The organism is Candidatus Nanosynbacter sp. TM7-008, assembly GCF_022828245.2.
Taxonomy (GTDB): Bacteria; Patescibacteriota; Saccharimonadia; order Saccharimonadales; family Saccharimonadaceae; genus Nanosynbacter.
On the sequence record NZ_CP157587.1, the window covers coordinates 1 to 115,343 of the forward strand.

114 protein-coding genes, 9 tRNA genes and 1 pseudogene (1 of these 124 running past the window's edge) are annotated in these 115,343 nt (G+C 42.4%); 88 read left to right on the forward strand and 36 right to left on the reverse strand.

Going from position 1 to position 115,343, the window contains the following annotated elements:
- Window positions 1-1,356: a chromosomal replication initiator protein DnaA gene (gene dnaA / locus LRM48_RS00005; protein WP_243812138.1), complete on the forward strand. Its 1,356-nt coding sequence runs from the start codon at window positions 1-3 to the stop codon at window positions 1,354-1,356.
- 245 nt (window positions 1,357-1,601) lie between these two features.
- Window positions 1,602-2,699, forward strand: a complete 1,098-nt coding sequence (gene dnaN, locus LRM48_RS00010; RefSeq protein WP_243812137.1) for a DNA polymerase III subunit beta — start codon at window positions 1,602-1,604, stop codon at window positions 2,697-2,699.
- On the opposite strand, the gene LRM48_RS00015 is transcribed toward dnaN, so the two are convergent.
- From LRM48_RS00015 to LRM48_RS00060, 10 genes are all read right to left on the reverse strand, one after another.
- Window positions 2,696-3,406 carry a hypothetical protein gene (locus tag LRM48_RS00015; protein WP_426303681.1) on the reverse strand — a complete coding sequence of 237 codons (711 nt, stop codon included), beginning with the start codon at window positions 3,404-3,406 and terminating at the stop codon, window positions 2,696-2,698. The two genes, dnaN and LRM48_RS00015, sit on opposite strands and share 4 nt — an antisense overlap.
- A gap of 17 nt (window positions 3,407-3,423) precedes the next feature.
- Window positions 3,424-4,638: a lytic murein transglycosylase gene (locus LRM48_RS00020; RefSeq protein ID WP_275973509.1), complete on the reverse strand. Its 1,215-nt coding sequence runs from the start codon at window positions 4,636-4,638 to the stop codon at window positions 3,424-3,426.
- Window positions 4,639-4,643: 5 nt separating this feature from the next.
- Window positions 4,644-7,643 carry a M15 family metallopeptidase gene (locus LRM48_RS00025; RefSeq protein WP_243812135.1) on the reverse strand — a complete coding sequence of 1,000 codons (3,000 nt, stop codon included), beginning with the start codon at window positions 7,641-7,643 and terminating at the stop codon, window positions 4,644-4,646.
- A 17-nt stretch (window positions 7,644-7,660) separates the two neighbouring features.
- Window positions 7,661-9,520 carry a VirB4-like conjugal transfer ATPase, CD1110 family gene (locus LRM48_RS00030; RefSeq protein WP_129631974.1) on the reverse strand — a complete coding sequence of 620 codons (1,860 nt, stop codon included), beginning with the start codon at window positions 9,518-9,520 and terminating at the stop codon, window positions 7,661-7,663.
- On the reverse strand, window positions 9,520-10,395 hold the full coding sequence (locus tag LRM48_RS00035; RefSeq protein WP_243812134.1) for a hypothetical protein: 876 nt from the start codon (window positions 10,393-10,395) through the stop codon (window positions 9,520-9,522). The genes LRM48_RS00030 and LRM48_RS00035 overlap by 1 nt, the downstream gene beginning before the upstream one ends.
- A 9-nt stretch (window positions 10,396-10,404) precedes the next feature.
- A complete protein-coding gene (locus LRM48_RS00040; RefSeq protein WP_243812133.1) occupies window positions 10,405-11,316 on the reverse strand; it encodes a PrgI family protein in 912 nt (303 codons plus the stop codon).
- A gap of 29 nt (window positions 11,317-11,345) precedes the next feature.
- Window positions 11,346-13,805 (reverse strand): hypothetical protein, encoded by a 2,460-nt coding sequence (locus tag LRM48_RS00045; protein ID WP_243812132.1) that lies wholly within the window; start codon window positions 13,803-13,805, stop codon window positions 11,346-11,348.
- A 192-nt stretch (window positions 13,806-13,997) separates the two neighbouring features.
- Window positions 13,998-16,811: a type IV secretion system protein gene (locus LRM48_RS00050; protein ID WP_243812131.1), complete on the reverse strand. Its 2,814-nt coding sequence runs from the start codon at window positions 16,809-16,811 to the stop codon at window positions 13,998-14,000.
- A 31-nt stretch (window positions 16,812-16,842) separates the two neighbouring features.
- Entirely contained in the window at window positions 16,843-18,018 is a 1,176-nt protein-coding gene (locus LRM48_RS00055) for a hypothetical protein (RefSeq protein WP_243812130.1), read from the reverse strand.
- 162 nt (window positions 18,019-18,180) lie between these two features.
- Window positions 18,181-18,258 (reverse strand) — tRNA-Asp (locus LRM48_RS00060).
- Window positions 18,259-18,361: 103 nt separating this feature from the next.
- Here LRM48_RS00060 and LRM48_RS00065 point away from each other — a divergent pair.
- From LRM48_RS00065 to LRM48_RS00090, 6 genes are all read left to right on the forward strand, one after another.
- Entirely contained in the window at window positions 18,362-18,736 is a 375-nt protein-coding gene (locus LRM48_RS00065) for a hypothetical protein (protein WP_243812129.1), read from the forward strand.
- Window positions 18,736-19,173, forward strand: coding sequence for a pilin (locus tag LRM48_RS00070; RefSeq protein ID WP_243812128.1), 438 nt, complete (start codon window positions 18,736-18,738; stop codon window positions 19,171-19,173). Before LRM48_RS00065 ends, LRM48_RS00070 begins: the two co-directional genes overlap by 1 nt.
- Before the next feature lie 10 nt (window positions 19,174-19,183).
- A complete protein-coding gene (locus LRM48_RS00075) occupies window positions 19,184-19,459 on the forward strand; it encodes a hypothetical protein (protein ID WP_243812127.1) in 276 nt (91 codons plus the stop codon).
- Window position 19,460: 1 nt separating this feature from the next.
- Window positions 19,461-19,889, forward strand: coding sequence for a pilin (locus LRM48_RS00080; protein ID WP_243812126.1), 429 nt, complete (start codon window positions 19,461-19,463; stop codon window positions 19,887-19,889).
- A 2-nt stretch (window positions 19,890-19,891) separates the two neighbouring features.
- Window positions 19,892-20,305 (forward strand): hypothetical protein, encoded by a 414-nt coding sequence (locus tag LRM48_RS00085; protein ID WP_243812125.1) that lies wholly within the window; start codon window positions 19,892-19,894, stop codon window positions 20,303-20,305.
- Window positions 20,306-20,366: 61 nt separating this feature from the next.
- Complete coding sequence (locus tag LRM48_RS00090) at window positions 20,367-20,744, forward strand: pilin (RefSeq protein WP_129744378.1); 378 nt, start codon at window positions 20,367-20,369, stop codon at window positions 20,742-20,744.
- 100 nt (window positions 20,745-20,844) lie between these two features.
- Here the strand turns inward: LRM48_RS00090 and LRM48_RS00095 are convergent, their stop codons facing one another.
- A complete protein-coding gene (locus tag LRM48_RS00095; protein WP_243812124.1) occupies window positions 20,845-21,339 on the reverse strand; it encodes an Hsp20/alpha crystallin family protein in 495 nt (164 codons plus the stop codon).
- A gap of 104 nt (window positions 21,340-21,443) precedes the next feature.
- Between LRM48_RS00095 and LRM48_RS00100 the strand changes: the two genes are divergently transcribed.
- Window positions 21,444-22,118 carry a ComF family protein gene (locus LRM48_RS00100; protein WP_426303682.1) on the forward strand — a complete coding sequence of 225 codons (675 nt, stop codon included), beginning with the start codon at window positions 21,444-21,446 and terminating at the stop codon, window positions 22,116-22,118.
- Here the strand turns inward: LRM48_RS00100 and LRM48_RS00105 are convergent.
- The 6 genes from LRM48_RS00105 to LRM48_RS00130 all read right to left on the reverse strand — a co-directional run bounded on the left by LRM48_RS00105 (window position 22,113) and on the right by LRM48_RS00130 (window position 24,082).
- Entirely contained in the window at window positions 22,113-22,565 is a 453-nt protein-coding gene (locus LRM48_RS00105; RefSeq protein ID WP_243812122.1) for a 23S rRNA (pseudouridine(1915)-N(3))-methyltransferase RlmH, read from the reverse strand. The genes LRM48_RS00100 and LRM48_RS00105 overlap by 6 nt on opposite strands.
- 8 nt (window positions 22,566-22,573) lie before the next feature.
- Window positions 22,574-22,661 (reverse strand) — tRNA-Ser (locus tag LRM48_RS00110).
- A 21-nt stretch (window positions 22,662-22,682) separates the two neighbouring features.
- Window positions 22,683-22,916 (reverse strand): hypothetical protein, encoded by a 234-nt coding sequence (locus LRM48_RS00115; protein WP_129744376.1) that lies wholly within the window; start codon window positions 22,914-22,916, stop codon window positions 22,683-22,685.
- Window positions 22,917-22,934: 18 nt separating this feature from the next.
- A tRNA-Arg gene (locus tag LRM48_RS00120) sits at window positions 22,935-23,011 on the reverse strand.
- Between the two features lie 109 nt (window positions 23,012-23,120).
- Window positions 23,121-23,639, reverse strand: a complete 519-nt coding sequence (locus LRM48_RS00125; RefSeq protein WP_232736231.1) for a hypothetical protein — start codon at window positions 23,637-23,639, stop codon at window positions 23,121-23,123.
- Between the two features lie 35 nt (window positions 23,640-23,674).
- Window positions 23,675-24,082 (reverse strand): hypothetical protein, encoded by a 408-nt coding sequence (locus LRM48_RS00130; RefSeq protein ID WP_129744374.1) that lies wholly within the window; start codon window positions 24,080-24,082, stop codon window positions 23,675-23,677.
- Window positions 24,083-24,154: 72 nt separating this feature from the next.
- Here LRM48_RS00130 and LRM48_RS00135 point away from each other — a divergent pair.
- A tRNA-Ser gene (locus LRM48_RS00135) sits at window positions 24,155-24,247 on the forward strand.
- Between the two features lie 17 nt (window positions 24,248-24,264).
- A tRNA-Ser gene (locus tag LRM48_RS00140) sits at window positions 24,265-24,354 on the forward strand.
- A 54-nt stretch (window positions 24,355-24,408) separates the two neighbouring features.
- On the opposite strand, the gene LRM48_RS00145 is transcribed toward LRM48_RS00140, so the two are convergent.
- The gene (locus LRM48_RS00145) at window positions 24,409-25,491 is read right to left on the reverse strand and encodes a VanZ family protein (protein WP_426303683.1); all 1,083 of its coding nucleotides are present in this window, start codon (window positions 25,489-25,491) and stop codon (window positions 24,409-24,411) included.
- Between the two features lie 141 nt (window positions 25,492-25,632).
- Between LRM48_RS00145 and LRM48_RS00150 the strand changes: the two genes are divergently transcribed.
- The gene (locus LRM48_RS00150; RefSeq protein WP_243812120.1) at window positions 25,633-25,974 is read left to right on the forward strand and encodes a hypothetical protein; all 342 of its coding nucleotides are present in this window, start codon (window positions 25,633-25,635) and stop codon (window positions 25,972-25,974) included.
- A 1-nt stretch (window position 25,975) separates the two neighbouring features.
- Here LRM48_RS00150 and LRM48_RS00155 read toward each other — a convergent pair whose 3' ends face one another.
- The 3 genes from LRM48_RS00155 to tsaD all read right to left on the reverse strand — a co-directional run bounded on the left by LRM48_RS00155 (window position 25,976) and on the right by tsaD (window position 30,708).
- Complete coding sequence (locus tag LRM48_RS00155; RefSeq protein WP_243812119.1) at window positions 25,976-28,531, reverse strand: valine--tRNA ligase; 2,556 nt, start codon at window positions 28,529-28,531, stop codon at window positions 25,976-25,978.
- 161 nt (window positions 28,532-28,692) lie between these two features.
- Window positions 28,693-29,619 (reverse strand): lipid II:glycine glycyltransferase FemX, encoded by a 927-nt coding sequence (locus tag LRM48_RS00160; RefSeq protein WP_243812118.1) that lies wholly within the window; start codon window positions 29,617-29,619, stop codon window positions 28,693-28,695.
- A gap of 18 nt (window positions 29,620-29,637) precedes the next feature.
- The gene (gene tsaD / locus LRM48_RS00165; protein ID WP_243812117.1) at window positions 29,638-30,708 is read right to left on the reverse strand and encodes a tRNA (adenosine(37)-N6)-threonylcarbamoyltransferase complex transferase subunit TsaD; all 1,071 of its coding nucleotides are present in this window, start codon (window positions 30,706-30,708) and stop codon (window positions 29,638-29,640) included.
- A gap of 41 nt (window positions 30,709-30,749) precedes the next feature.
- On the opposite strand from tsaD, the gene LRM48_RS00170 reads away from it, so the two are divergent.
- A complete protein-coding gene (locus LRM48_RS00170; RefSeq protein WP_243812116.1) occupies window positions 30,750-32,066 on the forward strand; it encodes a UDP-N-acetylmuramoyl-L-alanyl-D-glutamate--2,6-diaminopimelate ligase in 1,317 nt (438 codons plus the stop codon).
- Here LRM48_RS00170 and LRM48_RS00175 read toward each other — a convergent pair.
- Window positions 32,023-33,312 carry a Mur ligase family protein gene (locus tag LRM48_RS00175; protein ID WP_243812115.1) on the reverse strand — a complete coding sequence of 430 codons (1,290 nt, stop codon included), beginning with the start codon at window positions 33,310-33,312 and terminating at the stop codon, window positions 32,023-32,025. The genes LRM48_RS00170 and LRM48_RS00175 overlap by 44 nt on opposite strands.
- 88 nt (window positions 33,313-33,400) lie before the next feature.
- Between LRM48_RS00175 and LRM48_RS00180 the strand changes: the two genes are divergently transcribed.
- From LRM48_RS00180 to groL, 3 genes are all read left to right on the forward strand, one after another.
- The gene (locus LRM48_RS00180; protein ID WP_243812114.1) at window positions 33,401-34,279 is read left to right on the forward strand and encodes a hypothetical protein; all 879 of its coding nucleotides are present in this window, start codon (window positions 33,401-33,403) and stop codon (window positions 34,277-34,279) included.
- Window positions 34,280-34,451: 172 nt separating this feature from the next.
- The gene (locus tag LRM48_RS00185; RefSeq protein ID WP_243812113.1) at window positions 34,452-34,721 is read left to right on the forward strand and encodes a co-chaperone GroES; all 270 of its coding nucleotides are present in this window, start codon (window positions 34,452-34,454) and stop codon (window positions 34,719-34,721) included.
- A 16-nt stretch (window positions 34,722-34,737) separates the two neighbouring features.
- Window positions 34,738-36,381, forward strand: coding sequence for a chaperonin GroEL (gene groL / locus LRM48_RS00190; protein WP_243812112.1), 1,644 nt, complete (start codon window positions 34,738-34,740; stop codon window positions 36,379-36,381).
- Between the two features lie 61 nt (window positions 36,382-36,442).
- On the opposite strand, the gene LRM48_RS00195 is transcribed toward groL, so the two are convergent.
- The gene (locus tag LRM48_RS00195) at window positions 36,443-36,958 is read right to left on the reverse strand and encodes a hypothetical protein (protein WP_243812111.1); all 516 of its coding nucleotides are present in this window, start codon (window positions 36,956-36,958) and stop codon (window positions 36,443-36,445) included.
- Window positions 36,959-37,035: 77 nt separating this feature from the next.
- On the opposite strand from LRM48_RS00195, the gene LRM48_RS00200 reads away from it, so the two are divergent.
- On the forward strand, window positions 37,036-38,076 hold the full coding sequence (locus LRM48_RS00200; protein ID WP_243812110.1) for a bifunctional phosphoglucose/phosphomannose isomerase: 1,041 nt from the start codon (window positions 37,036-37,038) through the stop codon (window positions 38,074-38,076).
- A 1-nt stretch (window position 38,077) separates the two neighbouring features.
- Here LRM48_RS00200 and LRM48_RS00205 read toward each other — a convergent pair whose 3' ends face one another.
- Both LRM48_RS00205 and LRM48_RS00210 read right to left on the reverse strand, forming a co-directional pair.
- The gene (locus LRM48_RS00205; RefSeq protein ID WP_243812109.1) at window positions 38,078-39,289 is read right to left on the reverse strand and encodes an ABC transporter permease; all 1,212 of its coding nucleotides are present in this window, start codon (window positions 39,287-39,289) and stop codon (window positions 38,078-38,080) included.
- A complete protein-coding gene (locus tag LRM48_RS00210; RefSeq protein WP_243812108.1) occupies window positions 39,286-40,080 on the reverse strand; it encodes an ABC transporter ATP-binding protein in 795 nt (264 codons plus the stop codon). Before LRM48_RS00210 ends, LRM48_RS00205 begins: the two co-directional genes overlap by 4 nt.
- Window positions 40,081-40,158: 78 nt before the next feature.
- On the opposite strand from LRM48_RS00210, the gene LRM48_RS00215 reads away from it, so the two are divergent.
- Both LRM48_RS00215 and LRM48_RS00220 read left to right on the forward strand, forming a co-directional pair.
- A tRNA-Ser gene (locus LRM48_RS00215) sits at window positions 40,159-40,248 on the forward strand.
- A gap of 60 nt (window positions 40,249-40,308) precedes the next feature.
- Window positions 40,309-41,310 carry a hypothetical protein gene (locus LRM48_RS00220; protein ID WP_243812107.1) on the forward strand — a complete coding sequence of 334 codons (1,002 nt, stop codon included), beginning with the start codon at window positions 40,309-40,311 and terminating at the stop codon, window positions 41,308-41,310.
- A gap of 4 nt (window positions 41,311-41,314) precedes the next feature.
- On the opposite strand, the gene LRM48_RS00225 is transcribed toward LRM48_RS00220, so the two are convergent.
- Window positions 41,315-42,553, reverse strand: a complete 1,239-nt coding sequence (locus tag LRM48_RS00225) for a bifunctional folylpolyglutamate synthase/dihydrofolate synthase (RefSeq protein WP_243812106.1) — start codon at window positions 42,551-42,553, stop codon at window positions 41,315-41,317.
- 198 nt (window positions 42,554-42,751) lie between these two features.
- Between LRM48_RS00225 and LRM48_RS00230 the strand changes: the two genes are divergently transcribed.
- From LRM48_RS00230 to LRM48_RS00270, 9 genes are all read left to right on the forward strand, one after another.
- Window positions 42,752-45,154 carry a ribonucleoside-diphosphate reductase subunit alpha gene (locus LRM48_RS00230; protein WP_243812105.1) on the forward strand — a complete coding sequence of 801 codons (2,403 nt, stop codon included), beginning with the start codon at window positions 42,752-42,754 and terminating at the stop codon, window positions 45,152-45,154.
- Window positions 45,155-45,168: 14 nt separating this feature from the next.
- A complete protein-coding gene (locus LRM48_RS00235; protein ID WP_039327939.1) occupies window positions 45,169-46,146 on the forward strand; it encodes a ribonucleotide-diphosphate reductase subunit beta in 978 nt (325 codons plus the stop codon).
- Window positions 46,146-46,556: a pyridoxamine 5'-phosphate oxidase family protein gene (locus tag LRM48_RS00240; protein WP_426303684.1), complete on the forward strand. Its 411-nt coding sequence runs from the start codon at window positions 46,146-46,148 to the stop codon at window positions 46,554-46,556. Before LRM48_RS00235 ends, LRM48_RS00240 begins: the two co-directional genes overlap by 1 nt.
- Window positions 46,557-46,613: 57 nt before the next feature.
- Window positions 46,614-46,787: a hypothetical protein gene (locus LRM48_RS00245; protein ID WP_243812103.1), complete on the forward strand. Its 174-nt coding sequence runs from the start codon at window positions 46,614-46,616 to the stop codon at window positions 46,785-46,787.
- Between the two features lie 109 nt (window positions 46,788-46,896).
- A complete protein-coding gene (locus tag LRM48_RS00250; protein WP_243812102.1) occupies window positions 46,897-47,916 on the forward strand; it encodes a hypothetical protein in 1,020 nt (339 codons plus the stop codon).
- Window positions 47,917-48,005: 89 nt separating this feature from the next.
- The gene (locus LRM48_RS00255) at window positions 48,006-48,164 is read left to right on the forward strand and encodes a hypothetical protein (RefSeq protein ID WP_164999857.1); all 159 of its coding nucleotides are present in this window, start codon (window positions 48,006-48,008) and stop codon (window positions 48,162-48,164) included.
- A 45-nt stretch (window positions 48,165-48,209) separates the two neighbouring features.
- Entirely contained in the window at window positions 48,210-49,841 is a 1,632-nt protein-coding gene (gene argS, locus LRM48_RS00260) for an arginine--tRNA ligase (RefSeq protein WP_426303685.1), read from the forward strand.
- A 31-nt stretch (window positions 49,842-49,872) separates the two neighbouring features.
- Entirely contained in the window at window positions 49,873-51,051 is a 1,179-nt protein-coding gene (locus tag LRM48_RS00265) for a hypothetical protein (protein ID WP_243812100.1), read from the forward strand.
- Window positions 51,052-51,078: 27 nt separating this feature from the next.
- Window positions 51,079-51,528, forward strand: coding sequence for an MscL family protein (locus LRM48_RS00270; RefSeq protein ID WP_129744257.1), 450 nt, complete (start codon window positions 51,079-51,081; stop codon window positions 51,526-51,528).
- Between the two features lie 4 nt (window positions 51,529-51,532).
- Here the strand turns inward: LRM48_RS00270 and pyrH are convergent, their stop codons facing one another.
- On the reverse strand, window positions 51,533-52,237 hold the full coding sequence (gene pyrH / locus LRM48_RS00275) for a UMP kinase (protein ID WP_129744258.1): 705 nt from the start codon (window positions 52,235-52,237) through the stop codon (window positions 51,533-51,535).
- Between the two features lie 261 nt (window positions 52,238-52,498).
- Here pyrH and LRM48_RS00280 point away from each other — a divergent pair, with 261 nt between their 5' ends.
- The 5 genes from LRM48_RS00280 (at window position 52,499) to LRM48_RS00300 (ending at window position 57,091) form a co-directional block, all read left to right on the forward strand.
- Complete coding sequence (locus LRM48_RS00280) at window positions 52,499-54,979, forward strand: helicase-related protein (protein ID WP_243812099.1); 2,481 nt, start codon at window positions 52,499-52,501, stop codon at window positions 54,977-54,979.
- Between the two features lie 136 nt (window positions 54,980-55,115).
- The gene (locus LRM48_RS00285; protein WP_243812098.1) at window positions 55,116-55,898 is read left to right on the forward strand and encodes a hypothetical protein; all 783 of its coding nucleotides are present in this window, start codon (window positions 55,116-55,118) and stop codon (window positions 55,896-55,898) included.
- 93 nt (window positions 55,899-55,991) lie between these two features.
- Complete coding sequence (locus tag LRM48_RS00290) at window positions 55,992-56,192, forward strand: hypothetical protein (RefSeq protein ID WP_243812097.1); 201 nt, start codon at window positions 55,992-55,994, stop codon at window positions 56,190-56,192.
- A 12-nt stretch (window positions 56,193-56,204) separates the two neighbouring features.
- Window positions 56,205-56,756 (forward strand): oligoribonuclease, encoded by a 552-nt coding sequence (gene orn, locus LRM48_RS00295; RefSeq protein WP_243812096.1) that lies wholly within the window; start codon window positions 56,205-56,207, stop codon window positions 56,754-56,756.
- On the forward strand, window positions 56,753-57,091 hold the full coding sequence (locus LRM48_RS00300; RefSeq protein WP_243812095.1) for an MmcQ/YjbR family DNA-binding protein: 339 nt from the start codon (window positions 56,753-56,755) through the stop codon (window positions 57,089-57,091). Before orn ends, LRM48_RS00300 begins: the two co-directional genes overlap by 4 nt.
- Here the strand turns inward: LRM48_RS00300 and LRM48_RS00305 are convergent.
- Window positions 57,088-57,684: a hypothetical protein gene (locus LRM48_RS00305; protein WP_426303686.1), complete on the reverse strand. Its 597-nt coding sequence runs from the start codon at window positions 57,682-57,684 to the stop codon at window positions 57,088-57,090. The two genes, LRM48_RS00300 and LRM48_RS00305, sit on opposite strands and share 4 nt — an antisense overlap.
- Before the next feature lie 68 nt (window positions 57,685-57,752).
- Between LRM48_RS00305 and dnaG the strand changes: the two genes are divergently transcribed.
- Together dnaG and rpoD are read left to right on the forward strand one after the other, a co-directional pair.
- Entirely contained in the window at window positions 57,753-59,486 is a 1,734-nt protein-coding gene (gene dnaG / locus LRM48_RS00310) for a DNA primase (protein WP_243812093.1), read from the forward strand.
- 8 nt (window positions 59,487-59,494) lie between these two features.
- The gene (gene rpoD, locus LRM48_RS00315) at window positions 59,495-60,445 is read left to right on the forward strand and encodes an RNA polymerase sigma factor RpoD (RefSeq protein WP_376787544.1); all 951 of its coding nucleotides are present in this window, start codon (window positions 59,495-59,497) and stop codon (window positions 60,443-60,445) included.
- Here rpoD and LRM48_RS00320 read toward each other — a convergent pair whose 3' ends face one another.
- Window positions 60,446-61,033, reverse strand: a complete 588-nt coding sequence (locus LRM48_RS00320) for an AAA family ATPase (protein WP_243812092.1) — start codon at window positions 61,031-61,033, stop codon at window positions 60,446-60,448.
- Between the two features lie 62 nt (window positions 61,034-61,095).
- Between LRM48_RS00320 and LRM48_RS00325 the strand changes: the two genes are divergently transcribed.
- From LRM48_RS00325 to LRM48_RS00380, 12 genes and pseudogenes are all read left to right on the forward strand, one after another.
- Entirely contained in the window at window positions 61,096-61,647 is a 552-nt protein-coding gene (locus LRM48_RS00325) for a hypothetical protein (protein WP_243812091.1), read from the forward strand.
- Window positions 61,648-61,663: 16 nt separating this feature from the next.
- Window positions 61,664-64,201, forward strand: a complete 2,538-nt coding sequence (gene polA, locus LRM48_RS00330; protein WP_243812090.1) for a DNA polymerase I — start codon at window positions 61,664-61,666, stop codon at window positions 64,199-64,201.
- A 21-nt stretch (window positions 64,202-64,222) separates the two neighbouring features.
- The gene (locus LRM48_RS00335; protein ID WP_129632112.1) at window positions 64,223-64,870 is read left to right on the forward strand and encodes a hypothetical protein; all 648 of its coding nucleotides are present in this window, start codon (window positions 64,223-64,225) and stop codon (window positions 64,868-64,870) included.
- Between the two features lie 10 nt (window positions 64,871-64,880).
- On the forward strand, window positions 64,881-65,759 hold the full coding sequence (gene mutM, locus LRM48_RS00340; protein WP_243812089.1) for a bifunctional DNA-formamidopyrimidine glycosylase/DNA-(apurinic or apyrimidinic site) lyase: 879 nt from the start codon (window positions 64,881-64,883) through the stop codon (window positions 65,757-65,759).
- Window positions 65,756-66,661: a DNA polymerase III subunit delta gene (holA, locus tag LRM48_RS00345; protein WP_243812088.1), complete on the forward strand. Its 906-nt coding sequence runs from the start codon at window positions 65,756-65,758 to the stop codon at window positions 66,659-66,661. The genes mutM and holA overlap by 4 nt, the downstream gene beginning before the upstream one ends.
- Window positions 66,642-67,049: pseudogene (locus LRM48_RS00350) on the forward strand (HEAT repeat domain-containing protein); the annotation flags it as partial. The gene holA and the pseudogene LRM48_RS00350, both read left to right, overlap by 20 nt.
- 307 nt (window positions 67,050-67,356) lie before the next feature.
- Window positions 67,357-67,533 carry a hypothetical protein gene (locus LRM48_RS00355; protein WP_243812086.1) on the forward strand — a complete coding sequence of 59 codons (177 nt, stop codon included), beginning with the start codon at window positions 67,357-67,359 and terminating at the stop codon, window positions 67,531-67,533.
- On the forward strand, window positions 67,533-69,359 hold the full coding sequence (locus LRM48_RS00360; protein ID WP_243812085.1) for an HsdM family class I SAM-dependent methyltransferase: 1,827 nt from the start codon (window positions 67,533-67,535) through the stop codon (window positions 69,357-69,359). The genes LRM48_RS00355 and LRM48_RS00360 overlap by 1 nt, the downstream gene beginning before the upstream one ends.
- Before the next feature lie 49 nt (window positions 69,360-69,408).
- On the forward strand, window positions 69,409-69,876 hold the full coding sequence (locus tag LRM48_RS00365) for a restriction endonuclease subunit S (protein ID WP_243812084.1): 468 nt from the start codon (window positions 69,409-69,411) through the stop codon (window positions 69,874-69,876).
- Window positions 69,840-70,409: a restriction endonuclease subunit S gene (locus LRM48_RS00370; protein ID WP_243812083.1), complete on the forward strand. Its 570-nt coding sequence runs from the start codon at window positions 69,840-69,842 to the stop codon at window positions 70,407-70,409. Before LRM48_RS00365 ends, LRM48_RS00370 begins: the two co-directional genes overlap by 37 nt.
- A complete protein-coding gene (locus tag LRM48_RS00375; protein WP_243812082.1) occupies window positions 70,410-70,592 on the forward strand; it encodes a hypothetical protein in 183 nt (60 codons plus the stop codon).
- 61 nt (window positions 70,593-70,653) lie between these two features.
- Window positions 70,654-70,710 (forward strand): hypothetical protein, encoded by a 57-nt coding sequence (locus LRM48_RS00380; RefSeq protein ID WP_426303695.1) that lies wholly within the window; start codon window positions 70,654-70,656, stop codon window positions 70,708-70,710.
- Between the two features lie 220 nt (window positions 70,711-70,930).
- Here the strand turns inward: LRM48_RS00380 and rpsT are convergent, their stop codons facing one another.
- Window positions 70,931-71,278, reverse strand: coding sequence for a 30S ribosomal protein S20 (gene rpsT, locus LRM48_RS00385; protein ID WP_275973074.1), 348 nt, complete (start codon window positions 71,276-71,278; stop codon window positions 70,931-70,933).
- Window positions 71,279-71,437: 159 nt separating this feature from the next.
- Here rpsT and LRM48_RS00390 point away from each other — a divergent pair, with 159 nt between their 5' ends.
- From LRM48_RS00390 to rpsO, 3 genes are read left to right on the forward strand one after another with little or no spacing between them, the layout of a single operon-like run.
- Window positions 71,438-73,132, forward strand: a complete 1,695-nt coding sequence (locus LRM48_RS00390; protein WP_243812081.1) for a DHH family phosphoesterase — start codon at window positions 71,438-71,440, stop codon at window positions 73,130-73,132.
- A gap of 3 nt (window positions 73,133-73,135) precedes the next feature.
- On the forward strand, window positions 73,136-73,792 hold the full coding sequence (gene truB, locus LRM48_RS00395) for a tRNA pseudouridine(55) synthase TruB (RefSeq protein ID WP_243812080.1): 657 nt from the start codon (window positions 73,136-73,138) through the stop codon (window positions 73,790-73,792).
- 38 nt (window positions 73,793-73,830) lie between these two features.
- Window positions 73,831-74,097: a 30S ribosomal protein S15 gene (gene rpsO, locus LRM48_RS00400; RefSeq protein WP_129632131.1), complete on the forward strand. Its 267-nt coding sequence runs from the start codon at window positions 73,831-73,833 to the stop codon at window positions 74,095-74,097.
- Window positions 74,098-74,155: 58 nt separating this feature from the next.
- Here rpsO and LRM48_RS00405 read toward each other — a convergent pair whose 3' ends face one another.
- Window positions 74,156-74,755: a sortase gene (locus tag LRM48_RS00405; protein ID WP_129744273.1), complete on the reverse strand. Its 600-nt coding sequence runs from the start codon at window positions 74,753-74,755 to the stop codon at window positions 74,156-74,158.
- 181 nt (window positions 74,756-74,936) lie between these two features.
- Between LRM48_RS00405 and pnp the strand changes: the two genes are divergently transcribed.
- From pnp to LRM48_RS00470, 13 genes are all read left to right on the forward strand, one after another.
- Entirely contained in the window at window positions 74,937-77,054 is a 2,118-nt protein-coding gene (pnp, locus tag LRM48_RS00410) for a polyribonucleotide nucleotidyltransferase (RefSeq protein ID WP_243812079.1), read from the forward strand.
- Between the two features lie 40 nt (window positions 77,055-77,094).
- On the forward strand, window positions 77,095-77,973 hold the full coding sequence (locus tag LRM48_RS00415) for a hypothetical protein (RefSeq protein WP_243812078.1): 879 nt from the start codon (window positions 77,095-77,097) through the stop codon (window positions 77,971-77,973).
- 110 nt (window positions 77,974-78,083) lie between these two features.
- Window positions 78,084-79,010 carry a hypothetical protein gene (locus LRM48_RS00420; RefSeq protein WP_426303687.1) on the forward strand — a complete coding sequence of 309 codons (927 nt, stop codon included), beginning with the start codon at window positions 78,084-78,086 and terminating at the stop codon, window positions 79,008-79,010.
- Window positions 79,011-79,070: 60 nt separating this feature from the next.
- Window positions 79,071-79,649 carry a uracil-DNA glycosylase gene (locus LRM48_RS00425; RefSeq protein WP_243812076.1) on the forward strand — a complete coding sequence of 193 codons (579 nt, stop codon included), beginning with the start codon at window positions 79,071-79,073 and terminating at the stop codon, window positions 79,647-79,649.
- 85 nt (window positions 79,650-79,734) lie between these two features.
- Window positions 79,735-80,169, forward strand: coding sequence for an RrF2 family transcriptional regulator (locus tag LRM48_RS00430; RefSeq protein ID WP_243812075.1), 435 nt, complete (start codon window positions 79,735-79,737; stop codon window positions 80,167-80,169).
- Window positions 80,162-82,246: a YhgE/Pip family protein gene (locus LRM48_RS00435; protein ID WP_243812074.1), complete on the forward strand. Its 2,085-nt coding sequence runs from the start codon at window positions 80,162-80,164 to the stop codon at window positions 82,244-82,246. The genes LRM48_RS00430 and LRM48_RS00435 overlap by 8 nt, the downstream gene beginning before the upstream one ends.
- Window positions 82,247-82,388: 142 nt before the next feature.
- Window positions 82,389-84,548 (forward strand): ribonuclease J, encoded by a 2,160-nt coding sequence (locus LRM48_RS00440; protein WP_243812073.1) that lies wholly within the window; start codon window positions 82,389-82,391, stop codon window positions 84,546-84,548.
- Between the two features lie 105 nt (window positions 84,549-84,653).
- On the forward strand, window positions 84,654-86,867 hold the full coding sequence (locus LRM48_RS00445) for an FtsK/SpoIIIE family DNA translocase (protein ID WP_243812072.1): 2,214 nt from the start codon (window positions 84,654-84,656) through the stop codon (window positions 86,865-86,867).
- Window positions 86,868-86,997: 130 nt separating this feature from the next.
- On the forward strand, window positions 86,998-87,351 hold the full coding sequence (gene rpsF, locus LRM48_RS00450; protein ID WP_165000188.1) for a 30S ribosomal protein S6: 354 nt from the start codon (window positions 86,998-87,000) through the stop codon (window positions 87,349-87,351).
- A gap of 35 nt (window positions 87,352-87,386) precedes the next feature.
- The gene (locus tag LRM48_RS00455) at window positions 87,387-87,809 is read left to right on the forward strand and encodes a single-stranded DNA-binding protein (RefSeq protein WP_243812071.1); all 423 of its coding nucleotides are present in this window, start codon (window positions 87,387-87,389) and stop codon (window positions 87,807-87,809) included.
- Window positions 87,810-87,822: 13 nt separating this feature from the next.
- Window positions 87,823-88,020: a 30S ribosomal protein S18 gene (gene rpsR / locus LRM48_RS00460; protein WP_129632167.1), complete on the forward strand. Its 198-nt coding sequence runs from the start codon at window positions 87,823-87,825 to the stop codon at window positions 88,018-88,020.
- Between the two features lie 73 nt (window positions 88,021-88,093).
- Window positions 88,094-88,654, forward strand: a complete 561-nt coding sequence (efp, locus tag LRM48_RS00465) for an elongation factor P (protein WP_129632170.1) — start codon at window positions 88,094-88,096, stop codon at window positions 88,652-88,654.
- Between the two features lie 9 nt (window positions 88,655-88,663).
- Window positions 88,664-89,386 (forward strand): TlyA family RNA methyltransferase, encoded by a 723-nt coding sequence (locus tag LRM48_RS00470; protein WP_243812070.1) that lies wholly within the window; start codon window positions 88,664-88,666, stop codon window positions 89,384-89,386.
- Here LRM48_RS00470 and ychF read toward each other — a convergent pair.
- Window positions 89,376-90,455 (reverse strand): redox-regulated ATPase YchF, encoded by a 1,080-nt coding sequence (ychF, locus tag LRM48_RS00475; protein WP_243812069.1) that lies wholly within the window; start codon window positions 90,453-90,455, stop codon window positions 89,376-89,378. The two genes, LRM48_RS00470 and ychF, sit on opposite strands and share 11 nt — an antisense overlap.
- Before the next feature lie 44 nt (window positions 90,456-90,499).
- Here ychF and LRM48_RS00480 point away from each other — a divergent pair, with 44 nt between their 5' ends.
- From LRM48_RS00480 to LRM48_RS00545, 14 genes are all read left to right on the forward strand, one after another.
- On the forward strand, window positions 90,500-93,475 hold the full coding sequence (locus tag LRM48_RS00480; RefSeq protein ID WP_243812068.1) for a hypothetical protein: 2,976 nt from the start codon (window positions 90,500-90,502) through the stop codon (window positions 93,473-93,475).
- 44 nt (window positions 93,476-93,519) lie between these two features.
- Window positions 93,520-94,566: a type IV pilus assembly protein PilM gene (gene pilM / locus LRM48_RS00485; RefSeq protein WP_243812067.1), complete on the forward strand. Its 1,047-nt coding sequence runs from the start codon at window positions 93,520-93,522 to the stop codon at window positions 94,564-94,566.
- Window positions 94,563-95,288, forward strand: coding sequence for a hypothetical protein (locus tag LRM48_RS00490; RefSeq protein ID WP_243812066.1), 726 nt, complete (start codon window positions 94,563-94,565; stop codon window positions 95,286-95,288). The genes pilM and LRM48_RS00490 overlap by 4 nt, the downstream gene beginning before the upstream one ends.
- Complete coding sequence (locus LRM48_RS00495; protein WP_129634928.1) at window positions 95,288-95,956, forward strand: hypothetical protein; 669 nt, start codon at window positions 95,288-95,290, stop codon at window positions 95,954-95,956. The genes LRM48_RS00490 and LRM48_RS00495 overlap by 1 nt, the downstream gene beginning before the upstream one ends.
- On the forward strand, window positions 95,953-96,183 hold the full coding sequence (locus tag LRM48_RS00500; RefSeq protein WP_129636905.1) for a hypothetical protein: 231 nt from the start codon (window positions 95,953-95,955) through the stop codon (window positions 96,181-96,183). The genes LRM48_RS00495 and LRM48_RS00500 overlap by 4 nt, the downstream gene beginning before the upstream one ends.
- 13 nt (window positions 96,184-96,196) lie before the next feature.
- Window positions 96,197-97,957, forward strand: coding sequence for a GspE/PulE family protein (locus LRM48_RS00505; protein WP_129743539.1), 1,761 nt, complete (start codon window positions 96,197-96,199; stop codon window positions 97,955-97,957).
- Window positions 97,958-97,968: 11 nt separating this feature from the next.
- The gene (locus LRM48_RS00510) at window positions 97,969-99,039 is read left to right on the forward strand and encodes a type IV pilus twitching motility protein PilT (RefSeq protein WP_129637150.1); all 1,071 of its coding nucleotides are present in this window, start codon (window positions 97,969-97,971) and stop codon (window positions 99,037-99,039) included.
- A gap of 3 nt (window positions 99,040-99,042) precedes the next feature.
- Window positions 99,043-100,257 (forward strand): type II secretion system F family protein, encoded by a 1,215-nt coding sequence (locus LRM48_RS00515; RefSeq protein ID WP_243812065.1) that lies wholly within the window; start codon window positions 99,043-99,045, stop codon window positions 100,255-100,257.
- Between the two features lie 81 nt (window positions 100,258-100,338).
- Window positions 100,339-100,818, forward strand: a complete 480-nt coding sequence (locus tag LRM48_RS00520) for a type II secretion system protein (RefSeq protein WP_243812064.1) — start codon at window positions 100,339-100,341, stop codon at window positions 100,816-100,818.
- Between the two features lie 72 nt (window positions 100,819-100,890).
- The gene (locus LRM48_RS00525; RefSeq protein ID WP_243812063.1) at window positions 100,891-101,772 is read left to right on the forward strand and encodes a prepilin peptidase; all 882 of its coding nucleotides are present in this window, start codon (window positions 100,891-100,893) and stop codon (window positions 101,770-101,772) included.
- 32 nt (window positions 101,773-101,804) lie between these two features.
- Window positions 101,805-102,545, forward strand: a complete 741-nt coding sequence (locus LRM48_RS00530) for a type II secretion system protein (RefSeq protein ID WP_243812062.1) — start codon at window positions 101,805-101,807, stop codon at window positions 102,543-102,545.
- The gene (locus LRM48_RS00535; RefSeq protein ID WP_243812061.1) at window positions 102,538-103,119 is read left to right on the forward strand and encodes a type II secretion system protein; all 582 of its coding nucleotides are present in this window, start codon (window positions 102,538-102,540) and stop codon (window positions 103,117-103,119) included. Before LRM48_RS00530 ends, LRM48_RS00535 begins: the two co-directional genes overlap by 8 nt.
- Window positions 103,103-103,801, forward strand: coding sequence for a PilW family protein (locus LRM48_RS00540; RefSeq protein ID WP_243812060.1), 699 nt, complete (start codon window positions 103,103-103,105; stop codon window positions 103,799-103,801). Before LRM48_RS00535 ends, LRM48_RS00540 begins: the two co-directional genes overlap by 17 nt.
- Window positions 103,794-104,936 (forward strand): hypothetical protein, encoded by a 1,143-nt coding sequence (locus LRM48_RS00545; RefSeq protein WP_129744296.1) that lies wholly within the window; start codon window positions 103,794-103,796, stop codon window positions 104,934-104,936. The genes LRM48_RS00540 and LRM48_RS00545 overlap by 8 nt, the downstream gene beginning before the upstream one ends.
- 1 nt (window position 104,937) lies before the next feature.
- On the opposite strand, the gene xerA is transcribed toward LRM48_RS00545, so the two are convergent.
- A complete protein-coding gene (xerA, locus tag LRM48_RS00550; protein WP_243812059.1) occupies window positions 104,938-105,861 on the reverse strand; it encodes a site-specific tyrosine recombinase/integron integrase in 924 nt (307 codons plus the stop codon).
- A gap of 86 nt (window positions 105,862-105,947) precedes the next feature.
- Here xerA and LRM48_RS00555 point away from each other — a divergent pair, with 86 nt between their 5' ends.
- The 7 genes from LRM48_RS00555 (at window position 105,948) to LRM48_RS00585 (ending at window position 110,304) form a co-directional block, all read left to right on the forward strand.
- Window positions 105,948-106,472 (forward strand): nucleoside-diphosphate kinase, encoded by a 525-nt coding sequence (locus tag LRM48_RS00555; RefSeq protein ID WP_129744298.1) that lies wholly within the window; start codon window positions 105,948-105,950, stop codon window positions 106,470-106,472.
- 41 nt (window positions 106,473-106,513) lie between these two features.
- Window positions 106,514-106,590: transfer RNA gene (locus LRM48_RS00560), tRNA-Arg, on the forward strand.
- Window positions 106,591-106,595: 5 nt separating this feature from the next.
- Window positions 106,596-107,126, forward strand: coding sequence for a PH domain-containing protein (locus tag LRM48_RS00565; RefSeq protein WP_129744299.1), 531 nt, complete (start codon window positions 106,596-106,598; stop codon window positions 107,124-107,126).
- On the forward strand, window positions 107,104-108,102 hold the full coding sequence (locus LRM48_RS00570; RefSeq protein WP_129744300.1) for a SurA N-terminal domain-containing protein: 999 nt from the start codon (window positions 107,104-107,106) through the stop codon (window positions 108,100-108,102). The genes LRM48_RS00565 and LRM48_RS00570 overlap by 23 nt, the downstream gene beginning before the upstream one ends.
- 52 nt (window positions 108,103-108,154) lie before the next feature.
- A tRNA-Thr gene (locus tag LRM48_RS00575) sits at window positions 108,155-108,230 on the forward strand.
- A gap of 4 nt (window positions 108,231-108,234) precedes the next feature.
- Window positions 108,235-108,612 (forward strand): hypothetical protein, encoded by a 378-nt coding sequence (locus tag LRM48_RS00580; RefSeq protein WP_129744301.1) that lies wholly within the window; start codon window positions 108,235-108,237, stop codon window positions 108,610-108,612.
- A 3-nt stretch (window positions 108,613-108,615) separates the two neighbouring features.
- On the forward strand, window positions 108,616-110,304 hold the full coding sequence (locus LRM48_RS00585) for a glycosyltransferase family 2 protein (protein ID WP_243812058.1): 1,689 nt from the start codon (window positions 108,616-108,618) through the stop codon (window positions 110,302-110,304).
- Here the strand turns inward: LRM48_RS00585 and LRM48_RS00590 are convergent.
- On the reverse strand, window positions 110,222-110,707 hold the full coding sequence (locus LRM48_RS00590; protein WP_426303688.1) for an ATP cone domain-containing protein: 486 nt from the start codon (window positions 110,705-110,707) through the stop codon (window positions 110,222-110,224). The two genes, LRM48_RS00585 and LRM48_RS00590, sit on opposite strands and share 83 nt — an antisense overlap.
- Window positions 110,708-111,034: 327 nt before the next feature.
- Window positions 111,035-111,111 (reverse strand) — tRNA-Val (locus LRM48_RS00595).
- Window positions 111,112-111,171: 60 nt separating this feature from the next.
- Here LRM48_RS00595 and thrS point away from each other — a divergent pair.
- From thrS to LRM48_RS00615, 4 genes are read left to right on the forward strand one after another with little or no spacing between them, the layout of a single operon-like run.
- Window positions 111,172-112,983 carry a threonine--tRNA ligase gene (thrS, locus tag LRM48_RS00600; RefSeq protein WP_243812057.1) on the forward strand — a complete coding sequence of 604 codons (1,812 nt, stop codon included), beginning with the start codon at window positions 111,172-111,174 and terminating at the stop codon, window positions 112,981-112,983.
- 11 nt (window positions 112,984-112,994) lie between these two features.
- Window positions 112,995-113,897 carry a tRNA (adenosine(37)-N6)-dimethylallyltransferase gene (locus LRM48_RS00605; RefSeq protein WP_243812056.1) on the forward strand — a complete coding sequence of 301 codons (903 nt, stop codon included), beginning with the start codon at window positions 112,995-112,997 and terminating at the stop codon, window positions 113,895-113,897.
- Between the two features lie 24 nt (window positions 113,898-113,921).
- Window positions 113,922-114,515 carry a hypothetical protein gene (locus tag LRM48_RS00610; protein ID WP_243812055.1) on the forward strand — a complete coding sequence of 198 codons (594 nt, stop codon included), beginning with the start codon at window positions 113,922-113,924 and terminating at the stop codon, window positions 114,513-114,515.
- 2 nt (window positions 114,516-114,517) lie between these two features.
- Window positions 114,518-115,156 carry an MBL fold metallo-hydrolase gene (locus LRM48_RS00615; RefSeq protein ID WP_243812054.1) on the forward strand — a complete coding sequence of 213 codons (639 nt, stop codon included), beginning with the start codon at window positions 114,518-114,520 and terminating at the stop codon, window positions 115,154-115,156.
- Between the two features lie 72 nt (window positions 115,157-115,228).
- On the opposite strand, the gene rpmB is transcribed toward LRM48_RS00615, so the two are convergent.
- Window positions 115,229-115,343: the 3' portion of a 50S ribosomal protein L28 gene (gene rpmB / locus LRM48_RS00620; RefSeq protein ID WP_146423687.1), read on the reverse strand. It continues 95 nt past the right edge of the window; only the last 115 of its 210 coding nucleotides appear in the window; its start codon lies beyond the right edge, outside the window — the gene reads right to left on this strand; the stop codon is at window positions 115,229-115,231.

Here is a 115,343-nt window from a genome sequence, read left to right on the forward strand (position 1 = left end):
GTGGATAGTCATGCGGTTTGGCAGGGTGTTTTAGGTGAGATTGAAGTAACTGTATCGTCTTCGTCGTTTACTGCGTGGTTCAAAAATACCAAATTGGAAATAATCTCCGACAAAGAAGTTCTTATAATTGCGCCGAATATTTTTGCTAGAACTCAACTTGAAAAGCGATTTCATCCGCAAATATTAGAAGCCCTGGCTCACAATGGCATTAACGCCCCGTCTATTTCCTATAACGTCGAATCTAGCAATAAAAAACCGCGCGTTAATCGTGAAGTTGATAAAAGTGGACAAAAAGAACCAGCGAAGCCACTGATTTTACCGTCGAGGAAATCTCATTCTAGTAATCTTAATCCCAGGTACACCTTTGACAACTTCATCGTTGGCTCAAGTAACGATTTGGCCTATGCTGCTTGCCAAGCGGTCGCCGCACATCCAGGAGAAAAATATAATCCGCTCTATCTTTACGGCGGTTCTGGGCTTGGTAAAACTCACTTAATGCAAGCTGTTGGTAACGAGATAGTTAAAAAACAACCTTCGGCGCGCGTGCTTTACATCACTACGGAAACGTTTGTTAATGAGTTCCTGGATTCCATTCGTTTCAAGAAAAAAGGTTTTTCTGATAAATATCGCAATGTAGATGTATTGATTGTCGATGATATGCAATTTATCGCTGGGAAAGAAAAAACTCAGGACGAATTTTTCCATACATTTAACGATCTTCATCAGAACAATAAGCAAATTATTATTAGCTCAGACAAACCTCCAAAAAGCATTCCTACTCTAACCGATCGTTTGCGTAGTCGATTTGAATGGGGTATGGCGATTGATATTCAGATGCCCGATTATGAAACTCGTTGCGCTATTGTTAAAGCGAAAGCTGAACTCAGCAACACTGAACTAGATTCCGATGTTGTAGAATATCTGGCAACTAACTTTAAGACAAACATTCGCGAACTGGAAGGCGCTTTGAATCGACTGCTTGCTTATGCGGAAATGCAGAATTTCACTCCTGATTTAGCGGCGGCTGAAGGAATTTTGGGAGATATTAAACGTAATAGACCACAGCACATAACTGCCAAACAAATAATTGATAAGACGGCGCGCTATTATAATATTGACGTAAAAGATATGTGCTCATCCAGGCGAGATAAATTTATCGCGATGCCAAGGCAAATTGCGATGTTTCTTCTACGTAGTGAGCTGAAAATGAGTTTTCCGAAAATTGCCCAAGAACTTGGACGAAAGGACCACACAACCGCTATGCATTCAATTGAAAAAATCACTAAAGAAAGTCTTACCAACGCCAGTATTCGCGAACAAATTAACGATATTAAGGATAAATTATATGTTCATTAATTGTGGAAAAGCTGTGCAGATGTTGTGTTTTCGCGGTGACTTACCGACACACAGATCTGTGGAAAGAAAACGACAAATCAGCAGACGGTGGAATAATACACAAATATCCACTATAAAGTCCACAAATAACACACAGAGTTTTCCACCTATTTCATCGCCATTTCACCCCTGTTTGAACACATTTTTTACCCAGTTTCCACAACACCTATTACTATTAAGACTAATTAAAAATTAAGGAAAGTATAATGAAAGTATCAGTCACCCAAGAAAAACTCGCAAAAGCACTTAATCTAATTAAAGATATCGCATCAAGTCGTAATGAACTGCCAATATTGAATAATATTTTACTTCGCACTGATGGAGGAAGATTATTGATTGCTGGAACGAATTTGGAAATTGCTTCCACTCAATACATTGGCGCGAAAATTGAAGATCATGGATCTATTACAATCCCTGCCCGATTGGTGTCAGAATTCATTACAAACTTACCAAGCGGCCCAGTGGAACTTGAAACCAAAAACGAGCATTTGCATATAACTTCAGGAAAATTCTCATCAGTTATCAATGGCGTGGTGGCTGATGAATATCCTGAGCTGCCTACAATTGACGAAAAAACCGCTATGCAATATGAAATTGACGTTGAGGATCTTAAGAAAGCCATAGTCCAAACGAAGTTGGCTGTCAGCTCTGACGTCACGCGAGCAGTTCTTACGGGAGTTTATTGGCACAATTACGAAGGGTCGTTATACTTGGCTGCTACTGATGGCTACAGGCTGGCAGAAAAGCGTCTAATAAAGTCAGACAATGAAGTGTCGGCTATTATTCCCGCTTCCACTCTGGCGGAAGTTAGTAAGAGTGTCGGCGATGAGAAGAAAATTACGGTTCTTTTTGATGATTCTCAAGTTTGTTTTAAGACGGGAGATATGGAAATTGTTAGCCGATTGATTGACGGAAAATTCCCCGATTATCGTCAATTGATTCCAGCGACTGCTGAAACTGAGATTGTTATTAAGAAGTCTGATTTTAGTCGAGTTACGAAAATTGCGGCGTTATTCGCGCGTGAATCTGGCGGTGGAATTACAATTACTGCATCAGAGGAAAATTCCCTGCTTTCTATTCATTCGATTGCGTCTGAGCTTGGTGAGAACACTTCAGAGGCAACAGCTAAAATATCCGCAGATGGTCAAGTAACTCTTAATTCACGCTACCTAACGGAAGTTTTGAATATTATTGACGCGGATGAAATTGTATTTTCGTTCAATGGCAAATTGTCGCCGTGTGTAATTCGAGAGCAGATAAAAAATCCTGATTATACGCACATTATTATGCCGCTTAAGAGCTAAATATCTCTATAGATGTAGCACCAGCCAGGATTTGAGCCTCTACATTGAACTGCAACTCCTGTAGATTTCTCTTTCTCTGTTGGCCAGATGTGATTATTGACTTTGACATCATAGTCTTCTTGATTTATTCCCTTTTCTTTTAGCTTGGCAAACGCCTCGTCAATTTGAGAGCGGTTAAAATAGTCCGTTACTGTTATACATATTCCTATAGTCTTATCTCCTTCAGATCGATATCTGTCACATGGAAATATATAGAAATCTCTGCCGTGGATAGGTAAAGATTTGATAGCAGGATTTTTATTTTCCAATTGACGAGTAGCTTCTTTACCTTTTTTACCAGCTATACCCTCCTTGATATCGGTGTACTTGTCTTTTGCATATTCTTTTTTAGCTTCATCTGTAATAGGTTCTAAGGCGAATATGATGTTTTTCTTCTCATTTTTGCTAATATTTATTTCTGTAGTATAACTTTCAAATCCGTTAGCTGAGAAAGTAAATTTATAGTTACCGTGCTTTACTTTAATATCTTTCCTGGATGAAATTTGCTGGTTTTTTACGTCGCCATAAGACATCGTCAAGTTGTCGGGTATGGAATATACATATATCGTGGCATCGAATTGCAGTAGATAAACTGCGTAGATTATAAGTGAAATGGATAACCCTACGAATGAAATAATAGCAATCTTAACTTTGCGATCTAATTGCATAAAAGTATTGAACATAATTATTTATTTAACCTCGCTACTACGTTAGTTGAATATCCCAATTGAGTCTGTACGCGACCAATATTTGCGTATCTAGGAGGATGATCTCCAAGAGATGCCTCTACTGCGACATTACCGTCACCCTGATCTCCGATATATATCATTGTGTGCCCGTAAGATCCCGAACCGCTGTAGACTAATATATCGCCAGGCTGAAGATCACTAGGAGATTTAGTATTTATGATAGTATATTTTGATGAATTCATTACATAATCTCTTTGGATGCTGGTGCCTGCTGGCGGGTAGTCTGGGTCAGCTCCACTGGCACGCATAACAGTAGATACATACTTTCCACAGTCATTCATATCTCCACCGGCTTCAGGGTTGTATTTAGCACGAGCATCTATATATGCCTGTGAGGGTGTGCCGGGGTTGTCTTTATTTATCATTCCTTTTGCCGTTTCTACTATACTTCCGGCATGAACGCCGCCACTATTTGCGCAATTTGACACATTAGCTGAGCTATTTTCGCTACCACCTTCTCCTGAAGGTGCCGGATCTTTGTAGTTTGGGTGACCTGATTTTGTAAAGTCGCTGTTAAATAGTTCGTAGATATTTTTAAGATAGTTTTGAGTTTCCGTTGGAGCATCAGTTAAAGGACTAGAATCTGATGTGTGATTTTGAATATTGCCGCCACCCCAGTTGTAAGCACCTGCTGCATATAGAATTGTCATAGGTTCCCGCTTCCATGGACTACCAATGTCGCCTAATGGAGTATTTTTATCAGTACTCAGAGACTTAACTAGGTGTGCGGCAGAAAAAACAGCATCATAAGGGTTCATAATATCAGCCTTACCATCCCCGTCTCCGTCTTCGGCGTGACCACTCCACGTTCCCGGCATAAATTGCATAGGACCACTAGCGCCAACCGGTGAAGATGCCCATTGAGAGTTTAGTGGTTTCCAAGTGTTTCCCTGTTCTGTTAAGTATAATGCTGCTAGAAAGTTAGGATTAACGCCGTGCTTTTCTGCTGCTGCGGAAAAAATTTTCCCCCAGTCCGACGGGATGTTTTTAGATAATTCAGCCGACACAGATCCTGCTGCTTCGGTACATGCGGAACTTTTTGAACTGTATAATCGTATATTTTGAGCAGGATAATCAGCCTCCGTTAGAGCTGAGGCGTTTTGCGATAGTAATAATATTGCGATCATAGAAAATATAATAGACTTTTTCATTTTAATTAAACCTTCCTTGCATACTCCCAGTGCCACGGCTCAGGCTTGCTGCCGCCAGGCTTTGCCCAAGGCGGATTAACGTAGCCGTATTTATGCGCGTTCGCCTCGAGCCATTTGTATACGGGAGAATCAAAACCTCCAACATTAATGTCCGCAGCAAGACCCCAACCGTGGTTTGATATACATGGGGGGGCTGGAGCCGCTCTTGATCCTAGTTCTTTACTATATCTAATTTGTGTTGCGCAATCTCGATATGCCTCATTAATGGTTAAGTTAGATCCGTTATCAGCCTTATATGCTTTATTCATCTCTTCCATAGCCGACGCGGCCTGTTTATTCATTTTACTTTCAGGAGAAAATGATAGGGTTTGTAAATCTGATTCTGAAATTTCGCCATTGCTATGACCACCCCATCCTGTCTGCTGTGCCTCTTCTAATTCGGGCTCTCCGACAGCTTCACCGGTTGAAGATGAAGACTTTGAACTATTACTACTGCCACTAGGATCTTTAATGTAATATTTACTATCAGTATCGCCCGCACGCTCCGCTAATATACCAGCTACTACCTCCTCTAAAGCACAAGGATCGGAGGTTTTGTAAACAGGAACGACATACCCTGTGCTTCTATCTCTCTCTAAGCTCTTCTTTCGAGTTTCATCGTATGTCTTACAGGTTTCTGCGGTGTATTTATTTGGATCGGCGTTCAATACTTCAGGATCTGTATATCCATACCAAGGTATTCCCATAGATTTCATGACGGCTAATCTATTAGTAGCCGCTGAAGCTCGACTGTTCGGCATTAATGGCGACAATAATAAGGCTGGTGTTTTCGCTAAGAAATTAATGGCAGATTTTTTACCGATTGGCATTATAGCAAGCATTTGATTTGCTACTGAATTTCTTAAGTTTGGATCAAATATCTTTGCTAGCATCGGCTGCTGATCAAACTCTTCTTTATCTTCTTGCTCTGTTTTTGTTGCTATCATCGCCAATTCATTATCGCTCAATAATTTACCACCGATACCAGACCCAGACTCTGTTTTGCCGTTTTCTAGACTATCCGCCGTTGAGACCATCTGTGCGCCAACCAAACCTTCGTAATTATTATTACCTGGAGCGTCAATGCCGACGTTTGGAATATTAAATATGTAGCTAATTGCCCATTGCACTAAGGTGCCCATTATGTCCTGCGAAAAGTCTAATACCTGCTTAATTCCAGGTAATTGAGTTACAAAGTTTACGATAGGTTCTGTTATTTGGGATGCTATATCCTGAGCTACGTCAATTACAGCTCCTATAGAATTATTCCAAAAGTTAGCTACTGCGGCTAATACTTGCCATGCTGGATTTTTGGTAAATGCTGTATAATCCTGGACAACTTTCTTTTCAGGACAAACAAGTTCGCCTGGATCTAATGTAACAACCTTCTCTTTGCCGTCAACAGTACATTTAGTTCGTATTCCGCCAGATGCAGATACACTGTTGCCAGATAGGATCGGGAGTATAGATGATGTGATTCCACCAGCCTGAATTTCACTGTACAGCGGTGATGATTCTGCTCCGTCAAATAAGCTTGTCGCAAGCTCTAAATATCGAATATCTTGTAAGTCTCCAGTTTTCATCATATCATTTACCACAACTGGACTAATGCCCTCATCGTAAGCGAAAGAGGCGTAGGTTTGGGCGACTTGAGCTCGCCCTATGACTTCAAGAGTACCCGAGTCTAGGGCACCTATGAAGCCAGCAGCCATATCAATCGCGCCTACGATAGCCGAAGCAGTTGTGAATTTTTTCATTAGCTCTTTGTTTATTATTTTTGCAATAAGACCGTCGCCATTAGCTAGATTATCGGTAAATTTACTAAAAGTATTTTTGTTGGATTTAGCGGCTTCGTAATCCAATTTTGCTTTAGGATCGTTGGGTTTTTCCTTAAGGGCATTCTCTTTTTTTTCTACATCTCCATCTAGTTTGGTTTTAAGCTTATCGAGCGTTTCTGCACAACCTAAGGCATCTCTACCATTAATACACGATAAGACGGCGGCAAGTTTTGGTGATATTTTTGCGATGGCACGAGAAGCGAATTCAGACTTAATCTTCGCCTTAAAATCTTTCCATGCTCTAACGTGTTTTTCGGGTATAATATTAAACGATTTTACGCCATATTTATTATATAGAATACGTTTGGATATAAAGCGCATTAAATAATTACGACCGTGCACTCGTTTTATATCATTCTTAATTCTTTTCCTTATTTCCTTATGGCCAACCTCTTTTTCTATGCCTTTCATTACACTGTCAAGGTCTTTGTTAACGCTTTTGATGGTGAAATGAGAAGCCTTTCCTCCTAATCCTGAGCGTCCATGGGAATTTATGACTACTTTTACATTGACGCCTTCTTTTTCAAATTTAGCATCAAGCATTTTTTCAAACCAAGCAGAATATTTTGTTGAAGTGAGCGAGCATATTATACCTCCGCCCTTACAGAAAACCAGGTGTTCATCTCCTGGGTAGGCTTCTTTCATAACTCTCATAGCCAACCAGCGCGTGGTTATGTACTGTAAGCGCTCTTCAACTGAATAATGAGCAACGCTTCCGATTTGCTGATCTATATTGTCCAATAGAGAGTTCAATTTTAGTGGTAGAAGAGCTGAAAAAGCAGCCGCTACGGAAAGTAAAATACCGACTATAGCTATTATGCCTCTACTTTTTTTCGCAAGCTTTAGAGTAGATTTTAAATTGTTTCGTTTTTTGTCATTGGACGGCTGATAAAAACCGTTGCTTGGAACAGAAGATTCTTGGTCATTAACGGCAGCGCTGGCGGAATCGTTTTGATTAGGATTCAAGTCCGAATCTTTATTATCAAACTGAGATTCAAGGTCGTTTATGGCATCTTTTTCGCGATCACTTAACTCTGACCCGCTATCATAACCAGCCGACTCAGCCTGCTCAGCAGGATTTAATCTGCTGTCAGTTTCGGAATCCGTCGTGTAATCAACTCGTGCCATATTTTCTCGCTATTTTTCTACACCGCTCCGTAGCCGCCGATTGGTGAATCTGACGGTTTTATTTGTTGCGATACGGGATTTGTATTGATCAAATTATATTCGGTATCACTAGCCTGAATCTGGATGTGAACGTGATTTTGTCCAGCAAAGAATAATCCTTGTCCAACTGGGAAATTGGCTAGTCGCTTCTGCTCTTCATCTGTCAATTTAAACACTTGCGCCAAAACGTCAACGGCGCTAGCAGACTGTTTCAAAAGTAGCTGCATTGAGGAGTTGGAAACGATTGCTCGCCCCATTTTACTTCCAACGAAGTCTTCCACGTCCTGCGTGATCGTCGTTAATCCTAATTGATATTTGCGGGCGCGCTTGGCTAATGAGAATAAGAAATTGGCGGAATCATCATATTTCATTAATTGCCAAGCCTCGTCAACAATCAACATACGTTTCCTCTGGTCGGTACGCGTAATGTTCCAGATGTGATTCAGAACAATATACATCGCCGTCGGTCGCAGTTCATCTTCCAAGTCGCGAATGTTAAAGACGACCATATTATTATTAATATCAATATTACTCTGTTGCGAGAATATTCCAGCAAAAGTTCCAGAGGTAAATTTGCGAAGTCGCTGAGCCAGACTTGGACCAGTTCCGCCCATGTGAAGCAAAGTGTCGTATAGGTCAGAAATTGTCGGTGGCGTAGAATTGTGTGTCAGTGGATCCGAAGTAATACCGACGCGTGCGTAGGTGTCGATTAACGCTTGATCAATATCAGCTTCTTCCGCTGGTGATAATCCTGCTACTACTTGCCCGCCGGCCCCTACTCCTGCGCCGCCCAGCATTTGCCTGAGTAGTCCGTGTAGAGTAACTAAGTTAGCTCGCAGTGCGTCATCTGCCTCATCAGTATCAATAACACGTGGCAAATCAAACGGATTGATCCTCGTGTCGCTACTTAAACTCAATCGAATATAGCTGCCACCAACTGCGTCGCATAGTTTTTGGTACTCGTTTTCTGGGTCGATAATCACAATATCAGCCCCGACCATCATACTTCTTAAAGCTTCCAATTTAACGGTAAATGATTTACCGGCACCAGACTTAGCGAACACTACCATATTGGCGTTTTCCAGAGAGAATCTGTCAAAAATCACCAAACCATTATTATGCATATTAATTCCGTAAAGCACACCTTTATTGTCCGTCAAATCGGCTGAAGTGAATGGGAAGCTGGTTGAAATTGCGCCAGTATTCATGTTGCGGCGAATCTGTAGTTCATCGGTCAATTGTGGAATAGAGCTATTCAATCCCTGTTCCTGCTGGCTGGAAGCCACTTTTGAGAACACCAATTGCTGACCAAAAATAGTTTCAATTTTATGTTGGATGAAGTTTAGTTCGTCCAAGCTGTCGGCGTAAAGCGTGATATATAAGCCATAGCGGAAGAACTTTTCGGCGCCAATCTGCAATTGATCGCGCAATTCTTCAGCGTCTTGCAAAGCCGCTTCCAAGCCTGGGTCGCGCACCTTTCCCTTTTCCATGTTTATATTCATGGTTGCTTCCAGCTGAGTAACTTTTTTGCGCAGGTTATTTAGGACAATTTGCGTATCGACTGGATAAATAAACATACTAATATCCAGCACTTCATCGATGTTAATGATTGAGCTAAGCCAGCCAGTGTAGATTTGGCGAGGATAGCCATAAACATACATTGTGCGGCCATATTTTGAGCCAAGTCTGAAATGGTCAGAATGAAGCTCAATACTACTTGGCGCGATAAAATCACGCAGAGTTCGAACACCAGTTAAGAAGGCCTGTTCAACTTCGGCTTGCTCTCGTGCTCGTTGTTGAGCAGCAATATCAACGGCATCTAATTTCTTCTTTGCCATTATGACCTTCCTCCTCTCGGTGATGGACCAGTTCCCTTAGTTACGTAAGTGGTCGTAAGTTCGCTCGGGTCAATGTCCTCTAGCGATTCACGTGACGACGTGTCGGGATTATATGAAGTGTAGAACAGCTCACCCAATTGCCTGGTGTTTAATTGCCAGCTTTTTACGCCCATTTGGAATAGACCATTCATAACCGAATCAATGCGGTTCTTAATTTCATCTTTGGCTTTGGTGTAGGTGACTTGGTCAATTTTTGTTACGGTTGCCTCTTTTTTTCCACTGAAGAAGCTATTGAACAATCCCTTAGTCTGTTGCTTGAAGGCATTTTCCTCGCCAGCTGGATAATATGGAACGACAACGTAAAAGCTCTTATCCATAATATTTGCTTCTTGCGCCAGAATATCAATGAAATCCATATAATCGTCCATTAGGACATTGAGGAGCATATTGTCTTGATTGCGGCGAATTTCAGCTAATCTGTCCAGATACGGACCAATGTCCACGCGGCGTGAACGGATAAGAACTTGAATTGGGAAATACAGAGAGTTGATGAAGTTTTGGTAACTGAACTCAATTCCCTCTCTTTCGCGTGAACTCATCAGGTCAAAGTTGATTGATTCACATTCTACCACTGCTCGAAAACTACCGTCGCTCATAATGATCATATTTTCGCGCATTTCAGAGAAAAGTAACGTATTCTGGGTGCTAATTGGTCCTTTTTGCTTCTTATTCTCAGGGGTTTTATCTGGAGACGGCGCGGTTGGATTTGGTCCCGAACCAATTGCCCCCGATGGCTGCTGAGGGACATTAGGAAGAGCCGCATTGGTTTGCGGAACCTGCTGATAAGATTGTTGATTTTGTAACTCTGGTTGCATAAACCCCACCTAACGTAGTGAAATCACCACTTCCTCATCTGATAATTTATTTTCTTGCTGAATTCGATTTGCCTCACGCGCAATCGTTTCAATCGAGAGGTCGCGGTTATTTGCCAGTTCTATTATAGCAGGTGGCACCTCGTTTACGCTAGTTTGCGGCGTGGCTGTCGGCTGAGTTTGAGCTGAAGTGTTCGCGGCAGGTCGTCCGGACACTGGATTTAATACAGATTGATGCATTGTTGGGTACGGGTTCATTTGTAGTGGTGCGGCTGGAGTAGGATTATCTGGTTGAGATGGTTGAGGTGTTTGCGTAGGAGGCGGTGTAGCAGATTGCCCTGTTTGCATCTTTTGGATGACTTCTTGTCGCCTACGAACATCTGACTGATTTATTAAGTGATTGATATTTTGCGCCGTAGCACTATTTTCATCCAATATGTCGTTAGCTGCCTGTCCTTCGTTGAATAAATCAGCACGCATCGAGCTATTCGGATTATTGACGCCACGAATTGACCAACCCTGACTATCCACCAGATTCGCCAAATATGACAATCTTCGCTGGACTTCGGCTTGATCATAATTATTTCCGTAAGTCTTCTCCTCGACTTTTGGTGCGATAACTTCGACTAATCTTTCAATTCCATCAGGCTGCCATAGACGCTTTTTTGGTTTTAGCATAAAAGAAATGACTGCTGCCAAATAAACTTCCATCGGTTGATCTTTTTTAAGCGGTAAAGCCAGCGCTCCAAAGAATAAAATTATCGGCACAGGAATTATTGCCAAAGGTAGTAAAATTGTACTCAAACCGTATGCAATAGCGATTCCGATAACAGCTATAATTAAGAACACAAACTGTCGGAAACTAAACGGCCCGAGCAGTTTGTCCTCCGCCTCGACATCTTGAGGAACTTTATACACCGACATACTGCTTATATTATATCAAAATATGGAGATTATAGCATGTTGCGGAAAATTTCAAATTGCTCTTTAGCTGCGTCAGTTGCATTAGCTGACAACCTCCTGTCAGTAAGAATTGTGTTGATAACTTTCTTAAGATCTTGACGTTTCTTATTAGTAATAACAGATGTAGTATTTACAGCTTCTATCAACAACTTAACGGCATCAGCATCCGTAGACGCTAAGGTTTCAGGCCTGTACTTACCACCCTCTAGCCATTCGGCGAAGTGATTCATGAGGTCTCCCCTGTTATTAATATCGCCCTTCAGCATATCATCGATGAGCTTACCTCCCATAAAGGACGCCTTATTCCTTACGCCAGATTCCGCTAGCGCTGAAGCTGCAGAAGAATAGAATTCTGGCGGTAATTCGCTAAGAAGCTCGGCGACTTCTGCTGCGGTACCGTATTTAATCTGCTCCTCAATTGCGGCTTCACGTACAAATATGTTATTACTATCCAGTACTGTTCCATCTGAAAGCGTCACGGAATTGCCTAAAGCTATCTTTTGTCTTTGCCCAGCGCTCAGCTTATAATGCTTCATAATCTGATGAGCTTCATCAACAGACTTGGCATATTCGCTACGGCTGGTTGCTATGGCTGAAGCTAAGGCTGCATTTGCACCAATCAAATTGCCATTTGCATCTTTGAATACGTTGCCGCCAGCCTTCTCTTGAAGTTCCTTGCTGTTTATCAATTGTTCTGCAAATTCACTATGCTGCTGACGTTGAGCATTATTCTTAATCAGACCTGCAGTTGCAATTTCGGTTTCTAGGTCTTTAATGTCATTCATGAATGCAGTTTGCTGCTGATGAGCTTTCAAATCTTGTCGAGTTGCATAGGTAGGTATCACGGCTCGTAGAGCGCGATCGTAAGCTGGTCTTTTCTCGTATATATCATCTGATGCGTGACCCAGCGTAGATTCGAGGTAGCGATTATCATCTTGTGCAGATAAGAAATCTGAGCGCCTGGCAGCCTGTCTGGCATATAAGTCCGACTTCTTATATTTGGCTGTATTCCTAAATGAATTCTCGGCATTTTTCTGTGAAGTTTCCAGATCCTTTTTACGCAATCTACTATTATGATCCATTCGGCGGCGTAAACGATTTGGGTTGAATCGCGTCATATTGGCATTAGCCAACTTCTTGTTTTTAGTGATCTCACGACGATCTTTAGCCCAGTTTTTGGACTTGTCGTACCAGCCTTTATTCTTGTCATTAACAAACCCAGCGAATTTGCCTAATACTCCTCCGCTAAGTTTCAGAATTATAGGTGTTAAGGCTAATGGTATAACTTGAACTACCATTCCTAAGATTTGCATTATTCCACCATTTGCTCCAGTGGCGTTTTGGATAATTATTATTCCAGCCAATTGCGCCCCACCGAATATTACAGCGAATGCTGGGAAGAACACTAACATCGTGAAGAATAAGTCTCGCCATTTCTTAAACCATTTTTCTGTACCAGGAAGTAAATAGCAAACGAAGGCTAAAGGTGAAATGATAATTAAGATTACAATTAAAGCTTGACGTGCTGCCATAATTAGAAGTACTAAGAGAAGTACTAGACCTATTCCCACTAATGCTGATAGCGCCAACGGTAGCAATTCTGCGCCCATGGCTACTGTTGCGACTACCCCGCCAGCTAAAGCCCCGTTGGACAATATCATCATAATAACTTCCGACCATGTCCAACCTACGCCCGTATTTTCTCCTACAGTGGATATGGTATTTTTAATCCCCATGAAAGCGTCCTGGAAGGCGTAGCCAGTTACGTTTGATAAATCCAGCAATACAGCACAAAACGTGAATGATAAGTTAACCAACACCGCCGCAATTACTAACCTAGGGAGCATTTTTTTAACGCCGTAATTGCTAATTCCTACGGAGGTCAATTGTGAGTAGATAATCACCAAAAACGCCACAATAAACGCCACATTGCTGATGTTGCGCATAATGACCCACGCCAGATAAATTCCACTGTTTTGGTTGGTTGTTTCTAACGGCTTAGTTTTTAAGAACTCCTGAAGCGCGCTGTACATATAATCTATGCCATCAGCCAGCCAGTTGGAAACTGGACAGATAATCCACCCTATCCCCTGTACATCACAGGAAGTACTGGTTGAATTTTCCGAGGGAGATTCAATTGAAATAGTTGAAGTGCTGGTTTGCTCGTAGGTGTTTGGTGGCGTAAATGAATAAACTGCGTAAGTTGCGGAACTTAGTGAAGATATTTCGCTTGACGGGAAGTAAATGACTTTAGTTTCTTTTTTATTCTTATCTTCATTAACATAAACAAGCGAATTATCAGGTAGATTAAATTGTTTGATCTTTTTATCATCACTTATTTTTGTATATTTTTCTTTATTATAGGTTAAATTATGACCGCTCCATTCTGCATCTACAGCATGAACAGAAGTCGAGTGTGTTAAGGTATTAAGAAAAATGCCCACCAGCATCCCTGCTATCAGCAATACAAACCATCGCAACGTCACAATGAGAGGTTGCTTACGTGAGATTAACCACTCCATCTGAGGTTATATTAGCATTTTTGATGGAAAAAGTCAAGAGAGCATATGAAGCATGCGTCTAGTTGCCTCGTCGTCTATAATCCTCTAATGCCTTTCTTACATCTTCTGCAGTAGGAATAATTATCCCCCAGAACTACTATTATTCTGCTGGTCATTCTGATTATCTTGAGGAGTTTGCGGAATAATTCGCTCTCCTCCTTTTGCCATTAGGGCAGACTTCACGGCATTATTAGCGGAAGAGTACAACATGTCGTCACTTAATATTTCAGTAGCTTGATCAGCGGTAATATTGCTGTTTTGGATGGCGTTGGCACTTTGTCCAGCGATGTCTTTATTTGATAATTTGCTTACACCTGAAGCAGTGAGACTGTTAAATCGATCCGAGCTGAACTTAATTTCTGATGGTCCATCTTTTTCCTGAAGAGCTTTGAGTGCTTCAGTCCCGGCTTCGGCAACACCCGCATGAGATCCTTTCATATCGGTGAGTGATTTAGCCATACTGACACTGTCCACCTTTCCTCCGGCACCTAGATATTCTGCTATTTTATCCGCACCGTAGGTTCCCTGACCCTTAAGTTGGTTAACGGCTGCAATCCTGATGTACTTGTCGGCATTTTTGTCTTTTAGAGCCGCTGCCGCATCTCCACCGTATTGATACGTTAGCGCTCGTTCAGCCTTTTCCATAGCGGCTTTATCGTAGGCTTCTTGTGCTGCACTTGCTCCATCTCCAAGACCTATCTTTTTACCAACCCATTTATTATCAAGTGCTGCTGCAGGATTCATTGCGATTCCAGCACCTTTTTTAAGCCATGAGCTGCTATCTCTGAGATTACTTGCGGTTCGTCCGTACCAGGTATTGCCGGATCTTCTTTCTGCTAGCTTTCTAGCAGATCGAGATTTCCAAGCATTTTTAACATCGCTAATTCTGGATTTATTCATTACAGCATTCTTTAAGTTACCATTTGCGGCACTACTAAGTTTCCCTATCTTTGCCCCGATACTACCCAGTGAACTTAAGGAGTTTTGCAATACGAAAGGTGTGGCAATGAGCGGCATAGTAGTGGCTGCTAAAGCAACTAGCTGCAGAGTCTCGTCTGGATTATTCGGATCAACTGTTGCACTTGACGCCAATACTGCACCAGCTAATTTTCCTGCCCCGTACAACAAAGATATTATAGGAAATACTAATAGCAGTCCCCGGAACATTTTCATCCATTTTTTAAATAAGTCTTCTGTATTTGGCAGTAGCCACGCCGCGAAGGCTATAGGAGACATGGATATTAATAGTATGATACCTGCTTGTCTAACTACTAGAATAATAAATACTGTCATAATCGCCAAGAATCCAGCAGCAAGAGTGGGGATTCCAATAGCTAAGGCGGCAAATGCAGCTACTCCGCCAACACCCACTAGGGCAGCGGCAGTAGAACTAATCCATCCGGCAGCTTCAGATTCAGTACCTATCTCTCCCGCTCCAGATTCTAAGGCGTCTTTTAATGTATGCCCTAATATATTAGATAAGTCTACAAAAATCTGACAAAGATAATAAGATAAATTAACTAGTAAAGCTCCTATTATTAAGCGAGGCAGGATTTTCTTAATTCCATAATTACTAACGCCAACATTAGAGATTTGAGAAAATATAATCCATAAGAATATTACGGCGAATATGGCGTTGGCTATATTGCGGAAAAAATCCCAACCTTGCTTTGCTCCAGAATTATCTCCACTGGAGAGTATAGCTGGCTTTATGTCTAAAAATCCAGAAATAGAACCGTAGGCTGCGTCATTAATATTAGCTACGAATGTCATTACGGGGCAGATTAGCCAACCTAAACCGCCATCAATACCGCAGGAGTTTTTTGGTTCGCCACCTTCCTCTTCTTCTGGGGCTTCAATTTTGGCAGACTGACCTTGTTTACAGGCGTTTATATCTTCGGTGTTCTCATAGGTTGTTTCGCAGTATGCAGAATCACTCTTATGGCTTGCGCCGTCTTTACAGGCTTTAAGCTTTTCACCCGCCAGTCCTGCGCAGGCAGTATCTACTGCATTTGCTTTTAGAGCAGTTAAATATCTTTTAGCTGCAATTGCCAGTTCACTTTCAATTGATTTGCATGAAAATTCAGGTTTGTAGTAATGTTTATTCTCATAGCCGCTATACATGTGTTCAGATTTGCCTTTTGGTTTGTATATCGTATCAACCTTTTTAGTGTCTGTGTTGACGACAGAAACCTTCCATGTGTTGTCAGACTTGCTGGTTGCTTCACCATCCACACAACCCTTAATCCAGTCTGAATATTTTCTATATTTTATGTAAGCATCTTTTTCTGCTTTAGTGTGATCGTATCCAGTTAATGTCTTAAGAGCATTTAAGAAATTCTCACTACCTTTATCGGGCATTTTATCATAGGTGAAATCGTTAGTTAATCCTAAGGCAGCACATTCTTCATGCTTTGCCTCGGTATCATTTTTTCCTTTTAGGCCATTCTTGGGATAACCCATATAACACATTAATTCGTTTGGCGAAGTCCCAAAAAGATTAAAGACTTCCTGTTGAAATTCTGTGTCTCCGCAGTTTATTGCTCCTTCAGTAAAGCTTTTCACGTTTGGATATGTGCCCGCATAAACCCACACGGTATTTCTAAACATTTCATTCTTAGTCAGCATCTGGTCGTCGACATCTTTGTGTACGCGTGAGTCGCTGTTATTGAAACACGCAGCTATAACAGAGGCGTATACGTAGAAATTATATTGGTCATTCTTTGATAGACCGCCAAATCTGCTCGGGTCTTTTGAAGCTAACGCGGGATGGGCTGATAAAATATTTGCTATAGGTAATATAAAGAGCGCAAACGCACATAAAATTATAATAGGCTTCTTGAGTCGCCCCACCTTTTTAACCACCTGCTTCCCATTAAACATAAACACCTTCATTTAATCACATATGAAGGTGTTTATGCAAGGATTAATTTTCTGGTTTATCTATTCCAGGTATATCACTTGGCGCTACAATCTTACCATTTTGGATTAGAAATTCTTTGTCGAAGGACTCTTTAGTTAATTTTGAGAATCCTCCTAATGTGGCAGTTGCGAATATCTCTTCATCACCGGAACTGAATCTATTACTATACCAAACTTTATTTGCAGGTTCAAAGCCCGGCTTATTTAAATCATTAACATCTTCTGAGAGGGCGCCGTCAGTAAATGCCCTAGCTACTACATCAGTAGAGGTCAGTTCACCCTTGCTGTTGGCATGTTCTACATTAACAACCATCTGGGTTTCAGGTGTATCAACCCCTCTACGCGGATAACCTTCCGTTTTGCAGTCAGCAATATTACCCGCAACAGAGCATTTGTTTGTTTTATAAGAAGGGTCGAACACGTAAGTAGTATACGCCCCGTCTTTTTTACCACTGCTTGTAAATTTTACGGTTAATATGAGGTTTGATGGTGTAATATTAAATAAAGGAGCATAGTTGTCTTTTCCAGGTTCTAGTAAAGCTGAAAGAAGACTGTTAGCTTGACCAGTTGTCGTGTTTAGTACGTGTTTTTTAAGTGTTTCCGCATCCTTTGCTGATAATGGATAGCTATGAAGTTGACTATCTTTATATATTGCTCCTGTATACAACATAAGGTAGATACTATTTAGAGTGGCGGAGTTCATATCTTTAGCAAGGTTATCGTGAGTAGTTTTTATTAGTCCGTTCTCGTCGGTGACAACTTTAGCGTTTTCATCTGGCGTAGTCTTATTTACAAGATCAATAAGATCAGCTTGCCATTCGTTATAGCTAACTTCTTCACCACTTTTTTCTTTTTCTAAAAGACCTCTGATATCAGATAGATCTATGTCTTTATATTTGTCGATTATTTCTTGAGGTATGTCTTTCTCAGTCTTAGTTGTGCTGGCTTCAGGAGATGGGGTTGGGCTTAAAGTTGATGTTGGATTCTGCGTTTCCTGCGCTGTGGATGTTGTTGTATCTGGAGTTGGCTTACTGTGAGTCTCACCGCACGCTGACAACGGAGCTACTGCAGTCAGCAGTGTCGCCATTGTAGCGATGCCCTTTAAGGCCTTTTCTTTAAGTGAAGTTGAAAGTTGTGTCTCTGAATCACTTGGGTTAAATTGTTCACGATTTCGAATCATAACGCTTGGGATCCTTCCTCTGACATTGTCAGATATTTTATTATAAAAACTTCTTAGACCTTCCAGTCCAATTGGCTATATAATAACATAAATTGTACAGAAATGCAATAAAAATGACATATTTTCAATAAAAAAAACACCCTATCAGGGTGAAAATATCTGTGGCGCGCTCGACCGGATTCGAACCGGCGATCTCCTCCGTGACAGGGAGGCGTGATAGGCCAACTTCACTACGAGCGCATATCAATATCCCTTATATTATCAGATAACTTCTGTATTTTCAAGGAAAATGTTTGCTTTTTTCGCTTGACTATTTTACAATTTAGGTATAAGAGAAAATTTTATGACAAAAAGAAATATTGTAATTAGTATATTTATCGCAACAGTAATCGCAGGAAGTGTTTTTATACCCAGAATAGCTCTAGCTGCCGGCAGTTGTGGTGGCGCGGAAACCTCTGTTATTTCTTGTGAAGGCGAGGGTAGCACGGCAATTATCAACATAATCAAACAAGTTATTAAAATCTTAACCGCTGGAGTTTTGGTCGCGGCGGTTGGTGCTGTTATATATGGCGCATTCTTATATACCACTTCTGAGGGTAGTCCTGATAAGATAAAAAAAGCACGCGAAGTCTGGACCAATACTGTCATTGGGATAATAATGTTTGCATTCATGGTGGCAATTACTAACTTTATTATTCCAGGAGGAGTTTTTGATTAATGAAGAAGATTATAATAGCGATATCTTTAATGATTATAGGGTCGTTTGGGGTGAGTATGACTTTCCCGGATACTTCTTTTGCTGAAAGTAAAGTTAATGAATGTGATAAAAAAGGAAAGATTTTAACATTGAAGCCGTGGTATGACGGATTGACGAAAGGTGACTGTTCTATTAAAGATCCGGGTTCGGACGCTGACTCGCAGGCAAATTTTATCTGGAAAATCGCGCTTAATATCGTTGATGATTTGCTGCAACTTATTGGTTATACGACCGTTGGATATATTATATACGGTGGTTTCTTGATGATGACCAGTAACGGTGCTCCAGACAAGGCAGCTCATGGACGAAAGACTATTATGAGTGCCGCGATTGGTTTGGTTATTGCCTTAGCTTCTGTTGCGTTGGTTAACTTTATATCATCAAATATAGGAGTATAAAATGAGATATATGGAATTTTTTGCTGGATTGTTGGGGAGTGCTGATAGTCTTGGTGTGCCGAAGGATAATGGTGTAGATATTATGAAGTTTGTTAATTTGGCATTTTGGGTGGCTGGTGTCGTAGCCGTTATTATTGTTATTATTGCTGGAATAAACTATTCCCTGTCCTCTGGTGATCCAGCTAAGACTGCCAGCGCAAAGAATACTATTCTATATGCAGTCATCGGTTTGGTAATTATTGCTAACGCGATTGCTATAACAGGTTATATTATAGGAAAGGTTTAAAATGAAGATTTTTACAAAAATCCTGACGGCTGGAATACTAATTATTGGGCTACTTGGAGTGTTTAATCCAGTGGTGTCTGCAGCTAACGGTATTAATATTTGCTCAAAGGAAAATGGAAGCGACAACTCTGTCTATTGTCAAAATAAAGATAGCGGCGAAGGTCAGGTGAATGGTATTATAAAAACTATCGTTGAAGTTCTACTTATGGCTGTCGGTGCTATCTCGATTATTATGATAGTTATTGGTGGTATTTTATTTGCGCTTTCCAGTGGTGATGCTCAGAAGGCTGCAAAAGCTAGGAGTACTATTTTATATGCTGTCGTTGGCTTAATAGTCTCTGTATTTGCTTCGGCGATTGTCAATTTTGTGTTTGATGGGTTTAATAAGCCCGTCAAACATGATGAATCTAGTAATCATGATAAGGAGTAAAAATGAAAAAAATGATATTATCGGCGTTAATTGTAGTTTGTTCGGTGTTTGGATTTTCAGCCATATCAGTAGCTTCTCTTCCGACAAACGTTTCCGCGCAAGCTGCTAATAGCGTCGTAAAGAAAGGTATAACAACTGCTACTACGGCGGATATGAAAAATAAAAGCATTGCAGGTGAAGGTGGATTAATAAGTATATTGATTAATTTTCTACTGTGGGCTGTGGGTATTTTATCTGTTGCTATGATTATCTTTAGCGGATTTCGCTATATCACCTCAGCTGGAGATGCCGCAAAAACGAAGTCTGCTCAAACTGCTCTCACCTATTCGATAGTTGGCTTAATTGTAGCTGTTCTTGCATGGGTTATAGTTAAGATGATTTTGAGACAATTCGGAATTGAGGTAAAGACTAATTAGTTTTGCAAATAACAGATAAAAATGTATAATAGTAATATCATTAAACAAGGAGAAAATAACAATGAATAAATTAAAATTAATCTTGGCGGGACTACTGGTAGTACCAACTGTTGCTTTGGCTGTAGCTCCAGCTGCAAGCGCTGAAAGTGATTTTACCTTAACTAATGGTGTAAGCAGTGCAAGAGGAGAAGGTGTGAGTGAAACCGCTTCAGATCCTCAAACTTTGGTTAAGCAATTTGTAAATATATTCTTGTTTGCCGTTGGTGCATTGAGTGTTATTATGCTTATCTGGGGTGGTATCCGCTACACTACTTCAGCTGGTGATAGTAATAAGGTTACAGCCGCTAAGAATACAGTTTTGTACGCAATTGTCGGTTTGGTGATCGCTATTTTGGCATACGCAATCGTCAATATGGTTATCGATAAGTTTAAGGGTTAATCCACCCTACCAGTAAAAAAGAGCCTCGCTGATGAGGTTCTTTTTTTGTGGCTAAAAAAATACCGCCAACTTGTGACGGTAATTTCTGTGAAATGGTTTTTTATAGAACTTGAATCTTCTTTGCTTTTTCTTGCTTTATCTTTTCGAAAGTAATTGTCAAAACGCCATCTTTTAATTCTGCCTTAACGCCTTCTTCATTTACAGCGGTTGGTAATGCTAATGTACGACTGAATTCGCCCCAGTAGCATTCTTGGATGTGCCATTGGCGAACATCCGCTTCGTCACCGCTAGACAGTGTGCCGCTAATTGTTAAGATGCCGTCAGAAATACTTACGTCTAGGTCATTTCGATCTACGCCGGCAGTACGAGCTTTGATGACTAGGTTGTTTTCTGTCTCAAAAACGTCAACAGCCAATTGACCCATTGCATCATCAGCCTCATCTTCCCAGTTGTCATCGGATCGTGTTGCTGGCGTGCTATTACTCCTACTGTTGTTGTCGTTAAAACCAGGTAGCAGATCGTCGTTATCATCGTCAATAAACGCCGCAGCCAATTCCTGTTCTGTTAGTAATGTATCATCTTGCTTTCGGGCCATAATTTCCTCCACTTTTATAATAGGCTCATTGACAAAGTCTTTATTAGTATAACTGTAATGTGCGTTATAATCAACAGAGAAAGACTTAAAACGTAAAAATTACAATGTTTGACACGCTATTATCAATCATCGCTCCTCACCACTGTTATAAGTGCGGTAAAACGGGTGGTATTTTATGCTTGGATTGTAAAAAATACATCATGAGCCGGAAGTACGATATGTGTGTTCTATGTGGCGATTTATTGGAAAATGGCAGCTTATGTAAGAAACATAAGCTCCCCTGTGATATGATTTGGTGTTTTTCGCGACGTACAGGTGTTGTTGCAAAAATAATTGATGATTATAAGTTTAACCGTGTTCAGGCGGCGGCTGGATTGCTAAGTGAGTTCTTAGACGAAGCTCTGCCTGAATTGCCGTCAGATACAGTAATCGTACCAATTCCTACGATTTCTAAGAATATTCGGCGTCGTGGATTTGACCATATCCGAAAAATTGCTATTAAATTATCTCGACGTAGAAAAATAGAGTGCTGTTCTCTGCTCCGGCGCAGAAATAACGTAACTCAGCACTTTACGAAGTCTTCCGCCCAGAGAAAACGTCAAGCAAAGGATTTTTTTGAAATCGTGGGTAAAGTTGATAAAAATAAGCGATATATCATTATTGACGATATTTTTACGACTGGCTCAACTGTGTTGGCGGCGGCGGAATGTTTGAGAAAAAATGGCGCCAAACACGTGGAAATTGCAGTTATTGCCAGACACGGGCGTCCGAAATTATGAATGATGATAATGACTGCCGCGATGGATTTCTTGGGCGCGGTATAATTGCTCAGCTAAAATAAGACGAACTAATTGGTGTGGAAATACTAAGTTTGATAATGACCAGACGACGTTGGATTTTTGACGCAAGTCGCTGGTAACTCCGTAAGCGCCACCGATGATGAAGACAATATGCTTGTCGATATGTTTGGTTATTAGGTCAGATAATTCCGGCGATGATAAGTTTTTTCCGCGCTCATCGAGCAAAATAACGAAGTCGTCCGAATTGATGCGTGAAAAAATACGCTCAGACTCTTCCTGGCGCGCTCTGTCGCCTTCAAAGCTTGAATGCGGTAGAATAATCATTTCCGCAGCAAAAGGTGCTCGTAGACGCTCTAAAAAACGAAAAATGCCTGGCTGAACCCAGGCTTCATTCTTTTTTCCGATTGTTATAATGGTGATTTTCATAATATCTATGGCGGAGAGAGAGGGATTCGAACCCTCGATGAGTTGCCCCATACCGCTTTTCGAGAGCGGCCAGTTCAACCACTCCTGCACCTCTCCGTATCTAACTAATTCGGGAAATTATTTTTTATCAGTTTTCTTTGAGTCTTTGGCTATTATAGTGCCGATAATACTCCAGACGATACATAGCGCTAGACCGACGCCGCCTAATTGACAAAACTTAACCATCCACTTACTGGCTTCATTCCAAGTTATCAATTCAAAGAACTCTGCGCCAGCTAAAATTGCTATAGCAGTTGAACAGATTGCAACAATTCCTAATCCTGAATATTTTACGTACTTAATAAAATTCATACCCCTCCTTAGGTTAATTGGTACACCCGGCAAGATTCGAACTTACGACCTCTGGCTCCGCAAGCCAGCGCTCTATCCAGCTGAGCTACGGGTGCATACAGCCTTTCGAAAAAAACGATTGGCTATAACAAAAATATAAGGTACCTTCATTGCTATAAAGCATTGAACTTTTGTATTCTACCACATAAAATATAGTCAATCAAGCTATAGCTTTATCAGCCGAATAAATTTCTCTAAGGCGTCTGGCTTAATTTCTTGCATTGGTAGGCGCGCTCCGAGCATATCGACAATTCTCTCGCCCTCTGCTTCGGAAAAGTAAATAGTTAAACCTGGCGAAAATCGTTTTACTGGCAATAATAGAATCGAATGTTGGTTGTTTTCGTGAATTAATCCAAATGCACGAAATTCGCTAAAATCGTGTAAAACGTCGGCGATATAAATGCCTTTGGGGCTAATCGCGTAGTTTATTACTTGTGGGGTTTTGTTCGATAATACAAACAAGGCTACAGCCATAATTGGTAGTAAAACTGCGAAAGTCCAGTTCTTAAACACTAAAATTGCTAAAGCCATTAAACCTATCAACACAATGACAAAAAACACGTACCACAATTTACCGCGTTGAACCTGCACGCCTTCTGGCGCGTTCCAGGCTATTGGCTCGGTTAAATCAAGCCTGTCGGGTGATGGCGTTTCAAAGTCTTGGTTTTCTGGACTATCGTTCATGACGTTAGTATATCACGATGAGAATTAGTGAACAATTAAACGTTAGTGGTTGATCCGCCGCTTAAAGCTGCGCCAAGGATGAAGTTGATTATGGCGTAAGCAAAGACTGCGATTAGTAGACCGATGATTGCATATAAAATTGTGTTTTTGGCGTTTGTGACGGATTCTTTTTTACCGCCAGATATTACATAGCGGAAACCGCCGAAGATTAGCATAACGACGCTTAAGACGCCGACACCGAATAGCATAATGTTGATGGCTCGCCTTACGATTGATGAATCACCATTAGCTAAGTTGGCTGGCGTATTATCGCCGCGTGCTGCGTTAATTCCGGCTGGCGCACCGCCCTCACCTAATGCGGAAACTGGAGCCGTCACCAAAGCTACGCCGAATCCGATTGTAAGTAATCCTGTTATAATTTTAGAAATATATCCTTTTACCATAATTCTATTATATCCTATTTGCAATAAAGCTGTTAATAATTACACTTCTATGGTACACTAAATAGTGAATTTGGAGGAGTACCCAAGTGGCTGAAGGGGACGGTTTGCTAAATCGTTAGTATGGAGAGATCTGTAGCGGGGGTTCGAATCCCCCCTCCTCCGCCAAAATTCAGAGATAGTACGGAAGGGTGACCGAGTGGTTGAAGGTACCGGTCTTGAAAACCGGCGTGCGGTAAAACGTACCGAGGGTTCGAATCCCTCCCCTTCCGCCAAGATAGTACTATTGAATTTGAAAAATAGGAGATTCATACGGGTCTCCTATTTTTTTATTTCTCTTGTTTGACTTGAATCGTACTTTCGTAACTTGTGTCAGATAGACGATCAAACATAAAACGTCGGTTAAATAACGCTACGACAATTGTAATTAATACGAATAATATGAATGCTAAGAATGCAATTGCGAGCAGACAGAGAAACAATAGCGAATCCGCTTCCTTATTAAATTCATCCGCGAGGTAAAACAAGCCTGCGGGAATGATGCAAAAATATATCGTGAGTAAGATTCCTCTGAAAATTGTGCGAATCCATTTTTTATTTTCAAATGTTAGCCCAAACTTTAATAATGCGCTACCAAAAGTTTTACCGTTTAGTAGAGGAATTAGGCTAAAATAGAGGGCTAAAAATAGCGAAAACGGAAGTTGGGTTTTTGATAAGGTGTAAGGAATACGGATGATAACAGCGTCGATTATTAGAGATAAACTAACGCGGACTGCAGAAACTCGCGAACCCGCCTCAAGGGATTTTTCATCTATTTCCTCCCTGGACGGAAGTAGCCACGTCGCAAACCAGCCCAGAAAGTAACCGACGCATCCGCCTATCGTGTTCTGGATGATATCATCGACATCGGCTAATCGGTAAGGTCCTGAATAGATGAAATAAAGTCCAGACAGTTGAGTTAACTCAAAGAATAAACTTAAAATAGCTGTCAATAACAACGTCTTTTTAAGGCGACATTTGAAATAGTAGCGCAGGTAAATTCCGAACGGAATGAGCATTAAAACGTTGAAAGCAGGAACGTAAAAAGTGGGATGTTTTATCGCCGTAATCCAAGTTGAGCTATCTGTTAATACTAGTGGACTGTTCTTTATAAAATCTGCGACGAATGAAAACGGAATTAAATTCAGATTTTCTGCGTAAGTCGTGTGAACGGATTCTGGATTTGGTAACGGTAAAATAACTAAGAAATATACGGTTAATAAATACAGAATAAAGGAATAGAAAATCAAAGTCCGCAGCTTATTGACGGAGCCGTATTTTCGATAGTTCGCAATCATATACGGTAATGTGATAAGAAAAGCCAAGATTGGGAAAAGGATTAGTGCGACCTTAATAGAAATTAGGTATCCCATAAACTCCATTATACTAAACATTTTCTCTGTAAAGTTCAGGATGACTATTTCTATGCTGGGAAATATACTTGACAAAAAACAAAGCTTATGCTAACATTGTAATCAGTATTCTAAAAATAGATACAAAAAGAAAGAATAAAAATGAATTTAGTACAACAGTTTTTCACCGTTACAACTATGTTTATCAGTTTGAATGTAGCGTTTGGTGTGCTGCTGCACGACACCAACGTCGATAAAGCGTTTTTGTCATCTTGGAAAACATATAGCGTTCAGAGTGGCGTTGAGGATGAAATAAAAATGCCAGAAACAAAGCCCCATACTCATCCAGAACACGCTCAATTGTCAAATGTGCTGAAAGAAGGTTCAGTGCGACCGCGAACTACGCCTCGAAATAACGACAAGAAGCGATTACGCCAAAAATATGCCGCCCGTGGTCAACATACTTTTGACGGATATCACCTTGACTTTGAAGGTGTGAGCTAGGCTATTTTAAGCTAATCACTTCCAGTTCTGAAACAAGCCGAGTAATGATTTTTTCTTGCTCGGCTAATTGCTCGTGAGTTTCCTCGACAAGGTGAGCTGGCGCCTTCTCAACGTAAGTCGGATTTTCCAGGCGCTTCTTTAATCCCGCCAATTTCTGACGTGCTTCGGCTAGGCGCATTTCCAAATTTTCCTGATGTTGGTACAGAGTTTCGCTATCAATATCTAGCCACGCTTCCCTGTTTGCCGCCGCCAATCTCAGTCCACGCGGCTGATCTGTGTGCTCAATTGCCTCAAGCCGCATGAGATGCTTAATTGTGTCTTGATTGTCAGCGATAAGACTGTCGTTGCCGTATAACAAGCGATATTTCTTATTTCCTGGCAGTTCAGCAATCACCCAGCGACCTTCAGCAACCAGAAGCTTAAGTTGCTCGAATTGCTCAGCGGCAATCGGATCAAACTTCTCTGGAGTTGGCCAAGCTTCACGCATCAAAATGCCGTCGGTGTAATTAAGCGTTTGCCAAATTGTTTCCGTAACAAACGGCGCAAATGGATGAGCGATTTTCAAAGAAGTTGCCAAAACCCAAGATAACAACGGACGATTGATAGCGGTTTTAGATGATTCAATGTACCAGTCAGCCACGTCATCCCAAATAGTGTGGTAAACAGTTTCTGATGCCTCTGAGAAGCGATATTGTTCTATTCTAACGGCAATGTTGTTGGCGGCGTCGTTCAATTGGCGAATAATCCAGTGGTCAGCTGGAGTTTGTGGCTCTAAGTCGACAATTTGGTGATTATCGCCAATTTGCGCCTCGACAAACCTGGCAATATTCCATAATTTATTACAGAAATTACGTGCCGCAATGACTGATCCCTTGTTGAAGGCTTGGCTTTGAGCGGGCGCTCGCCCAGAAATAACTCCCATGCGTGTGGCGTCAGATCCGAATTCCGCAACCAATTCCATTGGATTAATGACGTTACCCTTAGACTTGGACATTTTTTGATTGTGTTCGTCGTTAACCATTCCGTGTAGATAAACTTCTTTGAACGGTAACTTCCCTGTTCGGTATAGACTAAGCATGATCATTCGGGAAACCCATGCGCGCATAATATCCATACCAGTTTCCATCATGTCGGTTGGGAAATAATTGGCTAAATCGCCGCCAGTTAAGTAATCTGTTACGATGTATGGCCATTGACCAGATGAGAACCAAGTATCAAAGGTATCCTCTTCCCTGATATATGTTGTACCATTTACAACAATACTCTGCTCGTTGGTGCGAGTGTCGAATATCCAATCCTTAGGGTCGTTTTCATTTACAAACGCAGGAATTGGTATTCCCCATGGAATCTGTCGTGAAATATTCCAGTCTTTCAATTGCTCAAGATATGCGATGAGTTCTTTGCGCTTGGATGCTGGATAAAAAGTAATTTCTTCTTTTTTAAGCGCGTCAATTGCTGGCTGTGCGAGTGATTGTGTTTTAATAAACCACTGCTCTTTAATCATTGGCTCAATTACGCTGCCACACTTATAGCAATGTCCAACGGCGTGTTCAATTTCAGTTTCACCACGGCGTAGCTCCAGTGCTTCCAGTGCTTCCAAAACTCGAGCGCGAGCTTCTATTGGCGTTAATCCTAAGAACTGCGCTGGCACGTTTATCATCTTCCCTTCTGGACTGATGATTGACTCTATAGGCAAATCGTGGCGTTTCGCAATTTCAAAGTCGTTCGGGTCGTGTGCTGGCGTAATCTTAACCGCACCGGTGCCGTAGCTCATGTCGACATATTCGTCCGCGATGATAGGAATTTCCTTGTCGACAATCGGCAGCAAAATGCGAGTTCCAATCAATTTTTTGTATCGCTCATCGTCTGGATGAACCGCTACAGCAACGTCACCAAGCATAGTTTCTGGGCGCGTAGTAGCTACGATAATCTCGCCAATTTTATCTAATGTCGGGTAAGCTATTTTCCACAACTTCCCTTTCTCATTCTTATGTTCTACCTCGATGTCGGCAAAGCTGGTTTGGTGCTTGGTACAGTAATTAACAATCCTCTCACCCCTGTAAACTAAATTGTCATCCCACATTTTCTTAAATGTATCGTATACGGTGTTGATGACTTTGTCGTCCAGAGTGAATGTCAAATGCTTCCATGATGCACTAACACCTAACGCGCGCAACTGCAGCTCCATATTGCCGCGTTTTTCTTGTACAAAATTCCAAACTTGACTATACAATTGGTCACGTGAAAAATCGAAGCGACTCTTCCCTTGCTTCGTCAATTCTCTTTCATACACAACCCAAGTTTCAAACCCAGCGTGGTCGGCGCCTGGAATAAATACGGCGTCGTCACCCTTCATTCGGTGATAGCGAATCAGAATGTCCTTCAGATTCATATCGAGTGCGTGTCCGATATGCAGATTACCGTTCGCGTTAGGTGGCGGCATAATGATTGAATATGGCTTGCCTACCCCTGTTGGCTCTAATGCATTACTGGTTTCCCATAGGGCGTAAATGTTTGGTTCGTAATCGTTTGGTATGTATTGTTTAGCTAGCTGCATAAGTTATTCCATGGTTTTTTCATGTGAAAAAAGACAAAAGAAAACAAAGTAGCTTTTCACGTGCAAAAGCCCTTATTTATGTAATCCTCTAATTTCTCCACATGTTTATATTACGTCTTAATTATACCACAAATTTATGTGGTGTGATGGATGAAATAAGGTTATTTTCTAATCGTTTGATATGCTCGATATAGCCAATATTGAAGTGGCTTTAGGGGAAGTTCCCAAGTTGACCCAGAATGGATATCTTCACCGCCGAACGATCGCTTGAACTTCGTAAAGCCAGCCCATGGGTGATTTTTTGGTGCGTTTTCAGGCGCAATTCCGTATAAATCGACTTTCTCCATTTGACGATGTTTTGCATCGATTATCGCTTCGGTGAGCAGGGCAGTTCCAGCGTTAAGCTTGCGATACTCTGGTGTAGAATTCGCTGCTGCATGCGCGTAAATTCGAGTTGTTTTTGAGTCGAAAAACAGGGCAGTAGCAATTACTTTATTATCATATGTTGCGTACCAAAAAGAAGCATCTTTTGATGGCAGCAGGGAACCAGCTTGCTTATGAAAATATGAATCTGGGTGCGGCGACATACCAGTCCGTTTGGCAACTTCATGTATCAATTCTAGGAAATATTTAATATCGTCCGGGTTTTGAGATTGATGAACCGTTACGCCTTTTTTATGATAATTCCTATAACAATTCCGTACAGGTTGCGCCATGCTTGCTATAATTTCTTCCTCTGGCTGCTGGAGGTTGATAACATGTGTATGTTCTGGCTGCAAATGGACGTAAGTGGCTTTCTTCCAACGCTCATCAGATAACACCTTAGAAAAGGTGGGTTTAATTGGTCCGACTCTAAGGAAGGTAACACCAAGTTTTTTGCCGAGCTCTGCTAGGTCTTTTAGTGCCAATCGTAATACTTCTTCGTTAGTGGCGGTTGGGCCAAAAGGGCAATATAGGCGAGAATTGCCCGTGCCGTGCTCTAATATTGCGAAATATTCCCATCCTTCACCTCTGTTGTGAAAGACTTTTCGACCGAGCGATTGTTGGAATTTTTCCCAGGCTGATGATTGTAGAAAATGTTGATTCATGTTGTAATCCTCACAACGCTATATTGCTGTCATTGATAAACTTGGCTGAACTTCTAAATCGTATGGATCTGTAGGCTCGTCAATTTGAGATCTGAAATAACCGAGAGTGGCAATCATCGCGGCGTTATCTGTACAGAGTTGGATAGGGGCGTATTCGATGTCAATTGGCAAAGCTTCGCGTAATTGACGGCGCAACTCTTGATTAGCTGCAACTCCGCCAGCGATTACCACGGAGGCTGGCTGGAAATTGTCAAACGCCTTTTTGGTTTTATTTACGAGAGTTTTTATGGCTGTATACTGGAAACTAGCTGCCATATTACGTCGTAATTCGTCATCTACGAGCGCTGGAAGCTCATGAGAGGGAAAAGTGAAGTCTTTACCGACTTCGTGCTGAACGGCTCTCAGAACAGCTGTCTTAAGCCCAGAGAAGGAAAAATCGTATTCGCCGGATAGTTTGGCAATAGGCAAGTGAAACGCGTGTGGATCACCAAGCTCAGCAGCTTTAGCAATAGCTGGGCCGCCAGGATATGGCAAACCGATGATTTTAGCGACTTTATCAAACGCTTCGCCAACCGCGTCGTCTTGAGTCTGTCCGATAAGTTGATAATCACCGTGATTTTTAAATAGGACAAGTTGTGAATGTCCGCCTGAAACGATCAACGAAAGCATAGGGAATGACGGCTGTTGTTTCGGCAATGTTAGAGATAGATTGTCAGATTGCTTATTGATAAAATTGGCGTACACGTGAGCTTCTACGTGATGAATCTTAAAGAGCGGCTTATTATGGATAATAGCGAGAGTTCTGGCGGCGAGAGTGCCGATTAATAGCGAGCCAATAAGTCCTGGCGCGTAAGTAACGGCGATGGCGTCAATATCATCCCAAGTGCAATTTGCGTCAGATAAAGCTTTTTTAATGACGGGATTTACAACTTCCAAATGACTACGCGCGGCAATTTCTGGAATAACTCCGCCGTATTCTGCGTGAATGTCAATTTGAGAATTGACGACATTTGAAAGCAAGCGTTCGCCATCTTCAACTATTGACGCCGCTGTTTCGTCGCAACTGGATTCGATTCCCAAAATCCTCATTTGTTTTTATTATAGCAAATATAAGTGGTAAAATGGGTATTATGAAAAACGAGTTGGTAAAAATTGCTAGAAAAACGCTACCTCAAGGAGCTTTGGAAAAAACCGAAAACGCCTATAGAGTTGCGCGCACGAAGATGATTAGCCTGAGATATGGCAATCCAGCTCGTGGCTTGAGAATTATTGCAGTAACAGGGACGAACGGGAAAACTACGACCGCTTGTTATATCAATGAGATCTTGAAAGAGGCTGGCTTTAAGACTGCATTATTTACGACGGCGGTGATTGAAATTGCTGGCAAGGAAAAGATAAATGATTTGAATGCGACAGTTCCGACCGTGGCAAGACTGTTTAGCTTTTTCCAGACGGCTCAGCGTGAAGGCGTGGAATATGTGATTTTAGAGGCAACAAGTCACGCTCTGTCGCAGCATAAATTTGACGGCGCGCCAATTGAGGCGGCGGTGATGACTAATTTAACTCAAGACCATTTGGATTATCACAAAACGATGGAAGCTTACGCGGCAGCTAAGGCTAAATTGTTTGAGAAAAAGCCGAAATATATCGTACTGAATCGTGATGACGAGTGGTTTGAATACTTTGATAAGTTTACGGCTTCTGGTGAGAAAATGACTTACGGAACGAATCCGGAAGCTGAAGCTCACCTAACGCACGTTAAGTTGTATAAAAAGGGAACAGAGGCGAGTTTACTGATTGATCATCAAACTCATTTGGAGCTGGCGACTAATTTGCCTGGCGAATTTAACGTGATGAATATGTCGGCTGCGGTGTCGTTGGCGTATTTGTTGGGAATAAAGTTGGAAGATATTCAAGAGGGCGTGGCGAATTTGGAGGCGATCCCTGGACGATTCGAGCGAGTAGATAATAAGCTTGGAATTGATATTATTGTGGATTATGCGCACACGCCAGACGCGCTGGAAAAATTGCTAAAAACCACTCATAAAATTACCAAGGGGCGATTAACTTTGGTGTTTGGTGCGTGTGGCGACAGGGATAAGACAAAGCGTCCGATTATGGGCGAACTGGCGGCTAATTTGGCGGATAGGATTTTCCTAACTGACGAGGAAAGCTATAACGAAAATCCAGATGAAATTCGGGCAATGATTCGTCAGGGAATTGAGCGAACGAAAAAGGCTCATAAGATGACGGAAATTGCTGATCGGAAACAGGCGATTTATCAGGCTTTGAAGTCGGCTGTTCGTGGCGATACGATTCTGATTACTGGCATGGGTCATGAGCAGTACCGAATTGTAAATGGCAAGCGAATTCCGTGGAACGACAAGAAGGTCGTTCAGGAAATTATTTCTGAGATTGAGAAAAAGAGTCGTAAAATTTCGCTTTAATCTGTTTCCAGCTTTGTGATTGACGAACTAATTTTTCTGCATCGCTTGGGTTGAGTAATAGTTCTTTCACGGCGTCTTCAAGGTAAATGCCGCCCTGCGAGCCTTTGAATAGAATTGTTGTATCTTTAATGTCGCTATTTTTCAGGAATTTTCCAGCTTCAAGCGCCGTGTCAAAAGAAATTACTTTACAGCCATTTTTTTCAGCAATTGGTGCGAGGTGTTTTTTTGACATTTTGCCAACAGTGATGAGCAATTCTAACTGTTTAGGGTCGCAAATTTCGCCGATTTTTTTATGCTCCGATTCGGATGTCTCGCCCAGTTCATTCATATCGCCCAATACGGCAATTTTATGATTAGCAGAGATGGAATAGAGTGTTTTTAGCGAATTTTCCATGGCAATAGGGCTGGCGTTATAAGTATCGTCCAGCAACGTACAGCCGCGTATGCCGCGTAAAATATTCATTCTTCCTGAAACCGGTTTGATTTTTGTTAAAGCCGCCGCAACTTCTTCAATATTCATTCCGCAAGCCAATCCCGCCGCCGCCGCGCCAGTGATTGAGCGGATGTTGTGTTTGCCTAATATAGAAATATTGATGTCCTGAGAGGTTTCTTCGGAATGTTTCAGATTGACAATACAGCCAGTGTCTGTAGTCTTTTTAATTTCCAGGAAAACATCAGCGGATTCGTCGCCGTAACTCACGCGATTTCCAACTATGAGATTATGATATTTTTCATTGATATCGTGAAGGTTGAAGATGGTTTTTTTAGCGACTTGACTAATTGACAATTCCTCATGAGCTACCGTATCCATATTTTTGAAAAACTCCATATGTTCAGGTGCAACAGAGGTAATTATGGCAATGTCGGGTTGAATGTAGCGCATAAAAGTAGCCATTTCACCAGGGCAATCAATGCCACATTCTTGAATAATTATATCTGGCGATTCGGGGTTTTTTATGCTGGCGTGTGCTGCGAAGAAGACTTTTAGCCAGGCTAGGGGAGATTTGGCGTTTTTTGGCCCGTCTACGCCTAAGATTTCCAGCGGCGCACTTAAGGTTGTGTTCAAATTGCCACGACTATGGCGCACGGTGAATTTTTCTGATAGAACAGTGGCGGTTGCTGATTTTACGCTAGTTTTACCAACGCTACCGACTACGGCAATTAGTCTGGTGTCAGGATGAGATTTAAGATATTTTTTTACATAAGATCCGAGAATTGTTTCTAAGAGATGTTTGAATAATTGCATGGAGTTATTATAACAGATTGAGGAATAGTAGGGAGAAGGGTTTGAGGTTGCATTTTTAATGATTTTATGGTATTATATCAACTATTGTATGGAGATTGCTAGAGGATCAGGAGTAGCTGAGATTGCTTGGGAGATTGTTGAATCTTCCAAATATCAAGAAAGACTGCGTGAAATTGTATTAGGAATAGGGCGAGCTGCAACCAGAGAGTTTAATCCGGAAAGTTCATATCGATTAGTGGATAGATATGTCGCGTCGGGCGTGGCGGATGATATTTTAAAAGAGAAAGGTGACACGGATAAAGCACCGGAATATAAAATACTAGAGTTGATACAAAGGATGCCTTATTGGATTTGCGCGGAAGAAAAACTTGAATCTTATAGAAATGGGGTATTTTATGAGCGCAATAATAAGATAAGAGAAAAAGAGACAGTTGTAGCTTTTAATAAGGTTGTACGAGACATAATTAGCGAAGGGCAATATACTCGCAAATCAGATCTTATATCGGACGTTCAGAACGCTATGGATTGCCTTGGCTATAGCGATGAGGAAATTGAAAATGCATATAAATTCTTAGATCACGTGATCAATGGTATGCGTCACGAAATCGCTGCCGAAATAGCTTTAAGGAAAACTAAGGGAGTGCGGGCTGTTTATACGACTGACATTGACGATGATCTTGCTGGAATAGATCTTATAGTTGAGTATAAGGATAATTATGGTCGCGAACATATAATTGGTCTTGATATAAAGTCAACGCCAGACTCTGCGCGGAATGCTAATAATAGTGACCGTGATGAGGGATACCACGCTAGTTGGTCTGGTTTCGATCATAGACGGGGTGACTTTGGTTCTTATGGAGATAATTTAATGCCGAGTGATGAAGCTGTTAAAAAGGTGCGTTCACTTTATAAGGAAGAACTTGAAGAAATATCTAGGAAAGAAGACAGTCGTCATAAAAAGAAGTAGGTCCGCTTTCCCATCCAATACGGGTGGCGCTACCTACTTCTGTGTGAATATTACCACGACCGTTGTAAAAAATCTAGAAAGTCGAGGCGTAGGAGATAATTAGCACTCACACTTGACGAGTGCTAAATTAGTGCGTTACAATAGATACGTTGTTAACGAAATGGAGGATAACGTGAGTACACCTATTAGGCCTCTTGGCGACCGTGTTGTAGCGGTGCGCGAAGAAGCAAAGACTCAGACAGCGAGCGGAATTTACTTGCCTGATAACGCTAAAGAAAAGCCAGTAGTTGCGGAAGTTAAAGCAGTTGGCGGCGATGTGAAGAACGTCAAAGTCGGCGATCGGATTGTCTATAAGGAATATTCGACTACGGATTTGAAAATTGACGGCACGGAATATTTGATCGTCCGCGAAGAAGATATTTTAGCAACGGTTGTTGGATAAAAAGGGGAGTTTAATTATGGCAAAAAAAGTTTTTTATGATGACGATGCGCGAAATCGCGTGCTTGGCGGAGCTAAATCGCTATACGACGCAGTTAAGGTAACTTACGGTCCGAAGGGTCGCAATGTTGTGATTGCGAAGGGTTTTGGCGGTCCAACGGTTACTCATGACGGCGTAACTGTGGCTGAAGGAATTGAATTGCCAGAAAACGATGACGAAACGCTGGGTCACAAAGTCGGTGCTGATTTAATCAAGCAGGCCGCTAAGAATTTGAATAAGCAAGCAGGCGACGGCACGACGACCGTAACAGTGCTAACATATTCGATTTTGAAAGAGGCAAATCGATTGATTGCGGCTGGACATAATCCGATGGAACTTAGGAAAGGCATTGAGCAAGCTGGCGCGGAAATTGTTAAAGAATTGAACAAATTGGCTGAGCCGATTGAAGGCAAGTCTGACCGCGTGGCTGAAGTCGCTACGATTTCGGCGGGAGATGCGGAAATCGGTAAATTGATTGCTGGCGTAATCGAGAAAGTCGGTAAAGACGGCGTGGTTACTGTTGAGGCTGGTCAAGGTTTGGAGCTGGAAGCTGAAGTTGTCGAAGGTTTTAGCTTGGACAAGGGTTGGGTGAGTCCGTTCTTTGTTACTGACGCAGGTCGTCAGGAGGCTGTGTACGAAAAGCCAGCGATTTTGATTACCGATAAGAAGATTTCTAGCGTGCAGGAATTCTTGCCAATGTTGGAAAAATTGGCACAAAGCGGTAAGAAAGACGTGGTTTTGATTGCTGACGAAGTTGAAGGCGAGGCGTTGAGTATTTTGGTCTTGAACAAGCTGAAGGGTGTATTCAACACCGTAGCCGTTAAGGCGCCAAGTTTCGGCGACCGTCGTAAAGATGTTCTTCGTGATATCGCCGTGCTGACTGGCGCGACTGTGATTTCTGAAGATCACGGATTGACGTTCGGAAACGCTGGCTTGGAAGTTTTGGGATCGGCACGTAAGGTGATTGTTGGTAAGGATGAAACGACAATCATCGAAGGCGCGGGCAAACCTTCAGGCGTGAAGGAGCGAATTGCTGAGATTAAGTCGCTTTCAGAGAATGCTTCAAGTGAGTATGAAAAAGAGCAATTCGACAAGCGCGCTGCGGCATTGTCTGGCAAGGTTGCGGTTATTAAGGTTGGTGGCGCGACTGAGACGGAAATTGACGAGAAGAAATTCCGCGTTGATGACGCTGTGGCGGCTACTAAGGCGGCTTTGGCTGAGGGAATTGTCGCTGGTGGCGGCGTAACTTTGGTCAATTTGGCTGGCAATCTAAAAGTTAGCGGCGCGGATAGTTTGTCGGTCGGTCGACAAACCCTAAAAGACGCTCTGAAGCAACCGTTCTTGCAGATTATGAAAAACGCTGGGTTGAATGCTGATGCACTACTTGCTCAAGTTGAATCTGGCAAACCTGGATTTGGCGTTAACGTTATGAAGCCAGAAGACGGTCTGATTGACGTGAAGAAGGCTGGTGTTATTGATCCAGCTCGTGTGACTAAAGAGGCTGTTCAAAATGCAGTGTCGATTGCGTCAACTGCGGCAACTATGGGCGCTTTGGTGGTTGATATCCCAGAGGCTGAAGTTGCAGCTGCTCCTGGCGGCATGCCAGGAATGGGTATGATGTAAATCTGCCCCGAGCAATAAAAATCCCGCCGAAAATGGCGGGATTTTATTTTGGAGGAATGAATTAACGAGGATTTGAGAAATAGTCGATTTCTTTAATGATATCCAGTAGAGCCTGTGCGCGGCGAGCTTCGTCAACAATAGCTACGGCAGCGTCGTGTGCTGGTGCGATCAGAGTTTTGTCGTCCGTAGAACGAAGAAGTAATAGATAAGTGTCAAACTTTTCTTCTGGAGAAACGTCCAGTTTATCGACTAATGGACGTAACTCGTTCAAGGCAGTTTGCTTAATTGTATCAAGCGCAGGATCTGAGGCTGCGGCTGCAGCTGGTGTGCTGACTGTTGGAGTTGGCATGACTGGCTCTGGAGCAGTAGATTCTACTGTAGCTTCGACAGACTTCTGACTGTCGTCTGAATCTGTAGCAATAGGATCTGGTGATATGGTTGCAGGATTAATTACAGGTGAAGCTGTAGCATTTGTTTCTTCGAATTGTAAATTATTGTCTGTATCTTGTGACACGCCAGCTAATACCTTAGCCAGTTCTTGGTCGTCACTGAATGATTGATTAGCTTGAGAATCCATTATAACCCACCTTATATATTAAATTGTTTAAGCTTATATATGTTACACTATAACATGAGTTAATTAAGGAGCGCAAGATGTTAGATGATATGAATGTGATAAAACAATATGATCCAGGCGACGTTTTAAGCGGCGTTTTGAATATTCCAGAGCAAGCTCGATATGAAGTGTTGATCCACGAAGGTGCGAATCAGCGTCGAGATTTTAAGAATATTGTGATCGCGGGAATGGGCGGTTCGGCTTTAGCGGCTGATATGGTTCGAGTTTTGACCGCGGGCTGGTTGCATATTCCGCTTGAAGTGGTGAAGGGCTATGATTTGCCGGGGTTCGTGAGCGAGGAAACGTTGGTTATCGCGGTTAGTCATTCGGGTAATACCGAGGAAACTCTGAGCTGCTATCAGCAAGCACTGGAGAAGAAGGCGTGTTTGGCAGCTATGTCGACTGGTGGAGCGTTGATTGAGCGAGCAAAGAATGACAACATAACTTACGCTCAAGTTCCAGCTGGCGCGCAGCCACGGATGTCGACGGTTTATCATCTGCGAGGATTATTGAAACTATTGCAACATTTTTGGGTGATTGATAATGATTTGTACGATCAGGTGAAAAATAGTGCTGATTGGTTGGCGGGCGAGATATCTAATTGGACAGCCAAAACGCCAGAAGCTGATAATTTGGCGAAGCAGATTGCGAAATTAACAATTGGCAAGACGTTGGTTATTTTTGGCGGTGAATTGACTTGGCCGCTGGCGTATAAGTGGAAAATTAGCTGGAATGAATCAGCGAAGAATTTGGCATTCTCGAATCAATATCCAGAATTTAATCATAACGAGTTTATCGGCTGGTCGTCTCATCCTGTAGAGAAGCCGTTTACGGTTTTTGATATTCGTAGCAATTTGGAGCGGGACAGAATCCGCGAACGAATGGAGCTGAGTGATCGACTGTTAAGTGGCAAGCGACCAAAGGCGCACGTACTGGAACTTCGAGGAAAGACGCTTATGGAACAATTACTGTGGGGTTTGGTGCTGGCTGACGCGGCTAGTATTTACACAGCTATTCTTAATGGAGTCAATCCTGGTCCAGTTCAGTTGATTGAAAAATTGAAAGCGGAACTTAGTTAATTTAATATCGTAGAGATTCGATTGGGTCGCGTCTGGTGGCGCGGGCTGCTGGATATACGCCAGAAATTACGCCGATGATTATTGATAGTCCAATTGATAAGACGGCTGTTTGCCAATAAATATAAGGCGTGAGCGGTAAATATAAGCTGGCAATATAAGCTCCCGCCAAGCCTAACCCATAGCCCAATACTCCGCCGAGGAATCCGATGATCGCTGCCTCGATTAAGAACTGATTGATGATGTCCCAGCCCGTGGCGCCGACGGCTCGTCTGACGCCGACTTCACGCTGACGCTCGGCGACATTGACAAGCATCACGTTCATAACGCCTATTCCACCGATTAACAGAGAAATAATGCCGATGACAGTTAAGATTATCGAGAGGAACTTCGCGACATTAGACTTCTTTTCATTTATTTCTTCGCCAGAAACGATTCGATAGTTCTTATCGCTATCATGATTCTTCTTCAAAATATCGTCAGCCGATTTTATGACTGAATTGAGATTTTTATGATCTTTAGTAGTTACGATAATTTGCTGAATTTGCGGCGTTCCTTGGGTGAATTTTTTAATCACGGACAATGGAATAATCGCGGCGTTATTAAAATTCACGTCCAAATAACTGGCTGGATTTTCAATATTTTTTAACACGCCAACAACAGTTAACGGCTGATTTCGGATGTAAATAACGTTTCCGATGGATCTTTCGGTGCCGAACAAATCGACCGACAATTGCTGACCGACGACAACTCCGCCGATGTCGTTAATAAATTGCCCAGTAGCAATTTGCAAATTAGCGACGTCTTTTAGCGATTCCGTACTACCGATTAACGCGGCGTTTTGGATATCGATTTTACCTTCGCGGGCGCGCAGTTCGGCGTGCAGAAATGCAATTGGCGCGGCTTTCGTATTGGCAATTTTTCCTATATCCCTGGCGTCCGTTTCAGTCAATGTGTTGACTGTCGTCGTGTTGTCGGATTCAGTCAGCAGATTCGGGACGGCTTTTTGATTGCCAGATTTAACGATGGCAACAGGGGCGGATGATTGATTGGAATTGTCGCCGAATAGGTGATTAAATCCGCCAGTTAAAGATAGAACCATGGTGATGCTGGCGATTCCAATAGCTACGCCTACAATTGTCAAGAATGTTCGCCCACGATTAGCTCGTAGCGTCTGAGTAGCGTTCTCAAAATGATTTTTTACTAATATTTTCACGATTTTTTCGCCCTCGATTTCTTTGAAGATTTTTGCTTCTTAGGTTTTTCTTCTTTTTCGTCGTCTACAATTAACTTCTTAGTGAACTTGCGCTTTTCCTTATGCTCGTCGGTATCGATTTTTCCGTCCAACATAGTGATGACGCGACTGGCGTAATGAGTCAATTCTGGATTGTGGGTAACCATAATTATAGTATTGCCGCGACGATGTAGGTCGGACAATTCTTCCATAATAAGATGACTCGACTTGCTGTCTAAGTTTCCTGTTGGCTCGTCGGCTAAGATAATTGACGGACTATTAACCAACGCTCTGGCAATTGCTACGCGCTGAACCTGACCGCCAGATAATTGATGCGGCATGTAATATTCGCGCTTTCCCAGATGAAAAGTTTTCAGAATGCGGCTAGCTTCTTGGAGTCGTTTAACCTTTCCGAGTCCTTTATATGTTAACGGCAACGCTACGTTTTCAATTACAGTCAGGCGAGGGATAAGATTGAAATTCTGAAAAACGAAGCCGATGTGTTTGGAGCGAATTTTGGCGCGTCGTCGTGAGCTGAGATTGTCGACAGCGACATCGTCCAGATAGTATTCACCTTCTGATGGCTGGTCTAATAGTCCAAGGGTGTTTAATAAAGTAGTTTTTCCGCAACCACTTGGGCCCATAATAGCAATAAACTCGCCCTTTTTAACGGTTAAATCGACGTTATCTAAGGCGCGAATCTCAGCGTCGCCAAAGCCAAATTTTTTGGTGACATTAACAAGCCTAATGCGTGGTGGAATAGTTTCTTTCATCTTTGACTTATTATAGAGAATGAACGTCAGTAAGTGCAACCATAAGGGATAATAAAGTTGTGGTATAATTATCAACAAGGAAGGGTGCAGGAGTGGTTGAACTGGCACGCCTGGAACGCGTGTAACGGAGCAATCTGTTCGAGGGTTCGAATCCCTCTCCTTCCGCCAAGAGATATTTTAGAGGGTATTATAGAAACAAGAAAACATTATACGTACTTAATCAATATTTTGATAGACGCATATAATGCTGGTAAGCTACCAGAGATAAAAGATATTATTGTCGAACCTGAATATGGGTATGTGGCGTCAATTGAGTATAATTCTGGAGAACGCAGAGTTTTATATGGACATGATCCTGGGTTTAATTCAGGAAGTGCAGAGCAATTAGCTAATGATAAGGGGTATACAAAGTTTTTGCTTAGAGAAAATGGCATAGATTGTGCAAGAGGTTCTGAATTTCTTTTACCTTGGTGGGCGGATATGCTGCGTCAATCAGACCGTCAGCAGTTTAATCACTCTATACGTGACACAAAAGAAGCCCTTGGCTATATTGATAAATCTTTAGGATTTCCTGTCTATGTTAAACCTAGCAGAGGTTCTCAAGGAGTTGGTGTAGCTAGAGTTGAAACCGCTGAAGAGCTTGATAAGCTTCTTAATCAGTACAACGAGGAGCGTGTTAAAGTAGCTGTCATTGAAGAAGAATTAAAAATGCCTGACTATCGTATATTGGTTTTTGATGGTGAGGTAGTTAATGCCTATGAGAGACGACCTTTTTCTGTTAAGGGTGATGGAGTAAGTAATTTAAAACAGCTAATTGATTTGAAACATAAGACCTTGGTAGATTCTGGTAGAGATATACATTTTGAAAGGCAGCTACCTATAATTATGAATAAATTAAGGAAAATGGGTCTGTCTATGACCGATATTATACCGGAAGGCGCAGATGTTCGTTTGATGGATATATCAAATTTATCAGCAGGAGGAACGCCAGTTGATGTCGGTGAAGTTATGCATCAGCGGTGGCGAGATCTAGCTGTCAGGGTGGCAAGAATCTTTGATTTACGAATATGCGGGGTTGATTTGGCGTGTAAGGATATTACGCAATCAGATAGCGAATACGGCGTAATAGAGGTAAACGCAACGCCTGGTGTCAAACAATTTATGGCAAGCGGTGCGGCTCAGCAGGAAAAGCTAGAAGATATTTTTGTTAAATTCTTCCAAACATTATAATGATCTACCTTGCCGCAAATTCACTCACCAAATAAAACGACCCGGTAACAACGACGTACGTATCAAGCTGCTGGGCTTTCTCGATGGCTTTTGTGAGAGCTTTGTCTGGATTGTATTCAATCTCGCCTGCAGATTTCATAACACGGCGGATGGCTTCTGGCGGTATGTTGCGGTGGTTTTTATCGTAATCGGCGCTGAACGTGGTGGCGTAAGTTAGCTGTGCCAAGTTGTCAATCATGGCGAGTGATTTCGCCAACGACAACTGCTTATTCTGCCCGAATGCTGCCACGAAAACAGGCTTTTTTTCTGGATATATTTTTCGTAATGAATCAATCAAGGCGCGGATTTTCTGGGGATTATGCGCAACATCAAATATGATGTTAACTCCATCAACATTGCACTTCTCTAACCGTCCGGGAATAGTGATATGTACAGATTTTTTCAGAGCTTCTTTTGGCAGAGGTGGCTTTTTATCTAGCGCTAGCAGCTTTTCAACGGCGCGGTACGCCAATGTCCAATTCCGCTGCTGAAAATCCGGCAGTATTTTCAGAAAATCGTCAATAATTGGCGAAGCAATAGAGAACTGTGAGTGCTGTGACTCTGCATGTTGCCGAATAATCGTTTCAATCTCAGAAGCTTGTCGGTTCATCACGACTGAATCGCTTTGATGGATAATACCAGCTTTTTCTTGGGCGATCTCTGTCGGAGTATTGCCTAATAATTCCATATGGTCTAGTCCGATATCAGTGATGACGCGTACAGTTGGCGAACGGAAAATCACGTTGGTTGTATCTAGTCGACCGCCAATCCCAACCTCAATTATGATATAATCAACGCCTATTTTCTTAAATAGCCAAAAACTAAAAATCGTCAAAAATTCAAAATACGATAGATGCAGGCTGTGTACTACGTAAAGATTGGCAAACGCTTGAAAATAATGCAAATATTCTTGTTCAGGCAGCGGCTGCCCGTTGATGAGCGAGCGCTCGGCGACGCTGGCAATATGCGGCGACACTAATGTACCGGTGGTATAGCCAGCCCGGTTCAGCAAACTGGTAGCATAATAAGCAGTCGAACCCTTGCCGGAGGTGCCAGCGATGTGGATGGCGGGAATTTGATTTTGCGGACTACCAAGGGTTTCCAAAATATGCGCTACATATACCAGCCGATTATGTTTTTCGGGCGGATGGGCGATTAACTCGTCCAAAAAATAAGTGGCGTCGCGCATTGAGGCAAATTTCATACTGTATCTGATTATAGCAAAAATAGGTTGTAATTTTTACTAAATAGCTTGCAAAACACTAGATATAGCGGCTATAGTTATTATTGTACGCTATATATATAGCGAGCCCATAAATAAACAAAAACACAAGCTACGAAGATAAGCCACCAGGTGAGGTGTTGGTGGTTTGTTTTTAAGAGGGAAAATTAAGGAGGGTATGTGAAAGAAATTAACGTAGTCAAACGCGACGGAACAAAAGAACCGTTTGATGCTAATAAAATTAACGCGGCTATTTTAAAGGCGTGCGAAGGTTTGCCGGACCAAATCTCTAAAGTCGTTCAGGTGGCGACTGAATTGCAGTTGACATTATTTGATGGAATTACGACCGAACAACTAGACGAGGCGGTTATTCAAACAGTTTTGCAAAACGTTAAGGACGACCCGGACTATGATAAAATCGCGGCACGATTGCTACTTAAAACCATCTATAAGCAGATTTTGGGCGATTATGAAACAGCGGAAGAATTGAAAAAGCTTCATGCGCGCGAATTTCCGAAGTTTGTTAAGGCGGCAGTAAAAGAAGGATTGCTGGATAAGCGCATGGCTGACGGTCGATTTGATCTGAAAAAGCTGGCGGCGGAACTTGATCCAGCGCGTGATGATTTGAGTAAATATTTGGGTGTGGTGACTAATAAAAATCGCTACGCTCTTCGTAAGCAAAACGGCTCACCAATTGAAACACCTCAGTTTACGCACATGCGAATTGCTATGGGACTTAGTTATAATGAATCTGACCCAACGACTGCAGCGATTGAGTTTTATAATCACATGAGCAATTTGGAGTATGTCCCAGGCGGCTCAACGCGAGTTAATGCTGGTGGTTCGTTCCCGCAACTCAGCAACTGCTTCTTGCTTAACGTCGATGATGATATGGAATCGATTGCTAAGGCTGTTCGCGACACAATGTGGATCGCTAAAGGCACGGGCGGAATTGGCATTGGCTTTACGAAGTTACGTGCGGCAGGCAGTCCAGTTAAAACCACCAACACTGAATCGACTGGACCAATTCCATTTATGAAGATGATTGATACGGCGCTTTTTGCGGTTTCTCGTAAGGGTAAAAAGGCTGGTGCGGCTGCGATTTACATGGAAAACTGGCACCTGAACTTTGATCAATTTGTCGATCTTCGCCAAAACTCTGGTGACCCATATCTAAGAACCAGATTCGCAAATACCGCGGTATTTATCTCTGACGAATTTATGAAGCGAGTGGAAAAAGACCAAGATTGGTATTTGTTTGATCCAGCGGAAACTCCAGATTTGACGGAATTATATGGCGAGGCGTTTTCGGCGCGATATAAAGAATATATCAAGATGGCGGAAGCTGGGAAATTGCGAACATTTGATAAAGTTCCGGCTCGTCAGCAATTTAAGCGCATTTTGACCAGCTTGCAGGCGACATCTCATCCGTGGCTAACTTGGAAAGACACGATTAACGTGCGAGCATTAAATAACAATACGGGCACAATTCACCTCAGTAACTTGTGTACGGAAATTACATTGCCGCAGGATAAAAACAACATTGCGACGTGTAACTTGGTGAGTATCAATTTGTCGGCGTTTCTTAGCGATGATAAGACTTGGGATTGGGATAGATTGAAAGAAGCGGCTCGTGCGGCAGTGCGACAATTGGACAATTTGTGTGATATCACTCAAACTCCAATTCCAGAAGCAATGCACTCTAATCAGCAAACTCGAGCAATTGGCCTCGGGATTATGGGTCTTTCTGACGTGTTGGAAAAGTTGGGTTATTGCTACGAATCGAAAGAAGCGTACGATTTGGTTGATCAATTGACGGAGTTCATTAGCTATCACGCCATCGATCAGTCAGCTGACTTAGCAGAAAAATTGGGCAGTTATCCAACATTCGCAGGCAGTGGCTGGAGCAAGGGAATTCTTCCGATTGATACGGTCGATAAATTGTCGAAAGATCGCGGCGTTAAGGTGAAAATAGACCAAAAGACGCGACTGGACTGGGATGGTTTGCGAAAGAAGGTGAAGAAGGGAATGCGAAATGCGACCCTTATGGCAATTGCGCCGACGGCTAACATTGGTCACGTGGCGGGAACGACTCCTGGAATTGATCCGCAATTTGCGCAGATTTTCAGTCGCTCGACTTTGAACGGTAAGTTTTTGGAAGTGAACCATAATTTAGTTCGCGACTTGAAGAAGCTTGGTTTGTGGGACAATTTGAAGGATGAGATTTTTGCGGCTCAGGGCGATATTCAAGATATTGACGGTATTCCTCAGAATATCAAGGATGTTTATAAAACAAGTTTCCAACTCAGTCCGTATGCGTTTATTGAGGTGGCAGCCAGGGCTCAGAAGTGGGTCGATCAGGCGATTTCTCGAAATATGTATCTGGAGACGCGAGACATTGATGAATATGTGAAGATTTATTCGGAAGCGTGGAAGCGTGGCTTGAAAACAACATACTATCTGCATGTTAAGCCGCGTCATCAGTCGGAGCAGACAACAGTTTCAGTTGATAAAATTGCAGAACAAAAAGTCCGCACAAATAGTAAAGTGCGCGGATTTGGATTTGCGAAAATTAATAAATAAAGGAGGAGATTAAGATGGGAATTTTAGGTTCAGGATTACGCGATGGATTGTCGCTTCACCCAATTCGTTACCCTTGGGCGTATGATCTTTATAATCAAGCGGTGGCTAACACGTGGTTTCCAAATGAAGTTCAATTAGTGCAAGATTTGGCGGATTTTGAAAAATTGTCAGACGACGAAAAGCACGCGTTGAAAACGGTTATTAGCTATTTGAATCCAAACGAGTTATTGATCAATAAATCATTGGCGTTCGGTATTTATCCATATGTGAACGCGGCGGAAGCTCAACTATATTTGTCAAAACAGATGTGGGAAGAAGCCAATCACTTCATGACATTTGAATACATTATTGAGACGTTTCCGTTTGATCGCGAGGAAATTTATGCTGCGGGATTTGGTAAAAAATCATTAGCTGATAAAGCTGACTTCCAGAATAAACATTTGGATGTGATGCTTGATCCGAATTTGGATATTTATTCGCTGGAAGGCAAGAAAGACTTTGTTAGGTCTTTGGTGGCGTATAACATCGTACTGGAGGGAATTTGGTTCTATTCAGGCTTTATGGTTGGCATGAGTTTCCGTCAGCGTAATTTGTTGCGTAATGTTGGCTCACTACTGGACTGGATTACTCGCGACGAAAATCTTCACCTGACGTTTGGTATCAATCTGCTTTTGACAATTTTGGACGAGAACCCGGAATTGCAAACACAGGAATTCGCAGAAGAAATTCGTGGCTTGATTCTGCAGGCAGTGGAGCTTGAGAAGGCTTACAATAAGGATATGCTACCAAAGGGAATTTTGGGATTGAATGCTGATTATGTCAATCAGTATGTTATGCATATGACCGACCGACGCTTGCAAGAATTAGGTTTTGAACCTGAATATAACGTGCCAAATCCAGCCAAATGGATGGCAGCTGCCAATGATACACTGGAATTGGTGAATTTCTTTGAAAGCACAAACACTAGTTACGAAGTTAATACCACGAAGTAATGGGAGTTGATGATATGAATGAATTAGCGAAAGAAATATTAGATACAGTCGAAGTTGGTGCGTTGGCAACGGTGAATGTTGATAGAACTCCTTTGGTGACGCCGCTACACTTTGCGCGATTGGGTGATTCGATAGTTTGGATATCAGAGCCGACTGCGCGCCATTCAGAAAATGCGTTTCGAAACGGTAAGGCGGAATTTGTGGTTTGGGATGATAAAAAGCGAGCAGTTTTCTTAAAAACTAACGTGACTGAACTCCCAGAATCTGAGAAAGAGGCGGCAATGGCGGCTTATAAAGAGAAGTTGGATGATTTTATGCCACGTTGTCAAAATCCGCAAATATACGTTGCGCCAATTGGTGAACTTGATGAAAAAACTACAACGGGCAATTGGCTGCATTTTATTGCATAAGCACTATATCTAGCGTAAAATTAGTTAAGTAACTACTAAATATAGGGGAAAATGAAAATGAATGCGAATCAAATTATTACTGATGACATGACTTTGGAAGAAAAATTGAGTGCCATTGATGCAGCTCTTAAAGCGGCGCAAGAAGCGGCTGATGACCAAGCAAAGTCGAACGGCGCTGTTGCGGCACCAGTTGATCCAGCGAGTTTGACTATTTGTGACGGTTGCGAATAGAGTTTCGAACAGCGTTTTACTATTGACAACATAGCCAATTATGTTGTATAATTGCCTATATCGTAAAAACAACTGAGAGTTAGTTGCGTAATAAGGAGAGATAGTTAAAATGACTGCAGGAATAGATAAATTTATCCCAACCCCAGAAGAGCAAGAATTGTTCAATAAAGTTTTCTATCCAGACATCACTGAAGAGTCTGATATTGACGTAAAAGAATCAAAGCCACAGAGAGAGGGTTTTTCTCTGTCGGTTGCGCTTGGTTCTCTTAAGAAATGGATGTGTGGTAAACGAGAAAAGCACAACAAGCCTTTTGGACTAACTAACAATTCGGCGGTAGAAAAACTTGAGGCAGCTGGAGAAGAGTTGGGACTGCCAGAAACAGACGTTCGGCTTTCTTCTGGACTTAAGCTACTGATGGGCTTAATGCATGGCAAAAAGGAAGTTGAAATAATTGGCGAAGATATCTTAATTGAAGCCGCTAAAAGGGCTAAAGAAGAAGGTAAGGGAAGTGTTATAGCACCAACACATTTTAATGGAGAAGATGTTCCTACGGCTAGTTATTTGGCGTCTTTGTTGAATAAAATTAATATTGGCGTAGCGTCGACTAATAGAGATTGGATTAAGAAGGGCGTTGGCGGAATCAACCTAGAAGCTATACAGTATCTTGCGTTTGGCGCTAAAAACTTTTTTGGTGTGCCATATGAATGGGTAGATAAAAAGAGTAAAAAACCGGTTCACTTTTCAACAGACCATTACGAAGAAGCGGTTAAATTTGTTGAGGGTGGCGGGTCTTTGGTTTTGGCTGGATATTCAGCGGATGACTCAGTAGGTTCAAAGCCTCATAGTGAAATGGGCTCTGCAGCGATTCATACGGCATTGAAATCTGGCGCAGACTTGATATTTGTTTACGTATCGTCAGAGGACAAGAAACTTACCATCAGAGTCATGGAAGATGAGGACGGTATGTTTGCGGCGTTTAGTAACTCATATAGAAAAGCATTAGAAATGGAAGGTTCTGATGCCTCTAAGCGTCTATTGTTATCATGCAAGGAATACTTAAAAGACAGCGAAATAGGTAGGGTTATAGCAGAAGAATATAAGCGTCGATCAGACAAAAATAAAGCCTAGCGAGCAGCCCTGAAGTCCTAATTATTGACAAAATAAAAATAATGTGATATCATTTCACTGTATAAAAAATTAAAACAAAAAGGAATAAAATGGCTGAAGAAAAAGATATTCACGGACTTACCGAAGGCGTATTGAGCCGAGATGATATGTCGGCGTTGACATATGTATTGCAACACGTGAAAGGATCTAGCCCAAGTTCGGCGACGAAATTAAGTCTGGAACTGGAAGAGCTTGACGAAACGGCGTAGAGATTTAGCTAGATAATAATCCACCTCTGTTGTATACTGGACAGTATGGAACAGATTATTTCTCAAGTAGTGAAGCAACTTTTTGATCAAGATATATCGGTACAATTGACGCGTCCTGATCCGAAGTTTGGTGACTTTGCTACAAATGTGGCGTTGCAATTGGCTAAGCCGCTAGGGAAGAATCCGCGTGAAATTGCGGAGATGATTGCTGAAAATCTGCGCAAGGAAGAGGAGTTTAGCGAAGTAAGCGTGGCTGGTCCAGGTTTTATCAATGTAAAACTGAGCGATCAATCAGTTCTAAATTCTTTGAAAAAAGAGCCAACAACGAAGCACGCCGGTCAGACGGTTGTGATTGAAACCAATTGTCCGAATCCATTTAAGGCTATGCACATCGGACACGCTTTGAATGCGATTTTGGCGGACACGATGGCTAACTTGCTGGCGGTTGATGGCGCAATTGTGTATCGAGTGAGTTATCACGGTGATGTCGGAACGCATGTTGGTAAAAGTATGTGGGCGATTTTACGTGAGATTGACGGCGATGTAAATAAATTGAATGAAATCCCAGTTGATAAGCGAAATGAATTTATGAGTCGCATGTACGTTGAAGGTGCGCGTGCGGCGAAAGAATCTCCAGAGGCGAAGGCGGAAATTGATGAACTAGCCAAGCAATCATTCGTCCTGGATGATCCGCTATATAAGCAAGTTTACGAAATCTGTAAAAGTTGGAGTTTTGACGAAATCGATTCTAATGTTGGGCGACTTGGAAATGTGCCGATTGAGCGACGTTACGTTGAGAGCGAAACTGAAGAATTGGGCAAATCTCTGATTAAAGAGAAAACTCCAGAGGTGTTTACCAAATCTGACGGTGCGTATGTCTTTAAGGGCAGCAAATATGGCGCGTTTGATAACGTGTTTATCGGATCTCATGGCAATGGCCTTTATGGGGCGCATGATATGGGATTGATTCAGCTGAAGTATAAGGACTACCCGAATTTGGACTTATCAATTACAGTAAACGGCGAAGAACAAGCGGCATACTTCCGTGGCGTGATTGCGGCTAGTGAATTGTCGATTCCAGCTTTGAAAGGAAAATTATTTAATTACGCGACTGGTTTGGTTAAATTGACAACTGGGAAAATGAGTTCGCGAACGGGTGAAGTTGTTACAATCGGCTGGCTGTTTGATGAGTTTAAGAAGGCAATTGAAAATGCTGGCGGCGAACCAACTGACGACGTGATTGCTGGCGCGCTCCGTTATCAATTCTTGAAAGTGAAGATCGGCGGCGACGTCATATTTGATATTAACGACGCAGTAAGTCTGACAGGAAATACGGGAAGTTACTTGCAATACGCTCACGCTCGAGCGCGAGGTATTTTAACTAAATCCGATAAAGAAATTGCCTTTCCGACAGAGTTGTTTGACGAAGATAAGATGCTGGTCAGAAAGTTGAGTGACTACGTGGACGTGGTTGATCACGCTAAGGAGAGTTTGGAGCCTCATCACATATGTACATATTTGTTTGAATTGGCGCAAGAATTTAATCGATATTACGAGAAAAATCAGGTTATTGGCAGTGACAAAGAGGCGCATCGTGTAGGAATTGTGGCAATTTATGCCGACATTCTTAAGGCTGGACTGGCTATTTTGGGAATCGTGGCGCCAGATCGCTTGTAAAATATACTGTATTAGTATATAATATGAATTCGTGAATGAACGACCGAGTAAACAATTAGACGAGCAACCATATACATCATTTTATGATCGATATTTATCTACTCAGCTATTAACTCCGAGAAGTGATATAGCAGAGAAAAGAGGCGTTAAGCGAGAACCCTTATTAGAGTCAGAGAAGCTTTGTAGCATAAAAAATGTGTACGAAGAGTCAGATAAGACGTTTGATGATATAGCAGAGGCCGCTAAATCTGTTGCAGAGCTTGTTCGTGAAACGCTTAATTTTAGGTCAACGGGCAATTTTTCAAGTCCGCTTGAAGCGGTAAATATTGCCAAAGACGAAGCTGCTAATTGTTATGGACATACAATTGTTGCGTCAGAATGTTTAGAAAAATTAGGAATTGAACATTTCATTAGTTATGCAAATCAACACACGTTCATCACACTATTTGATCGTAGTAGTAATAGGTCTTTTATAATAGATGTTTTGACAGAGGAGTTGCGCTGTGAAATGACTGACACCATTGGCTTTGATGGAATAGATCCAGCTGAGCAGTTGTATTATGGTGAACTCAGAGCTAATAGTACTTTATATACAGATTTATTATTGCAGAAATTGCCCTCGTCCGTTAATAGAAGTGATTTTGTAGCTCGACGAGAATGGTTGATGTTCTCGGATGGTATGAAATATCGAGATGGCCACGGAAGAAATGCACGACTACAGATGCTTACTCTGCCGTCCATTCCAGGTAGATTATTATTGCTAGATGAATATAATGCTCGAATTGATCAGTTGAATGAGCGATATAAAGAGGCTGCGGATAAAATAGTAGACTTGTCTGGTATATATTTAGATGTTGATTCTCGGAATGATTTGAAAGAAGCGGATAAATTATGTAGAGAATTAATAAAACAAGGCAGTGGTGATTTGGCTATTCAAGTAGCGTCCGTGGTAAATGATAGTTTGTTGTCGAGAGATTCTTCAAAGAACAGACTGTTTCTTCCTGATGTTATGCGTAAAGTAGCTAAACATGATAGGGATACTAACTTATTGGATGAGGCGATTAGGTTGTACAAGGAAATTATCAATAGTAAACCTAAGTATGATAGCTTGGCTGTAGGGAAGTTAAGGGCTGCCGAAAAGTTGCTGAGGTCTATGAAGGCTGCTGGTGCGATTGTACGCGATGCTACCTGTGATAAAATTAGTGAATAAATATCTAATAAAAGGAGTTTTATAGTTATGAAATCTTCAGAATCAACTAAAGGTTCAAAAGTATCAGCTAAGAAATTAGCTTCGAAGAGTGTAAAAGCTGCGGCGAAAGTTGCCGCTCTTAAAGAGAAGAAAATTGTAAGTGCAGCTATAAAAGACACTCATATGGCTGGATTTGTTAATTTTATTCGCGAACAGGGTGTTGTCGGTATGGCGGTTGGTTTGGCAATCGGTACCGCGGCTGGTGATACTGTGAAAAAATTGGTAACAGCATTTATTGATCCGCTAGTACAGCTGGTTGTCGGTTCTCAGCAAGGGTTGCAATCAGCTTCATTCACAGTTGAAGTTGCTGGACGTAAGGGTGAGTTTTTATACGGCGCGTTCGTTAGCTCGTTAATTACGTTGATAGCCGTTGCATTTGTTGTATATGCAATCGTTCACTTCTTGAAACTCGATAAATTAGACAAGAAAAAGGACTAATCGCTTAACTAATAAGTGTGCCTACTGATTCTCCGCGGGTTGCGCGGAGAATATTTCCGTCTGTTAGCAAATCACAAATTACAACTGGAATGTGTTCGTCCATGGCTAGCCCAATTGCCGCCTTATCCATAACGGCAATGTTAGGATTTGTTAGGGCTTCTTGGTAAGATAAATGATCAATTTTTACGGCGTCAGGGAATTTCATGGGATCTTTATCATAAACTCCGTCGACTTTCGTTGTTTTAACCACGGCATCACACTGCATTTCCAGTGCTAGATTTAATGCTGCAGTATCAGTAGTCAGAAACGGTCTGCCAGTGCCGCACGCCACGATTACGGTACGGTTTTTCTTAATATGGCTAATGGCGCGTCGGAAAGTATAGTGGTCGATAAATTGATTGACTTCAACCGTAGATAATGCGCGAGTTGGCAGTCCTGCATCGTTTAATACGTCAGCCAGTGCAATAGCATTCATTAGCGTAGAAAGCATGCCGATATTATGTGCGGAAACAGGTTGAATTCCTTGACCGATGATTTGATTGCCGCGAACGTAATTGCCGCCGCCAACCATAATTACAATCTCAGCTCCGTCGTCCAGTGCTGGTCGAATTTGTTCGGCAATCCAGCGAGCGCGTTTTGGGTCAAAGCCGCTAGCGAATTCGCCTTGAAGTTGTTCACCTGATAATTTGAGTAGAATGCGTTTTGTCATGACACCAGTGTATCATAGCGCGCTTGAAAAATAACATAAATGCAAAAGGGAGGCGGCAGTGTAATACGAATTGCGATTTGCTATACAAATATTCGTTTTTTAAGTTAGACAAACTAGACAAGAAAAAGCTAAGACGCTTACGTTTGCTATTTTACTTTCTCCTATCTACAATGTGAGTATAAAGGAGAGAGTAGTGTGAAAGATGGAGTTCGGCGTCCGAGCTATTTACGTAGATCGCAAGAACCTAGCAGTAGTCATTTATTGAGTCGAAATATTGAAAGACCCAGTCAACCGTCGTATAGTTATGGTGAACCGCCCGAACAGAGGCGACAGCGTTTAAAAGAATTGCGGGAACGGTACAGTAAACTACCGGAAACTCCTTTTGCTGACTATGATCTTGGTGACAAAAAACTACCTGCATATAAGCACAAAGCAGAGATATTAGACACATTATCGGAAAGTAAAATATCCTGGCTGTGCGGACCGACGGGTAGTGGTAAAACGACACAAACCGCTCAGTATGCACTGGAGCGGTTTGATCGTGTCGTGGTGTTGATGCCGCGGCGGGTTATCGTCGATAATGTTACTGAATATGTCGAGAAGAGTTTGCGTGAACAGCTTGGCGAACAATATCCTAATCACTTGGTGGGTAAGATTCACGGACGTGCCACTGAAGCGACGCCGGACACTAGGCTCTGTTTCATGACTCCAGCAACGTTTACGAAAAAGCTGGAACAATTTTCTAGCGACTGGCAGGACGAGAAGACGCTTATCCTGGTTGATGAAATACATGAAGCCAATTTGGAGATGGAATTTGCTACCGCTCTGGCGGCAAAATCGATAGAGAATACCGACAAATGGCATATGGCTTTTTCTAGTGCCACGCCTGACACGGAAGTTTCTCAGGCGATGTACGAAGATATTAACGGATCAGAACTACCAGTCGTAACCATTAAGGGTCGGCCGCATGATATTGATATTGAAGAAGATAAGGTGAATACCGCATCCGAAGCCTACCTTGAATATGGTAAGGACTCGAAAAAATCACTAATCTTTGTTGAAGGTGTGAGGAGTATTGATGAGACCATTGCGTCAATCAAACGTCATACTCGCCATCAATCCGGGAAAATACGATTTTTCAAACTACATTCTGGCATATCAGAAGCTGCGCGCCGAGAGATTTTTACTGCCAAACCAGCAGAAGATGAGTCGTTTGTCATCGTTTCGACCTCGGCTGGACAGTCTGGAATCACTATACCTGAGGTTGATTTGGTGCTATCGAATGGACTGACGAAGAGTAAGGAGATTGGCGAAGAAGGTGCAGAAGGGCTACCGCCTCGATTGTGTACTCAAGCAGAGCTGATGCAGCAGGCGGGGCGGGGCGGTCGTGATATTGATGGCGCTAAGTTTGTATTGGCTCGTCCGATATCTTACGATAAGATTTATTTGCCAGATGAGCTGAAAGGATTTTATGATATTGCGTCCCGTGAACAGCATATTCCACCGGAGATATATCACACGAATATTGTGCGCAACGTTTTGTCGGCTATCCATCTGAATGGTGATTTTGAGGATCTGAACCGATACCTGATGCATCCTGTTGCTAGTAAAAAAGTTATTCAAGAGTCGTACGATTTGCTGGAAACCCTGGAAGCAATTGATGGAGAGGGGCGGATCACAAAAATTGGTGAGTTTATGGATAGTTTGCCATTGTCACCAGAGTTGTCTCGGGCATTAGCAGAAATGATTAGAACTGGAGGAAGTTTGCGGGAAGTACTGGCACTATCAGCAATTGCGGCTTCCGTTTCTGGCGGTGGTTTTGCCGCGTGGCATCAACCAAAGGAATTGTTCCAGGAGTTTGTCAGCCCCGATACAACAGATGACTTTTTTGCCGAATACGATGCTTTTTTGAAAACCAGAGAGATTTATAACGGCTGTCGTACTGACAATGATGTCTACCTGACTAATGGTATTGATCCCAATAAGGCGGATAATATTCACTATCAATTTAGTAAAATATGTCGGCGTCTGTCGGTTAATCCAAACGATATCGACATGGGTGAACTAAACAGCGAGGAAAAACACAATATATCGGTGGCTTTGGTGCGCGGGTTTCAGGAATTATTGTATATCAAAGCTGGTAGTCGGCGCATTGGACGAACAACGGTCAACCAATACACCAACATTCACACTGGCGAACGTGGTATTTCTGAGTATGAAATTAGTTCGCACAGCTTAGTGCGACGTATGGGCTCGGAGGCGTTGACGTTAGTGCTGGCTTTACCGTGGTGGTATGATGCGCATGATGGTCGTCGATACACACTCAACACAATTTTACCAGTAACCAAGAATCAAGTTGCTCAAGCCTTGAGTAGCAGCGCTGTGTCTGAATCCCTTGGTGATAGAGTTGCTCCTAATGGTGACTTGGTTCGTGTGACGCGGCCGAAAGTCGGCTCGCTGATACTCGGTCCAGAGCGGCAGCAAAAAATCCCCGCCATAACAGATGAGCAAATCGCGCTGATAGTGGACGCAATGAAAAACAAGGCTAATAAACAAGTAAGAGTATTGTTTGATTTACAACATCAGCGAGTTATCACCAAGGGTCAATTGCATCAGGTCCTAGACGGGTCTGCGGTAAATAGTCACAATGTCCATGAGGCGGAGGCTAAGGTTTGGGCTGAAGTGCAGAATGTGTTAACGAGCGAGCAGCAAGAAGCTTTTTATGGTCAGATAAACAGATAACGAGTGTATAATAGGTAGTATGAGTAAGGCGAAAAAATATTATGGATCGACCTGGAGATGACTGGACTAGATCCAGTGCGTGATGAGAGGACTTCTTTGATTGACTTTTTAAATTGTTTATGCTATAATAGTAATTATGGAAAAATTAAGTCCGACTCCGAGTGATATAGAGGCGAAGATGTATCAGCCTCGCGCTTTGCAAGTTCTTGATAGCGGCGAGCGCTGCGTAGAATTTGGAGGAATTAGCTGCCAGCTGAAATATTATGATTGCGAGCAGCCTGGCAACCCGGAAGCTCGCTGCAATGAAATATATGAATATAAATTACCTGCCGATGCTATTGAGCGGGCTAATTTGGGTTTTGATCTAGACGAACTACCGTCATTTATTGGTGTAAAGGGTGGGGCGGCTCGCCAGGTTTTGGAGTCTCTAGTTCATAGCGACCGTCAGTTAACGCCTCCTCGCGATGTCGATTTGGTAATTTTAGAAGAAGTTATTGCTAGTGGCGATTATGATCCAGATGATATTCGGGCGGTAGCGAGCGATCTTTCAATGCGTTTTTCGCCACGTGATGCAATGAATGGCTATGGCGCGGAGTCTGTACAATCTACTGCCGAGTTTATGAGGCAGCATGATTTTACAATCAATCAAGTGCTCATACACAAGAACAACGGTGCTTGGAGGCTATTGGCTAGCACTCAAGCAGTGTTGGATACTGCTGAGCATATTATTAGACCGACAGTTTTTGAACACGACATTGATTATGGCTATCGAATTGGCAATAAATTAGCCCTCAAGGCAGTGAGGCTTCTGTCTGATGTGCAAGTTCAGGGGATTGACTATGCAATCATCAAGAGTGTTCAATTGCCAGATGATATTTATAGTGATCCAAGGGATGATTATTTCATGCAAGCGCTATAGCTAGATAAGGCGTTAGAAGTCAGCGACGAATTGGCCGAACGCTATGTGGAAAATCTAAAGTTTTATGGAATGATACCGTATGGTTGTGAAGACATGAGTGCTATTGAGGTGTATTATTATCTAGTGAATGAGACGGATTTTGTCCCGTCTGATGGCGTGCTTGAATCCCTTCGGATTGAAAGAGAAAATCGCCTGAAGCTTGGTGGTGCGGCAAAGTTTGATGACGTTGTTGAAAGGCTATTAAGACAGGTGTCAGAGCGGTTTTCTCGAGATTACTACGATGCCAAAAAGTAGTATAATAGAGATATGAAAGCAAGTTTTAAGCCGAAAAAGATTTTGTGGGTGGATTTGGAGATGACTGGACTAAATCCAGTGCGCGATGAGATTTTGGAAGTGGCGGCAATTGCGACGGATTGGAATTTTAAGGAAATTGCGACGTACGAAGGAATTGTGCGCCACGATTCGGAAAAGCTGGCTAAGCTGTTGGACCGAAATGCTGGTTTTTGGAATGAGCATCCGGAAGCGCGACGCGGGCTGGAGGAGCAGAATGAATCGGGTAAACCTTTGGCAGAAATAGAACGTGAATTGTTAGCGTTTTGTGATGAATATTTTGCGGGCGAGACGAGGATTTTGCTAGCAGGCAATTCAATTCATCAGGATCGTCGATTCATTGACCAATGGTGGCCAACGTTGTCAAAAAGACTACATTATCGTGTGTTGGACGTGAGTGCATGGAAGGTGGTGTTTGAAGGTAAATACGGTAAGAAATTCGCCAAGCCAGAAGATCATCGAGCGCTGGAAGACATCCGCGGCAGTATTATGGAACTTGAATATTATTTGAAAAAGGTGAAAGTATGACACATAAACAATTTGAAGAATTTATTCTGAGTTTGCCGGGCGTATGGCTGGATTATCCATTTGGCGAGGATATTGCGGTGTATAAATTTGGTCGAGATAATGACGGTGCAGGGAAAATGGTAGCGTTGGTGACGGAAGGCTCAAAACCGCTCAGAGTAAGCCTAAAATGCGATTCGTTGTTGGCGCAGAATTTACGAGAAAAATACGAAACGGTTTTACCAGGTTATCACTTAAATAAGAAACATTGGAATACAATTATCTGTTCGGGTCAATTGACTGACGAAGAAGTCTTTGACTTGGCGAGGCTGAGCTATCGATTAGTCTCGGAAGCTTAATCTGCCTTAATGATTTGATTGATCTGCTTCTGTATATTTTCTAAATCGCCAGCAGTTTTTACTAGCCATTCGCGCATCTTTTTTGACTTGGTGGATTTATATACCTTTTTCATCATGTTGATCGTATCTGTTATTTGCACATTCATCTCATGAGCATAGGTAACATCCAATTGTGCATTCAGAAGGGCTTCGTCCAATTTTTTCTCTAATTTTTCCGACGGATCTAAGGCGAGGATGTCCTTTTGCTTTTCCTTATAATTGACGCCGGTTGCTTGGAGCGCTTCGCCCATTGAGGCATCCGCAGTGGTTAGCACTGCAACCAGAGAACTATTGGTAGTTTGTAAGCTGGTTGAGCGGAATTTATTATTGTATTTTTTGGAAATAGTGAGCAGCTTATTAACGCGCGCTGCAACTTGTGACGGGTTGGCGTTTGGCATAGAATCTTGTGAAAAAACAAATATCGCAATTAGAGTTATCAATCCGATAAAACTCAAAATAGCGATGATGATTTTGGTTTTTTTATCAAAACCTTCCGCTGGCGGAGGTGTGGCAATTTGATTCAGATAATCGATACCTTGAGGTTGGTTATTCAAATTGTCAGGATACATATTCCTATTTAACCACAAACAATAACAGAGGTAAAGAGTGATATAATAAAAATATGAATGATGCCAAAGAAGAAGTGCGGGCGCGACTGAACATCGAGGATGTGATTGGTGAGTATGTTCAGTTGAAGCGAGCGGGGCGCAATTTGAAGGGCTTAAGTCCGTTTACCGACGAGCGAACCCCAAGCTTTATGGTTAGTCCAGAAAAGCAGATTTGGCACGATTTTTCTTCTGGAAAAGGTGGCGATATTTTTACATTTGTGATGATGGTGGAAGGAATGGATTTTCGTCAATCGCTGGAGCATTTGGCTCGGAAGGCGGGCGTTGATCTGACTTTGTTTTCTAATGGTGACGGACGAACGGCCAAGCGCCGTGCCAGAGCCAGGGAAGCGCTGAAGCTGGCTGCCAATTTTTATCAGCAGAATTTGGTAAAAAATTCGACAGCCTTAAATTATGTGGTAAAAAAACGGCGATTAAATCGTCAAACGATTGGTGATTTTCTGATTGGCTATGCGCCGGAGAATGGCGACACGTTGACGAAAGCATTGGAAAAAAGAGGATTTTCTAGGCAGGAATTGGCGGACGCTGGCTTGTCGAATCGGTTTGGTGGTGATTTGTTTCGTGGGCGAATGATGGTGGTGTTGAGTGATGGCAATGGCGAGGTTGTGGGATTTACGGGCAGAATTATTCGTGACGATCCGCGCGCGCCAAAATACTTGAACACGCCGCAAACGCTGTTATTCGATAAATCACGACATATTTTTGGTTTGCATCAAGCCAAGGAAGCGATTCGAAAAAGCGATGTGGCGGTGATTGTTGAGGGCAATTTGGATGTGATTAGCAGTCATCAAGCGGGCGTCAAAAACGTGGTTGCGACTTCTGGTACGGCGATGACGACGCAACATTTGAAGTCGCTTAGTCGATTGGCGGGGCGGATTCGCTTGGCGTTTGATGGCGATCGAGCGGGAGTTAACGCAACGGAGCGAGCAATCAACTTGGCGCAGGAAGTCGGCGTGGAGTTGGAAGTGGTGAGCTTGCCTGATGGCGTCAAAGATCCAGACGAATTGATCCAAAAAGATCCAGCGCTTTGGCAAGCGGCGATTGACCAATCTCAGCCAGCGGTGGATTGGGTGATTGCTAGATATGCGGAAATGGAGAATTTGAAGTCAGCGGAAGGCAAGCGAAGATTTTCGACCATTGCGCTGAGAATTGTCCGAGGCTTGAAAGATCCGGTGGAACAAGAGCATTATTTGTCGGTGATTTCTGAAAAAACTGGCGCGTCAATTACCGCGCTGAAGGCAAAATTGTCGAATGAAAAAGTCACTGAGCATCAATTGAAAAAGGCGAAAATTGAGAAAGAAAAACCGACTCCGGTTCAGGATGAGACTGAGGATATGCTGGCGGGGTTAGCGGCGAGTGAAAAATCTGTGCGGCGCTGGTTGGCGGCGGTTTCTGGTGAAATGTTGGATGATGACAATGCGCGGCAATTGATTGGTTATTTACGGAAGAATCCAGACGCAGATTTGGGCGAGGTTCCGCTGGACTTGCAAAAGATCGAACAGTATGTGAAAATAGTACAGTTGAAAAGTGAAAGTCGTTACGCCAATTGGGAGCAAAAAAGCTTAGACGAAGAGATGGCTCGGCTAGTCAGACAGATAACAATCAAACATCGCGAAAACAAAAAGAATCAATTATTAACGCAGCTTAGAGAGGCCGAGGCGTCGGGCGATGAGGTTTTGTCTCAGAATTTGCGCCAGAGCTTAAATAATCTGATTAAGGAGAAAATGTGAGCGACGATATCACGACGAAGCCAGTAAACTTAAACGAAGATGATGATTTTGATCCAACGCTTATAGACGAAGAAGAATCGGAAGATTTGGATTCGTTGACAACTGGGCAATATTTGGACGATGTGTCGGACGATTCGGTCAGGTTGTATTTGCGTGAAATTGGTAAAATTCCACTACTTAGCGCTGAGGAGGAAATGGACTTGGCGCGACGAATTGTTGAAGGCGATAAAAAGGCTAAGGATAAGATGGCTGAGGCAAATATGCGCTTGGTGGTGTCGATTGCTAAGCGTTATTCTGGTCGCGGTTTGGACTTTTTGGATCTGATTCAAGAGGGAAATACGGGACTTTTGCGTGCAGTTGAAAAGTTTGATCCGGATAAGGGATTTAAGTTTTCGACCTATGCGACTTGGTGGATTCGCCAGGCAATTACGCGTGCGATTGCTGATCAAGCGCGAACGATTCGTATTCCAGTTCACATGGTGGAAACGATCAATAAATTGCTGCGTACTCAGCGACGGATGACGCAGGAATTGAACCGTGAGCCGACAATTGAAGAATTGTCTAAAGAATTGGACATGGAACCAGAGAAGATTGAATATGTCATTAAGATCAAGCAAGACATTTCTTCTTTGGATGCTGGTGTTGGTCGTGACGGTGAAGATGATGATTCTGTATTGCAAGATTTTATCGTTGACGAAGATACGGTTTCGCCAGAAGATTCCGCTTCAAATCAATTGTTAAAAGAGCAAGTTCAGGAAATTCTATCAAGTTTGAGTGATCGCGAGCAGAAAATTGTTCGAATGCGTTTTGGCTTGGACAATGGGAAAAATCACACTTTGGAAGAAGTTGGTCAGGAATTTGCGGTTACGCGTGAGCGAATCCGCCAGATTGAGGCTAAGGCACTAGCAAAACTTCGCAAGCACAAAGACGCGAAAAAACTTTATGAATATCTGGACTAATTAACACTGCTCGGGCGATTTACAAAAATGGGCGTCGTGAGTTGCGGCGTCTATTTTTTGATGTAATTGCTCGAGGCTGCCGTCGTTAATGATGAAATAATCAGCAATAGCAATTGGTCCACCTTTTTCCAAATTCTCGATTTCTGACCAGTCGCGCTGATCAACTTCGTGTGGCTGCATTGGGCGCTCCGTACGCTTAGCCATTCGTTGATAACGGAGGTATTTCGGTGTAACGATGGCAATAACGACAACTTGTCCGGGGAATTCGTGTTTAAGGAATTTATATTCACTCCAAGTGTATAATCCGTCCAAAACGATTTTATTTTGCCCAGCGTTTATTAAATCGTGGATGTTTTTTATGACGCGTTTGATTACGAAATCTTTGCCTTCACGGCGACGAATTTCTTCGCGAAATTGTTGTTGATTGTCCCAAGTTTTTTCAATTCCAGCCTCGTCCATGGCTTTATAAATAACGCCACCGAAGTAAATTTTTGGAAATCCTTTTTCTGTCAAATATTCGACAGCTGAGCTTTTGCCGCTGCCCGCCAATCCAACCAGGGCGATAATTTTTGCGTGTGGTTGTGTCATGTACTAATTTTAACAATTTGTTGACATTCTTCCAAATAGAGAGTATCTTTAAGTCACACACTATGGAAACACTTCATGGACATATTGAAGAGTTACCTCAGAATTCTTCTTCTGATCTTGATATTGAGGGTCAAGAAAATCTGACAGAGAGCTATAAGATAATGGCTCAGATTGAAGAGCTGGAGTCGAAATTTGATCGTAATATGGATGATAGCGAGAAATGGCAGAGGCTTATTGGCGAACCTATCGAGGATCAGTATGGACAGCTGTGGATGATTTGGGAAAATCCTGCCGCTTCGTCATCTATTCCAAAGGATCGATATCAAATATATAAGATACCCAAGAATGAAGATGAGTTCAGATATGCTTTCATAAAAGAGCTTGAGGTTGACCGTTACCCTAAATACCATAAAACCTCTTACGAGTTTTTTGTTGGACCAGATGACGGTAGAGATGAGACTATAACTGTGTTCTTTAACGACGATGGAGTGATTGAGTATGTTCATTGTTATAGCTATCTGGAGGAGCACAAGATAATGCGTGAGAATTACAAAAGAGCACGTAAGAAACTTGCCGAAGTGTCAATAATCAACTCTCTGACAACAGTCGCTTAAATGCTACAATAGAAGTATGAAACGTCTAGTGGTTATTGATGGAAAGTCGGTGTTTTACCGAGGTTATTATGCCATGCCGGGATTGTCGATGGCTGACGGAACTCCAACTGGCGGAGTGTACGGATTTGTAAGTTTGGCAATTGAGCTGATTAAGAAATTGGAGCCGGATTACGTGGCGGTAGCTTGGGATAAACGAGGCACGAATATTCGCAAGCGGCGGGAATTATATCCAGAATATAAAGCTGGTCGCAAGCCAGCGCCAGATGACTTTTACCAGCAAATCCCGATTTTACACGAGCTGCTTGATGCGTTTGGCTGGCCGCTTTATGAAATTGATGATTACGAGGCGGACGATATTATGGGCGCGTTTGCCAGGCAAGCGGAATCTCGCGGAATTGAAACGTGCTTGATAACGTCGGATTTGGACGCATTGCAATTGATATCACCAATGACCAAAGTTTACGCTATGAAAAACGGTTTAAGGAATATCGAGGAATTCACGGCGGAACATTTTGAAGAAAAATACGGAATTCGGACGGAGCAATTTTTAGACCTGAAGGCTTTGAAGGGTGATTCTAGTGATAATTTGCCGGGAGTGCCGGGAATTGGCGAGAAAACGGCGGTGAAATTATTGCAAGAATATGAAACTCTGGACGGAGTTTATGAGCATCTGGACGAGCAAAAAGGCGCTTTGCGAACGAAGTTGGAAAATGGTCGTGAGTCGGCATATTTGACCAAGCAAGTGGCGGAAATTTGGACGGACGCGCCGATTGAACTGGATTGGGATGTGGCGGACGTTAATGATTGCGATTTTACGCGAGTAACGGAAATTCTGCAGAAGTTGGAGTTTAATTCGCTGATTGGACGATTGCCAAAAACAATGCAAATGGCGGAAAATGAGAAAAAAGAAGAACCGAAGTTGGATATTCCACGAATTGAAAAATTGCCCGATATGCCGATGTTTGAGGCGGAAAATATAATATATATCGATTCGTCGGAGCCTGACGTAATTTACATAAGCTCAAATCCTGAGTCAGTGTGGACGGCGAAAATTGATGAAATTAGTCAATCTATATGGCAATTATTGGCGCAGGGAATTGTGATCGCGGCGGATGTTAAGCAGTTGTATCACGCGCTGGATAATCATGGCGTGGCGGCGCGTTTTCACGAAGTTTGGGATGTTGGACAGGCGGCGTTTTTGATTGATCCGCTGAAGCGTGATCGTAGTTTGAGTGCGCTGTCTGGCGATTTTTCTGACGACAATTCCGCGGCTTATCGATTGGCTCGCTTGCACAAAATTTATCGTGAACAAAAAGTTTACATGTCGAATAATTCGCAAATCGCGCGTGTGGCTTATGAGTTTGATTTTCCAGTAATTTGGGCGCTATTCCAGATGGAAAAACGTGGTATGAAGTTGGATGATACGCTATTAAAACAGATGGGCGATGAGCTGGCGGCGGAAGTTGGTGAGCTTGAACAACAAATGTATTCCATGGCTGGATACGAGTTTAACGCGTCTAGTCCAGCGCAACTTTCTGAGGTTTTGTTTACCAAATTGCAATTACCAACTGCGGGCATAAAAAAGGGAAAAACTGGATATTCAACAGGTCAGAAAGAGCTGGACAAATTACGTGGACAACATCCGATTATCGAGTTGATTGAGCGATATCGAGAATTGACCAAATTGATCAGCACGTACATTGAGGCGTTACCAAAATTGATGGCGACTGATGGGCGAATTCACACCACGTTTAATCAGGACGTAACCAGCACGGGGCGGCTAAGCAGCACGAATCCGAATTTACAGAATATTCCGGTGCGGACTGAACTGGGCAGGAAAATTCGTCAGGCGTTTGTTCCGAGTGATGGCAAAGTTTTTGTCGGCGCGGATTATTCACAATTTGAGCTGAGGCTAGCGGCTGTATTGGCGGGCGATGAGAAGTTGATTGAAGACTTTAATAGCGATGTTGATATTCACGCAAAAACGGCGGCGGAAACATACGGAATATCGATTGACGAAGTGAGCAAATCTCAGCGTCGAGCAGCAAAAGTGATCAATTTTGGTGTACTTTACGGAATGAGTCCGCACGGTTTAGCGGCGGCTACGGGAATGTCATTTACAGAGGCGAAAAAGTTTATTGATCATTATTTTGAGGTGCGAAAGCCGATTCGTCAGTACTTGGATAAAATTTTAACTCAAGCGCGAGAACAGGGATTTGTTGAAACGTATTTTGGCAGGCGACGACCAACGCCTGATATAAAATCGAGCAATTTTATGGTGCGATCTTCGGCGGAAAGGGCTGCGATGAATATGCCAATTCAAGGCACGGAAGCGGATTTGATGAAATTGGCAATGATTCGATTGGAGGATAAATTGTCGGGCTTGGCTGACGCAATTCTACAAGTTCATGATTCGATTTTGGTGGAATGCAAACCTGAAGACGTCCAGGAAGTCAGCGAGATTATGAAAGCGGAAATGGAAGGCGTTTGTCCGGAATTGCCGATTAAATTGAAAGTAGATGTCGGTACGGGCGTAAATTGGGGTGAAGTGTAGAAAATATGGTATAATTACGCCATGAAATACACTCAACGACGAAATTCATTTTCTCGATTTGTACCAATTTTGCTGGTTATTGTTATCACAGTTGTGGCGGTAGCAGCGGTTATTGCGATTGGTCGAGCATTATTTGGCAAAAATGATTCAGGTCAAACAACGGATCAGAATGTTAACGTAGGGCAAGTTGCTTTGTTGTCGACGGACGTGGGAAGCGCGGTTCGATTGACAGTGCGTGGACCAATTGTAGCGAATGAGAATTTTCGCTCATATAGCATCACTATTTCGCCAGAATCTCGCGAAATGACAACGTACGAGGGATATTTGGATAAGCCGATTGCAGAGAAAAAATTGGACAATAACAGCAAGGCTTATACGGAGTTGGTTTATGCGCTTGATAAGCGAAAAATGATGGAAGGTACGCCGCTAACTGAGCAGCAAAACGATTTGCGGGGAATTTGTGCTAGCGGTAAAATTTACAAATTCGAAACTTTGAAGGACAATTCCGTTGTGAAGAGTTTGTGGACGTCGGATTGTAGCGGCTCTAAAGGCTCGGCGCAAGCTAATGTAAACGAGATTTTGGATATGTTTTTGAAGCAAATTCCTGACGGCAAAAAAATGGCGGCTGGAATTGGACTAAGTCAAGAAGAAGCTTTGTTTAAGCTGTAGGATTCGTCGAATGCCAGAACTACCCGAAGTTGAGACAGTTCGTCGCGGTTTGGCGGATTTATTGCCAGGTCAGGCTGTTGCGCGAGCGACGGTATTTGATTCGCCAAAAAGCTTTCCTAATTCACCTACTGATGTTCAGCAATTTTTATACGGCGCGCACGTAATGGCAGTGCGACGTCGTGCGAAAGTACTGATGATTGATCTTGATACGCGTTATTCGCTGGTGATACATCTTAAGATGACTGGGCAATTGATTTTTCGTGGGGCTAATAGTTTTGCTGGCGGTCATCCGAATGATAGCTTGATCGGTGAATTGCCGGATAAGTCGACGCGTGTGCAAATTGATTTTGCGGATGGTTCGCGTCTGTTTTTCAATGATCAGCGTAAGTTTGGCTGGATGAAATTGATGCCGACTGATGAGATAGAAAATTTGCCATTTATGCAGAAAGTTGGGCCGGAGCCGCTCGATAAAAAAACTGAGGCGATGGACTTTATTAAGCGAATTCGTCGTCGACAAAATTCGATGATAAAGCCAGCGTTTCTTGATCAGTCGGTAATCGCTGGAGTTGGCAATATTTACGCTGATGAAGCTCTGTGGGCTGCGAAAATTCACCCTCAGACGCGCGTTAGGAATGTTAGTGATGACCAATTGGAAGATTTGTTTAACGAACTGCGTCAGATTTTACAATTGAGCATTGATCAGGGTGGCTCGACGGATAAAAATTATGTTGACGCTGAAGGCAGAAAAGGGAATTATCTGTCGTTTGCGCATGTATTTCGTCGAGAAGGTCAGCCGTGTCATCGACACCCTGACCAAGAGATTGTAAAGATGAAAGTTTCTGGACGCGGTACGCATATTTGCCCAGTTTGCCAAGTGGAGGTGAAGTGATTTACCTTTTTTACGGCGAAAACGAATTTGAAAAACGGCAAGCAATTGCTAAGCTGATTGGCAACGAAAAAGTGGCGCGACATGATGGTGAAGATTTGACGCTGGCTGGAATGCAGGAAATAGTAATCGGACAGACGATGTTTATGAACTCGTCGGTGTATTTGATTTCAAAACTAGGCGAAAATTCTGAGATTTGGTCGCAACTTCCAGATATGAAGTTTGATGATGACAGGACGATTATTCTGGCTGAAGATAAAATTGATAAACGAACAAAAACGTATAAGTGGCTGCAGAAAAATGCCAAAGTTCAGGAATTTTCACCGCTTAGTGATCGTCAAAAACCGCAGATTTTAAAGTGGTGTGTGGCGGAAGCAAAGGCTCGTGGGTGTGAATTAACGAATCATCAAGCAGAGATAATTGTTGATCGTTTGGGATTTGATCAGTTGCGACTGAGTAACTTTTTGGATCAATTGGCGCTGGCGGAAAAAGTAAAGGATGATTTAATTGACAACTTCATACCTCTGGCGAGGACGGAAAATGTGTTTGATTTGTTTATTTCGGCGCTGGCGGGTGATTATGATAAGGTTCACGATATAATTAGCTATTTGGAGTCGGAAAGTGGCGTTGACGGCGCCTATCAGACAATGGGATTACTTGCCTCGCAGGCGACTAACTTGACGGCATTGGTTTTGGCTGACGGCGACAGTAAGCTGGTGGCTTCGGATTTTTCGGCTAGTCCGTATGTTTTACGAAAATTGGCGTCTTCAGCAAAAGTTGTTGATAAGGAAAAACTGAATAGAATAAATGACGTGCTGCTTCGGGCGGACTTGCAAATGAAAACAACTTCTGTAAATCCGTGGCTGCTTGTGGAGGCGGCACTGGTTGGAATTTTTAGCCTATAAATCTAATGTGTATCAAGTTAGAATGTATAGCGTATTTCTCTTTGGATATTTATCAGAACAAGATGATGTTTTAGCATTTATGCGAGATGAAGTTTCCAAAGATAATAATTGGAGAGTTCAAGAAGTGTTGGCAAAGGCATTTGATGAATTTTGCAAGAAAATAGGATATGAAAAAGCACTTCCAATAATTGATGAATGGTTAAAAAACAATAATCCTAATACAAGGAGAGCAGTTACAGAGGGGCTAAGAATATGGACGAGCAGACCATATTTCAAAGATAATCCGAATGAAGCTATCAGACGAATTGCTGCATTAAAAGAAGATACGAGTGAATATGTTAGAAAATCGGCAGGGAATGCTTTAAGAGATATTAGTAAAAAATTTCCACCAAAAGAGGAAGCATTGAACTCTATTTCGTGAGAAATGAGCTGGCGCTTGTATATAGATTCAATGACTGCGTCTAGCGGCTTTCGGGCATAGGTAGGAAAGAGCGAGGTTAGCCAGACGGCTACCTCGCTCTTTTGATTTCAAGAACAAAGAGAGACGCGTGCTGCTCCTTCGCTGCTATTGCAGCTCACTTTTGCGTATCAGCACTCAGGCTCTTGCTGCGGGTTTACGCCTTTGTTCGAAACTCGCAAATATTGTACAATAATACGTAATTACGTGAATACGTATTATTGCAGGAGAGTTTTATATGAATAAGAAAGACGAGAAGAAGCCCTCAGGAGACGTCAGGCGAACAAAGCTGACGCTCTCCGTGACGGCAGAGGATAAGAAGATATTGAAAATCATTGCAATCAAGAGGGAGAAATCTATCTCAGCGATGCTGCGTGAGTGGATTGAGAAAAATGCAAAGGAGGCTGAGAAGTAATGGCTAAGAATTTAACTGAGGATGAAGTACGTGATATTGCTCGTAATATCCTCGGGTTCAAAGATAAAGCAGGCGTGAAATCTGGCGTTGGTCAGTTGACGACATTTAATCAGCTTGGGTTTCCGGGAGTTCTTGATAAGCCTGATGGCTGGTATCTGCCGGACAATCATGCGGATGTTGCTGTGGTACTTGAGACGAAAGCTTCGAGTGTTGCCCTTGTTGATAAATGGGTTGAGGAAGTACTGAAGAACGTTCGTATCGTTGAGCAGCAATACGAGAAGGTAGTTGGCATTCTTTATAACGGCGACGCTGCTCGAGTATTCAAGGGCGAAGAAGAGTTTGATGGCGATGGAGCCAAGACTCTTCATAACGTTGAGTATTACACGGCTTTGTTTAATGCAGGCAACATCGACAAGGAGCATATTTACGAGCTGACTGCAAGCATCAACAACTGCTTGCATTTCGAGTTCGGTATTAAGAATTTGTATCATCGCATGATTTTCACAGCTTGCGCTCTGGTTGCAAAGCGTTATAACGCACTGATGGTTGAGGGTATGGACTATTCGGAATTTCATAATGCAATTCTGAACTGTCTTAACAAGGAGCTTTATCACGATAAGCAGCAGAATCAAAAACTGTCTCTTCTGACAGAAGTGTTCTCGGAAATTCGAATGAATTTGAACGTTGATAGCGAGGATGCGAAAGAGCAAAGTCGCGTCAAAACACTTATTACACAATTCATCGGGTGGGTCACAGAAATCAGCAATTGTCTGAATTCTGATGCTTGGCGCGGAGAAGATGTTATGGGTATCTTCTTCAACGAATTCAATCGCTACAAGAAGAAGTCGGAAGCTGGTCAGGTCTTTACTCCTGAGCATATCACTGACTTCATGTATAAGATTCTTGAGGTAAACAAGGACGACCGAGTTCTTGATGCATGCTGTGGCAGTGGCGGATTCCTTGTTAAAGCGATGGCGAACATGATTCGTGAGTCTGGCGGGATGCAAACCATCAAGGCAAAGGAAATCAAGAGGCAGCAGCTTTACGGTATCGAGTTTGACCGTGAGATTTATGCTCTTGCGTGTGCAAACATGCTGATTCACAAGGATGGTAAGACGAACCTTGAACAGATGGATGCACGAACTGAAACGGCAAGCGATTGGATTGCAAAGCAGGGAATCACGAAGGTTCTTATGAATCCACCGTATGAGAATAAGTACGGCTGCATGAAGATTGTTGAGAATGTTCTTGACAGCGTGCCTGCCCATACAGCTTGCGCGTTCATCCTTCCAGATAAGAAGCTTGAAAAGGCTTCAAAGGCTCAGATGAAGCGAATCCTTTCACATCATCGTCTGAAGAAGGTAATCAAACTCCCTGAAGACTTGTTCTTTGGCGTGGGCGTCACTACGAGCGTTTTTGTGTTTGAGACTGGCATTTCACAGGATGGCAAGGATATTTTTGCCTGCTATATGGAGACCGATGGGCTTGCGACAGTCAAGAATAAAGGTCGCCATGATGTGTACGGTAAATGGGCTGCTATCGAGGACCGTTGGGTCGATGTGGTAGAGAAGCAGTCGGGGGACGACACATGTCAGTGGGTCAAGTCTGACAAGCACCTGTCGTATCAGGTGCCGCAGAAGCCTTTTGAGATTTTTGAAGAAGACTTCAAGAAGACCGCTATGGACTATCTGATGTTCAAGGAAGGCATCGACGCAAAGGTATTTGGCGACAAGCTGCTTGAAACAGCAATGTATTCGAGCACAGTGAGCGCGGATGATGAGAGCGTGAACATTGCCTTGAAGAAGGGCGGTGAGAAGAATGAATAAGATCGATACGAGTAAGTGGAAGTCATTTGCCATTGGAGAATTGTTTGAGGTGAAACGACCTGTTGCTAGAAGTCAAGCAGCATACTCTGATGGTAATGTTCCATTTGTGGCATCTGGGAATTTCAATAACGGTGTAGTGAAATATTGTGAACCAAAAGATAATGAAGCATTGGATGCCAGAAACTGTATTACGGTTAGCCCATTAGATGGGTCTGCATTCTATCAAGCGAAAGATTTCCTTGGTAGAGGTGGTGCTGGGTCAGCAATTTTGCTTTTGTATAGTGATAAGCTGACTGAATTAACAGGATTGTTTATTGCGACAGCTATACGAGCCTCGCTGACAAGATATTCGTATATTGACCAGCTAAATTCGCAAACAATTGTTGAAGAACATATCAAATTGCCTGCGGATAAATCAGGTAACCCTGATTGGGCTTATATAGATTCGTTCATGCAGAATGTCATGAACGAATCTAAGGCTTGCCTTGGCAATCTAAGGCTTGCCTTGGCAATCTAAGGCTTGCCAAGGCAGAGAAGGCGAAGGTTGATATCTCAAAATGGAAAGATTTCGAGATTGGCAAGTTGTTCAAGATTATTAAGCCGTCTGTTTTTCATACTAGGCAAGTTGTTGAGGATGATAAAGGTATCCCTTATGTTGTTCGAACGAAATTTGATAATGGTATTAAATTTCGTGTTGTAAAAACCGAAGACATGTCACCAAGCCCAAGTGGCGTAATTTCATTTGGCTCAGAAAATGCAACGTTCTTCTATCAGCCAGAGGAGTTTGTTTCAGGACGTGATATCTACTACCTCGATACACTAGGAATTTCAGAGCATGCGTGTCTGTTCATGGCCGCATGCCTGCAACCGATAGCACGCAAATATTCTTACAATTACGGATTGTTTCCTGACCTTTTGAAGCAAGAACATATCAAGTTGCCCGCTGATTCTGCTGGTAAACCTGATTGGGCATATATGGATTTGCACATGGAAGCTGTATTAACGCAAAGCAAGAAATCAATGAAAGAATTGAGGGAGGTGACTTTATAGGTGGCAAAGACTGAATTTGTCCAGAACGACAACAACCTAGCTATCGCCTACTACCGCTTTTCGTCTCACGCACAAAACGATGTCTCCATCGACCAGCAGCGCGAGCAAGCACTGTTCAATGGACACAAGGTATTCGGCTATAAGATTGCCGAGGACAAGCACAACGATTCGTGGGATAGCTGAGAATGAGACTCCGAGATACTGATTTACAGGAAAGCTCTTTTGTGGAGAGTGTGGGAGCTCTATGCAGAGCGTGCCTGGTACTCAGAAGACAATCGCGAGGTGTCTTACGAGGCACTGAACAGAGACGACGACCCTTTTACTGAAGAGGAAGTCGTCGAGTTCGATTGTTTCTTCTTTGAGTCCAGAGTTAATTAAAGCTGAACTCTGTAACTGGAAGTTAGAAAGCAAAGAAATAAATCAATCAATCAAGTATACAAATTAGCGAGTCGATTAGTCGACTGATGTTAAATAAAAATACCCCAGTTAATTCCGGGGTATTTTCTAGTAATCTTTACAGATTATTTTTCAGCTTTTTTAGCAGCTGGCTTCTTTGCTGGAGCTTTTTTAGCGGCAGTTTTCTTAGCTGCTGGCTTTGCGGCTGGTTTCTTGGCAGCTTCTAATGTAACACCTGCTTTTTTAGCAATTTTGCTTAATGCGCTCTTTCGGCGAGCAGCAGTGTTTTTCTTAATCAAGCCTTTTTTAACAGCGGTATCGATTTCGCTTTGTGCTGCAGCAAGAGTTTTTGCGCTTGGTTCTGCAGAGAAAGCTTTAACAGCAGTCTTAATGTCTTTTTTAATGCTGATGTTTCGCTCGCGGCGCTTTAAGGTTTGTTTAGCACGCTTGATGGCGGATTTGATGATTGGCATGTTTCTCCTTTACCTCTATAGATTTGTATCGCTAATCAGGAAGAATTATACAGAAAATAGCATAAATTGTAAAGAGGCGGCTTAGATATTGACTTTATGGTGCTGCTTATGGTATAGTGATGCCAAGCGTAATTACAAAAAACAAACATAGGAAAAATCATGTCAAACGGATCAGCAAAGCAAAAAGTAATCCAGAGCATCAAGGATGTAACTAATATTTTAGTGACGGTGAGTTCTAGCCCGTCAGTCGACGAATTGTCGGCAGCATTAGGATTGACGATTTTCCTCAATAAATTAGGAAAGCACGCTACGGCTGTGTTTAGTGGCGACATTCCGCCAGCAATTACGTTCTTGAATCCTGATAAGACGTTTGAGCAGACCGCAGATTCTTTACGTGATTTTATTATTGCCTTGGACAAAGAGAAGGCTGATCATTTGCGCTATAAAGTTGTTGACGACGCCGTAAAGATTTTCATTACGCCATATCGTACGACAATTACCGATAAAGACTTGGAATTTTCACAGGGCGACTATAACGTTGAGTTGGTTCTGGCGCTAAATGTTGAAAATAGTGAAAGTATTGATACGGCTTTGACTGCGCACGGTAAGATTTTACATGACGCTACGGTTGCGGCTATAACAGCGGGCGACGTAAAGAGTGGTCTGGGTTCTGTTGATTGGCACGAATCTAATGCTAGTGGCGTGAGCGAAATGGTTGTGGAATTGCTTGATGACCTGAAAACGCCGAAGGTAACTCTGGACGAGCAGATGGCGACGGCTTTGCTTACAGGAATTGTGGCGGTAACTGAGAGGTTTAGTAACGGCAATACGTCATCAAAGGTTATGACTACGGCCGCAGAACTTATGGCGGCTGGCGCAAATCAACAATTGGTGGTTTCAAAGATCGCAGAGAGCGAAGTAGAGGATGAATCGCAAAAGATTGAAAAGACCGAAGAAAAATCTCCAGAAAAAGAAGAAGTTTCAGAGGATAAAGCTGAGGAAGTAGAGAAAGACGAGGAAACCGTACACGCGGACGGAACTTTGTCGATTAGCCACGAAAAGAAGGGCGATGTTGATGAAGTAGCCGAACAAACAGCGAAGGAAAAGCAAGAAGAATCTGCTAGGATTGCCGAAGAGAAGTTGGCTAAAATTGAGCCGATAAAGGAAGAACCGCAAGCCGAGGAAGAAAAGCCGAGTGAAAAAATAGTTTCAAAGGGCGAGCTTTCTTTTGAGGAAACTCCGCTGATGGGTGGCACACTGAACGCAACGACTACACAGGCCGCCGAGGATAAGATTAGGGAATTGGCTAGCGATCAAAATAAAACCATTTTAACGCACGGTAAATATGTGGGTGATAGTACGCCTTCGTTTGGCGACACTCCGTTAAATGCGGCTATGGGCGCGTCTGATGAGCCACCAAAGATTGACCCGTTCGCGACAACTAACGCCGCTGAGCAAAAATTGTCGACAATACCTGTTGTACCGCAATCTAAAGAATCAATTATTTCGGCAATTACTAACGACACGAATCAATTGAATAATCCAGTGGCGCCAGCTCCGAGCCAGCCGATTGCGCCGATTGAGCCAGCAATAACAAATCCTGAAAATAGCATTCCAGGTTTCGATTTGCCAATGCCACCAGCAATGCCAGATTTCGGCGCTTTGCCACCAATGCCGCCAGCACCTACAGGTGTTGATGTAAGTGGATTGCCGCAGATTGCACCGCTAGGGGTAGCTCCTGAGCCGGTAGTCGCTCCGCAAGCTCCAACGCCTGCGCCGATCACTGCGATGCCAACTCAGCCAGCTCAAAACGCAGACTTCAATCCAGCGCAATTCCACATCCCAGGACAATAGTTGATGGACGAAGTGATTCTCATAGACAAGCCTCAGGGAATGACTAGCTTTGGGGTGGTAGCGCGCTTGCGACGAGTTTTATCTAATCAGGCGGGAAAGAAGGTAAAGGTTGGTCACACGGGTACGCTTGATCCGTTCGCTACGGGGCTAATGATTATTGTGATTGGAAAGAAATGCCGGGAAGCTGAAACTTTCACTAAGTTAGATAAGTGGTACGAGGCGGAAATTATTCTGGGCAAGAATAGTTCAACGGGTGATCCAGAAGGCGAAATTACCGAAGTGTCTGATTATGAGCCGAGTTTGGAAGAAGTTCAGCGGGTGGCTAGTCAATTTGTGGGAAAAATTGAGCAGACGCCGCCGATTTTTAGCGCAATAAAAATTAATGGTGAAAGAGCGTATAAATTGGCGCGCGAAGGTAAACAAGTCGAGATTCCTAAGCGCGTGATAGAAATTTACTCATTGGAACTATTGGCATACAAATACCCCAAATTAAAGATTAGAACTCATGTTTCAAGCGGAACCTATATTCGAACGTTAGCGGTCGATATTGGTGATAAATTGGGGACAGGTGCGTATTGTGAGAATTTGCGTCGTACGAAAATTGCCGACTATTCTATTGATCAGGCGAAGACTCTGGCGGACTTTGGAATTACTAGCTAATTGCAAAAAACAGAGAAGCTTGGTATAATTACAGAGCTATGATTAGCAAAGAAAATAAAGCGAAAGCAATTGCTTTGACTCAGGTCAATAAAAACGACGTCGGTAGCCCACAAGCTCAGGTGTCAGTTTTGACGGCTCGTATCAAAGAAGTCACGGAGCATTTGAAGGCGAATAAGCACGACTTCATGGCTCGTCGCGGCTTGATCCAAATGGTTGGTAAGCGCAAGCGTTTGCTGAAATATTTGGAGCGAACTGATTTTGAGAGTTACAAAGCAGTTGTTGCCAAATTAGGTTTGCGTAAATAATTTACGTTAAAAACTGCTTAAATCCCCTTTGACGAAAAGGGGATTTTTGTTGTTCTGGCTATTTTTTCAATTTGGCGATAATCACATCTCGTCCGTCATTTGCGCCACCCAAAGTGCAGGAATAAAGAGTTAATTGCGGCTGATCTGTGCGCTGTTCGATTTCCACGGCATCTGGTTTAACGCTTTGTTTTTCGCTGATGACGTAATTATAACGCACGCCGTTATAGTCAATGATGATTTCATCGCCGACAGTCAATTTATCAATATTATAAAAAGGTGATTTTCTGAGCGTCTGCTGAGGAGTTAATCCCATAATAAAACGGTGTGCAGATAAGACAAAATTGCCACCATCTTTTGGATTACCGTTTTCTGGTTTGCGCCACCACGCACCATGTTCCATTGTTTCGGCGCCGCCAGTACTATAAGGCAAATTTATGTCGATTTTCGGTATGTAAAGTCGATTTTCGGTAATTTTATTCTCAGTTTTAGTGATGAGCTGAGTGGTCTGGTTGTCTTTTGGGTTGATATTTTGCGATAAAATAAGGGGCGTGCTGATGAGGACAAGCAAATAAACTCCGCCAAGAATCATCAAGATTGCGATTATAGTTAAGATATAGCTTTTCTGGCGATTTTTTACTGAATCTAGCTGAAGTGACATGAATAAATTATAGCACACTCATCTGTTAATAAGGTTATGTTAAACGCGCTCGCGGCTGGCGTTTGGGTTGAGGTTTTAGTATAATATAAGTAGCAATTTGTAACGCGGAAGTGATAGAGATGAGACGACTAAATTGCCAAGTAATTTCATCCCTGTTACTACCGCAAGAAAGGAGCTCTTTATGAGTATTATCAATCCAAGCGGCAAGGAGATTTTTAGTGTTACCACTGATTTTTGTGGTCGGCCGCTGACTTTAGAGGTGAATCGCGTCGGTTTTAGGACGACTGGTAGTGTTTTGGTGCGCTATGGCGACACTGTAGTTTTGGGTAGCGCTCAGGTTAGTCCGCGTCCAGTGCAATTGGATTATTTTCCATTGTCAATTGATTACGAAGAAAAATTTTATGCAGCGGGTAAGATTTCTGGCAGTCGATTTATCAAGCGCGAAGGTCGCCCAAGCGATGAAGCTGTGTTGATTGGGCGATTGATTGATCGTCCGATCCGTCCGCTTTTCCCGAAGGGTTATCGTCAGGAAATTCAAGTCGTCGCGACTGTTTTGAGTATGGATCCGAGTTTCCGCCCAGATGTAATTGCGATGATCGCTGCGTCTAGTGCGTTAATGCTAACCGGTACGCCATTTGACGGTCCAGTGGCTGGTTTGCGCGTGGGTCGAGTCAATGGCGAATTTAAGGCGTTCTTGACTCCAGAAGAGCGCGAAAAGTCGGATCTTGATTTGGTTGTGGCTGGTATTGAAAGCGGCATAACAATGGTCGAAGCTGGCGCCAAAGAAGTTTCGGAGGACGTTATCATTGATGCGATGGCATGGGCTCACCAGATGATGCAGCCAGCAATTGCCCTGCAACGCGAATTGGCGGAAAAAGTTGCGCCAGCGCAGCAGGAATATGATCTAATTTTGCCAGACGAATCAATTCAGCAAACGGTTAACGCGTGGGCTGATGGAAAATTTGGTGAGAAAATCCGTCGCCCGTATCCAGAGCGCAATGAAATGATTAGCGAAATTCGCGCTGAGTTTCATGAGGCGATGGCGGAAAAATTGGGGCTGGACGAGGAAGAATACAGTGAAGTTCGTGGCGATTATGACGAAGCGTTTACTTTGGCTTTACATAAAGATGTTCGTCGGGGAATTGTCACCGAACGAGTTCGTCCCGACGGTCGACAATTGACCGAGATTCGTCCGCTCAGTTCGGAAGTTGGATTATTGCCGCGCGCTCACGGTTCCAGCTTGTTTACGCGTGGCGTAACTCAGGGAATGAATATTGTAACTTTGGCGCCGCTTAGCTATTCGCAATTGATTGACACTATGGAAATTACCGACGGTGAGCGACGTTATATGCATCATTACAATGCGCCGGGCTATACGGTTGGTGAGGTTAAGCGAATGGGCAGTCCAGGTCGACGTGAGATTGGTCACGGATACTTGGCGGAACGCGCTTTGCTTCCAGTTTTGCCAACTGAAGAGGATTTTCCATACGCTATTCGCTCAGTTACTGAGATTATGAGCCAGAACGGTTCGACTTCGATGGCGGCGACTTGTTCTAGCTGCTTGGCGTTGATGGATGCTGGCGTACCAATTTCGGCTCCAGTGAGTGGAATTGCGATGGGTCTAATGATGGACGGCGATACTCCGTACGTGTTGAGTGATATCGCTGATGCCGAGGACTTTGCTGGTGATATGGACTTTAAGGTAACTGGAACTTCAAGGGGTATTACGGCTCTTCAAATGGATATGAAGGTTCATGGTTTGCCGGTGGCAGTGTTGCGTCAAGCGATTGAGCAGAGTAAGGCAGGGCGTGCGCACATTTTGGAACATATGCTTAGTGTGCTTCCAGGGCCTCGTGAGTCGCTTAGTCCGTATGCGCCACGAATTGAGAAGATTAAGATTGACCCAGATAAGATTGGCGTGATTATTGGTAAGGGCGGTGAGACGATCAATAAGATTACCTCGGAAACTGGCGCTGAAATTGATATTAAGGAAGATGGTTTGATTACTGTGGCTAGCCCAGACGGCGCGTCAATTGAAAAGGCTATGAACTGGATTAAGGGTCTGGTTGAAGAGCCAGAAGTTGGCAAGATTTACGAAGGCAAAGTTGTTGGTATTAAAGATTTTGGTGCGTTTGTGAATATACTTCCTGGTGTTGACGGAATGGTTCATATTTCGAAATTGGCGGAACGTCGAGTTGAAAAAGTGACTGATGTCGTGAAAGAAGGGCAAACTGTTCGCGTGAAAATCACTGGAATTGACGAGCGCGGTAAGATTAATTTGACGATGATTGGTTTATAAATATATAATAGCGAAAGCGTAATTTTAGGAGGAAAATTTTATGGACAATAGCAATAACAATAAACCTCAAACACCGCCTCAGCCGCAATTCCAGCAGGCTCCACAACAACCTCAGGCTCAGCAGCCTCAACCACAACAACAATTCCAACAACAACCAGTCATGGGAACTCCATACCAAATGCCACCAAAAAAGAAAATGAGTAAAGGTGTCATGTGGGGAATCATCGGCGGAATAATTGGACTAATCGTAATTATCGTTGGCGTAGTCCTGGCTGTCTTGTTATTAGGCGGTCCAAGCAAGGCGGATTATAAAGACCTGCTTTCACAGTTTACTGGCTTTGACATAAATAATGCCTTTATCAGTAAAAGTAGCACTGGTACTAAAAATAGGAAAGCTGAAATAGATGAGACTATTGGTAAAATTGACGACCTTAATAAAAAAATGGGCTCACATAAAGCACTTCGCGATAAGGATGTGAAAGCGGCATATGATAAATACTTGGACAGTTGGAATAACGGCGCAAAAGAATATGTTGAGTTCATAGGAGCCTTTACTGAAAATAATTTTTACGAGAAATGTAGGTTAACTGAAGTAAGTAAGCATATTCGGGAGTCTAAAGAAAGTATTGAGAAATATTTTGACTCTAATATGAAAGACTGTATGGATTCTTTGGATAAGATGTCGAAATCTAACAACAAGCTAGTTGCTAAATATGGCGAAGATCTGAAGAAATACTACTCAGAAATAAAGCAATACTACGTAGAACTTTCAGAATACATTAAGAACGCATCATCGGGGGCATCAAGACCAAAGGCGCCAACATCACCGAAGATAGATATTAAGGCAGATACATTGAATAAATGGAAAGAAGCTAGCGAAAACTTTAAGAAAGTTTTGGAAGAAAAAGCTAATAAATAGTCTGTAATTAAAAATAAAGCACCCTGAGAAATCGGGGTGTTTTTATTTGACTACAATTAAGCTATAGCGATATAATGACAAAAAGTATAAAAGTCAGGAGACTACTATTTATGGACGACAACAACAATAAACCACAGCCTCAAGTGCCGCCTCAGCCGCAATTCCAGCAGGCTCCACAACAACCTCAGGCTCAGCAGCCTCAACCACAACAACAATTCCAACAACAACCAGTCATGGGAACTCCATACCAAATGCCACCAAAAAAGAAAATGAGTAAAGGTGTCATGTGGGGAATCATCGGCGGAATAATTGGATTAGTCGTAATTATCGTTGGTGTAGTCCTAGCTGTCTTGTTACTGGGCGGTCCAAGCAAGGCGGATTATAAAGCTGCTGTAGACAAAGTGAACGATACGATCGAAATTTACAATAAAGCTTCGACGTCACTTTCATATGTTTCTACTTCAGAAACCAAGTCTTCGTTAGAGTCTACTCGTAAAAAGCTTTCCTCCACAAAGGATGAAGTTGACGGTAAATTAAGCGAGCTAGGCAAGATGAAGGCTATTACTGGCGACAAAGAAGTTCGTGAGAAGTATGACGCTTTGAAAAATAAGCTAGGTAAGTTTGATTCTGCAGTGGATGCCTTTGATGAAGTTTACGGAAAGATACTTCCAGCAGTAGCTGATTTTTCTGATAGTAGCAACAGCTCTAATATATCTACCTTAGAGAGTGCGGTTAAGAAAGCTCGACAGGATCTTAAAAACGCCGATATCAAGAACGAGCACAACAAGAAATTCGTCAAGGACTTTACTGCTCAATTGGAAAAACTTGAAGAAATGTTGCCAAAAGTTGCTGAGATGAAATCTGATTACAAAAAATACGACTCTAACTATATCAGTGATTTTTACGATACTCTTACCGCGATACAGAAGACTGCTCGCGAATGGGCTTCGGGACTACAAAAAATAGCAGAAGAGGGCGAAATTAAGGACGAACTAAATAACCTAGGAGCTATACTGGTAAACAAGGTAAATAAATAGTTCTGCTAAATGTCATAAGCGCCTCGTTTCTTGCGGGGCGTTTTTTGATAGAATAAATATATGGACAAGCAGGCTAAGTTGGACGCGCTGGCAGAAGAAATTGTAAAAGAGAAGGTTTGCTCGGATTTGGCGGATCAGGCGACGCAGCTTGTTATGGGCGACGGAAATCCTGATGCTGATATCGTTTTTATTGGCGAGGCGCCGGGGAAGAATGAAGACTTACAAGGCAAGCCGTTTGTTGGCGCTGCGGGAAAATTCCTTGATGAAATGCTAAAATCTGCCAATTTACAGCGGTCAGATGTATATATTACCAATATTGTTAAGTATCGACCGCCGAATAATCGTGACCCGTTACCAGAGGAAAAGCGTCAATTTTGGCCATATTTACTCAGGCAATTAGAGATTATACAGCCAAAGGCTATTCTGACCTTGGGGCGGCACAGCGGTGGTGGGTTTATTCCAGGATTGCAGATCGGTAAAGAACACGGTCATCCACGTAAAGTGCGTCTACATGATCTAGAATTTGTTGTCATTCCTCTATATCATCCAGCCGCTGCGCTTTATAACGGCGGTATGCGTCAGACTTTAATTGATGATTTTATTCAGGCTGTGGAATTTGTAAAAAATAGCGGCGCTTAATTAGACTATTTTCTTGCAAAAGTTTCTCAGGCGTAGTATAGTGGATAGTCGATATCTATTATATCTAAGTCGAGAAAGGATTTGTATGAGATTATCGGGAGCTGTTGAACAGGCGTGCTGCATTATGGCAATTCTGGCGGATCCGAAAAGGGCGACGCCGGTAACTAATGATGCGCTGGCGGAAAAGATGCTGGTTTCGCCGACATACTTGAAGAAAATTAGTCGGAAATTGGTAATAGCAAAGCTAATCACTTCAACCCAGGGAACTGGCGGTGGATTTATTTTAGCGAGAAAAATGAACGAAGTTACGTTGCATGATGTCGTCCTCGCAATTGAAGGAGAATCGCCATTTTTCCAACCTCAAGGAGTTGTTGAGAGAGTTTTTCAATCGCGTCCTCGCCAGGTGGAAATTGGTATGAATATGATAGAAAAGGTTTTTTCTGAAGCGCAGGAAAAGTGGAGTGAATATTTGAAAACTGTGACGCTGGAAGATGTCGCAAAGGAGGTCGCACATGATTAAAAATAAGATGTTACAAGCCGAGTGGAAGCATTTGTTTAATAATAAAATATTGCTGATATCCATGGCTGTGATTTCGTTTATCCCGATTTTGTATAGTGGATTTTTTCTAGGCTCAATTTGGGATCCGTACGGACAAACAAAAAACTTGACGGTGGCGTTTGTGAACGAAGATAAGGGCGCTAGCTTAAATGGCAAATCGCTGAATGTCGGCGAATCTGTCGAGAAAAAACTGAAAGATAATCACGATTTGGGCTGGGAGTTTGTTAGTAAGCAGCAGGCAGACGAAGGCGTGAATAGCGGGCATTTTTATGCAGTGGTAACTATTCCGTCCGACTTTTCGCAGAAAGCGGCGTCAATTACCGAATCTGAACCTCAGCAAGCGGTTATTAATTTTACGACCACGCCAGCGAAAAACTACATCGGTTCGCTAGTCAGTAATCAAGCTGCCGCCAAGGTTAAATCTTCGGTGTCTGAACAAATCACCCAGGCGTACGCTAAGGGAATCTTGGAGAATTTGGACAAGCTTGGAATAGGGCTGGATACGGCGGCTAACGGCGCATCAACTTTGCACGACGGATTAGGGCGATTACAATCTGGCACACAAACATACGTTGGCGGCGTTAAGCAATTAGCGGTAAATCAGCAATCCTTGACTGGCGGACTGGCGCAACTCAGCGACGGTTCTCGTAAATTGCAGGCGGGATTGGGGCAATTGTCGAACAATTTGCCGACTGAATCTCAATTGTCACAATTATCTGACGGCATGAAACAATTGCAATCGGGCATAAATCAATTAAACGCCAGCGTGAGTAATCCATCGCCAGCGCTCGTGGCTCAGCAAAACAAGGTAGAAACGGAAGCGCAAACTTTGGCGCAAACAATGCGAGCTTCGGAGTCCGACTTGTCGGCGGCGGGCGATACTTTGCGGACTTTGGGCACGCAAGCAGCCGCTTCTGGCAGTGAATCTACGACGATAAGTTTGTCGCAAATTAGCAATATTTCTCGAGCATTCACAGAAACTCAGGCAATTATTGAGCAGACGACAACGCTACTTAAAGATCTTCGAGTGCTAACTCAACAATTATCGGCGCAACAAACGCAACTTCAGGCTGGAGTTTCTACATTGAATAAAGGCGTGAATCAATTGGCACCAAACGCAATCACCGCATTTAACGGCTATAACAGTGTGCGATTTGCGAATAATCAATTGTTGGCGGGCTCGGCAAGCTTAACAAACGGCTTAAACGAAGCAAAATCGGGCAGTCAAAAATTGGCGAATGGCGCGAGTTTATTAGAAAGTCGCTCGGGCGCGTTAATTGATGGAACTTCGCAACTGGCAAGCGGCGCGGACACGCTGGCGAATAAATTGGCGGACGCTTCTAATCGCATAAAAATTCAACCAACTGGCGCTACGACTCAGCAGCAAATTGCAAATCCAGTGAAGTCGGAGATGATTGAAAAAGGCAATGTTCCGAACTATGGCTACGCTTTGTCGCCGTATGTTTTGTCGCTAAGTTTGTTTGTTGGGGCACTAGTTCTGAACGTTATTTATCCGATTCGCAAAACTTTTTCCGAGCAGGAAAGCGCGATTCGTTGGTGGCTGTCTAAAGCTTCGGTGGCCGGCGTGGCAGCCTTTATGCAAGCAACGATTTTGATGTTGGTGATGGTGTTTTTCTTAGGGCTAACTCCAGAGCATCCAGCACATTTTATCGGGGCAATTTATCTGACGTCGTTTGCGTATATGTCGATTGTGTCGCTTTTGGTGATTGTTTTGGACAATCCAGGACGATTCCTAGCGATGGTTCTTTTGGTGCTTCAATTGGGCTCCAGCGAGGGAACATTCCCAATCCAAACTGCCAACGGATTCTTCCAAGCAATTAATCCGCTAGTGCCGATGACTTACTCGATTCGCGCATTGCGCCAGGCTATTTCGGGCGGGCTAGATAACGCATTTTATGGTGGCAGTATGTGGGTTTTGGTTGGATTCTTATTGGTGGCTAATTTATTGACAATCGGCTTCTTCGCTTATCGTGGCAAGCGTAAATTCGCACACACGTCGGTGGATGGCGACGATTAATTGACCTCTGTTATAAAATATTGTTCTTTGACAAAAAATGAGCGGTTTGCTAATATAAGAGTACTAACTAGAGGAATTTACGTCAGTTCACCTCTATACCTGGTTTTTGAATTATATTGTAATAAAAAAGGAGTATAACAATATGGGTCAGCGGCGACTAGCAACACCGCAAAAAGACGACGCCAATAAGCGTCCGCAGTCAAAGAAAAGCAACAATGCAGTTTTGAATAGTACAACTACTCGTAAGGGTGAGGTTTTCCGAGCTCAGCGACGAACAAGCGAGAACGTTAATCTCAGGGCTTCACAGCACTTGATTGATATTCCAGTGAATAAGTCAGTTTACAACGGATACGGCGGCGAGCAGTTTAGCGCCAAAATGCAACCAAAACCTGTTCGCGGCGGTCAGCCGAAGCTTCGGATTATTCCGATTGGTGGCGTGGGCGAAATGGGAATTGGTAAGAATATGAACGCCATCGAATATGATGATGAGATTATCATCGTAGATATGGGATTTCTGTTCCCGGGCAGTGATTATCCAGGCATCAATTACATCACGCCGGATATTACTTGGCTGGAAGAGAATAAGCATAAAATTAAGGCACACGTATTTACACACGGGCACCTTGATCACATTGGTTCGTTCCGTCACTTCATTCATCGTATTCCAGCGCCAGTTTATGGCTCTAAGTTTACGATTGGTATGCTTGATCGAACGATGGACGATTCAGAAGTGGATTTCAAGCCGGATTATCGAGTGATGGATCCGCTGAGTCACGAAATTGTTCAAGTTTCTAAGCATTTCTCGGTCGAGTTAGTGCGAGTTAACCACTCAATTCCTGATTCTACGGCGGTGATTATTCGAACCCCAATGGGTGTGATTGTCGATTCTGGTGACTGGCGATTTGAGGAAAGTCCAGTTGACGGTCAGAAGTTTGACCTTGAGCGACTTACAGAAGTGGCTTCAAAAGAAGGCATTTTGATGTTTATGAACGAGTCGACCAACTGTGAGTCGGCTGGCACGCACACGCACACGGAGTTTGATATTCAGTATTCCATCGGTCAGGTGATGGACAAGTTTAGTAATAGTCGAGTAATTTTAAGTTGTTTCTCATCGCAGGTGCATCGCTTGCAATTAATCTTAGAGGAAGCGCATAAGCACGGACGCAAGGTGGCGTTTGCTGGATTCTCGATGATTCAAAACCTGGAAGTGGCGTTGCGTTCGGGAACGATTAAGATTCCTAAAGACACCATTATGAAGATGGAAGATATTGTTAAATTGCCAGATAATCAAATTGCTGTAGTTTGTACTGGCTCGCAGGGTGAATTTAATGCTGTCTTAAATCGCATGGCGACGGGCGCTCATAAATACATGAAAATTAAGGGCTCGGACGTTGTGGTATTTAGCTCAAATCCAATTCCTGGCAATGAAAAAAGCGTGGTGCGAACGGTTGACGGTCTGATGCGCGAAGGTTCTGACGTTATTCAGAACGGTAAAACTCACCTGACGGGAATCGGTCCGTTGCACTTGTCGGGTCACGGTTATTATGACGATCACGTTAAATTGATCAACGCACTTAATCCGACTTACTACATGCCAATTCACGGTGAATTCCATATGTTGGTGCATAATGCCAGGTTAGCGGAAAAAGAATGCGGAATTCCTCGTAAGAATATTTTTGTGTGCGATGCTGGAGATATTATTGAAATTGATATTGAAAGACAAGCAAAGAAGGCTGGGCGAATTCATGTTGGCGGTGTGATGTATGATGACACTGGCGCGATTGTTTCTGAGGTTGTGCTGAAAGATCGCATTCACATGTCACAAGAGGGAATGTTTGTTGTGGTGTTGACTGTACAGCGTGGCACTGGACGATTATTAACTAGCCCAGACATTATTTCTCGCGGATTTATTTACTTGCGCGACTCTGAAGAGTTGATGAATATGATTCGTCAATATTTGAAGCAAAAAGCGGCACGTAGTTTTTCTGGCAAATATGATTTGGATGTGATCAAAAAAGAAATTAAAGATGAGATTACGCACATATTATATGATCAGACTCGCCGAACGCCGATTGTCATTCCGGTGATAAATGAGGTTGGTGGCTTGAAACCTGTTAAGTCGGCAGCTACGCCAACACATTCTGCCGTGAAATCGCCAGCGCGCGGTAAGAGACCCGCCTCGGGTGAGTCAAAAATGACTCTTCCGACTGCGCCGCGTCGTCGTTTCCCGCAGCGCCAAGTGCCAGATACTGAAGCAAACGACACAAAAGCCAGAGAGCGACAGAATACTCGCCCGTACTAGGGTTCTGGATTGATTTTACTGGTGAATTATGCTATAATACTAAGCGTATTAAGTTGATTTTACATCTGTTAATAAGTGTAAAATCAGTGTATAATAAAAACGATTATGGCAAAAAAACGAAAGAGCACGAAAAAATCCGCACCAGCCAAGCCGCAGCATAGTTTGCCGGCGGGTTTTTGGTCACAAGTTGGCGCGGTGATGCTTATTCTTTTGTCTCTACTACTCGTCGTATCGTGGTTTGGTGTCGGTGGTCCAGTTTTACAATGGATTGATATGGCAACCGTAAAAACAATTGGTTACACCGCGTATGCCTTGCCGATATTGCTGATTTATTTGGCGGTTGAGACTTTCCGAGCGGAAGAGAATCAATTACCCGCAGTGGTGAAATTTGCGGCAATTCTGGAAATTGTGTGGTTTTCTGGATTGTTTGGGTTAATGAAGACGGCTTCGCGTCCGAATTCTGGTGGATTTGTGGGCGATATATTGAATACGGCTACACTGAAAATGGTAGATTCGGCAATTGCGGTGATTATTTATCTGGTTTTGGCGTTTATAACGGTTCTATTTATTACCCAGACGTCACCGTTTACAGTTTTCAGTAAACTTTGGGAGATAATTAAGAGTAATACCAAGGAAGACGATAATAATCGTTCTATTATGAAGAAGGCCTCAATTGCTCAGCCAGCAGAAGAAGAGAAAAAGACGGACTTGGGAGAGATTAAGCTAAATGCTGGTGTGCCAATAATTGATACAGCCAAAGAGAAAAAGAGTCTATTGAAGAAAGTAGAGAAGCCAGAGAAGGTCAATGAAGAGCAGGCTTTGGTGGCAACTCGTGATCCGAATTGGGAGGCGCCAAGTTTGGATCTATTAGAGAAGAATGAAAGCGGTGCTGATGCTGGAGATACGCGCCAGAACGCCCAAATAATTCACGATACGTTGGCTGAATTTAATATTGAGGCGGCGATGGGTGACATTAATGTTGGTCCAAAAGTTACGCAGTACACCTTAAGACCACCGAGTGGGGTTAAATTGACGCGAATTACGGCGCTGGAAACTAACATTGCGCTTAATTTGGCGGCACAAAGTTTAAGGATTGAGGCGCCGATTCCTGGTCAGCGAGCGGTTGGTATTGAGGTACCTAACCGTAAGGCTGCCGAGGTGCGATTACGAAGTACGTTGTCGTCAAAACAGTGGGCTGCTGCTCGTGATCCTTTGAGTTTTGGAATTGGTAAAGATATATCTGGTCAAGTTGTTGTGGGTGAACTGGGAAAGATGCCGCATTTGTTGATTGCTGGACAAACGGGCTCTGGTAAGTCGGTGATGATTAATACTTTGCTGTGTAGCTTGCTGTACCGCAATAGTCCGAGTGACATGAAGTTGATTTTGGTCGACCCGAAGCAAGTTGAAATGGCGCCGTACGCCGATATTCCGCATCTTCTTACGCCGGTGATTAACGAGCCGGAAAAGACCATTTCAGCTTTGAAGTGGGCGGTGAATGAAATGGAGCGACGCTACAAATTGTTGGCGGGCGAGAAAATCCGTAATATTAAGGAATACAACAAGAGGTTGCAGTCGCGCGCCAAAAAGATTGCGATTGCTGATGAAAATGGCAATGTTCAGGAGCATGAAGATGGATCGATGCCATATATTGTGATTGTGGTGGACGAGATGTCTGATCTTATGATGATGGCTAAAAAGGATGTTGAGACGTTAATTGTTCGTTTGGCGCAGAAATCGCGAGCGGTGGGTATTCACTTGGTGTTGGCAACGCAGCGTCCTAGTGTGAACGTGATTACCGGTTTGATTAAGGCGAACGTTCCAGCGCGAATTGCCTTTACGGTGGCTAGTCAGGTTGACAGTATAACAATTTTAGACCAATCTGGCGCTGAGAAATTATTGGGTCAAGGAGATATGCTATTTTACGTAACAAGTATGAGCAAGCCAAAACGTATCCAAGGTGCTTGGGTGACAGATGACGAGGTGAATAAAATTGCCGATCATTTGCGTATGCAGATGGCTCCGCAGTATAACGACGAAGTAGTGGCTCAGCCAGTTCAATTGGATGGCAAGGGTGGTGTTGTTATGGATCTGTCGGAGGGTGGCGATGATAAGTTTAAGGACGCGGTTCGTGTGGTGGTTGAACGACGCAAGGCCTCAACAAGTATGCTACAAACGCGCCTGGGAATTGGTTATCAGCGAGCAGCGCGAATTATTGAAGAGATGGAAGAGCGGGGAATTATCGGTCCGCAGAACGGCTCTAAGCCACGCGATGTTTTGATTTCTAGTCCAGAAGAGCTTGAGGAATTGCTGGCGGAATAGCGATTGCTACGATTTATCAGTGGTAAGATTGGCAATATTGGCTGTTTAGTGATATAATAGCAATTGAATATTAACCTAAGCTTGTGTGAGACAGCATAAGCATCCGTAAATGGATTCCAGAGGAGGAAACATGAACGAATACGAACTAACCGTTCTTATTCACCCGGATTTAGAGGCTAATCTAGATTCAGCGTTGGATAAGGTACGTGGTTTAATCACTGCTAACGGTGGTGAAATTACCAAAGAAGATAACTGGGGCAAGAAAAAATTGGCCTACACAATCAAGCGTGAAGATTTTGCAGTTTACGTTTGTTTTGAGGTTAAATTGCCAGCACCAGCTTTGTTGAAGATTTCAAACACGCTTAATATTACTGACGAAGTCTTGCGCTACCTATTGGTAAAAACTGATGAAAAAACTCGTCAAGCATTAAGCGAGCAAAAAGCACGCAACGAAGAATCTGATTCAAGCGAATCAAGTAAATAAGCCTAACTGCCGTAAGGTAAAAGAGGGGATAGAATATGGCACGAAGTATCAATCAAGTGATTTTGTTGGGTAGATTGACACGCGATCCAGAACAGCGAACGACTGCTTCTGGCAAGAACGTAGTTAGTTTCAGTATTGCTGTTGATCGACAATCTCAAGACGATCAGGCTGACTTTTTCAATATCACAGCCTGGGATAAACTTGGTGATTTGGTAATGCAATATCTAAGCAAAGGTCGTCGAGTTTTGGTTCAGGGACGACTGCGACAGGATAGCTGGGAAGATAAGGATACTGGTAAAAGGCAGAGCCGAATTGAAGTTACTGCTTCAGATGTAACGTTCTTAGACGGTCCAAATGGCGACAATTCAGGTTCTGCAGCACCAAAGACTACTAAAAAAGAGGAAGTCGTAACGGAAATTGACGATAAGCCAATTGACCTAAGCGAAATTCCATTCTAATAAGGAGATTAAAATGGCACAATTGAAGAAAAATCCACCGATCATTTTTGACTATAAAGATGTAAAAACTTTGCAACGTTACATCAATGTTTACGGTCAAATTGAGCCAATCAGCAAGACTGGTTTGAGCGAAAAGCAACAGCGAAGCTTGGCAGTAGCAATTAAGCGTGCTCGCCACTTGGCTTTGTTGCCATTTGTTACTAGCAACTAGGAACGTTTAATGCGCAATATCTCGTTGCTATTACATATTTGGCAGCGAGATATTTTATTGGAAAGGAGAAAATATGTATCAGCCAACTGATTTGAAAAAAGGCGTAGTTTGTCAAATTGACGGCAAGCCATATCGCGTCGTAGAGTACGGCCAAAAAGTTATGGGTCGTGGCGGTTCGATTGTTAACGTGAAATTGAAAAACCTAATTGACGGAAGTGTTATTCCAAAGACTTTCAAGGGTCAAGAGCGAATTGAAGCTGCAGAAGTAAATAATAAAACTGCGCAATATTTGTATAACGACGGCGACAAGTTCTATTTCATGGATCCGACTAGCTTTGAGCAATTTGAGCTGGCTGCGGAAATCGTGGATGACGCCAGTAAATACCTGAAAGAAGGCGACGAATTAAGTCTTCAATTCTTCGACGGTCGAGTGATTAACGTTGAGCTGCCAAAGAATAAATATCTGGAAGTTACTTACACGGAAGATGTGGTTAAGGGCGATACGACTTCATCTGTGCTAAAAGACGCTACTTTGGAGACAGGGTTGGTTGTCAAAGTTCCAGCATTTATCAAGCAGGGCGATATTATTAGCGTTGACACATCGACTGGCGAATATCGCGAGCGAAAGAAATAGTTCTATTTAATGAAACAGCGATTAGATAAAGCTCTGGTCGAGCGCGGTTTGGCGACAACAAGATCTCAGGCGGATAATTTTATTCGCCTGGGCTATGTTTTTTTGAATAAGAAAATTGTCCAAAAATCAGGAACTATGGTATCTGATTCGGACGAGATAAAGCTCGAGAAGAAGGAAACTTATGTTTCGCGAGCCGGCTTAAAACTGGCAAGCGTGGCGGAGTATTTTCATCTTAATTTTCAGGATAAAACCGTTCTGGATATTGGTTCGAGCACGGGTGGATTTACTGACTATTCACTGCGTCATGGCGCTAAAAAGGTATTTGCTGTTGATGTTGGAACGGATCAGCTCCATCCAAGCTTGAGACCGAATCCAAAAATTGTTCTTCACGAAAAGACCGATATTCGTGATTTTTATACAGATGAAGCAATTGATATTATTGTGGGCGATGTGTCGTTTATATCTCTGAGGGAAATTTTGCCGCACGTGGCAGAAAATCTGATGAATAGCGGCACTGTTTTAATTGCTATGGTGAAGCCTCAATTTGAGGCGGGGCGGCATCAGGTTAATAAGGGAATTATTAAAAACGATAAAGTTCGCCGACAGATTTTATCCGATTTTGAAGATTGGGCGAAAAAGTATTTTGTTATCTTAGATAAAAAAGATAGTGAAGTGGCTGGCAGTAAGGGCAATCTTGAGCGATTTTACAAATTGAAATTATCTAAACGTTAAACCTAAATTCAACGACGTCATTTGGTTGCATGACGTAAGTTTTTCCTTCGGTGCGAATTTTACCGTTTTCACGAGCCTTAACTTCCGATCCTGCTGCGACTAAGTCGTTAAAATCAACAATTTGTGCGGCAATAAATCCGCGTTCAAAATCCGAGTGAATAACGCCCGCGGCTTGCGGTGCAGTCCAGCCTTTGTGAATTGTCCAAGCTCGGACTTCTTTTTCGCCCGCAGTTAAGTAGCTTTGTAGCCCGAGCGTATCGTAGGCTGCGTGAATAAGTTTGGCGAGTCCAGTTTCCTTGACGCCGTAGCTTTCTAATAACTCTTTGGCGTCATTTTCAGATAAGCCCTTCAATTCTTCTTCCAGTTTTGCGCAGACAAAAACGGTTTTTGCGGGACTTACTAGTTCGGTCAATTGACTCTGTAGATCGGAATTGTTCAATCCTTCTTCGTCGACATTAAACGCGTAAATGACGGGTTTGGCGGTAAGGAGGTGTAGGTCGGAAATTGCTTCAAAATCCACATCTGCCAGGGCGGAAATTGGTACGCCTTTTTGTAAATTGTCGATTAAAGACTGCAGATATTCAACTTTTTGGCGAGCTTTTGGGTTTGCTTTAGCTTCTTTTTGAAGTTGAGGCAGGCGTTTTTCAAGAGTTTGCAAATCAGCCAGAATCAGCTCAGTATTGATTATGTCAATATCCTTTTTTGGGTCGATTGGCGCTTCGTCGTGACGCAAAATTTTTGAATTTTCGAACGCACGGACAACATGAACAATTGCGTCGCACTCTCTGATATTGTGAAGAAACTTATTACCCAAACCTTCACCCTTAGACGCGCCAGCAACCAGCCCCGCAATATCAACGAAAGTGACGGTGGCTGGAATAATTTTTTGCGCATGATAAAGATCGGCTAAAATTTGCAGACGATCATCTGGCACGGGAACAATTCCTGTGTTCGGCTCAATTGTCGCAAATGGATAATTAGCCGCCAAAATGTCGTTATTTGTTAAAGCGTTAAAAAGTGTCGACTTGCCGACATTTGGTAAACCAACGATTCCAATAGATAAACTCATATATTTATTATATCATCTGCGTAATCTTTGATATAATTATAAGCATGAGAAGAAAATACTCATTGCCTAAGGTGGGCATGCTGGCAATAGTAGTGGCTTTGGCTATTTCGGTAACGGCTTTTTTTATCTATACATATGCGGCGCCAAGCTCGCCAAATTGGACGATAACTGGTAAATCCTGGGTTACTAAGCAATTTAATCCAGCAGACACTACCAACTTCGGATCTAATTGGACTGTTGCTCCGGGGAGATTAAAGAATGTGAAGCCTGGAGATACGGTTGATTGGTGGCATAGTCTTTTTGTTAGCGGAGGAGCCACTGACAATGTCGTGACTGGCGTACAGCAGGACGTGTTCGATTTAAGCTCAAATCAGCCGATGGATAATGATGTCAGTCTGAACGACAGGGGAGCTTGGCATAATGAAGATCCTCGATGGTTTAACGTTATGACGGATTGGAAGGATTATGCTTGGAAGCGAATGAACAATCCAGAGGGAGTAGATTATCACACTACCTCTATGGAGGCGTTGAACGGAAAATCTAGATTAGAGGATGTTCGTGGTCCGCTTGGAAAAAATAAATTTATGTTTACGCGAGTCATTAAAAGAGAGGATATGGGTAAGCGTATCTGTCAGCGAATCTACTGGGATAGGCGTAATTCTTTGGTGTCAAAAGGCTGGGTGTATTCATCATACGCCTGTGTTGAAGTTCCGTATGATTATAATGTAGAACCTTCGGTGAGTGTTAATTCGGATTATATTGACGCAGAAAATGTCACGAAAATTGAGGGAATAAATGCCGGCTTGAACAATAAGGGCACGTCAAAAACTCAAAATTCTTCGTATGCACTTGCGCGGTTTGTTGTCAGAGGAGCTGAAGTCTCGGGGCTTACGGGCAAGAGCGATGTGGTTTCATTGCCTGGTGGTACTGCTGATAGTGATTGGCCGTGTGCAATCGTGCGACTGATTAAAGGACAATATAGAGATAGCTTAAATATTGATAGCGGCGCGTGTAGAAAAATTGTTCAAAACACTGGCAATCAATTAAACACTGGTCAGACTCCAGTGGCTACAAATCAGGTAGATAATCTGGATAGAGTTAAGCTAAGCGCTAACGACAGCCTATGTTATGTGGTTATGGTCAGTAATTACAACGGTTCGGCTCCTTCTACGGATTTTAAATACGCGGTTAAGTGTATCAGATCCTCAAAAAGACCGAAAGTACAGGTTTGGGGTGGTGATATTAAGACAGATAAAGAGGTTATTACCAGCAGGACATCAAATAATGTGAATGTTCCTGATGAGAATCTTAGTCGAATTGAGTTAGATAAGACCTCTATACGAGCAAAGGGGCTGTGGGGTACTGGTTTAGACAGGCATGGGAATAAGCTTGGTGGTGAGGTGTCGTTTAGTCCCGGTGAATATGGATATAAGGGTGGTAATATGGATGATAAACATTGGTCAATAGTTTGTGCCGAGGATCAGTATGGCGGTAATGGAAACCAGAGGGCGTATAAGAAGTCTACTGGAAAGCCAGATTATCTTCCGAGTTGTCATGGTGATGCGACCAACTTAAAAGACGACTATCAAGCAAGGACGATTGTAACGACACAATGGCGCGCTCCTGGTGGAGGCGATGTATTGCAAGATGGTTATATTACGTGTAAACCCGATTCCATGTATTACGACATAGTTGGTGATGCATCGCTCGTCTATAATCCTGATTTTTGCAAGAGGGGTGTTTGGAGAACATCTGACTCTGCAAAGTGGATTGGTATAAACAGCTTTGGTCGACATACGCATTCTAATAGTAGACCAGATCCAGCATTCTTAAATTGTAATAACAATCTTCGTCCTATAGTAGAGCTTATCCCGTGTTTGGATATGTATGTCTTTAGGCTGAAAGGTATCAATTTAGGAGGGTTAAAAGATGCTAAGAGTCTGGAGATTGGTTTTAGTGGAGCTGTAGATAACCTCGTTAAGGTGAAGATTAACGGTTATGAGATGAAAACGTTAGGTAACGACAACGGATCCAGACCTGAAGGAGTTCAGTATTTTGGTTGGGGTCTTCCGGGCTATGCTGGAAATTCTCGATTTACCGCTGAGACGCAGCCAGGCACTGTTCTATATGAGAATAATAACTTCATCGATATTTATATAAAATCTAATCCGTCACATATGGGATTGTTGATCGAGGATATAACATTGGCGTATAAGATGGCTTATACAAATCAGAATGTGTACGGTTCTTGGGGTGAATATGGAATTATTGCTAATGGTAAGGCGGATTCGGCTTCAGGGGCTGGATTGTCATCGTCGTTTAATGGTCGCTCGGGCGTGACGCCGCGTGACTATAATAAGCTGACTTTTGCCAATATTCCAAAGTATGGTAATTTCAGTAGTACCAGTTCAGTTCCAGATAATTTTACTTTACCGTCGGTTGGAGGGACGAGAGGTAATATCTCTGGCAATGTAGATGTGAATAGTCTAGCTTCAGGTGAATATAACGCTGGAAATATAACCTTAACGGGGTCAAAATTAAGCGTAGGCAAGAGTATAGTCATAAAGTCCTCGGGCGTAGTCAGGATTTCGGGTGATTTGCTATACACAGACACGAATGATGTGCGTCAATTACCACAACTAATTATCTACGCGAAGAATATTATTATAGAGCCTTCGGTTGGGGAAGTGAATGCTTGGTTGATTACTCAGAAAGATGGATATGTTAGTACTTGTGGCGTGGTAATTAGCGATGTAGCTTGGCTGAGTGGTGTTTCTGATGTTTCTTGTGGCAAGCAATTGAAAATCAACGGGCCAATTAAAACTGGACGCTTATTCTTGCGACGAACGTACGGCGGAAAACATGCTTCATCTGCAAAGAATGATCCGAATATGCACCCTGGAACTCCAGCAGAAATCATCAATTTGAGGGCTGACACTTATATTTGGGCTTACAATAATTATCGAAACACTGGCGCGATTAGTACGATGAATGTTCGCGAATTGCCGCCAAGATATTAAAAGTTTGCAAATTAAAACGCTAATGTATATAATTATTATTAGTTATGAAATTAGCAAAAGGGTTGGGCGAATTCTTCGGACTGGACATCGATACGAATGCGGTGCGGGTGGTTCAATTGTCTCGTACTGGCACGGGATGGAGTTTATCGCATTACGGTTATACGCCAGTTGATTCTAAGATAACGAGCGGCGATTCTCCAGAGTCTAAGCGACGTTTGGGCGATGCTATTATGACCGCCGTTGGTCAAGCTGGAATTAAGACGTCCAATGTAGCTGTCGGTTTGCCGTCAAATAAGACGTTTTCTACCATTATTGATGTGCCGAAAGTTCCTGAGCAAGAACTAAAGGCAATGATGAAATATCAAATTGACCAATATATTCCAATGTCTTTGGATGAGGCAGAAGTTGACTGGGTGCTTTTGGGTGAAAGCTTACACGCACAGAATCAGTATGAGATTTTACTGACAAGTACAGCGAAGTCTTATGCGGAAGAGCGTTTGGAGCTGGTTGAAAATCTTGGCTTCAATGTGATTGCTGAGGAGCCGAATGCTATTGCTATGGTTCGTTCTCTGTCAGCAACCGATTCTCAGGATGCACGTTTGATTATCAATATGGGCGAAAATTCAACGGATTTGGCAGTTGTCTATAACGGAGCACCGCGACTTATTCGTATGATTCCAACTGGGCTTTCATCTTTGGTTCGATCGGCGGTTCAGAATCTCAGTGTTCAGGAAGATCAAGCGCGTCAATTTATTTTGAAATTTGGTTTAGCGCCGGATAAATTAGATGGTCAAGTGCTAAGGGCTATTGATTCAACTCTCGATAATTTTTCTTCAGAGCTAGTAAAATCTATAAAGTTTTTCCAAACTCGATATCCAAGCGTAGCAGTTTCTGGAATCCTGTTATCAGGGTTTGGTTCGGCTATTCCGCAACTTGATGGATATGTGATGAATAAAACCGGAGTCCAGTCAATTACCGCAGATCCGTGGCAGCGTGTTCAAGTTTCTCAGTCGGATCAACAGCAATTGGCACCGATTGCTTCAGAATTTGCTATTGCCGTAGGTCTGGCACAAAGGAGTAATATATCATGATTGAGATAAATCTTCTCCCAAACGTTAAGCGCGAGCTATTAAAGACTCGAGCTATGCGCAATCGGGTTATTTCGATATCGTTTTTGATAGGCGGTGTTTCGATTGCGACAGTAGTTGTTTTGGCGTTGATTTTGGGTAGTCAATTTGCAGCCGAGGCGGTTCAGGGTGGAGTTATCAAAGATAGGAACGACAAATTGATGGCGGTCGAGGATCTTAATAAGGTTGTAACGATTCAACATCAATTAACAAAGATCAATGAGCAGCATTCTGGAAAGAAGCTCAATTCAAGGATCTTTGATGTTGTAACGGCGGTTAATCCAGTTGCACCAAATAATGTTAGTTTTTCGGATATAAAAGTCAATCCTGGGTCAAAAACTATTACTCTGGAGGGTAGCGCGGTTAATGGCTATAGTGCGTTAGAGACCTTAAAGAAAACCATCTTGAATACGAAGATCCAGACTACTGACGGCGATAAAAGTTCCGAGGTTAGTCTAACTAAGGAGATAAAAGATGGCGATACTAGTTTTGGAGAGAACTCAGAAGGTAAAAAAGTGTTGCAATTCTCGTTCTCGTTTGAATACGCAGAAGAATTACTAGCGCCTGCAAATAATGGCACAGTTTCCGTATTGACGCCGACTGGTAAGGTTGATGTGACGGATTCACGTCAGGGAATTCCGGATAGCTTGTTTAAGAGTAACTCGAAAAAACAGGAGAAGAAATAATGGCGACCGATAATAAAGAAGTTGCAATACGCAAGCGTCAACAGATTGATTCGTCAAAAAAGACTATGTTTATTTTTGTGGCTTCTGCGGCATTTTTGGCTGGAATTGCGCTTGTTGTGAGTATATTTTTGGTGCAGCAAATTGTATTTCATTCGAAGATTCTTCTGGAGAAGCAAAATACGATTTCTCGTTTAGATAAAAACCTGTCGTCGGTTGACGAGCTAAAGAAGAATATTCGAGTTTTAGACACAAATACTGCACTTAATTCTATAAAATCAAGCAGCGAAAGTAATGCTCTTCAGACGGTGCTGGATGCATTGCCAGATAATGCGAACGCCGACGCTCTTGGTGCTTCGTTGAAGAACAAATTTATCGACACGACTACTGGTGTGACTATTCAAAATCTGACCGTTGCTCAATCTGGATCTGATAGTGAAAGCTCTGAGTCAACGTCTGAAAATGCCATATCATTTACTATGGAAGTGAGCGGTCCGGCTGAAAAATTAAAAGAATTGTTAACTAAGTTAGAGGCGTCTATTCGAGTCATTGACCTAAAGACCGTGGAAATCCAGCGAAATGAGGATAGATTGAGCTTGGTGGTTCGAGGTGTTGCTTATTACGAGCCAGCACAAACAATACAATTAGAGAATAAGGTGGTTAAGCCATGAAGAAAACAGACATAGCAATGGTAATATTGATCGCGGGTGTAGGTGTGGCAATCGGCTATATTGTCGCCTCTAATATCTCGTTCTTAAAAGTCCCAGAATCTGGTACAAAAGTACAGACTATTCGAGAAATATCACCTGACGTCGAAAAACCAAACCCAGCGATTTTTAATAATAATGCGATAAATCCAACTGTTGAAATATTCGTAGGTCAAGATGCAGCCAAATAAAGAAGGGGTGTAAATGGCTTTACTGACGGACGACATCCAAGATAAGTTGATCGAGCTGCTCGTAAACGAGGGGCTTATTGAGAAGTCTGTCATTGATGATGCCTTAAAGCGCGCCTCTGAGAGTGGTAAGCCGTTATTTAGCTTGCTTAGCGAAGAGGGGTTGCTTGATAATGAACTATTAGTTCATGGTGTGGCTCAAGTTTCGGGCGTGCCGTATGTCAATCTGTCGAATAGCGTTATTAGCCAGGATATTTTATCTCTATTACCGTCCGACGTTGCTGAGAGATTTATGGCCGTGCCGCTGGCCGAGGTTCAAAACCGACTGGCGGTAGCGATGATCGACGCGAATAATGTTCAGGCGGTGGACTATTTGTCAAATCGCATCCAGCGTCCGATAAAAGTATTCATGGCTTCAGAAGAGAGTGTCCGCCACGTCTTAGATCAATATAAGACTGACTTGTCATCTGTTAATGTGGCTGCACAGGCTTCGCAGGAAGAGTCTTTGTCGGAAGCTGGTAATATCAAAACAATTGTTCAAGATTCACCAATATCACGAGCGTTGTCGACAATTTTGGAATACGCGGTAAAGAGTCACGCGTCCGACGTACACATTGAGCCATTAGAGAAGGCTTTGAAGATTCGTTGTCGTGTTGACGGTGTTTTGCGTGAAATAATGCAGCTCCCAAAGAGTATTGAGCCGGCGTTAGTTAGTCGTATTAAGATTCTTTCCAATCTGAAAATTGACGAGCATCGCATTCCTCAGGACGGTCAATTTGCGGTTAACGTTGCAGGTAAAGAAGTTGACCTTCGTATTGCTATCTCTCCAGTTGTCTGGGGCGAGCAAGTGGTTATTCGTCTGCTCGATAAGAGTGGAAGTTCTTTCAATTTGGAAGATATGGGCTACGCTGGGCGTGCATTAAGAACGATCCGTAAGGGAATTAAGCGACCAAATGGAATGATTTTAACGTCGGGTCCAACTGGTTCCGGTAAGTCAACGAGTTTGTATGCGTTGATCAAGGAGATTAAGGATGATACTGTAAATATTGTGACACTCGAGGATCCAGTTGAGTATAAGATGGATGGTGTCAATCAGATTCAGGTGAATGCGGAAGTTGGCTTGACGTTTGCCTCTGGGCTGCGTTCAATTTTGCGTCAAGACCCAGACATTGTGATGGTTGGTGAGATTCGCGATAACGAAACAGCGAATTTGGCTATTCAGGCGGCCTTAACGGGGCACTTGGTTTTCTCGACACTTCACACAAATTCTGCCGCTGGCGTGTTGCCGCGTTTGTTGGATATGGGGATCGAGCCGTTTCTTATTGCCAGTACGGTTAACACAATTATCGGTCAGCGTTTGGTGAGGCGAGTGGCACGTCGTCGGGATATTTATCAATCATCACCACTGGAAACGCAGGCAATTCGCGAGGCGGTTGGTGGATTATTGCCGCAAACAAGGGAGCAGGTCGCTCAATACGCGCAAGATTTGGGATATGAAAGTTTGCCGCTAGCGACACAGACGTCGTTTGCCTTGGCAAAAGGAAAAGATACGCCGCAAACTCCTCGCGGTTATGCTGGGCGAGCTGGTTTGTATGAGGTCATGGATATTACTGAAGAGATTCAGAATTTGATTGTTAAGCGCGCAACCTCAGCGGAAATTCAGCGAATGGCAATTCAACAGGGTATGATTACGATGCGTCAAGATGGTTATTTGAAGGCGTTGAACGGAATAACGACAATAGAAGAAGTTAATAGAGTAGCGGCGGATACCGCGTAAAAGGAGGAAACATGAATAATCAAGAATTGCGAATTGAGATTTTGCTGGAAGAAGTTGTTAAGAAGCGAGCTTCAGACCTTCATATTCAAGTTGGTTTGCCGCCAATGCTACGAATTGACGGTTCGTTAATGCCAGCCGCCGGAACTCAGCCCTTAGACGAGCCTGCCGTTGAGAGATTAGTGTTCCAGATTCTTGATGAAGATCAGCGACAGATTTTGCTAAAAGATAAAGAATTCGACTTTTCGTTTGCGTTTGGCACATTGGGGCGATTCCGAGTTAATGCCTTCCATGAGCGTGGCAATTTGGCTGCAGCTCTACGTTTGATTCCAAATGAAATTAAGTCGGCGTCTGAACTAGGTATGCCACCAGTTGTTAATACATTTGCGGATTTTCCTCGCGGTTTGGTGTTAGTCACTGGTCCAACTGGTTCCGGTAAGTCGACGACTTTGGCGGCGCTGGTTGATAAGATCAATTCTGAGCGCTCACAGCATATTATTACCATTGAAGATCCTATCGAGTTTACTCACAAGTCGAAAAAATCAGTGGTAGTTCAGCGTGAAGTTCACTACGACACTTATTCATTCTCTGCGGCTTTGCGCTCGAGTCTTCGCCAAGACCCAGACGTTGTGTTGATTGGTGAGATGCGCGACCTCGAGACGATTTCAGCAGCGATTACAATTGCCGAAACTGGACACTTGGTGTTTGCAACGCTACACACAAACTCTGCCGCACAATCAATCGACCGTATGATTGACGTGTTCCCACCGCACCAGCAGCCACAGATTCGCGCTCAGCTCAGTAATATCTTGATGGCAATTTGTTCACAGCGACTAGTCCCAGCTATTGGTGGTGGACGAGTTGTGGCGGCAGAGGTTTTGATTGCCAATCCAGCGGTGCGCAACATTATCCGCGAAGGTAAATCTCACCAATTGGATGCCGTGATTCAGACTGGTGCTGATCAGGGAATGCAGACGATGGATCGAACTTTGGTCAATTTGGTGCAGAATGGTACGATTACGTATGATAGCGCTCGTGAATTTGCTGTCGATTTGACGGAATTCGAGAGGTTGATGAGGGGGTAATAAATGAAAAAATATGATTACGAAGCCAGAGATAGCGCAAGTAATAAAATCGTTAAATCAGTTGTTCAGGCTGATAGCGAAAACGCTGCCGCAAAACTCTTGACGGCTCAGGGCTTTGTGCCGTTAAAAATTGAATTACAAGACGATAAAACAAATTTCTTTGCGAGGTTTTCTGGTAGAATCACCACTAAGGATAGGGTTGTGTTTACTCGTCAGCTAGCAACTCTTATTGGAGCTGGGCTACCTTTGGCGCAAAGTCTTCGAACGGTTCAGGAGCAGACGACGAATAAGCGCATGCAGGAAATAGTCCAGGAAATTATCTCTGATGTTGAAGGTGGTAAATCCTTGTCTGATTCGTTCGCAAAGCATCCAGAAGCTTTTAACAAAGTTTATGTAGCTTTAGTCTCGGCTGGTGAAACGTCAGGTACAATGGATGATTCGCTTAAGAGGTTAGCTGCTCAGCAGGAAAAAGAGGCTGCTATGATGAGTAAAATTAGGGGTGCTATGATGTATCCGTCAATTGTCTTGGCAGTGATTATCTTAGTTATCGGATTTATGTTGTTCACGGTTGTTCCGCAAGTTGAAGGTCTGTATCGTGACTTAAATAAGGGGTTGCCATTTGTAACTCTTATGATGATTAAAACGGCGAACTTTTTTAGTAGTCTTTGGTGGCTTGTTATATTGGCAATGATTATCGGCGGTTATTTCCTAGCACAATATCTGAAAACTGAACAGGGAATTAGGACTAAAGACACCTTTAAGCTTAATGTCCCAATGTTCAAAGGGATGTTCAGGAAAATGTACATGGCACGATTTGCCAGGACTGGTCAAGTTCTTCTGAGTACTGGCGTGCCGATGCTTGATATGCTTCGTATTACATCTGATGCTGTTAATAACGTGATTATTAGCGAAAGCATACTTCGTGCGTCAGATAAGGTGAAGGGTGGTAAGGCGCTCTCAGCTTCTTTATCTAATGAAGATTATTTCCTAGCAATGGTGCCGCAGATGATTAAAATTGGTGAGCAATCAGGTAAAATTGATGAGATGATGGGTAAGACCGCTCAGGTTTATGAAGATGAGCTTGACGAGGAGATTCGCGCCTTGTCGACGGCGATAGAGCCAGTCCTGATGGTATTCTTGGCTATAGTTGCTGGTACGATGGTGGCGGCTATCTTACTTCCAATTTATAGTTTGGTCGGTAATATTAATATTCGCTAGACTGACTTATATTTTTAGTGTATTATAAGCTTAAGCATTTTTGCGTAAATATAGGTAAACCATAGAAAGGTGGGAAATCTAATGACAAAAAAAGATAATAAAAAAGGATTTACAATCATCGAGGTCGTTTTAGTCTTGGCTATTGCTGGACTTATCTTTGCGATGGTGTTTATCGCATTGCCAGCTTTGCAGCGTAGCCAGCGCGACCAGTCAAGGAAGGATGACGCTTCAACAGTTGCCGCAGCTATTACCAATTGGAATTCAGCTAATCGTAACGGCGGCACGTTTAGTGAAGAGTCTCTACGCAAGTATGTCGATAAGCTTGATCAATACGACAAATCTTCAGAATTAAAGGTTGCTACACCTGGTGCTTCAATGTCAGTAGCTAGTAACGAAATCAAGGTTATGCGAGGTAAGAAATGTCCTGCTAGCACGCCAGCTCCATCTGCTGACGATCCAGCAAATATAACTTTGGAAAACGGATCTTCACGCAACGCAGCAGTCGTAGTTCTGCTGGAGAACAACGGTTCTCAGAAGCAATTGTATTGCCAGGATGTATAATCCATAGATAAATTACGAATCAGCCTCGGTATGGGGCTGATTTTTTTATGGTTTTTTGTTACCATAAGAAGTATGATTAAGTTTGTACTAGTGGGATTTTTAGGGGCTATTTTAGGCAGTTTCGCCGGAGCGCAAATTTGGCGCTTGCGGGCTCGTCAGTTGGTGGAAGATAAAAAAGCTGGAGAAAAGGTTGACCAAAAGGAATTAAAGAAATTGTCTCCATTGATAAAAAAAATTTCCAAAGATAGGTCACGCTGTTTATCTTGCGGACATGAGCTTAAGTGGCACGATTTGATTCCTGTGGTAAGTTGGGTCGCTGGATTAGGGCGATGCAGATATTGCAAAGCATTTATTGGCTGGACGGAAATCTTGCTAGAACTAGTGATGGCCGGATTATTTGTTGCGTCTATGGTTTTTTGGCCTGGATCATTGACGGATATCTGGCAAGTCGCGTTGCTGGTCTTGTGGTTGGCAAGTTTGGTGCTGCTGGCGATTTTATTTGTCTATGACCTCAGATGGCTACTTCTTCCAGATGTAATTAATATTCCGTTTATCATTCTTGGTGTTATTTTTGCGGGAATAAAAGTATGTCTAGCTGGCGATTTCTCAAAAAGCTTGATGACGTTATTTGGGTCGATTGCGATTCTGAGTGGAATATATATGGTGTTATATTTATTCTCGAAATATCGTTATGGGGAAGATAAAACTTGGATCGGTTTTGGTGATGTTAAGCTTGGACTTGGATTGGGTTTGTTCTTGGGAAATTGGCTTTTGGCGTTTGCTGCGTTGTTCATCGCGAATCTTATTGGCACGCTTCTTGTCTTGCCATCAATGATGCGAGGAAAGTTGCAAGCAACTTCACGGATCTGCTTCGGTCCATTGCTTATCGTAGGGTTTTTACTCGCTTGGTTCTTTAGCCGACAAATTTTAGAGTGGGGCTTTCTTATTGTCTAAGTAAAAAGCGCTTATGCTATAATGGAGAAGTGATGGGCAATAAACAAAAAGGTTTTACTATAATTGAAGTGATTTTGTTTGTGGCTATTTCTGGCTTACTGACCTCTATGTTAATGGTCGGCGTAAGTATGTCAATTAATCGTCAGCAATATCGCGATTCGGTGCAATCATATGCTGGTTTTTTGCGAAATGAGTACTCGAAGGTGGTCAATGTTGAGAATGAGCGATCTAAGGGCGCTTGCCCAATTGAAGGCTCTGACGGTCGAGCTGAAACTCTACGTGGTCAATCTGATTGTGTGATTGTTGGTCGCTATATTACCACTGAAGGTTCTCTGGGTTCGACGAACGGCAATCTGTACAAAACTTATCCAGTTTATGCCTATAGGCCAGATAAGGGTAGCGCATGGACTTATAGGCGGGGTGCTGAGTCTGATAAATATATCGTTAATTGGCAAGCAAAAACTAGATTTTCTAACCAAGCTAAAGATAGTGCGTATATTTCTATTTTGATGTACCGCCACCCAGAGACGGGGCAGTTGGACATTAGAACCGACACGAGCCGATTCGGTGACAATTTGACTGATTTCGTAAATAATAAAAATAGTGCTGGAGTTGTGCAATCTGCTGGCGAGCAGCGTCAACAGAGGGAGATCTGTGTTTATGATGACGGCTGGCTACCGGGAGAGAGATTATCTATTTTTCTACGATCACACGCAGGTTCTGCTGATGCTGTAGTTATGGGTAATGCTACGGGAGGTTGTGCTGATGCGTAAGTTTAACAGGGGCGACACACTTGTTGAAGTGCTGCTTGGAGTAACCATTTTTAGTCTAGTTGCCGTTATTGCATTAGAAACCATGAACCGTGGGATGGCTATCGCTCAGTATTCTTTGGAGACGACGTTGGTTCGCCAACAGGTTGACGCTCAGGCTGAAATGCTAAGATATGCGCATGATATGAAAAATAATACTTGGAAGAAATTGGTAGACAATAATTCGGTGAGCGTTTCTGCTGTTAATGACAATGAAGGAAACTTGGGCGCTGAAAAATGTCCTGATGATTTTTCCGCGAAAGAGTTTGCTTTGGCTGCGACACCTTCGCTCGCTTCGAAGATTAGTGTATTGAACAATCCTGGCGATTATAAACCAGCAGAAACGTACGCGCGGGTTGATAGCGATGCTAAAAAAACGTATGGAATATCAGTTAGATTAGTTAAGCCGAGTACGGCCATTGGAAGTAGGGATAGCAATAAATATGATGCGTACATAAAAGCGTGCTGGATGCCTGTTGGCAGCAAAATGCCGGCAACCATCGGTACGATTGTGAGGTTGTATGATTCGGGGCTATAAAAAAGGATTTACACTTATCGAATTGATGCTCGCCATGAGTTTTATCTCTGTTCTTTTGTTGTCGATTGCTATGGTGGGTATTCAAGCGGGAAAAATGTATAGCAGAGGTATTGTGCTTCGTGATGTTAATCAAGCGGGGCGAGATATTTCAGATACGATTCGACGCGATTTTCTTCAGGCGAATGCCGAAAAGATTGATAGCACGGGATTGAGGGTGCCGAATAATAGCAATTGGTCAACTGGTCGACTTTGTCTTGGCTCTCATTCTTATGTGTGGAATAATCCAAAGTATTTGGACGATCCTAGCCTGTTGGGCGGAAATAGTCTGTTTAAGGTTAATGGTAATCCAGTGAATTTAGTGCGCGTAGTTGATGCGGATAGCGGATTGTGTAAAAAAGATGCTTCTGGCAAATATCCAGAAACCGTCGATCTTGCGAAATCGTCCAATTTGCTCAGGTCTATCAATAGCGGCGATGGCTCAATTGGTGTACACGAAGTCACGTTAGAAAAGGTTACCTCAGATAATTCAAGGGAGGCACTGTATAAATTGACCTTTACGCTGGGAACGAGCAAAATGAGCGAGATAAGAAACTCCTCCTGTAAAGCTCCGACTGAAGATGATAGCAATTTTGAGTTCTGTGCTATAAATAAATTTGAGATGATTGTGAGGACGAATGGGTAAAAATACGCGACAATCAGGTGCTGTATCTCTTTTTGCGGTTATATTTGGCGCGATGTTGCTGACTATTGTTACTATTGGGTTTATCAAGTTGATGATTATGGATCAGCGACAATCCTCGAATAATGATCTGTCACAAAGTGCTTATGACGCAGCTTTGGCTGGGGTTGAGGATGCTAAGCGTGTGGTTCGTGCCGCCCAGACGGGCAATATTCAAGCGGCGGGAGTGCTGAATGGTCCAATTAATTGTAATATGGTCGCGGCATCTGGTGTTGTTGGAGGTAGCTCTTCTGGTGAAACTATTATTAAAACTGGTACAGATGCGGGTAAAAAATTTGATCAAGCGTATACTTGTGTAAAAATCACTATGAAATCTCAAGATTTTATATATAAGTCTATTGAGGAAAAATCTCAAATTGTGCCACTACGTGCAACTGGTTCGTTCAACAAAATATCTATTGAATGGTACAGGCGTGATGATGAGAGCAATTTGAATGGCGCCAACGCCGCTAACACTGAAATATCCACTTCTGGGGATTTGCCGACGAAAAACAGCTGGAATGCTAATTCGCCACAATTGATGCGCGTGCAGCTTATCAATCCAGGATCTACCTTTAATTTAGCGACTTTAGACTCAACTGGTGTCACTTCTTTCTTACGACCGAACGTTTTAAGGTCAGACGTAGCAAGTCAGAATGGTACTGCTGTTTCTGGTAAGATTTCTGATCATCCACGCGCAACTGACGGGAATGAACATAATAATGGAACAAGTGCGGTTTCTTGCAGCAAGACATTCAAGTTTTCTGGCGAATATTCGTGTAAAGCGGTGATTGATGTTGATGAGATTCCAGCTGGTAGCGAAACTGCGTTCTTGAGGTTATTGCCTATATATAAAGGTGGCAGTGTGAAGATTTCTCTTCAAAAAACTGACGGAACAATTGTCAATTTTGATGGAGTTCAGCCAATTGTCGATTCCACGGGGCGGGCAAGTGATTTATTTAGAAGAGTTGAAGCTCGATTGCAAATAGGAGATGATTTCGCATATCCTAATAATGCGGTTGAATTAAAGAATAGTCTATGTAAAGATTTCTCTGTATCTGGCGGCGGATCTGCTACTGCAGGTCGATGTAAGCCATAAGCTAAGCTTCTGTATCGCTATGAAATCGGTCGTGAACATCTTTCAGGTGTTGGTCGGTAACATGCGTATATACCTGTGTTGTTGATATATTGCTATGGCCCAGCATTGATTGGACTGAGCGCAAGTCTGCACCGTTCATAAGTAGATCGGTGGCAAAGCTATGACGCATGGTGTGTGGGCTTACATGTTTTGTGATACCAGCCAATCTAGCATATTGACCAATCATTCTCTGAATGCTGCGCGTGCTTAACCTACGGTAGTCTCCGGAGGTGTTGGGAGTTGCGCGGCGTTTGCTATAGCTTAAAAATAGAGCGGGTAGATTATCTGTTCTAGCTTCCAGGTATGCCGATATGTGCTCGGCAGCACTTTTTGAAATAAAAACAGGGCGATCCTTTTGTCCTTTTCCTCGCACCATAAATTCGCGCCTCTTTAGGTTTATATGGTCTCGGTTTAAATTGACCAATTCTGAAACACGTAGTCCGCTGGAAAATAGCAACTCAACGATTGCTCGATCTCTCAGTCCAGATTCTGTATCGGTCGGTATTTGATCGATCATACGTAAAACCTCGTCATATTGTAAAAAGGTTACTTGTTTACGGACTACTTTGGGCAATATAATTCTGTCGGCCGCTAGACTTTTGATATTACGGCGAGAAAGGTAGGTTAGCAAACCTCGTAATGCAATAAGATGATAACTTTGAGTAATTAAAGACAGCTCTTCGCCGGTGTTGTCATTTTTATAACGGTTTAGCCAGAGGCGATACTGGCGTATTAGTTCTGATGTAATTTTCTCAACATCTATATCACCAGCAAAATCGATAAATCTCTCCAGGTATAGTTGATAATTTATGATGGTTTTTTGACTACGCCCACCTTCAACCTCTAGGTGTTCTAAGAAATCAGTTAAGGCTTCTGACATAAACATAATATTTATTCTATCGCTAATGAATATGTTTATCAAATTATTTATTTCTGCTACTATATTAGAAAATAATAAGCAGAGGAGTATCTATGGCAGAAAGCGAAAAAAACTACTGTGGTGTTGAGAGGACATTGATCGTCTTTAAGCCTGACGCAGTTCAACGAGGTATCGTTGGGGAAATTTTACAACGTTTTGAGCGAGTTGGTCTAAAAATAGTTGGTGTAAAAATGACATCACCATCTAGAGATCATTACTATGCTCACTATGAAGACATTGGTAAATTGGCTACTCGTCGAGGCAAGGATACTTTGAACATAACATTAGATATGATGATGGATGGTCCGGTTATAGCAATGGTGCTAGAGGGTGTTGAAGCTGTTGCTGTTGTTAGGAAGATTGTTGGTCCAACAGAGCCTAAGTCGGCTGACATGGGAACAATTCGCGGTGACTATTCACACATTAGTTTTGGCTATGCAGATGAGTGTCAAAAGGGAGTTCCAAATTTGATTCACGCATCTGGCGATTCAGATGAGGCTGTTCGTGAGATCGAGCACTGGTTCAAGCCGGAAGAATTGGTAAATTATCACACATTAAGTGAAAAGTTTACTCGCTAAGCTAGTCTTTCCTGAGAGCTACCGTGGTATAATGGTTGTATGCCTCGGTAGCTCAACTGGATAGAGCAGATCCGTCCTAAGGATAAGGTTGTAGGTTCGACTCCTGCCCGGGGTACCAAATATATGACAGAGCAAATTAAAGATAAGCAATTTGATGGGCAGCGTGACGGAGAGCAACTGTTGTTTGTGTTTCGTCGTCACATAATTGCTATGAGAAAAGGATTTTATCTGCTTCTCGGATCAATGACGCTTGGTTCATTGCCTTTTTTGATTTGGCAAGATAATTTGAATCTTTTATGGGTGTTTGTTGGCGGATTTATTTTTGGTCTAATGCTCTTTTTTTATCATTTTCTAATGTGGTTTTATACTTACTATATTGTTACCGATCAGAGAATTCGTCAGATTACTCAACATGGATTTTTTGGCAAAGACGTCATTGAGCTGAAATTGTCAAAAATTCAGAATATTAGTTATAGTATCCCGGGGTTTAGCGGAGAAATGTTTAAGTTTGGTACAATAGTTATTCAAACTTTTGTTGGAGATCTTGTTATAAAAAACGTAGAACATCCAGATAAGATCTATAATAAACTACAAGACGCAGTGGAAATTTCGACAAAGAAGGAGGATATCAATGAAGAATCTGTTGAACCGTAAAGATAAAAAACAGCCAAAGGAGCTACCTAAGAGGATTACAAACGATACGGTAGCTCAGCACCGCGAGAAAGTCTTGGCGGCTGGTCGTAAGCATAAATATCCCATCCAATACACTAAACGTCGATTGGTATGGATAACGATGCTTGTTAGCGTCGTTATTCTGATTGTTTTCATCGCTCTTGGTTGGGCACAGTTATATGTCTGGAAAGACACAAGTGATATCGCATATAGGATAACTAAGATTTTACCTCTTCCAGTGGCTAATATTGACGGAGAAAACGCTGAATATAGCGATTATCTTCTGTATCATCGCAGCTCATTAGCGGTATTACAATCTCAAGGTCAGGCAGACCAAAAAGATAAGGTTAAGTTTTACCAAAACCAGTCCATAGATAAGGCGTTAGAGGTGGCATATGCCAAAAAACTTGCGAGAGAAAATAATATTACGGTAGATGATAAAAAGGTACAAGATCTTATCAAAAAACAGCAGGAATCTAGCAAGCTATCGCAGTCCGCTTACGAGTCTGTAGTAAAAGACAACCTTCATTGGTCAATGGATGAGCTAAAAACTGCCATGAAATATACTTTGTTAAAGCAGGAAGTGTCTTTTAAGATTGATAAAACAGCTAATAATCTAGCGTCTGACATTAAGAAGAGGCTGCAAGAGGGTAAATCCTTAAAGGATATTGCTACGGAAATGGGCGACAAGGTGCAATCGGTATTTGATTTATCCGTCTCTACGGATAATTCTGACGGAGGTCTAACGAAAGCGGCTATGTCATTAACAAAGGGTAAAATCTCAGGTCCTATAAAGACTCTTTCGGGTGACGGATATTATTTTGTAACGCTTAATAATATTGAAGGCAACACCGTAAATTACTCTTATGTAAAAGTTCCGTTGACTGAATTTAATAACCAGTTTAACTACTTAAAAAATAACAATAAAGTAAAATATTTCATTTCTATCGATAAATAAGCAACCTAGTTTGAAAAAGCTCCCATTTTTGCTATAATTTCCTAAGGAGTTTGCCGTTGTAGCTCAGTTGGTAGAGCAGCTCATTCGTAACGAGCAGGTCGCTGGTTCAAGCCCAGTCAACGGCTCCATTTTATGAAAGATACTGTAAAGAAATCGATAAAAATTGTTTTTAGCGACAGGACTGTGGCAACTCTTTTGATAGTTAACGTTGTTGTGGCTATTGTTGTATCTATATTTTTAGGATCATCAATAAAGCATAGCGAGGCTCAGGTTATTACGCGCTACACTACGTATGGTGATGCGAATTTTTATAGGAGTCACTGGTCTAGTTTATTTAGTTATTTTGCTTTGGCGTTTATGATAGTTTTTGGTCACTCCGCACTAAGTGTCAAGTTAATTTCACTAGAGAAACGAAGCTTGGCTATATTTATTTTATGGTTGACGTTGGGTATTTTAGCTATTTTAGCTATTTTAGCCTATTCTATAATTAAAATTGCATCGATAGGATAATATATGGACATTGAGATTCCACTTGGTAAACGAACAAAAAAATATCGTTTTCTTGAGATGCTTCCTGGATTATTAAGCTACGGGGCTATTGTTCTTTTGATCGTTTTGTCTATATTAAGTCCCGTTCTGGCATCAATTTATTTACTGTCTATAATCCTAGCCGCGTTTGTGAAAGCCATAGCAATTAGCTATAGGGTAATTAGTGGTTATAGTAATATGGAAAAAGCGTCGAGAGTCGATTGGAATAAGCGGTTATCTGATTTGGAAAATCCGAAGGATGCGTATTCTAGACTGAGAGATAATCAATCTAAGGAGTTGTTATATCAACAACATGTAGACAATCTAAGATTTATGTCTGCTGCGGAAGATGGGTACTATCCTAAGCCTAGTAATATTTACAACGCTCTTATTATGCCTGCGTACAACGAGAGTATAGAAGTGATTGAGCCCGCTCTTAAGTCGGTCTTAGATACGACATATGACAAGAAGCGTCTAATTGTAGTTTTTGCGTACGAAGAGCGTGGTGGTGTTGATATTGATACAACGGCTAAAATACTGAAAAAGAAATACGGTAAGTACTTTCATTCTTTCCACATTGTAAAACATCCAAAAGATCTGCCAAATGAAGTGATTGGTAAGGGTGGAAATATCACGTATGCAGGCAAGTGGCTGGAGCAATATTTACAACAGGAAGAAATAGCCTTTTCTGATGTTATCGTTACAACGATGGACTGTGATAATAAGCCGCATAAGTATTACTTTGACTATGTGACATATGAGTATATTACTCATGAAGACAGAAAACATTTATCGTTTCAGCCTATATGCTTGTTTACTAATAATATATGGGATGTTCCTGCGCCAATGCGAGTAGTGGCAACAGGGAATTCATTTTGGAATATTATCAGCTCCATGCGCCCATATTCTTTGCGTAACTTTGCGTCACATTCGCAACCAATGAACGCTCTTGTTGAGATGAACTTTTGGAGTACGCGAACAATTGTTGAAGATGGCCACCAGTATTGGAGAAGCTATTTCTATTTTGATGGTAATTATGAGGTTGTGCCGATTTTTGTGCCGATTTATCAGGATGCGGTATTGTCTAATGGATATAAAAAGACGCTGAAGGCGCAGTTTGTTCAGTTGCGTCGTTGGAGCTACGGGGCTTCAGATGTGGCATACGTTGGTAATAACGTATTCAATAAAAATAGAACAGTAAAATTTTGGTCTAGTCTAGCCAGGTTCATAAGGTTGTTAGATGGACATGTAACACAGGCCTGTATTGCCCTAATTGTTGCTCTTGGCGGGTGGGCGCCGCTTGTGCTGAATGGTGAGGCTGCTCGTAGTGTTGCCGCACATCAACTGCCGGATACGGTTAGCTTAATACAACAGATAGCTATGGTGGGTATTCTGGTTTCAATTTTCGTATCATTTAAACTTCTGCCTCCGCGCCCAGAAAGATATAAAAAGAGTAGGAATATATTAATGGTCCTGCAATGGACTCTGATGCCTGTAATCGCTATAGTATACAGCTCAATGGCTTCATATAATGCGCAAACTCATCTTTTGCTTGGTAAATATCTTGATAAGTTTGACGTGACAGAGAAGACTACTGTAGAGATGAATGATCAGAGCCGTGCTCAGAATAAGAAAAAGAAGGGCGACCACGACGCCTCTTCCTCTGAGAGGTAATAAGATTATGTTGTGCTGCATATTGCAGTGCAGCTATTTGGTCAAAATTCTGTAATGTTGAGTGGGTTATTTCGGCGATGTGTTGCGATGATATCGCGGGTTTGTTTTGTAGGTGTGTTAATTTATCTTGTATAGTATTGGCCAAGTCATAGCTATATGAGCCTGCTAATTTTTCATTATGACTAAAACTTCGCGCAATACTAAGCATTAGTTTTCCTATAGAAAAATTATTTTTCTTGCCATCTTGTGATATGACAACGAGGGAAATCGCAGGCTTTTCGTAGGTTGTAAAAGAATAACCGCATTGGTCGCATATATGTCTACGCCAGGTTGTTGGGTATTTTTTATTTTGACGAGAATTTGTTACGTGGGTTTTTTCGTGAAAACATTTTATGCATATCATATCAATATATTGACATACAACTATAAAAAAATCCAGTGGAAAAGTGCTGTGTAAAATAAAAATCGCCTCGTTTTAGAGGCTATTACTTTATAAATCTGGTAACTTAATTAAGTATAGATCTTTCTTCGTTGATCTTCTTGTTATATTCGTAGTGAATTTTGGTCTTGCTCAATAAAGAACAGTGTTGCGGCTTTTTTGTGTCTAAACTAGGTGAGTCATGTTTACTCATACTTTAAATTCTAACATACTTATTAAATAAAGTCAAGGTCTGCATAGCAGATAATAGAAAAGCCTCGTTTATCGTCGACGAGGCTTGTGTATCGTATCTGGTGGGCAATAGAGGATTCGAACCTCTCACCTCTTCAACGTCAATGAAGCGCTCTAGCCAAATGAGCTAATCGCCCAGATATAATAATATTACCATAACAGATGTCTACTATCAAGGAGCGTGGTATAATATTGGTATGAGTGAAGAAGAACTAAAATCTATGAGACACAGCCTAGCGCACATTATGGCACAGGCTATTCAGCATTTATGGCCTCAGGCGAAGTTTGGCGTGGGGCCGGCTATCGATAATGGTTTTTATTATGATATTTATCTTGACAACGGAACAATTTCTGAAGCTGATCTTCCGAAGATAGAAGAGGAGATGCGAAAGATCGTAGCGGCTGATTATCCGTTTGAGAGGCGTGATGTGTCGGTAGAAGAGGCTATTGATTGGGCTATAAAGGGAGATCAGTCATTTAAGGTGGAGCTACTGAATGACCTCAAAAGATCCGGTACTACCGTTGCTAGCGAATTAGCTGGAGAAAAAATGGGATCTGTGTCTGATGGCGATAGTAAAGTTGAGACTGTTTCTTTGTATTCTCAGGGTGATTACACTGATTTGTGTAGAGGTGGGCATGTGGATAGTACTGGAAAAGTTGGCGCATTCAAGCTTACTAAGACAGCTGGAGCATATTGGCGAGGCAATGAGAATAATCCACAAATGCAACGAATATATGGTGTAGCGTTCGCTACACAGGAAGAACTGGATGAATATCTGAATAGGTTGGAAATTGCAAAACAGCGAGATCATCGTAAGTTAGGTAAGGAGCTTGATCTATATACGACCTCTCCTCTGGTAGGGATTGGTTTGCCTTTGTTTACTCCTCGCGGTACGATTTTACGAGATATAGTGGCTCAATATTCGAACCAGCTGAGACAGAAGTTTGGCTTTGAAAAGGTCTGGACTCCTCATATTACGAAAAAAGATTTATATGAAACATCGGGCCATTGGGCTAAGTTCGGAGAAGAGTTATTTTTAGTTAAAAGCCAAGAAACTAGTGATGAGATGGCTCTTAAGCCTATGAACTGCCCGCATCATACGCAAATTTTCGCCTCACGACCGCGAAGTTATCGTGACATGCCAGTAAGATACTTGGAAACGACAACAGACTATCGCGACGAAAAAACTGGCGAACTGGGCGGATTGAACCGCGTACGCTCATTAACACAAGATGATAGCCATATATTTTGTCGTACTGATCAGATTGAAGGCGAGATTAATAATTTGCTATCTGCTGCTCGTGAATTATATGACTCAATCAATATGAAGCTTAGGGTCCGATTAAGCTATCGTGATGAATCTGATTCGTATTTAGGTGATCTTAGCTTATGGGATTCCGCACAGAACCAGTTAAAGTCTGCTGTTGAGAAAGTAGGCTTGGATTGTTTTGAACAAGAGGGTGAGGCGGCATTTTATGGTCCAAAGATTGACTTTATGGCAACGGATGCAATCGGCCGTGAACATCAAGTTGCAACCGTACAGCTAGATTTCGTGCAGCCACAAAGGTTCGGTTTGGAGTATGCGGATACTGATGGTAATTTTACAACACCAGTTATGATTCACTGTGCCTTATTGGGGTCGATCGAGCGATTTTTGAGTGTATTTATAGAACACACTGGCGGATGGTTTCCGTTTTGGGCGGCTCCAGAACAGGTCCGTATTTTGACTATTAACGACACAGTGCTAGGGTATGTTGATAAAATAACAACCATATTATCGAGCATTACCCTCATGAAGCCAGTTAGATATAACGATGTAAGATTTACAATAGATTCTAGAAATGAATCATTAGGTAAGAAGATTAGGGAAGCTACCTCTATGAAGATACCTGTTCAACTTATCGTAGGACCAAAGGATATGGAAGCTAACGAGGTTAGCGTTCGCACGCAATCTGGCGAAGAAAAAATATCGTTGGAGCAACTTGCTGAGTATATAAAATCTTTGTAGGGTTGAGCTAATTGGATAGGTTTATAAAATTAGATAACGGCGTTGATGAAGGTCGCCTACCACTAATTGTAATTATTGGTCCTACCGCTAGCGGCAAGACATCATTGGCTATACAATTAGCGAAGAAGTATAGAGGGGAAATAATTTGTGCTGACAGTAGGACCGTCTATCGTGGTATGAATATTGGGACGGCTAAGCCTTCTCTGGAAGAGCAGCAGGGAGTTTCTCATTGGGGTCTTGATTTGGTGAATCCGGGCGATTCTTTTAGTGTGTCACAATTTAAGGACTATGCCCGTCAAAAGATTAAAGAAGTCCGAAGTCGAGGAAATATTCCATTTCTTGTCGGCGGAACGGGGTTGTACATTGATTCTGTTATATTTGATTTTCAATTTGGAGGTAAATCCAGCAAAGAAAAGAGAGCTAACTTACAAGAAATGACGATATCTGAACTTCAGCGATACTGTGCTAATCATGATGTAGTCTTGCCGGAGAATAGTAAAAATAAAAGATATCTAGTTAGGGCTATTGAGCGAGCTGATAAAAAGCCGTCTAGACTGGAGGCACCATTGAATAATACTATCGTTGTTGGAATTACTACAGATAAACAGCTATTAAGGCAGAGAATTACAGATAGAGCAAAAAAAATGTTCAAGGATGGTGTTGTAAAAGAGACAATAGGATTAGCCAATAGCGCCGGGTGGTGTAATGAGGCTATGACGGGTAATGTTTATCCTATTATTAAGAAATTAATCGAGAAAGAAATAGACGAAGACCAGGCTATTCAGGAGTTTATTGTTAGTGATGTAAGCTTAGTAAAGCGTCAGTTGACGTGGTTTAGGCGAAACCCATTTATTGAATGGGGAGATGTCCATTCGTGTGAACAATATTTATCTCGAGTATTAGATAGTAAGTAAAAAATATGTTACAATTATAGTACAATGATTGATTCATTATTTGGTTCAAAAACTAGGGTAAAATTATTACATCTTTTTCTGAATAATCCAGAAAAGTCATTTTATGTGAGGGAAATTACTAGGATGATTGACGAGCAGATAAACTCTGTCCGTCGAGAGCTAGCTAATATGGTGTCTGTCGGTATAGTACAGCAGGATGCTATTGATAATAAACTGTACTATAGCGTAAATGATGATTATCCGTATATTAAGCCACTTGCAGCTATATTCTCAGATAAAAATACAGAAGGTGGCGCGGGTGCTGCGGGTGGTGTTTCCTGGAAAGATTCCTTAGGGAGGATGAGAGGATTAAAATTGGCTATTATTTCGGGGAAATTAGTAGTCGGATCAAGCTCTGCTGTTGATTTGCTATTGGTTGGTGATGATATGTCTGCCGTAACTATAAAAAATCTTGTTAAAAAAATCGAAAAAGATAGAAAAATAGAGATAAATTATGCCGTAATATCTTATGATGATTTCTACTATAGGATGAGTGTCAAAGATAGATTTATAATGGATATTGTAAGAAATAAGCACTCTGTATTAGTAGATGCGGAAAATATAATGAGAAAGGAGTAGGTATGTTTGAAATAGAGTATAAAGGAGCAAATGCTGTTATTATTACTACAAAGAAACTTCGTGTGGTATTTGATCCGAACTTAGAGATTGTCGGAGGAAAAAATGTTCCTGTGGATAATGATGTAGAGGTGGTCACGGAGGATCGATTTGCTGTTGTGGATTCTACACCAAGACTACTATTTTCGGGCCCAGGTGAATATGAAGTCGGAGACATCTCATTATTAGGAATTCCGGCGCGCCGACACATCGACACTGCGGATGATGTTAAAAAATCTACAATATATAAAATTACGATTGGTGAAGCTAAGGGAGTGGTTGTTGGTAACATTGAGAATAAACTAACTGATGATCAGCTCGAAAATATAGGTGTTGTTGATTTTGCAATATTACCTGTCGGTGGAAATGGATATACGTTAGACGCAATAGGAGCAACTTCAATAATTCGTCAATTGGACCCTAAGGTGGTGATCCCGGTGCATTACAATGACACTACTTTGCATTATGAAGTTCCACAGGATGGTGTGGATGAGTTTGTAAAAAATCTAGGAGCTCCAGTTGTTGAGGCTGGTCCAAAGTGGAAGCTAAAGAAAATAACGGATCTGCCAGATAATTTAACGGTTGTTCAAATATCGAAAAGTTAGAGTCTTCTCATTGAATTAAAAATAGCTCCGATAACGCAATCGGAGCTATTTTATTAAAATTTGATTTAGCGATTACTTATTAGTAGCTGCACTCAAAATACCTTTTTTCTTCAGGGTGCGAATAGCTTTTGTACTTAAAGTCATGGTAATTTTTTGACCGTCAACAACAAAAGTCTTCTTCTGAAGG

Excerpts from the sequence above, each read along its gene's own strand:
- dnaN (WP_243812137.1), top strand. The coding sequence starts at position 1,602 with ATGAAAGTATCAGTCACCCAAGAAAAACTCGCAAAAGCACTTAATCTA.
- LRM48_RS00015 (WP_426303681.1), bottom strand. The coding sequence starts at position 3,406 with ATGCAATTAGATCGCAAAGTTAAGATTGCTATTATTTCATTCGTAGGG.
- LRM48_RS00020 (WP_275973509.1), bottom strand. The coding sequence starts at position 4,638 with ATGAAAAAGTCTATTATATTTTCTATGATCGCAATATTATTACTATCG.
- LRM48_RS00025 (WP_243812135.1), bottom strand. The coding sequence starts at position 7,643 with ATGGCACGAGTTGATTACACGACGGATTCCGAAACTGACAGCAGATTA.
- LRM48_RS00030 (WP_129631974.1), bottom strand. The coding sequence starts at position 9,520 with ATGGCAAAGAAGAAATTAGATGCCGTTGATATTGCTGCTCAACAACGA.
- LRM48_RS00035 (WP_243812134.1), bottom strand. The coding sequence starts at position 10,395 with ATGCAACCAGAGTTACAAAATCAACAATCTTATCAGCAGGTTCCGCAA.
- LRM48_RS00040 (WP_243812133.1), bottom strand. The coding sequence starts at position 11,316 with ATGTCGGTGTATAAAGTTCCTCAAGATGTCGAGGCGGAGGACAAACTG.
- LRM48_RS00045 (WP_243812132.1), bottom strand. The coding sequence starts at position 13,805 with ATGCTGGTGGGCATTTTTCTTAATACCTTAACACACTCGACTTCTGTT.
- LRM48_RS00050 (WP_243812131.1), bottom strand. The coding sequence starts at position 16,811 with ATGAAGGTGTTTATGTTTAATGGGAAGCAGGTGGTTAAAAAGGTGGGG.
- LRM48_RS00055 (WP_243812130.1), bottom strand. The coding sequence starts at position 18,018 with ATGATTCGAAATCGTGAACAATTTAACCCAAGTGATTCAGAGACACAA.
- LRM48_RS00065 (WP_243812129.1), top strand. The coding sequence starts at position 18,362 with ATGACAAAAAGAAATATTGTAATTAGTATATTTATCGCAACAGTAATC.
- LRM48_RS00070 (WP_243812128.1), top strand. The coding sequence starts at position 18,736 with ATGAAGAAGATTATAATAGCGATATCTTTAATGATTATAGGGTCGTTT.
- LRM48_RS00075 (WP_243812127.1), top strand. The coding sequence starts at position 19,184 with ATGGAATTTTTTGCTGGATTGTTGGGGAGTGCTGATAGTCTTGGTGTG.
- LRM48_RS00080 (WP_243812126.1), top strand. The coding sequence starts at position 19,461 with ATGAAGATTTTTACAAAAATCCTGACGGCTGGAATACTAATTATTGGG.
- LRM48_RS00085 (WP_243812125.1), top strand. The coding sequence starts at position 19,892 with ATGAAAAAAATGATATTATCGGCGTTAATTGTAGTTTGTTCGGTGTTT.
- LRM48_RS00090 (WP_129744378.1), top strand. The coding sequence starts at position 20,367 with ATGAATAAATTAAAATTAATCTTGGCGGGACTACTGGTAGTACCAACT.
- LRM48_RS00095 (WP_243812124.1), bottom strand. The coding sequence starts at position 21,339 with ATGGCCCGAAAGCAAGATGATACATTACTAACAGAACAGGAATTGGCT.
- LRM48_RS00100 (WP_426303682.1), top strand. The coding sequence starts at position 21,444 with ATGTTTGACACGCTATTATCAATCATCGCTCCTCACCACTGTTATAAG.
- LRM48_RS00105 (WP_243812122.1), bottom strand. The coding sequence starts at position 22,565 with ATGAAAATCACCATTATAACAATCGGAAAAAAGAATGAAGCCTGGGTT.
- LRM48_RS00115 (WP_129744376.1), bottom strand. The coding sequence starts at position 22,916 with ATGAATTTTATTAAGTACGTAAAATATTCAGGATTAGGAATTGTTGCA.
- LRM48_RS00125 (WP_232736231.1), bottom strand. The coding sequence starts at position 23,639 with ATGAACGATAGTCCAGAAAACCAAGACTTTGAAACGCCATCACCCGAC.
- LRM48_RS00130 (WP_129744374.1), bottom strand. The coding sequence starts at position 24,082 with ATGGTAAAAGGATATATTTCTAAAATTATAACAGGATTACTTACAATC.
- LRM48_RS00145 (WP_426303683.1), bottom strand. The coding sequence starts at position 25,491 with ATGGGATACCTAATTTCTATTAAGGTCGCACTAATCCTTTTCCCAATC.
- LRM48_RS00150 (WP_243812120.1), top strand. The coding sequence starts at position 25,633 with ATGAATTTAGTACAACAGTTTTTCACCGTTACAACTATGTTTATCAGT.
- LRM48_RS00155 (WP_243812119.1), bottom strand. The coding sequence starts at position 28,531 with ATGCAGCTAGCTAAACAATACATACCAAACGATTACGAACCAAACATT.
- LRM48_RS00160 (WP_243812118.1), bottom strand. The coding sequence starts at position 29,619 with ATGAATCAACATTTTCTACAATCATCAGCCTGGGAAAAATTCCAACAA.
- tsaD (WP_243812117.1), bottom strand. The coding sequence starts at position 30,708 with ATGAGGATTTTGGGAATCGAATCCAGTTGCGACGAAACAGCGGCGTCA.
- LRM48_RS00170 (WP_243812116.1), top strand. The coding sequence starts at position 30,750 with ATGAAAAACGAGTTGGTAAAAATTGCTAGAAAAACGCTACCTCAAGGA.
- LRM48_RS00175 (WP_243812115.1), bottom strand. The coding sequence starts at position 33,312 with ATGCAATTATTCAAACATCTCTTAGAAACAATTCTCGGATCTTATGTA.
- LRM48_RS00180 (WP_243812114.1), top strand. The coding sequence starts at position 33,401 with ATGGAGATTGCTAGAGGATCAGGAGTAGCTGAGATTGCTTGGGAGATT.
- groL (WP_243812112.1), top strand. The coding sequence starts at position 34,738 with ATGGCAAAAAAAGTTTTTTATGATGACGATGCGCGAAATCGCGTGCTT.
- LRM48_RS00195 (WP_243812111.1), bottom strand. The coding sequence starts at position 36,958 with ATGGATTCTCAAGCTAATCAATCATTCAGTGACGACCAAGAACTGGCT.
- LRM48_RS00200 (WP_243812110.1), top strand. The coding sequence starts at position 37,036 with ATGTTAGATGATATGAATGTGATAAAACAATATGATCCAGGCGACGTT.
- LRM48_RS00210 (WP_243812108.1), bottom strand. The coding sequence starts at position 40,080 with ATGAAAGAAACTATTCCACCACGCATTAGGCTTGTTAATGTCACCAAA.
- LRM48_RS00225 (WP_243812106.1), bottom strand. The coding sequence starts at position 42,553 with ATGAAATTTGCCTCAATGCGCGACGCCACTTATTTTTTGGACGAGTTA.
- LRM48_RS00235 (WP_039327939.1), top strand. The coding sequence starts at position 45,169 with ATGGGAATTTTAGGTTCAGGATTACGCGATGGATTGTCGCTTCACCCA.
- LRM48_RS00240 (WP_426303684.1), top strand. The coding sequence starts at position 46,146 with ATGGGAGTTGATGATATGAATGAATTAGCGAAAGAAATATTAGATACA.
- LRM48_RS00245 (WP_243812103.1), top strand. The coding sequence starts at position 46,614 with ATGAATGCGAATCAAATTATTACTGATGACATGACTTTGGAAGAAAAA.
- LRM48_RS00250 (WP_243812102.1), top strand. The coding sequence starts at position 46,897 with ATGACTGCAGGAATAGATAAATTTATCCCAACCCCAGAAGAGCAAGAA.
- LRM48_RS00255 (WP_164999857.1), top strand. The coding sequence starts at position 48,006 with ATGGCTGAAGAAAAAGATATTCACGGACTTACCGAAGGCGTATTGAGC.
- argS (WP_426303685.1), top strand. The coding sequence starts at position 48,210 with ATGGAACAGATTATTTCTCAAGTAGTGAAGCAACTTTTTGATCAAGAT.
- LRM48_RS00270 (WP_129744257.1), top strand. The coding sequence starts at position 51,079 with ATGAAATCTTCAGAATCAACTAAAGGTTCAAAAGTATCAGCTAAGAAA.
- pyrH (WP_129744258.1), bottom strand. The coding sequence starts at position 52,237 with ATGACAAAACGCATTCTACTCAAATTATCAGGTGAACAACTTCAAGGC.
- LRM48_RS00285 (WP_243812098.1), top strand. The coding sequence starts at position 55,116 with ATGGAAAAATTAAGTCCGACTCCGAGTGATATAGAGGCGAAGATGTAT.
- LRM48_RS00290 (WP_243812097.1), top strand. The coding sequence starts at position 55,992 with ATGAGTGCTATTGAGGTGTATTATTATCTAGTGAATGAGACGGATTTT.
- orn (WP_243812096.1), top strand. The coding sequence starts at position 56,205 with ATGAAAGCAAGTTTTAAGCCGAAAAAGATTTTGTGGGTGGATTTGGAG.
- LRM48_RS00300 (WP_243812095.1), top strand. The coding sequence starts at position 56,753 with ATGACACATAAACAATTTGAAGAATTTATTCTGAGTTTGCCGGGCGTA.
- dnaG (WP_243812093.1), top strand. The coding sequence starts at position 57,753 with ATGAATGATGCCAAAGAAGAAGTGCGGGCGCGACTGAACATCGAGGAT.
- LRM48_RS00320 (WP_243812092.1), bottom strand. The coding sequence starts at position 61,033 with ATGACACAACCACACGCAAAAATTATCGCCCTGGTTGGATTGGCGGGC.
- LRM48_RS00325 (WP_243812091.1), top strand. The coding sequence starts at position 61,096 with ATGGAAACACTTCATGGACATATTGAAGAGTTACCTCAGAATTCTTCT.
- polA (WP_243812090.1), top strand. The coding sequence starts at position 61,664 with ATGAAACGTCTAGTGGTTATTGATGGAAAGTCGGTGTTTTACCGAGGT.
- LRM48_RS00335 (WP_129632112.1), top strand. The coding sequence starts at position 64,223 with ATGAAATACACTCAACGACGAAATTCATTTTCTCGATTTGTACCAATT.
- mutM (WP_243812089.1), top strand. The coding sequence starts at position 64,881 with ATGCCAGAACTACCCGAAGTTGAGACAGTTCGTCGCGGTTTGGCGGAT.
- LRM48_RS00355 (WP_243812086.1), top strand. The coding sequence starts at position 67,357 with ATGAATAAGAAAGACGAGAAGAAGCCCTCAGGAGACGTCAGGCGAACA.
- LRM48_RS00360 (WP_243812085.1), top strand. The coding sequence starts at position 67,533 with ATGGCTAAGAATTTAACTGAGGATGAAGTACGTGATATTGCTCGTAAT.
- rpsT (WP_275973074.1), bottom strand. The coding sequence starts at position 71,278 with ATGCCAATCATCAAATCCGCCATCAAGCGTGCTAAACAAACCTTAAAG.
- LRM48_RS00390 (WP_243812081.1), top strand. The coding sequence starts at position 71,438 with ATGTCAAACGGATCAGCAAAGCAAAAAGTAATCCAGAGCATCAAGGAT.
- truB (WP_243812080.1), top strand. The coding sequence starts at position 73,136 with ATGGACGAAGTGATTCTCATAGACAAGCCTCAGGGAATGACTAGCTTT.
- rpsO (WP_129632131.1), top strand. The coding sequence starts at position 73,831 with ATGATTAGCAAAGAAAATAAAGCGAAAGCAATTGCTTTGACTCAGGTC.
- LRM48_RS00405 (WP_129744273.1), bottom strand. The coding sequence starts at position 74,755 with ATGTCACTTCAGCTAGATTCAGTAAAAAATCGCCAGAAAAGCTATATC.
- pnp (WP_243812079.1), top strand. The coding sequence starts at position 74,937 with ATGAGTATTATCAATCCAAGCGGCAAGGAGATTTTTAGTGTTACCACT.
- LRM48_RS00415 (WP_243812078.1), top strand. The coding sequence starts at position 77,095 with ATGGACAATAGCAATAACAATAAACCTCAAACACCGCCTCAGCCGCAA.
- LRM48_RS00420 (WP_426303687.1), top strand. The coding sequence starts at position 78,084 with ATGGACGACAACAACAATAAACCACAGCCTCAAGTGCCGCCTCAGCCG.
- LRM48_RS00425 (WP_243812076.1), top strand. The coding sequence starts at position 79,071 with ATGGACAAGCAGGCTAAGTTGGACGCGCTGGCAGAAGAAATTGTAAAA.
- LRM48_RS00430 (WP_243812075.1), top strand. The coding sequence starts at position 79,735 with ATGAGATTATCGGGAGCTGTTGAACAGGCGTGCTGCATTATGGCAATT.
- LRM48_RS00435 (WP_243812074.1), top strand. The coding sequence starts at position 80,162 with ATGATTAAAAATAAGATGTTACAAGCCGAGTGGAAGCATTTGTTTAAT.
- LRM48_RS00440 (WP_243812073.1), top strand. The coding sequence starts at position 82,389 with ATGGGTCAGCGGCGACTAGCAACACCGCAAAAAGACGACGCCAATAAG.
- LRM48_RS00445 (WP_243812072.1), top strand. The coding sequence starts at position 84,654 with ATGGCAAAAAAACGAAAGAGCACGAAAAAATCCGCACCAGCCAAGCCG.
- rpsF (WP_165000188.1), top strand. The coding sequence starts at position 86,998 with ATGAACGAATACGAACTAACCGTTCTTATTCACCCGGATTTAGAGGCT.
- LRM48_RS00455 (WP_243812071.1), top strand. The coding sequence starts at position 87,387 with ATGGCACGAAGTATCAATCAAGTGATTTTGTTGGGTAGATTGACACGC.
- rpsR (WP_129632167.1), top strand. The coding sequence starts at position 87,823 with ATGGCACAATTGAAGAAAAATCCACCGATCATTTTTGACTATAAAGAT.
- efp (WP_129632170.1), top strand. The coding sequence starts at position 88,094 with ATGTATCAGCCAACTGATTTGAAAAAAGGCGTAGTTTGTCAAATTGAC.
- LRM48_RS00470 (WP_243812070.1), top strand. The coding sequence starts at position 88,664 with ATGAAACAGCGATTAGATAAAGCTCTGGTCGAGCGCGGTTTGGCGACA.
- ychF (WP_243812069.1), bottom strand. The coding sequence starts at position 90,455 with ATGAGTTTATCTATTGGAATCGTTGGTTTACCAAATGTCGGCAAGTCG.
- LRM48_RS00480 (WP_243812068.1), top strand. The coding sequence starts at position 90,500 with ATGAGAAGAAAATACTCATTGCCTAAGGTGGGCATGCTGGCAATAGTA.
- pilM (WP_243812067.1), top strand. The coding sequence starts at position 93,520 with ATGAAATTAGCAAAAGGGTTGGGCGAATTCTTCGGACTGGACATCGAT.
- LRM48_RS00490 (WP_243812066.1), top strand. The coding sequence starts at position 94,563 with ATGATTGAGATAAATCTTCTCCCAAACGTTAAGCGCGAGCTATTAAAG.
- LRM48_RS00495 (WP_129634928.1), top strand. The coding sequence starts at position 95,288 with ATGGCGACCGATAATAAAGAAGTTGCAATACGCAAGCGTCAACAGATT.
- LRM48_RS00500 (WP_129636905.1), top strand. The coding sequence starts at position 95,953 with ATGAAGAAAACAGACATAGCAATGGTAATATTGATCGCGGGTGTAGGT.
- LRM48_RS00505 (WP_129743539.1), top strand. The coding sequence starts at position 96,197 with ATGGCTTTACTGACGGACGACATCCAAGATAAGTTGATCGAGCTGCTC.
- LRM48_RS00510 (WP_129637150.1), top strand. The coding sequence starts at position 97,969 with ATGAATAATCAAGAATTGCGAATTGAGATTTTGCTGGAAGAAGTTGTT.
- LRM48_RS00515 (WP_243812065.1), top strand. The coding sequence starts at position 99,043 with ATGAAAAAATATGATTACGAAGCCAGAGATAGCGCAAGTAATAAAATC.
- LRM48_RS00520 (WP_243812064.1), top strand. The coding sequence starts at position 100,339 with ATGACAAAAAAAGATAATAAAAAAGGATTTACAATCATCGAGGTCGTT.
- LRM48_RS00525 (WP_243812063.1), top strand. The coding sequence starts at position 100,891 with ATGATTAAGTTTGTACTAGTGGGATTTTTAGGGGCTATTTTAGGCAGT.
- LRM48_RS00530 (WP_243812062.1), top strand. The coding sequence starts at position 101,805 with ATGGGCAATAAACAAAAAGGTTTTACTATAATTGAAGTGATTTTGTTT.
- LRM48_RS00535 (WP_243812061.1), top strand. The coding sequence starts at position 102,538 with ATGCGTAAGTTTAACAGGGGCGACACACTTGTTGAAGTGCTGCTTGGA.
- LRM48_RS00540 (WP_243812060.1), top strand. The coding sequence starts at position 103,103 with ATGATTCGGGGCTATAAAAAAGGATTTACACTTATCGAATTGATGCTC.
- LRM48_RS00545 (WP_129744296.1), top strand. The coding sequence starts at position 103,794 with ATGGGTAAAAATACGCGACAATCAGGTGCTGTATCTCTTTTTGCGGTT.
- xerA (WP_243812059.1), bottom strand. The coding sequence starts at position 105,861 with ATGTTTATGTCAGAAGCCTTAACTGATTTCTTAGAACACCTAGAGGTT.
- LRM48_RS00555 (WP_129744298.1), top strand. The coding sequence starts at position 105,948 with ATGGCAGAAAGCGAAAAAAACTACTGTGGTGTTGAGAGGACATTGATC.
- LRM48_RS00565 (WP_129744299.1), top strand. The coding sequence starts at position 106,596 with ATGACAGAGCAAATTAAAGATAAGCAATTTGATGGGCAGCGTGACGGA.
- LRM48_RS00570 (WP_129744300.1), top strand. The coding sequence starts at position 107,104 with ATGAAGAATCTGTTGAACCGTAAAGATAAAAAACAGCCAAAGGAGCTA.
- LRM48_RS00580 (WP_129744301.1), top strand. The coding sequence starts at position 108,235 with ATGAAAGATACTGTAAAGAAATCGATAAAAATTGTTTTTAGCGACAGG.
- LRM48_RS00585 (WP_243812058.1), top strand. The coding sequence starts at position 108,616 with ATGGACATTGAGATTCCACTTGGTAAACGAACAAAAAAATATCGTTTT.
- LRM48_RS00590 (WP_426303688.1), bottom strand. The coding sequence starts at position 110,707 with ATGATATGCATAAAATGTTTTCACGAAAAAACCCACGTAACAAATTCT.
- thrS (WP_243812057.1), top strand. The coding sequence starts at position 111,172 with ATGAGTGAAGAAGAACTAAAATCTATGAGACACAGCCTAGCGCACATT.
- LRM48_RS00610 (WP_243812055.1), top strand. The coding sequence starts at position 113,922 with ATGATTGATTCATTATTTGGTTCAAAAACTAGGGTAAAATTATTACAT.
- LRM48_RS00615 (WP_243812054.1), top strand. The coding sequence starts at position 114,518 with ATGTTTGAAATAGAGTATAAAGGAGCAAATGCTGTTATTATTACTACA.